The sequence below is a fragment of the Achromobacter sp. UMC71 genome (assembly GCF_014170305.1).
Classification (GTDB): domain Bacteria; phylum Pseudomonadota; class Gammaproteobacteria; order Burkholderiales; family Burkholderiaceae_B; genus Achromobacter.
In genome coordinates this window covers 1-114293 of the sequence record NZ_LZZT01000015.1, presented here as the reverse complement: position 1 = coordinate 114293, position 114293 = coordinate 1, and the positions used below count along the sequence as shown (strand labels likewise).

99 protein-coding genes, 2 tRNA genes and 1 pseudogene are annotated in these 114293 nt (G+C 66.0%); 61 read left to right on the top strand and 41 right to left on the bottom strand.

Features of this window, described 5'->3' with window-relative positions; translation table 11 throughout:
• Window positions 1-48 precede the first annotated feature (48 nt).
• The 3 genes from A9974_RS06805 to A9974_RS06795 are packed head-to-tail and all read left to right on the top strand — an operon-like array spanning window position 49 to window position 3500.
• Complete coding sequence (locus A9974_RS06805; protein ID WP_183003371.1) at window positions 49-1515, top strand: GGDEF domain-containing phosphodiesterase; 1467 nt, start codon at window positions 49-51, stop codon at window positions 1513-1515.
• 36 nt (window positions 1516-1551) lie between these two features.
• Complete coding sequence (aroC, locus tag A9974_RS06800) at window positions 1552-2619, top strand: chorismate synthase (protein WP_183003370.1); 1068 nt, start codon at window positions 1552-1554, stop codon at window positions 2617-2619.
• Window positions 2620-2660: 41 nt separating this feature from the next.
• Window positions 2661-3500, top strand: a complete 840-nt coding sequence (locus A9974_RS06795; protein ID WP_183003369.1) for a M48 family metallopeptidase — start codon at window positions 2661-2663, stop codon at window positions 3498-3500.
• Window positions 3501-3575: 75 nt separating this feature from the next.
• Here the strand turns inward: A9974_RS06795 and A9974_RS06790 are convergent, their stop codons facing one another.
• From A9974_RS06790 to A9974_RS06735, 8 genes and pseudogenes are all read right to left on the bottom strand, one after another.
• A complete protein-coding gene (locus A9974_RS06790; RefSeq protein WP_183003368.1) occupies window positions 3576-5543 on the bottom strand; it encodes a LapD/MoxY N-terminal periplasmic domain-containing protein in 1968 nt (655 codons plus the stop codon).
• Window positions 5544-5560: 17 nt separating this feature from the next.
• Window positions 5561-6244: a transglutaminase-like cysteine peptidase gene (locus A9974_RS06785; RefSeq protein ID WP_183003367.1), complete on the bottom strand. Its 684-nt coding sequence runs from the start codon at window positions 6242-6244 to the stop codon at window positions 5561-5563.
• 131 nt (window positions 6245-6375) lie between these two features.
• Window positions 6376-14038, bottom strand: a pseudogene (locus A9974_RS29635) (retention module-containing protein).
• Between the two features lie 84 nt (window positions 14039-14122).
• Window positions 14123-14779, bottom strand: a complete 657-nt coding sequence (locus tag A9974_RS06755; RefSeq protein ID WP_183003366.1) for a response regulator transcription factor — start codon at window positions 14777-14779, stop codon at window positions 14123-14125.
• Window positions 14780-14797: 18 nt separating this feature from the next.
• Complete coding sequence (locus tag A9974_RS06750) at window positions 14798-16219, bottom strand: HlyD family type I secretion periplasmic adaptor subunit (RefSeq protein ID WP_183003365.1); 1422 nt, start codon at window positions 16217-16219, stop codon at window positions 14798-14800.
• Window positions 16220-16226: 7 nt separating this feature from the next.
• Entirely contained in the window at window positions 16227-18398 is a 2172-nt protein-coding gene (locus A9974_RS06745) for a type I secretion system permease/ATPase (protein ID WP_183003364.1), read from the bottom strand.
• Entirely contained in the window at window positions 18382-18594 is a 213-nt protein-coding gene (locus tag A9974_RS06740; RefSeq protein ID WP_183003363.1) for a hypothetical protein, read from the bottom strand. The genes A9974_RS06745 and A9974_RS06740 overlap by 17 nt, the downstream gene beginning before the upstream one ends.
• Window positions 18595-18627: 33 nt before the next feature.
• Window positions 18628-20142 (bottom strand): TolC family outer membrane protein, encoded by a 1515-nt coding sequence (locus tag A9974_RS06735; RefSeq protein WP_183003362.1) that lies wholly within the window; start codon window positions 20140-20142, stop codon window positions 18628-18630.
• 524 nt (window positions 20143-20666) lie between these two features.
• Here A9974_RS06735 and leuC point away from each other — a divergent pair.
• The 10 genes from leuC (at window position 20667) to A9974_RS06685 (ending at window position 33847) form a co-directional block, all read left to right on the top strand.
• Complete coding sequence (gene leuC, locus A9974_RS06730) at window positions 20667-22070, top strand: 3-isopropylmalate dehydratase large subunit (protein ID WP_183003361.1); 1404 nt, start codon at window positions 20667-20669, stop codon at window positions 22068-22070.
• A 23-nt stretch (window positions 22071-22093) separates the two neighbouring features.
• Complete coding sequence (leuD, locus tag A9974_RS06725; protein ID WP_183003360.1) at window positions 22094-22744, top strand: 3-isopropylmalate dehydratase small subunit; 651 nt, start codon at window positions 22094-22096, stop codon at window positions 22742-22744.
• A gap of 37 nt (window positions 22745-22781) precedes the next feature.
• Entirely contained in the window at window positions 22782-23858 is a 1077-nt protein-coding gene (leuB, locus tag A9974_RS06720; RefSeq protein WP_183003359.1) for a 3-isopropylmalate dehydrogenase, read from the top strand.
• A gap of 238 nt (window positions 23859-24096) precedes the next feature.
• Window positions 24097-25227 carry an aspartate-semialdehyde dehydrogenase gene (asd, locus tag A9974_RS06715; protein ID WP_025135315.1) on the top strand — a complete coding sequence of 377 codons (1131 nt, stop codon included), beginning with the start codon at window positions 24097-24099 and terminating at the stop codon, window positions 25225-25227.
• 256 nt (window positions 25228-25483) lie between these two features.
• On the top strand, window positions 25484-27373 hold the full coding sequence (locus A9974_RS06710; protein ID WP_183003358.1) for a FimV family protein: 1890 nt from the start codon (window positions 25484-25486) through the stop codon (window positions 27371-27373).
• 3 nt (window positions 27374-27376) lie between these two features.
• On the top strand, window positions 27377-28210 hold the full coding sequence (truA, locus tag A9974_RS06705; protein WP_183003357.1) for a tRNA pseudouridine(38-40) synthase TruA: 834 nt from the start codon (window positions 27377-27379) through the stop codon (window positions 28208-28210).
• A 36-nt stretch (window positions 28211-28246) separates the two neighbouring features.
• Window positions 28247-29344 carry a TRAP transporter substrate-binding protein gene (locus tag A9974_RS06700; protein WP_183003356.1) on the top strand — a complete coding sequence of 366 codons (1098 nt, stop codon included), beginning with the start codon at window positions 28247-28249 and terminating at the stop codon, window positions 29342-29344.
• A gap of 110 nt (window positions 29345-29454) precedes the next feature.
• Entirely contained in the window at window positions 29455-30117 is a 663-nt protein-coding gene (locus A9974_RS06695; RefSeq protein ID WP_183003355.1) for a phosphoribosylanthranilate isomerase, read from the top strand.
• 214 nt (window positions 30118-30331) lie between these two features.
• Window positions 30332-30408 (top strand) — tRNA-Val (locus A9974_RS06690).
• A gap of 814 nt (window positions 30409-31222) precedes the next feature.
• Entirely contained in the window at window positions 31223-33847 is a 2625-nt protein-coding gene (locus tag A9974_RS06685) for an autotransporter outer membrane beta-barrel domain-containing protein (RefSeq protein WP_183003354.1), read from the top strand.
• A gap of 126 nt (window positions 33848-33973) precedes the next feature.
• Here A9974_RS06685 and A9974_RS06680 read toward each other — a convergent pair whose 3' ends face one another.
• On the bottom strand, window positions 33974-34507 hold the full coding sequence (locus A9974_RS06680; RefSeq protein ID WP_183003353.1) for a phosphonate degradation HD-domain oxygenase: 534 nt from the start codon (window positions 34505-34507) through the stop codon (window positions 33974-33976).
• Window positions 34508-34736: 229 nt separating this feature from the next.
• On the opposite strand from A9974_RS06680, the gene A9974_RS06675 reads away from it, so the two are divergent.
• The 5 genes from A9974_RS06675 to A9974_RS06655 all read left to right on the top strand — a co-directional run bounded on the left by A9974_RS06675 (window position 34737) and on the right by A9974_RS06655 (window position 37861).
• Window positions 34737-35357, top strand: coding sequence for a hypothetical protein (locus tag A9974_RS06675; RefSeq protein ID WP_255468057.1), 621 nt, complete (start codon window positions 34737-34739; stop codon window positions 35355-35357).
• A 103-nt stretch (window positions 35358-35460) separates the two neighbouring features.
• A complete protein-coding gene (locus A9974_RS06670) occupies window positions 35461-35811 on the top strand; it encodes a hypothetical protein (protein ID WP_183003351.1) in 351 nt (116 codons plus the stop codon).
• Window positions 35812-35817: 6 nt separating this feature from the next.
• On the top strand, window positions 35818-36225 hold the full coding sequence (locus A9974_RS06665; RefSeq protein WP_183003350.1) for a hypothetical protein: 408 nt from the start codon (window positions 35818-35820) through the stop codon (window positions 36223-36225).
• A 45-nt stretch (window positions 36226-36270) separates the two neighbouring features.
• Window positions 36271-36696, top strand: coding sequence for a YbaN family protein (locus A9974_RS06660; RefSeq protein ID WP_220805867.1), 426 nt, complete (start codon window positions 36271-36273; stop codon window positions 36694-36696).
• 211 nt (window positions 36697-36907) lie between these two features.
• Complete coding sequence (locus A9974_RS06655; RefSeq protein WP_183003349.1) at window positions 36908-37861, top strand: alpha/beta hydrolase; 954 nt, start codon at window positions 36908-36910, stop codon at window positions 37859-37861.
• 16 nt (window positions 37862-37877) lie between these two features.
• On the opposite strand, the gene A9974_RS06650 is transcribed toward A9974_RS06655, so the two are convergent.
• The 4 genes from A9974_RS06650 to A9974_RS06635 all read right to left on the bottom strand — a co-directional run bounded on the left by A9974_RS06650 (window position 37878) and on the right by A9974_RS06635 (window position 42635).
• Entirely contained in the window at window positions 37878-39659 is a 1782-nt protein-coding gene (locus A9974_RS06650; protein ID WP_183003348.1) for an IlvD/Edd family dehydratase, read from the bottom strand.
• Between the two features lie 67 nt (window positions 39660-39726).
• Entirely contained in the window at window positions 39727-40743 is a 1017-nt protein-coding gene (locus A9974_RS06645) for a TRAP transporter substrate-binding protein (RefSeq protein WP_183003347.1), read from the bottom strand.
• A gap of 24 nt (window positions 40744-40767) precedes the next feature.
• Window positions 40768-42048 carry a TRAP transporter large permease gene (locus A9974_RS06640; protein WP_183003346.1) on the bottom strand — a complete coding sequence of 427 codons (1281 nt, stop codon included), beginning with the start codon at window positions 42046-42048 and terminating at the stop codon, window positions 40768-40770.
• 44 nt (window positions 42049-42092) lie between these two features.
• Window positions 42093-42635: a TRAP transporter small permease gene (locus A9974_RS06635; RefSeq protein ID WP_183003345.1), complete on the bottom strand. Its 543-nt coding sequence runs from the start codon at window positions 42633-42635 to the stop codon at window positions 42093-42095.
• Between the two features lie 134 nt (window positions 42636-42769).
• Here A9974_RS06635 and A9974_RS06630 point away from each other — a divergent pair, with 134 nt between their 5' ends.
• Window positions 42770-43795 carry a LacI family DNA-binding transcriptional regulator gene (locus A9974_RS06630; RefSeq protein ID WP_183003344.1) on the top strand — a complete coding sequence of 342 codons (1026 nt, stop codon included), beginning with the start codon at window positions 42770-42772 and terminating at the stop codon, window positions 43793-43795.
• Window positions 43796-43807: 12 nt separating this feature from the next.
• Here the strand turns inward: A9974_RS06630 and A9974_RS06625 are convergent, their stop codons facing one another.
• From A9974_RS06625 to A9974_RS06575, 11 genes are all read right to left on the bottom strand, one after another.
• Complete coding sequence (locus tag A9974_RS06625) at window positions 43808-44794, bottom strand: DMT family transporter (protein ID WP_183003343.1); 987 nt, start codon at window positions 44792-44794, stop codon at window positions 43808-43810.
• 10 nt (window positions 44795-44804) lie between these two features.
• Window positions 44805-45869, bottom strand: a complete 1065-nt coding sequence (locus A9974_RS06620; RefSeq protein WP_183003635.1) for a histone deacetylase family protein — start codon at window positions 45867-45869, stop codon at window positions 44805-44807.
• Window positions 45870-45890: 21 nt separating this feature from the next.
• Window positions 45891-46184: a cupin domain-containing protein gene (locus A9974_RS06615; protein WP_183003342.1), complete on the bottom strand. Its 294-nt coding sequence runs from the start codon at window positions 46182-46184 to the stop codon at window positions 45891-45893.
• A 26-nt stretch (window positions 46185-46210) separates the two neighbouring features.
• The gene (locus A9974_RS06610) at window positions 46211-47845 is read right to left on the bottom strand and encodes an ABC transporter ATP-binding protein (protein WP_183003341.1); all 1635 of its coding nucleotides are present in this window, start codon (window positions 47843-47845) and stop codon (window positions 46211-46213) included.
• Between the two features lie 9 nt (window positions 47846-47854).
• The gene (locus A9974_RS06605) at window positions 47855-48694 is read right to left on the bottom strand and encodes an ABC transporter permease (RefSeq protein ID WP_183003340.1); all 840 of its coding nucleotides are present in this window, start codon (window positions 48692-48694) and stop codon (window positions 47855-47857) included.
• Window positions 48691-49698 carry an ABC transporter permease gene (locus tag A9974_RS06600; RefSeq protein ID WP_183003339.1) on the bottom strand — a complete coding sequence of 336 codons (1008 nt, stop codon included), beginning with the start codon at window positions 49696-49698 and terminating at the stop codon, window positions 48691-48693. The genes A9974_RS06605 and A9974_RS06600 overlap by 4 nt, the downstream gene beginning before the upstream one ends.
• 91 nt (window positions 49699-49789) lie before the next feature.
• Window positions 49790-51364, bottom strand: coding sequence for an ABC transporter substrate-binding protein (locus A9974_RS06595; protein WP_183003338.1), 1575 nt, complete (start codon window positions 51362-51364; stop codon window positions 49790-49792).
• A gap of 203 nt (window positions 51365-51567) precedes the next feature.
• On the bottom strand, window positions 51568-53067 hold the full coding sequence (locus tag A9974_RS06590) for an aldehyde dehydrogenase (RefSeq protein WP_183003337.1): 1500 nt from the start codon (window positions 53065-53067) through the stop codon (window positions 51568-51570).
• 18 nt (window positions 53068-53085) lie between these two features.
• Window positions 53086-54327 carry a Zn-dependent hydrolase gene (locus tag A9974_RS06585; protein ID WP_183003336.1) on the bottom strand — a complete coding sequence of 414 codons (1242 nt, stop codon included), beginning with the start codon at window positions 54325-54327 and terminating at the stop codon, window positions 53086-53088.
• Window positions 54328-54345: 18 nt separating this feature from the next.
• Window positions 54346-56061, bottom strand: a complete 1716-nt coding sequence (locus A9974_RS06580) for a thiamine pyrophosphate-binding protein (protein WP_183003335.1) — start codon at window positions 56059-56061, stop codon at window positions 54346-54348.
• A gap of 94 nt (window positions 56062-56155) precedes the next feature.
• Window positions 56156-56875 (bottom strand): FadR/GntR family transcriptional regulator, encoded by a 720-nt coding sequence (locus A9974_RS06575; RefSeq protein WP_183003334.1) that lies wholly within the window; start codon window positions 56873-56875, stop codon window positions 56156-56158.
• 296 nt (window positions 56876-57171) lie between these two features.
• Between A9974_RS06575 and A9974_RS29605 the strand changes: the two genes are divergently transcribed.
• Window positions 57172-58731, top strand: coding sequence for a glycosyltransferase family 39 protein (locus A9974_RS29605; RefSeq protein ID WP_370539582.1), 1560 nt, complete (start codon window positions 57172-57174; stop codon window positions 58729-58731).
• 61 nt (window positions 58732-58792) lie between these two features.
• Here A9974_RS29605 and A9974_RS06565 read toward each other — a convergent pair whose 3' ends face one another.
• Window positions 58793-59056, bottom strand: coding sequence for a hypothetical protein (locus tag A9974_RS06565; protein WP_183003333.1), 264 nt, complete (start codon window positions 59054-59056; stop codon window positions 58793-58795).
• Between the two features lie 172 nt (window positions 59057-59228).
• Here A9974_RS06565 and hemN point away from each other — a divergent pair, with 172 nt between their 5' ends.
• Window positions 59229-60656 (top strand): oxygen-independent coproporphyrinogen III oxidase, encoded by a 1428-nt coding sequence (gene hemN, locus A9974_RS06560; protein WP_183003332.1) that lies wholly within the window; start codon window positions 59229-59231, stop codon window positions 60654-60656.
• Between the two features lie 63 nt (window positions 60657-60719).
• Here the strand turns inward: hemN and A9974_RS06555 are convergent, their stop codons facing one another.
• A complete protein-coding gene (locus tag A9974_RS06555; RefSeq protein ID WP_255468056.1) occupies window positions 60720-61361 on the bottom strand; it encodes a response regulator transcription factor in 642 nt (213 codons plus the stop codon).
• Window positions 61362-61767: 406 nt separating this feature from the next.
• Between A9974_RS06555 and rfbD the strand changes: the two genes are divergently transcribed.
• The 7 genes from rfbD (at window position 61768) to ptsP (ending at window position 69302) form a co-directional block, all read left to right on the top strand.
• Window positions 61768-62682: a dTDP-4-dehydrorhamnose reductase gene (gene rfbD / locus A9974_RS06550; RefSeq protein ID WP_183003330.1), complete on the top strand. Its 915-nt coding sequence runs from the start codon at window positions 61768-61770 to the stop codon at window positions 62680-62682.
• 328 nt (window positions 62683-63010) lie between these two features.
• Window positions 63011-64963 (top strand): threonine--tRNA ligase, encoded by a 1953-nt coding sequence (gene thrS, locus A9974_RS06545; protein WP_183003329.1) that lies wholly within the window; start codon window positions 63011-63013, stop codon window positions 64961-64963.
• A 20-nt stretch (window positions 64964-64983) separates the two neighbouring features.
• Complete coding sequence (gene infC, locus A9974_RS06540) at window positions 64984-65535, top strand: translation initiation factor IF-3 (protein WP_080551054.1); 552 nt, start codon at window positions 64984-64986, stop codon at window positions 65533-65535.
• 179 nt (window positions 65536-65714) lie between these two features.
• On the top strand, window positions 65715-66686 hold the full coding sequence (gene gshB, locus A9974_RS06535; RefSeq protein ID WP_183003328.1) for a glutathione synthase: 972 nt from the start codon (window positions 65715-65717) through the stop codon (window positions 66684-66686).
• 16 nt (window positions 66687-66702) lie between these two features.
• Window positions 66703-67104: a PTS sugar transporter subunit IIA gene (locus tag A9974_RS06530; protein WP_183003327.1), complete on the top strand. Its 402-nt coding sequence runs from the start codon at window positions 66703-66705 to the stop codon at window positions 67102-67104.
• A gap of 109 nt (window positions 67105-67213) precedes the next feature.
• The gene (locus tag A9974_RS06525; RefSeq protein ID WP_183003326.1) at window positions 67214-67483 is read left to right on the top strand and encodes an HPr family phosphocarrier protein; all 270 of its coding nucleotides are present in this window, start codon (window positions 67214-67216) and stop codon (window positions 67481-67483) included.
• A gap of 43 nt (window positions 67484-67526) precedes the next feature.
• On the top strand, window positions 67527-69302 hold the full coding sequence (ptsP, locus tag A9974_RS06520) for a phosphoenolpyruvate--protein phosphotransferase (RefSeq protein WP_255468082.1): 1776 nt from the start codon (window positions 67527-67529) through the stop codon (window positions 69300-69302).
• A gap of 139 nt (window positions 69303-69441) precedes the next feature.
• Here ptsP and amt read toward each other — a convergent pair whose 3' ends face one another.
• Window positions 69442-70680, bottom strand: coding sequence for an ammonium transporter (amt, locus tag A9974_RS06515; protein WP_183003325.1), 1239 nt, complete (start codon window positions 70678-70680; stop codon window positions 69442-69444).
• 31 nt (window positions 70681-70711) lie between these two features.
• The gene (locus A9974_RS06510) at window positions 70712-71050 is read right to left on the bottom strand and encodes a P-II family nitrogen regulator (RefSeq protein WP_171664622.1); all 339 of its coding nucleotides are present in this window, start codon (window positions 71048-71050) and stop codon (window positions 70712-70714) included.
• Between the two features lie 542 nt (window positions 71051-71592).
• On the opposite strand from A9974_RS06510, the gene A9974_RS06505 reads away from it, so the two are divergent.
• From A9974_RS06505 to A9974_RS06455, 11 genes are all read left to right on the top strand, one after another.
• On the top strand, window positions 71593-72003 hold the full coding sequence (locus A9974_RS06505; RefSeq protein ID WP_183003324.1) for a DUF5339 family protein: 411 nt from the start codon (window positions 71593-71595) through the stop codon (window positions 72001-72003).
• Window positions 72004-72152: 149 nt separating this feature from the next.
• A complete protein-coding gene (locus tag A9974_RS06500) occupies window positions 72153-72404 on the top strand; it encodes an accessory factor UbiK family protein (protein WP_025135357.1) in 252 nt (83 codons plus the stop codon).
• An 84-nt stretch (window positions 72405-72488) separates the two neighbouring features.
• A complete protein-coding gene (locus tag A9974_RS06495) occupies window positions 72489-74015 on the top strand; it encodes a YifB family Mg chelatase-like AAA ATPase (protein ID WP_183003323.1) in 1527 nt (508 codons plus the stop codon).
• Between the two features lie 393 nt (window positions 74016-74408).
• Window positions 74409-74606, top strand: coding sequence for a 50S ribosomal protein L35 (rpmI, locus tag A9974_RS06490; protein WP_006394064.1), 198 nt, complete (start codon window positions 74409-74411; stop codon window positions 74604-74606).
• 17 nt (window positions 74607-74623) lie between these two features.
• A complete protein-coding gene (rplT, locus tag A9974_RS06485; protein WP_024068411.1) occupies window positions 74624-74983 on the top strand; it encodes a 50S ribosomal protein L20 in 360 nt (119 codons plus the stop codon).
• A 77-nt stretch (window positions 74984-75060) separates the two neighbouring features.
• Window positions 75061-76083 carry a phenylalanine--tRNA ligase subunit alpha gene (pheS, locus tag A9974_RS06480; protein WP_183003322.1) on the top strand — a complete coding sequence of 341 codons (1023 nt, stop codon included), beginning with the start codon at window positions 75061-75063 and terminating at the stop codon, window positions 76081-76083.
• A gap of 13 nt (window positions 76084-76096) precedes the next feature.
• Entirely contained in the window at window positions 76097-78514 is a 2418-nt protein-coding gene (gene pheT, locus A9974_RS06475; protein ID WP_183003321.1) for a phenylalanine--tRNA ligase subunit beta, read from the top strand.
• A 3-nt stretch (window positions 78515-78517) separates the two neighbouring features.
• Window positions 78518-78856 carry an integration host factor subunit alpha gene (locus A9974_RS06470; protein WP_025135360.1) on the top strand — a complete coding sequence of 113 codons (339 nt, stop codon included), beginning with the start codon at window positions 78518-78520 and terminating at the stop codon, window positions 78854-78856.
• Window positions 78857-78914: 58 nt separating this feature from the next.
• Entirely contained in the window at window positions 78915-79331 is a 417-nt protein-coding gene (locus A9974_RS06465; RefSeq protein WP_183003320.1) for a MerR family transcriptional regulator, read from the top strand.
• 192 nt (window positions 79332-79523) lie between these two features.
• Window positions 79524-79600, top strand: a tRNA-Pro gene (locus A9974_RS06460).
• A 368-nt stretch (window positions 79601-79968) separates the two neighbouring features.
• Window positions 79969-82809, top strand: a complete 2841-nt coding sequence (locus A9974_RS06455; RefSeq protein ID WP_183003319.1) for an autotransporter outer membrane beta-barrel domain-containing protein — start codon at window positions 79969-79971, stop codon at window positions 82807-82809.
• A 73-nt stretch (window positions 82810-82882) separates the two neighbouring features.
• Here the strand turns inward: A9974_RS06455 and A9974_RS06450 are convergent, their stop codons facing one another.
• Complete coding sequence (locus tag A9974_RS06450; protein ID WP_183003318.1) at window positions 82883-83041, bottom strand: DUF6726 family protein; 159 nt, start codon at window positions 83039-83041, stop codon at window positions 82883-82885.
• Window positions 83042-83408: 367 nt separating this feature from the next.
• On the opposite strand from A9974_RS06450, the gene A9974_RS06445 reads away from it, so the two are divergent.
• From A9974_RS06445 to A9974_RS06435, 3 genes are all read left to right on the top strand, one after another.
• Entirely contained in the window at window positions 83409-83714 is a 306-nt protein-coding gene (locus A9974_RS06445) for an NIPSNAP family protein (protein ID WP_183003317.1), read from the top strand.
• 190 nt (window positions 83715-83904) lie between these two features.
• A complete protein-coding gene (locus A9974_RS06440; protein ID WP_183003316.1) occupies window positions 83905-84822 on the top strand; it encodes a PhzF family phenazine biosynthesis protein in 918 nt (305 codons plus the stop codon).
• A gap of 380 nt (window positions 84823-85202) precedes the next feature.
• The gene (locus A9974_RS06435; protein WP_183003315.1) at window positions 85203-85637 is read left to right on the top strand and encodes a GNAT family acetyltransferase; all 435 of its coding nucleotides are present in this window, start codon (window positions 85203-85205) and stop codon (window positions 85635-85637) included.
• 61 nt (window positions 85638-85698) lie between these two features.
• Here the strand turns inward: A9974_RS06435 and A9974_RS06430 are convergent, their stop codons facing one another.
• Both A9974_RS06430 and A9974_RS06425 read right to left on the bottom strand, forming a co-directional pair.
• The gene (locus tag A9974_RS06430; RefSeq protein WP_183003314.1) at window positions 85699-86649 is read right to left on the bottom strand and encodes a succinylglutamate desuccinylase/aspartoacylase family protein; all 951 of its coding nucleotides are present in this window, start codon (window positions 86647-86649) and stop codon (window positions 85699-85701) included.
• 12 nt (window positions 86650-86661) lie between these two features.
• Window positions 86662-87660, bottom strand: a complete 999-nt coding sequence (locus A9974_RS06425) for a tripartite tricarboxylate transporter substrate binding protein (RefSeq protein ID WP_183003313.1) — start codon at window positions 87658-87660, stop codon at window positions 86662-86664.
• 146 nt (window positions 87661-87806) lie between these two features.
• On the opposite strand from A9974_RS06425, the gene A9974_RS06420 reads away from it, so the two are divergent.
• The 3 genes from A9974_RS06420 (at window position 87807) to A9974_RS06410 (ending at window position 89948) form a co-directional block, all read left to right on the top strand.
• On the top strand, window positions 87807-88688 hold the full coding sequence (locus A9974_RS06420; RefSeq protein WP_183003312.1) for a MurR/RpiR family transcriptional regulator: 882 nt from the start codon (window positions 87807-87809) through the stop codon (window positions 88686-88688).
• Window positions 88689-88762: 74 nt separating this feature from the next.
• Window positions 88763-89101 carry a hypothetical protein gene (locus tag A9974_RS06415; protein WP_255468055.1) on the top strand — a complete coding sequence of 113 codons (339 nt, stop codon included), beginning with the start codon at window positions 88763-88765 and terminating at the stop codon, window positions 89099-89101.
• A 253-nt stretch (window positions 89102-89354) separates the two neighbouring features.
• On the top strand, window positions 89355-89948 hold the full coding sequence (locus tag A9974_RS06410) for a YSC84-related protein (protein WP_183003311.1): 594 nt from the start codon (window positions 89355-89357) through the stop codon (window positions 89946-89948).
• 87 nt (window positions 89949-90035) lie between these two features.
• Here A9974_RS06410 and A9974_RS06405 read toward each other — a convergent pair whose 3' ends face one another.
• The gene (locus A9974_RS06405; protein ID WP_183003310.1) at window positions 90036-90269 is read right to left on the bottom strand and encodes a hypothetical protein; all 234 of its coding nucleotides are present in this window, start codon (window positions 90267-90269) and stop codon (window positions 90036-90038) included.
• 102 nt (window positions 90270-90371) lie between these two features.
• The gene (locus tag A9974_RS06400) at window positions 90372-90842 is read right to left on the bottom strand and encodes an Lrp/AsnC family transcriptional regulator (RefSeq protein WP_025135380.1); all 471 of its coding nucleotides are present in this window, start codon (window positions 90840-90842) and stop codon (window positions 90372-90374) included.
• A 160-nt stretch (window positions 90843-91002) separates the two neighbouring features.
• Here A9974_RS06400 and A9974_RS06395 point away from each other — a divergent pair, with 160 nt between their 5' ends.
• From A9974_RS06395 to A9974_RS06375, 5 genes are all read left to right on the top strand, one after another.
• Complete coding sequence (locus A9974_RS06395) at window positions 91003-91914, top strand: DMT family transporter (protein ID WP_183003309.1); 912 nt, start codon at window positions 91003-91005, stop codon at window positions 91912-91914.
• Between the two features lie 68 nt (window positions 91915-91982).
• Window positions 91983-92207, top strand: a complete 225-nt coding sequence (locus tag A9974_RS06390; RefSeq protein ID WP_183003308.1) for a hypothetical protein — start codon at window positions 91983-91985, stop codon at window positions 92205-92207.
• Between the two features lie 320 nt (window positions 92208-92527).
• On the top strand, window positions 92528-92740 hold the full coding sequence (locus A9974_RS06385; protein ID WP_006218759.1) for a hypothetical protein: 213 nt from the start codon (window positions 92528-92530) through the stop codon (window positions 92738-92740).
• Window positions 92741-92890: 150 nt separating this feature from the next.
• Complete coding sequence (locus A9974_RS06380; protein ID WP_183003307.1) at window positions 92891-93997, top strand: AGE family epimerase/isomerase; 1107 nt, start codon at window positions 92891-92893, stop codon at window positions 93995-93997.
• Window positions 93998-94098: 101 nt separating this feature from the next.
• Entirely contained in the window at window positions 94099-94314 is a 216-nt protein-coding gene (locus A9974_RS06375) for a hypothetical protein (protein ID WP_025135384.1), read from the top strand.
• 54 nt (window positions 94315-94368) lie between these two features.
• Here A9974_RS06375 and A9974_RS06370 read toward each other — a convergent pair whose 3' ends face one another.
• On the bottom strand, window positions 94369-95292 hold the full coding sequence (locus A9974_RS06370; RefSeq protein WP_183003306.1) for a LysR substrate-binding domain-containing protein: 924 nt from the start codon (window positions 95290-95292) through the stop codon (window positions 94369-94371).
• Window positions 95293-95442: 150 nt separating this feature from the next.
• Between A9974_RS06370 and A9974_RS06365 the strand changes: the two genes are divergently transcribed.
• From A9974_RS06365 to A9974_RS06330, 8 genes are all read left to right on the top strand, one after another.
• On the top strand, window positions 95443-96432 hold the full coding sequence (locus tag A9974_RS06365; RefSeq protein WP_183003305.1) for a tripartite tricarboxylate transporter substrate binding protein: 990 nt from the start codon (window positions 95443-95445) through the stop codon (window positions 96430-96432).
• Between the two features lie 23 nt (window positions 96433-96455).
• Entirely contained in the window at window positions 96456-97334 is an 879-nt protein-coding gene (locus A9974_RS06360) for an N-formylglutamate amidohydrolase (RefSeq protein WP_183003304.1), read from the top strand.
• A 147-nt stretch (window positions 97335-97481) separates the two neighbouring features.
• Window positions 97482-97802, top strand: coding sequence for a hypothetical protein (locus A9974_RS06355; RefSeq protein ID WP_183003303.1), 321 nt, complete (start codon window positions 97482-97484; stop codon window positions 97800-97802).
• Window positions 97803-97929: 127 nt separating this feature from the next.
• Window positions 97930-98961 carry an ABC transporter substrate-binding protein gene (locus A9974_RS06350; protein WP_183003302.1) on the top strand — a complete coding sequence of 344 codons (1032 nt, stop codon included), beginning with the start codon at window positions 97930-97932 and terminating at the stop codon, window positions 98959-98961.
• Entirely contained in the window at window positions 98948-99967 is a 1020-nt protein-coding gene (locus A9974_RS06345; protein ID WP_183003301.1) for an ABC transporter permease, read from the top strand. Before A9974_RS06350 ends, A9974_RS06345 begins: the two co-directional genes overlap by 14 nt.
• Window positions 99961-100794, top strand: a complete 834-nt coding sequence (locus A9974_RS06340; RefSeq protein ID WP_255468054.1) for an ABC transporter ATP-binding protein — start codon at window positions 99961-99963, stop codon at window positions 100792-100794. The genes A9974_RS06345 and A9974_RS06340 overlap by 7 nt, the downstream gene beginning before the upstream one ends.
• On the top strand, window positions 100788-102227 hold the full coding sequence (locus A9974_RS06335) for a cytochrome c (protein WP_370539581.1): 1440 nt from the start codon (window positions 100788-100790) through the stop codon (window positions 102225-102227). The genes A9974_RS06340 and A9974_RS06335 overlap by 7 nt, the downstream gene beginning before the upstream one ends.
• Before the next feature lie 56 nt (window positions 102228-102283).
• Complete coding sequence (locus A9974_RS06330; protein ID WP_183003299.1) at window positions 102284-102817, top strand: OsmC family protein; 534 nt, start codon at window positions 102284-102286, stop codon at window positions 102815-102817.
• 50 nt (window positions 102818-102867) lie between these two features.
• Here the strand turns inward: A9974_RS06330 and A9974_RS06325 are convergent, their stop codons facing one another.
• Entirely contained in the window at window positions 102868-103710 is an 843-nt protein-coding gene (locus A9974_RS06325) for a LysR substrate-binding domain-containing protein (protein ID WP_183003298.1), read from the bottom strand.
• Window positions 103711-103818: 108 nt separating this feature from the next.
• On the opposite strand from A9974_RS06325, the gene A9974_RS06320 reads away from it, so the two are divergent.
• Complete coding sequence (locus A9974_RS06320) at window positions 103819-104805, top strand: bile acid:sodium symporter family protein (RefSeq protein WP_183003297.1); 987 nt, start codon at window positions 103819-103821, stop codon at window positions 104803-104805.
• 72 nt (window positions 104806-104877) lie between these two features.
• Here the strand turns inward: A9974_RS06320 and A9974_RS06315 are convergent, their stop codons facing one another.
• On the bottom strand, window positions 104878-105264 hold the full coding sequence (locus A9974_RS06315) for a Rieske (2Fe-2S) protein (RefSeq protein ID WP_183003296.1): 387 nt from the start codon (window positions 105262-105264) through the stop codon (window positions 104878-104880).
• Between the two features lie 51 nt (window positions 105265-105315).
• On the bottom strand, window positions 105316-107121 hold the full coding sequence (locus A9974_RS06310; protein WP_183003295.1) for an ABC transporter ATP-binding protein/permease: 1806 nt from the start codon (window positions 107119-107121) through the stop codon (window positions 105316-105318).
• A gap of 170 nt (window positions 107122-107291) precedes the next feature.
• Here A9974_RS06310 and A9974_RS06305 point away from each other — a divergent pair, with 170 nt between their 5' ends.
• The gene (locus tag A9974_RS06305; RefSeq protein ID WP_183003294.1) at window positions 107292-108119 is read left to right on the top strand and encodes an aldo/keto reductase; all 828 of its coding nucleotides are present in this window, start codon (window positions 107292-107294) and stop codon (window positions 108117-108119) included.
• Between the two features lie 72 nt (window positions 108120-108191).
• Here A9974_RS06305 and A9974_RS06300 read toward each other — a convergent pair whose 3' ends face one another.
• Together A9974_RS06300 and A9974_RS06295 are read right to left on the bottom strand one after the other, a co-directional pair.
• Entirely contained in the window at window positions 108192-108386 is a 195-nt protein-coding gene (locus tag A9974_RS06300) for a hypothetical protein (protein WP_183003293.1), read from the bottom strand.
• Window positions 108383-109558, bottom strand: a complete 1176-nt coding sequence (locus A9974_RS06295) for a PepSY domain-containing protein (RefSeq protein ID WP_183003292.1) — start codon at window positions 109556-109558, stop codon at window positions 108383-108385. The genes A9974_RS06300 and A9974_RS06295 overlap by 4 nt, the downstream gene beginning before the upstream one ends.
• A gap of 188 nt (window positions 109559-109746) precedes the next feature.
• On the opposite strand from A9974_RS06295, the gene A9974_RS06290 reads away from it, so the two are divergent.
• Window positions 109747-110463 (top strand): metallophosphoesterase, encoded by a 717-nt coding sequence (locus A9974_RS06290; protein WP_183003291.1) that lies wholly within the window; start codon window positions 109747-109749, stop codon window positions 110461-110463.
• A gap of 106 nt (window positions 110464-110569) precedes the next feature.
• Here the strand turns inward: A9974_RS06290 and A9974_RS06285 are convergent, their stop codons facing one another.
• Window positions 110570-113233 carry a penicillin-binding protein 1A gene (locus A9974_RS06285; protein WP_183003290.1) on the bottom strand — a complete coding sequence of 888 codons (2664 nt, stop codon included), beginning with the start codon at window positions 113231-113233 and terminating at the stop codon, window positions 110570-110572.
• Window positions 113234-113449: 216 nt separating this feature from the next.
• On the bottom strand, window positions 113450-114169 hold the full coding sequence (locus A9974_RS06280) for a helix-turn-helix domain-containing protein (protein WP_255468053.1): 720 nt from the start codon (window positions 114167-114169) through the stop codon (window positions 113450-113452).
• Window positions 114170-114293: the final 124 nt, after the last annotated feature.

The window sequence follows — 114293 nt, the reverse complement described above, 5'->3', positions numbered from 1 at the left end:
GGTTTCTTTCCGGACCACAACGCCAAGGGTTTCTAGATAGGGGGCTCCGTGCGTGAGAGTTACCTGCTCGCACTGTGCCTGACGCTCGCGGGCGCACTTGCAGCGATATGTTTGTTTTTCGTGCGCAGGGAACGTGTGCTGCGCGATCGGCTGACGCGTGACGAATTGACCGGTGTCCTGAGCCAGCGGGAGCTGCATCGTCGCGCGCGTGCCTGGCTGAACCAGGCTGAACGGCAGTCCGGCAGGGGCGCGTTCGGGCTGGGCGGCGCATCGCATGGCGAGCGCGAAACCCTGGGCATCGCGCGCGCTCGTACGGGCACGCGCGGCATTGGCGCGTTTTTCCTGATCAGTTTTGACCAGTACGCCGAGATCAGCGCCATGCTGCGCGCCGGCGAAGACCAGACCCTGCTGGTGATGGTGGCCGACCGCCTCAGCCTGCTGACCCGCGCGCTGGGCGGCATGGTGGCGCGCAGCGGCACCGACACATTCACGGTGTGCATTCCCGAGGTCGATGAGGTGGGAGCGGCCCAGGTGTCGGCCAAGCTGCTGGAAGACCTGTCGGTTCCCTACGAATTGGGCGGCCGCCCGCTGATCGCCGTGTTCCGTGTGGGGGCGGCGTTGTATCCGGACCACGGCCGCAGTGTGGAAGAATTGCAACGCTGCGTGCAGGTCGCCATGGTGCCGCTGAAAGAGCGGGGCGGGCCCGGCTGGAACATGTTCGACTTTCGCATGCTGGCGCGCCAGCGCGATCAGCAAGGGCTGGAAAACGATTTGCGGCTGGCGCTGACGACGGCGTCCATGGACCAGTTCGAGCTGTACTACCAGCCTGTCTGCGATAGCGGCACCGGCGTGGTGCAGGGCTGCGAGGCGCTGCTGCGCTGGCACCATCCGGAACTGGGCAGCGTGTCTCCGGCCGTGACCATCGAACTGGCCGAACGCAGCGGCCTGATCGTGCCGCTGGGCGCCTGGATCCTGGAACGCGCCTGCTCGCAGGCCGCGCTGTGGCCGGCGGCCTGGCGGGTGCATGTGAATCTGTCGGTCAAGCAGATGAACGAGGACAGCCTGGTCCAGCTGGTGTCCGACGTGCTGGCCTCGACCCGCCTGGCGCCGCGCAAGCTGGTGCTGGAGATCACCGAATCGATCTTCATCCTGCACTATGACCGGCACGTGAAGATTTTGAACACCCTGCGCGCCAAAGGCATCGGCGTGGCGCTGGACGACTTCGGTTGCGGCTATTCCAGCCTGAACCACCTGCGCCACCTGCCCATCGATTGGGTCAAGATCGACCGCAGCTTCATTTCCGCGCTGGAGTCCGACGCCGGCAGCCGCGAAGTGGTGTCAGCCCTGTTCGGGCTGTGCCAGGCGATGCATCTGCCCGTGGTGGCCGAAGGCGTCGAAACCGAAGGGCAGCGCGAAATCCTCAAGTCGCTGGGCTGCCGCGTGATGCAGGGTTTCCTGTTGGGCCGGCCCGCGCCGGCCGCCGAGATTCAGGCTTTGGCCTCGGCGGTGTCATAATCGGGGTTGCTCGCAAACCCGACCTGTTGACTTCCTATGCCCGGCAATACCCTCGGTACCTTGTTCACCGTCACGAATTTTGGCGAATCCCACGGGCCGGCCATCGGTTGCGTCATCGATGGCTGTCCGCCCGGACTGTCCCTGGATGCCGCCGATATCCAGCTTGAACTGGACCGCCGCCGTCCCGGCACCTCGCGCCACGTCACTCAGCGCCAGGAAGCCGACCAGGTCGAAATCCTGTCTGGCGTGTACGAAGGCCTGACCACGGGCACGCCCATCGGCCTGTTGATCCGCAACACCGATGCCCGCAGCAAGGACTATTCCAACATCACAGACACGTTCCGTCCGGGTCATGCCGACTACGCCTACTGGCGCAAGTTCGGCCTGCGCGACCCGCGGGGCGGTGGCCGCTCGTCGGCCCGCCTGACCGCGCCGACGGTGGCCGCAGGCGCCGTGGCCAAGAAGTGGTTGTCTGAACAGTACGGCGTGAAGGTGCGTGGCTACATGAGCCAACTGGGCCCGATCGCGATTCCCTTCGTCTCGTGGGACGACGTGCCGAACAACCCGTTCTACGCGCCCAACGCCGAGATCGTGCCCGAGCTGGAGGCCTACATGGACCAGCTGCGCCGCGACGGCGATTCGGTCGGCGCCCGCATCGAGGTCGTGGCCGAAAACCTGCCGGCCGGGTGGGGCGAGCCCATCTATGACCGCCTGGACGCCGACATCGCGCACGTGATGATGGGCCTGAACGCCGTCAAGGGCGTGTCCATCGGTGCGGGCTTCGACTGCATCGCGCAGCGCGGCTCCGAACACGGCGACGAAATCACACCCGATGGTTTCCTGACCAACCACGCCGGCGGCGTGCTGGGTGGCATTTCCACCGGCCAGCCAGTGACGGTGTCGCTGGCCATCAAGCCTACGTCCAGCATCCGGGTCGAGCGCCGGTCGGTCAACCGCGCCAACGAACCCGTCATGGTGCAGACGCTGGGGCGTCACGATCCGTGCGTCGGCATTCGCGCCACGCCCATCGCCGAAGCCATGCTGGCCCTGGTGCTGATCGACCACGCCCTGCGCGATCGCGGGCAGTGCGGCGATCGTACCTGAGGCCTGGCGGGCCCCGATATTCGCAACCATTGGAGGCCGACATGAGCCGTAACCCCTATCCGTTGCGCCGCATGGTGGCCGTCCTGGGTCTGGCCGCGCTGGCCGGCTGCACGGGCATGAACACCACGCAGTCGGGCGCCATTGGCGTGAACCGCACCCAGTACATGTCCAGCATGGTGCCGTCGCAGGCGCTGGAGCAGGAAGCCAATCAGCAGTATGCCGACATCCTCAAGCAGGCCCAGGCCAAGAACCTGCTGGACCGCGATGCCCAGCAGGTGGCCCGGGTGCGCAGCATCTCGCAGCGCCTGATCGCGCAGGCCGGGGTGTTCCGCCCGGATGCGTCCGGCTGGAAATGGGAAGTGCATGTGCTGACCAGCGACGAGATCAACGCCTGGTGCATGCCGGGCGGCAAGATCGCTGTCTACACGGGCCTGATCAACAAGATCAAGCCGACCGACGACGAGCTGGCGGCGGTGCTGGGCCACGAAATCTCGCATGCGCTGCGCGAGCATGCGCGCGAACGCGTGTCGCAGCAGATGGCCACCAGCCTGGGCTTGCAGGTGCTGTCCATTGCCACGGGGTCCAACGCCGCGTCGGACCTGGGCGGGCAGCTCACCAGCGTGATGTTCACGCTGCCCAATAGCCGCACCCACGAGACCGAAGCCGACCGCATGGGCGTGGAACTGGCCGCGCGGGCGGGCTTTGACCCGCGCGCGGCCGTGACGCTGTGGCAGAAGATGGGGGCGGCCGATAGCGGCAATGCGCCGCCCGAAATTCTGTCCACCCATCCGTCGGCCGCGTCGCGCATTACCGACCTGCAGGCCGCCGCCCAGCAGGTGCTGCCGTTGTACGAGCAGTCCAAGGGCCGCGCGGCGCGCTAGGTCTGAAGGCATCCCTGTGCAAAGGGCATCCGCGGTGACGCGGATGCCCTTTTTTCTTACGGGCGCCCGTCAGTGCTAGGCGGGCAGTTTGACGCCGGGGCCGCGCATCACGGTGATGCCCAAGTCGGCCAGGATGCGGCGCGTTTCGGTGTCCGGCACGTCTTCCGCATACACGGCGATGTTCAGCTTGCGGGCCGTTTCCAGTACCGAGGCGGTCAATTGCTGGCTGCCCGGGCTTTGTGACATGCCGCCCACGAAGCCGCCGCCCAGTTTCACGTACGACAGCGGCAGGGTGTGAAGCTGCGCCACCGCGCCGAACTGCTGCGCCAGGCGGCGCACGCCAATATGGGCGCCGAATTCCGACGCCACGCGCGCCAGGGCGGCGATCTGCTCGTGGCATTCGACCAGGCCGTGCGCGTCGATTTCCAGGAACAGGCGGCGCGCCAGCGCGCGGTGCTCGGTCAGCAGCAGTGCCAGCTGGCGCAGGTATTTCTGGCCGCGCAGTGAGGGCAGGGCGACGCGCAGGGCCAGCTCGCCTTCGTGGGTGGCCAGCCAGTCCAGGCCCAGTTCCACGGCCTGCAGGTCGCAATCGGCCACCAGGTCCAGCCGCACTGCCGGGGGAATGAACAGGGTGGCGGGGATGGGAGCCTGGTTGGCCGCCGTGCGCAGCATCAGCATGGCTTCGGTGCGGACATGGCTGCCGTCGGCGCGGCGCAGCGGCTCGGTGGCCAGTTCAAAACGATGGCCTTCCAGCGCCGACAGGATCGCGTCCTTCCAGGCGCGTTCGCCGGACTCGGACGGGGACTGCGCGTCGGCGGCGCCAGCGATCACCACCTGGTCGTTGCCGGCGCTTTCCGCCCGCATCAGGCCGAAGTCCAGCCGCGCCAGCACCGGGCCGGCCTGGTTGCCCTGGCTGTAGTCGGCCATGGCTTGGGCCCAGCGGCACAGGTGGCCTTCGCCGACGGGGATGCGCGAGGCGTGCAGGTCGGCCCTCAGCTGCTCGGCGATCATCATGGCTTGCGGCGCGGCGCAGCCCGGCAGCAGCAAGGCGAAGTCCGAACCGTTCAGGCGGGCGAGCAGGGGATTGGTCACATGCAGCGACTTAAGAGATCCCTGGATGCGTTCGCAGGCGGCGCGCAGCCACTGATCGATGAATTCGCGCGGCATGTGGCGGTTCAGGTCAGCTAGATCGCGCTGGCGGAACACCAGCACATGGCCGCCGTCGATGGGCGGACGGGCGGGCGTGCCGCCCTGGACCGGCCCGGCTTCGAGCGCACGGCGGAATTCGTTGACGAAATATTTGCGGTTGGGCAGGCGGGTGACCGGATCCTGGTTCAGTTCCAGTTCCAGGGATTCGATCTTGGCGTTCTGCTCTTCGACGCTGGCGTAGACGCGTTCACGGGTCTGGTTCAGGGCCTGGACCACATCGGAAAGCTCCGGCACGCGCGCCTGCATTTGCTGCGGCGGCGTGTCCTGGCCGATGCTGCGGACATGGTCGCTGATCTCGCGCAGCAGCCGGTTCTTGATCCAGCCCACCAGCGCAAAGGCGAACAGCGCCCAGATCAGGCCCGCGCCCACCACCAGCGCAATCATGCGCAGGCTGCTGCGCCACAGGGCTTCCCAGGCGTAGGCGTCATTGGCCACCAGCGTCACTTCGCCGATCTGGCGCCAGCCGTCGCTGACCGCGTGCGACGCCGACTGGGCATCGAGCGGCGCCAGGGCCTGGAACCAGCGCGGCACGGACGCCCCGGTGGCGGTGGCCCGGCGCTCGATCAGCACTTTGCCTTCCGGGTCCGCCAGGCGCACCAGCGAAAAATGGCCGCCGTCGAACAGCGCGGACACCAGCAGTTCCTGCACCACCGGGTCGTTGTTGGCCGGCTGCGACAGGGACAGCGCCAGCGACACGGCCGCGTCGGTGCTCTGCACCTGCAGCTGGCCCGACAGGTATTCGCGCGCGGCGTTGACGCTGAGCGCCAGGGTGCCCAGCAGGATCACGCCGATCGCGAGGGTGACACTGAGCAGGAGCTGTCGAAGTATGGACATAGTCTTGGTTCCGGACATCAGGGGCGTATGCCTTCCCGTTCCATGCGTTGGAGTAGATCACGCCAGCGGCTGAGGCGGTCAACCGGTGCGGCGGGTTTGCCGTCGACGTACACGCCGTCGGCGTTGAAGCTGAATACCGGCGTCAGGTCGCGCCGTTGCGACGCCGGCAGAATCGTGGAAATCAGGCTGTCCAGCACCAGCGGCACCGCGTTCGGTGTTTCGTAGTAGCCCAGCACCATGTGGGCGATCTGGCTGCTGCTGGCCGGGCCGCCGACGCGCGCGCGGACATAGATGAAACGCAGCTTGTTCGCCGGCACGCCCATGGACAGCAACGTGAAATATTTGCCGATGACGTAGTCTTCGCAGTCGCCGGCGCCCTTGCCCAACGATTCGAGCGGGGTGGCCCAGTAGTCGTCCTTGCCCCAGATCGTGATGTCGTCGCCGGACAGCAGCGCGCGGTTCCAGAAATCGTTCGCCACCGCCAGCTTGTCTTTTTCCAGCGCCGGGGGCGGGCTGTGCAGCAATTGCAGCCAATTCGACACCGCTTTCGCGCCCTTGGCGCCATAGCGGCTGGCCGACAGGCTTTGCAGCTTGTCGGCGTTGATCTCCAGGGCGAAACTGCCGCCCCAGCCGCAAGCCAGACAAAGCAAAACCCATCGGCACAGATTCAGCGTGACGCGGAAACGGCGGGTTGATGGCATGAAACGGATTTTCACATTTTTCCGGAGGATTCAGGCGTCGTCCGGAAAAAATCCCCACGCATGCGGCCGCTTGCCGCGCTTGCCGTGCATCGATCCGGGAAGGGCCGCGAACGGCCCCTCCCGGGTCAGGCTTAGCTGTGGTCGACGTTCAGCTTCCCCTTCTGCAGCAGGTCGTTGATGATGGCCTGGTTGTTCATCTGCCCGCCCTGGGTCAGGTCGATGTTTTCCAGCACGATCTTCTGGTCCGCGCCCTGCGAGCCCAGCTTGCCCTGCGTATTGACGTCGATGACCGTGTTGTTGCCTTCCTTGTGGAAGTTCAGGTACTGGGTCAGCGTGCCGTCCTTTTCGCCGACCAGCAGGTCCTTCAGGTCCAGGATGTCGCCGCCGTCCGACGGCTTGGCCAGCGAGAAGTCCTTGATGGTGTCGACAGCGGGCTTGGCGAGGGTGCCCTGGTCGCCCAGTTCCCACTTGAAGGTATCGCTGCCGGCGCCGCCGATGAGGGTGTCATCGCCCTTGCCGCCGATCAGCAGATCGTTGCCGTTGCCGCCTTCCAGTGTGTCGTTGCCCGAACCGCCGTGCAGCACGTCGTTGCCGTCGCCGCCGTACAGCTTGTCGTCGCCGGCGCCGCCGTAGATGATGTCATCGCCATCGTCGCCGTACAGGGTGTCGTTGCCGCCCTGGCCGTAGATGATGTCGTTGCCCGTGCCGCCGTGGATGGTGTCATCGCCGCCGCGCGGGTCATCGGCCAGGTTGAAGTCGGCGTGGTGGTCCTTGATGTACTGGTACAGGTCGCCGCTGCTCGGCGCGTGCCCGTCACGCATCTCCAGGAACACCTGCAGCGCCTTCAGGCCCGAACCTTGCACCAGGTCGCTGGGGCGGCCGCCCACGGAGCTCCAGTTCAGGACATTGCCGTCGGTGTTGAGCGTGTCGCCGAAGATGATGTCGTTGCCGGCGCCACCGTTGATGATGTCGCTGCCGACGGCGGCCGGGTCCGTGCTGGACGAACCGCCTTGCAGCGCGGCGGCAAGATCCTTGGCGGTATTGACGATCTGGGGCTGGCCAACCGAGCCCGTGACGGTTTGGTTGGGACTCCACCAGTAGTCGCCCGGGAACGAGACGGTGCCCGATCCGGTGACGCTGGAGTTGTCGAAGAACTTCAAGTAGCCCTCGTTCACGCCCGTCCCGATGCCGATGGCGTGCACCGTGCTCTTGCCGCTCAGACCCTTGAACGCGTCAACGGCATCCTTCATGTCACGGTAGTCGGTGGCGCTGCCGCTGCCGTTGCTGCCGTTGTTGCTGAACGTGGGGTCGCCGTCGGTCAGGAAGTACGTGACGTTCTCGAACGTCTTGCCGTTGGACGTCGTGGGTTGCTTGTTGAACCAGCTCAGCGCTTCCTTGAACGCGCCTTCGTAGTTGGTGCCGCCGCTGGCGCTCAGCTTCTCGATGGCCTTGATCAGGTCCAGGACGTTGGTCGAGTTCAGGCCATTGACCGAGTACTTGTTGCTGGCTGTCGACTCGAAGCCAATCAGCGTCACGTTCACGATGCCGTCGTGGCCCTTCAGGCTGTTGGCCAGGTTCTTGAGCGCGTCGATGGTCAGCTGCATGCGCGAGAGGCCGCTCGTGCCGGACGCCTCCTTCATACTGCCCGACGTATCGACGACGATCGCGATGTTGTAGTTCTTACCCGGCTCGACTGTCGTGACGGTGCCGCCCTTGTCGCCAAGGATGACGTCGTCGCCGCTGCCGCCGTTGATCGGCGGCTTGGTGCCGGTGCCGCTGCCGTCGTTATCGCCCGAGATGAAGTTGTTGGTCTTGATCGCGAAGTTGTAGTCGCCCGACGTGTCCTTGCCGCCGTTGGCGGTGCCGCCGGTGTCGCGCACCTGGAAGCCGAACGAGGTGTCCTGGCCCGCGGCCGACGGCGTGTAGACCAGCTTGCCCGCGGCGATATCCGCGGCGGAGATCACGGCGTTCACCGAGACCGCCTGGCCGTTCAGGGTCAGCGTGCCGTCGGTCGGCAGACGCGTGATGATCACGCTTTGCAGCTGGTCGCCTTCGGCGCCGTCGTTGAAGTTGAACTCGGCGGTGGTGAACGCGTGGCTCGAACCGGCGTCAACGCTGGTTGCGTTGTCGGCGGCGACCGGCGCGTCATTGGTGCCGACCACGTCGACCGTCACGGTCTGCTTGGCCGAACCGTCGGCGGACGTGACTTCGAAGGTTTCCTTGAGTACCTTGCCTGCGGGCAGGTCCTGCACGGCCTTCAGGCTGTTGTTCAGCTGGTAGGTCCAGTTGCCGTTGGCATCGATCGAGAACGTGCCGTACTTGCCGGCCACGCTGGCCTGGGCTACGACGCTGCTCTGGCCGGCATCGGCGTCAGAGACCGTGAGCTTGCCCGCGATCTGCAGCGTCTTGTCCTCGATCACCGTGCCGGTAGCCTGGCCGGTGATCTTGGCGATGTCGTTGGTGCCGGTGATGGTGACGGTGATGTCCTTGGTCGCCGTGCCGCCGTTGCCGTCGTCCACCGTGACCTTGATGGTGTCGGTGACGGTCTGGCCTTCGGTCAGGGCCTGGACCTTGGCGCTGCCGTTGTCTAGCACGTAGGTCCACTTGCCGTTCTGGTCGACGGTGAAGGTGCCGTAGGCGCCCTTGCCGTCGTTATTGACGGACCAGGTGTGTTTGTCGTTGACATCCACGTCGGCCTTGGTCAATTGGCCCGTCGTGGTCAGATTGCCATCTTCCTTGACGTCACCGGTCGCCGCGCCGGAAACCGTCGGGGCGTCATTGGTGCCGTTGATGGTGATGACGACCTGGCCGGTGGTGCCGTCGGCCGTGGTGACCGTGATGGTCTCCGTCAGGCTTTCCTTGGCGCCCAGTTGCTGGACGGCCTTGGCGTCGTTGTCCAGCTTGTAGGTCCAGTTGCCGTTGGCGTCGATCGAGAACGTGCCGTACTTACCCTGGAAGTCGGTCTGCGGCTTGAATTGCGCCTGGCCGGCATCCTTGTCGGTCACGTCGAGCTTGCCGACGGCGGTCAAGGTGGTGTCTTCCTTGACGGTACCCTTGTCGTCGCCCGGCTTGCTGGGGGTGATCACGGCGGCGTCGTTGGTGCCGGTGATGTCGATGGTGATGGTCTGAGTCGCCTTGCCGCCGTTGCCGTCGTCGACGGTCACGGTGATGGTATCGGTGACCTTCTGGCCTTCAGCCAGGGCCTGGACCTTAGCGCTGTTGTTGTCCAGCACATAGGTCCACTTGCCGTTCTGGTCGACGGTGAAGGTGCCGTAGGCACCCTTGCCATCGTTGTTGACGGACCAAGTGTGCTTGTCGTTGACGTCGACGTCAGCCTTGGTCAATTGGCCGGTCGTGGCCTGGGTGCCATCTTCCTGCACCGAGCCAGTGGACACACCGCTGACGGTCGGGGCGTCGTTGGTGCCATTGATGGTGATGACGACCTGGCCGGTGGTGCCATCGGCGGTGGTAACCGTGAAGGTTTCCGTCAGGCTGTCCTTGGCGCCCAGTTGCTGGATGGCCTTGGCGTCGTTGTCCAGCTTGAAGGTCCAGTTGCCGTTGGCATCGATCGAGAACGTGCCGTACTTGCCCTGGAAGTCGGTCTGCGGGCGGAACACCGATTCGCCGGCATCCGGGTCCACGACGTCAAGCTTGCCGCTGGCCGTCAGGGTGGTGTCTTCCTTGACGGTGCCCGCGTCGTCGCCCGGCTTGCTGGGCGTGATGACGGCGCCGTCGCTGGTGCCGTCGACCGTGATGGTGATGGTCTGCGTGGCCTTGCCACCATGGCCGTCATCGACGGTCACGGTGATGGTGTCGCTCAGGTGCTCGCCATCCTTGAGCGCCTTGACATCGGGATTGGTGTTGTCGAGCTTGTAGGTCCACTTGCCGTTCTGATCCAGCGTGAACGAGCCATACTGGCCCTTGCCGTCGTTGCCGAGGGACCAGGTATGCGTGTCGTTGGTGTCGACGTCGTGCTGGGTCAGTTGACCGGTCACGGCCTGGTTGCTGCCTTCCTTGACCTGGCCGGTACTGGTCCCAGTGATGGTCGGGGCATCATTGGTGCCGGTGACCGTCACGGTGATGACCTGGGTCGCCTTGCCGCCATGGCCGTCGTCGACGGTCACGGTGATGGTGTCGGTGACCTTCTGGCCTTCGGCCAGGGCCTGGACCTTGGCGCTGTCGTTGTCCAGCACATAGGTCCACTTGCCGTTCTGGTCGAGCGTGAACGAGCCGTACTGGCCCTTGCCGTCGTTGTTGAGCGACCAGGTGTGCGTGTCGTTGGCGTCAACGTCATGCTTGGTCAGTTGACCCGACACGTCCTTGGCGCCGTCTTCCGTGACGTCGCCCTTGGCTTGGCCGGAGATGGTCGGATCGTCGTTGGTGCCGTTGATGGTGATGGTGACCGTGCCGGTGGTGCCATCGGCGGTGGTGACCGTGAAGGTCTCGGTCAGCTTCTCGTTCACGCCCAAGGCCTGGACCTTGGGATCGTCGTTGTTGAGCTCGTACTTCCAGTTGCCATTGACGTCGATCGAGAACTTGCCGTGTTCGCCTTGGAAGCCTGCCTGCGGCTTGAAGACGGCTTCGCCTGCGTCCTTGTCGGTCACATCCAGCTTGCCATTGGCGGTGTAGATCTTGTCTTCCTGGACCGTACCCGCGTCATCGCCCGGCTTGCTCGGGGTAACGACAGCAGTGTCATTGGTGCCGGTGATCTCAACGGTGATGACCTTGGTGGCCGTGCCGCCATGGCCGTCGTCGACGGTCACGGTGATGGTGTCGGTGGCCTTTTCGCCGCCTTTCAGGGCCTGGACCTTGTCGCTGGCGTTGTCCAGCTCGTACTTCCAGTTGCCATCCTTGTCCACCGTGAACGAACCGTACGTGCCCTTGCCGTCGTTGCTGACGGTCCAGGTGTGGGTGTCGCTCGTGTCCACGTCGGCCACGTCCAGCTTGCCGCCGGTGGTGGTGGTGCCGTCTTCGGCGACCGTGCCGTCGGTCTTGCCGGTGAGCGTCGGGTCGTCGTTGGTGCCTTCGATGGTGATCGTGACCACGCTGGTCGTGCCGTCGGCGGTCGTGACAGTGAAGGTCTCGCTCAGCTTTTCACCGACAGCCAGGGCCTGGACCTTGGGGTCGGTGTCATCCAGCGTGTACTTCCAGTTGCCGTTGGCGTCGATCGAGAACTTGCCATGCTCGCCCTTGGCATCGGTCTGCGGCTTGAAGACGGCTTCGCCTGCGTCCTTGTCCGTGACATCCAGCTTGCCGCCGGTGGTGGCGATCTCGTCTTCCTTGACCGTGCCCGCGTCGTCGCCCGGCTTGCTCGGGGTGACGACGGCCGCGTCATTGGTGCCGGTGATGTCGACCGTGATGACCTTGGTGGCCGTGCCGCCATGGCCGTCGTCGACGGTCACGGTGATGGTGTCGGTGGCCTTTTTCACCTTCCTTCAGGGCCTGGACCTTGTCGCTGCCGTTGTCCAGCTCGTACTTCCAGTTGCCATCCTTGTCCACCGTGAACGAACCGTACGTGCCCTTGCCGTCGTTGCTGACGGTCCAGGTGTGGGTGTCGCTGGCGTCGACGTCGGCCACGTCCAGCTTGCCGCCGGTGGTGGTGGTGCCGTCTTCGGCGACCGCGCCGTCGGTCTTGCCGGTCAGCGTCGGGTCGTCGTTGGTGCCTTCGATGGTGACGGTAACGGTGCTCTGGGTGCCGTCAGCGGTGGTGACCGTGAAGGTCTCGGTCAGCTTTTCACCGACCGCCAGGGCCTGGACCTTGGGATCGGTGTCGTCCAGCGTGTACTTCCAGTTGCCATTGGCGTCGATCGAGAACTTGCCGTGCTCGCCCTTGGCATCGGTCTGCGGCTTGAAGACGGCTTCGCCTGCGTCCTTGTCGGTCACATCCAGCTTGCCGCCGGTGGTGGCGATCTCGTCTTCCTTGACCGTGCCCGCGTCGTCGCCCGGCTTGCTCGGGGTGACGACGGCCGCGTCATTGGTGCCGGTGATGTCGACCGTGATGACCTGGGTGGCCGTGCCGCCATGGCCGTCATCGACGGTTACGGTGATGGTGTCGGTGGCTTTTTCACCTTCCTTCAGGGCCTGGACCTTGTCGCTGCCGTTATCCAGCGTATAGGTCCACTTGCCGGTGCCGTCGACAGTGAAGCTGCCATACGTGCCCTTGCCGTCATTGCTGACGGTCCAGGTGTGCGTATCGTTGGTATCGACATCGTGCTGGGTCAATTGGCCGGAAACCGTCGCGTCGGGGCCATCTTCCTGGATGCCGCCGGTGGTCGTGCCGGTGATGGTCGGCGCGTCGTTGGCGCCGGTGACCGTGACCGTGATGACTTGGGTGGCCTTGCCGCCATGGCCGTCGTCGACCGTCACGGTGATGGTGTCGGTGACGGTCTGGCCTTCGGCCAGGGCCTGGACCTTGGCGCTGTCGTTGTCCAGCACATAGGTCCACTTGCCGTTCTGGTCGAGCGTGAAGCTGCCGTACTGCCCCTTGCCGTCGTTGTTGAGCGACCAGGTATGCGTATCGGTGGTGTCGACGTCGTGCTTGGTCAGCTGGCCCGTCACTTCGCGGGCGCCGTCTTCCGCGACATCGCCGGCGGCCTGGCCGGTGATCGTCGGGGCATCGTTGGTGCCGTTGATCGTGATGGTGACCGTGCCGGTGGTGCCGTCGGCGGTGGTGACCGTGAAGGTCTCCTTCAGGGACTCGCCCGCGGCCAGCGCCTGCACGCGCGGATCGGTCTGGTTCAGGCTGTAGACCCAGTTGCCGTTGGCGTCGATCGAAAAGGTGCCATAGACGCCTGCGCGGTCGGCCACCGCCACGAAGAAGGACTGGCCGTCGTCGGGGTCCACCACGTTGAGCTTGCCGTTGGCGGTGGAGACCTCGTCTTCCTTGACGGCGCCGGCGTCGTCGCCCGGCTTGGAGGCAGTGATCTGGGCCGCGTCATTGACGCCCACGACCGTGATTTCGACGGTGGCGGTGGAGGTCGCGCCGCTCGGGTCGGTGACCACGTAGGAAATCGTGGTGGTGGCGGTCTGCCCTTCGGGCAGGTGCTGGAAGCTGGAGCCCGGGACGAACACGTAGCTGCCGTCCGGCTGCACGATGAAGGTGCCGCCGTTGGAACCGGTCACGGCGACGCCGCCCGGGGTCATGGGGCGGCCGTTGATCGAAACGATGCTCAGCGGATCGCCGTCGGGATCGCTGTCGTTGGCCAGCAGGTTGCCGCGCACGGCGGTCTTTTCGTCGACGCGGGCGGAATCGTTGACGGCGATGGGCGCGTTATTGGTGTCACCCGCGTCGCCGGTGCCGGCGCCGCTGCCGCCGCTGGACGCGCGGTCCAGCGTGTCGGCGGCTCGGCCCGGGTTGGGGTAGGCCAGGTCCAGCGGGCTGGTCGATTCCAGGATGCGGGCCAGACGGACGAAGCTGCCGCCGCCGTCATCGCCGCTGCCGCCGGTCAGGGTGGCGGCCGTGGGATCCAGGACCTCAAATGGATCCTGCCCGGCCTGCAGGGCGGCCAGCAGGCGGTCGGAGTCGGTGCCCTTGGGCGCGGCGACCGCCGCTTCGGACGGGTCGGCCAGGGGGCCTGCCAAATCTCCGCTAACGGCCACTTCACGGCTTTCCCCGATCACGATCGGCATACCGTTCTCGACTTGCAGGGCCACCGTCGCGCCCGAGGCGGTGACGATGTCGCTGCCGGCGGGCACGTTGCTGCCTTGACGCAGTTCGGTCAGGGATCCGTCGCTATTGCGTATCCACGCGCGACCGGAGAGTTCAGTGACGACTGCGGGGGAAGAGTTGGCCATGTCGGTTCCGTTTCAGGGAGTTATCCAAGATGGCCAGATACTAGAGGCGGACGGCGCGCGGGGGTATTGTCCTCAAGGACAGGTTCAGGAGGGGATTTTGCCGCCCGCGTCCGCCGGCGCCGAAATGCCATGCACCCGCAGCGCCAGCTGCAGGCGGTCGGTGACGCCCAGCTTGTCGAAAACTGCTGACAGATGGGCCTTGACCGTGCGTTCGGTGATGCCCAGCAGGCCGGCGATCTGGGCATTGGACTGGCCGCTGGCGGCATGGCGCGCCACGGTGGTTTCGCGTTCGGTCAGGGCGCCATTGTCCCAGGCCGCGGCATCCTGGGTCCGCTCGGTGACCAGCTTGAGCAGGCGCGTTACCAGCGACCGCCCCATCCAGATGCCGCCGGACGTCACGACTTCCAGCGTCTGCGCCAGCGCCGTCGCGGGGGCATAACCATGGCAGTAGCCCTGGGCGCCCGCGCCCAGGGCCTGCGCGCCTTGCTCGTCATTGGGGCTGGGGCTGGCCACCACGACCTGCAGGCCGGACAAAAGGGGTTGCCAGGACGGGTCCTGCCAGGACGGCAGGCGGGGCAGGCCGGTATCCAGTATGGCCAGGGTGCGGCCCTGTTCGCGCCAGCGTTGCAGATCCGCCAGGCCACGGCCGCGGGCCGCCAGCCAGCGCGCCGGATCCAGGGCGCGCCAGTGCTGCCACAGCAGGTCGTCGTGCGTTACCAACAAGACAGGAACGGATTTCATATCGCCTTCCAGCACTCCTCAACGTTCGGTAAAGGCATTGGCCTTGGCGCGCAATATCGGCTTGAGCAGATACTGCAGCACAGTCCGCTTGCCGGTCAGGATATGCACCTCGGCCACCATCCCGGGGATGATGGGCAGGTTCTTGTCGCCCACCGCGCTGCGGTCGGTGCGCACGCGCACCACGTAGTACGAATTGCCTTTTTCGTCGGTGACGGTGTCCGCGCCGATCTGTTCCACCTTGCCTTCCAGCCCGCCATAGATGGCGAAGTCGTAGGCGGTGAACTTCACTTCGGCCTTCTGGTCCGGATGCAGGAAGCCGATGTCGCGCGGCAGGATGCGCACCTCCAGCAGCAGTGTGTCGTCCTTGGGCACGATTTCGATGATGTCCTTGCCCGGCTGGACCACGCCGCCGACGGTGTTGTTGAACAGCGTCTTGACGGTGCCGCGCACCGGCGCCCGGACTTCGGCCAGCTTCACGCGGTCGGCCAGCGCCAGCTTGCCTTCGCGCAACGTGGCCAGCTTGGTGTTGGTTTCCGACAACTCGTTGCGGGCCACGTTGCGGATGTTCAACTCGGACTCTTCCAGCTTGCTCTGCGCTTCCTTGATCGATGCCTGGAAACGGTCGATCTGGGCTTCCGCGCCTTTCTGCTCGCCGCAATAGCGGGCCACGTCGCGTTGCAGGCGCAACAGGTCCACCTCGGAGACCGCGCCGCTCTTGAGCAAGGGGCGGGTCACTTGCAGTTCGCGCGAGGTCAGGCCGCAGCTGGCCGAGGCCTGGTCGCGCTTGGCGATCGTTTCGCGCAGGTCTTCCTGGCGCTGCTTGAGCTGCTCGCGCGCCACGTTGATGGTGGCGTTCAGTTCGGTGGTGCGAGCCTGCCACGCATTGCGCTCCGCTTCGACCAGGCCTGGGGCCTGCTTCAGCACTTCTTCCGGCGCCACGAACGGTTCGCCGGTGGCCAGGGCCTTCAGGCGGGCGGACTTGGCCAGCAGGGACAGATATTCGGCGTTGTTTTCGCCCAACGACGAGGCAAACCGCGTGTTGTCGATCTTCAGCAGGATCTGGCCGGCCTCGACCTCTTGGCCGGACTTGGTCAGGATTTCCTCGACGATGCCGCCATCCAGGCTCTGGATGATCTGCACCTGCCGCGACGGCACCACCTTGCCTTCCCCGCGCACCACTTCGTCGATCTTGCCGAAGGCGGCCCAGACCAGCAGGGCGGCCAGCGCCAGCAGGCTCATCCACAGCAGGATGCGCGCGCCGCGGGCCTGGGATTCGTGGATCACCCATTCGGCGTTGCCGACGTAGTCCGAACGTTGCTCGGGCTTGCCCTTTGCGGCGCCGTCCAGCAGCCGGTCGAAGAAGTACACGAACACATTGCGCAGCTTGCGCCACAGCGCGCCGAACAGGCCCGGCTGCTTTTCACCTGGAGTTTTCTGCATGCTTGCCTCAGCTTCCGCGCCCGACGCGCCCCTGGCGCAATGCTTCGACGACCTGTTCCTTGGGGCCATCGGCCACGATGTGCCCGTTGTCGATGACGATCAGCCGGTCGACCAGGTCCAGCAGGGCCGTGCGGTGGGTCACCAGCAGGATGGTCTTGCTGACGCTGGCTTCGCCCAGGCGCCGGCGCAACTGGGCCTCGCTCTGGTGGTCCATGTTGCTGCTGGGCTCATCCAGCAGCAGGATGGGCGGATCGTTGATCAGGGCCCGCGCCACCGCGACCGATTGGCGCTGGCCGCCGGACAGCGACTCGCCACGCTCGCCGATGACCATGTCGAAACCATTGGGGTGCAGGTTGGCGAACTCGGTTACGCCCGCCAGGTTGGCGGCGGCCAGGATGCTGGCGTCGTCGGCGTAGGGAGCGCCCATGGCCAGGTTGTGTTTCAGGCTGCCGTAGAACAGCAGCGGGTCCTGCGGCACGTGGCCGATCGCCCGGCGCACGTCGGCCGGGTCGATCTGGCGCACATCCACGCCGTCCAGCAGCACGGCGCCTTCGGTTGGCTGATACAGCGCCAGGGCCAGCTTTTCCAGCGTGGTCTTGCCCGAGCCGATACGACCGATGATGCCCACTTTCTCGCCCGGCTTGAGCTTGAACGACACCTTTTTCAGCACCGGCTGCGTGCTGCCCGGGTAGGTGAACGTGACGTCGCGGAACTCCAGCGCGCCGTGGAATACCGGCCGGTGCAGGAATTCGGCCTCGGGCGGGCGTTCGATCGGCAGCTTCATATAGCTGTCGATCGACCCCAGCGAGGTGCGCGCGTTCTGGTATTGCATCAGCAGGCCGGCCACCTGGCCCAACGGCGCCAGGCAGCGCCCGGCGATCATGGAGGCGGCGATGATGCCGCCCATCGACAGGGCGGCGTCCTGCACCAGGTACACGCCGATGATCACCACGCAGATCGACACGAGCTGCTGAATCGCCTGCACGAAGCCCACCGTGGTCGACGAAATCAGCTTGAGCTTGCCGCCGTTCTGGGCGATGAACTCGGTGGCGCGCTCCCAGTTGCGCTGAATGGCGCCCTGGGCGTTCAGGGTCTTGACCGCTTCCAGCCCGGTCAGGGCCTCGACCAGCGTGGCGTTGCGCTGCGACGACGCCTGGAACGTCGCCATCGTCAGCGCCTCCATCCGCGCTTGCGCCGCCAGCGACACCAGCAGGATCAGCACGATGGCCACCACTGGCGGCAGCACCATCCACGGCGAAATCCAGGCCAGCGCGGCCAGGAACAGCAGGATGAACGGCAGGTCCACCAGGGTGGTGATCGTGGCCGACGCGATGAAATCGCGGATCGACTCGAACGAGCGCAGGTTGGCGGCGAACGAGCCCACCGAGACCGGACGGCCTTCCAGCCGCAGGTCCAGCACGCGTTCCATGATCTGCGCCGACAGGCGCACATCGACCCGCTTGCTGGCGCTGTCCACTACATGGGACCGCGCCGTGCTCAGGATCATGTTGAAGATCACCACCAGCGTGATGCCGATGGCCAGCACCCACAGGGTCTCCACCGCGTTGTTGGGCACCACGCGGTCGTACACGTTCATGGTGAACAGCGGCATCGCCATGGCGAAGACGTTGATCAGCAGGGCGGCGATGAGCGCGTCGCGGTACAGCCGCCGGTTTTCCATGATCGCGGCCCAGAACCAGTGGCGCTCGCGCACCTTGGCCACTTCCGGGGCCCGTGCGTCGAAGCGGAACTGCGGCCGCACGAAGCACACCAGGCCGGTGTATTGTTCGGCCAGGTCAGCCGCGCTCATGTCGACCGCGCTGCCGCCCAGTTCGGGGTGGCTGATCACATATTTGTCGCCGTCTTTCTTGAGCAGCAGGCAGGCCCGCTCGCCGTTGAGCAGCAGGATCGCCGGCAGCAGGTCGGACGGCACGCTGTCCAGCGTGCGCTTGACCACGCGCGCCGACAACTGCGCCCGCGCGGCCGCGCGCGGCAGCAGGGCAGGGGTCAGCTTGTGGGCTTCCAGCGGCAGGCCGGCGGACAGGGCCTGCGCGGTGCAGGCCACGCCATGCAGGCGCGTGATTTCCACCAGGCAGTCCAGCAGCGGGTCATCGTGCGTGGCGCGCGCGTCGGCGCGCCATTGCCGGGACGCTTGTTCCATGTCAGATAACTTGGCCATCTTCGTCATCCAGCAGGTCCAGATGTTCCGAAAGGCGCGCACGCTGTTGCTTGCGCTGGGTGAGCTTTTGCTGGGCCTGTACCGGCAAATCGGTCAGGCGCAAGGTGCCGTTGGCGATCAACGCATCGATCAAGTCTTCCAACACGCGGACAAAGTCCGCATCCAACTGCGAAAAATCGTTGTTCTGGTTCGCCATGCGGCCTCCGTGCGCCTGAATTCCGCTGCCTGATCAGGAGCGGGGCTGGTTGGCGGACGGGGTCAGCGGAACCAGCGTGGGCGGCAGCGTGCCCTCGTTGTATTGCACGCGTACCGGCGTCAGCCGGGCGGCATCGGGCACCGTGGAATTGCACAGCTTGATGACCTCGTCTGACACCACCAGCTTGCCGTTTTCCTCGGGCATTTCGTTGCGTGCCGGTTGCAGCGTCAGCGCTGGCAGCAGCGTATGCGACAGCGCCAGCCAGCGGTACTGCGCCAGCTTCAGGTCATACAGGGCGTTGGTCAGCGCGCGGCGCGATTCGAACAGCTCGTTTTCGGTGTTGAGCAGGTCCAGCAGGGTGCGCTGGCCGATCTGGAATTGCTGGCGGTAGGCGTCGCGCACCTTGGACGTGGCCAGTTCGTGGTCACGCAGGAAGGGCAGCTTTTCCTGCAGGCTGGCGATGTTGTTCCAGGCCACGGCCAGGTCCTGCTGCACGTTGCGGCAGGTGTAGTCGCGCACGTCGCGGGCGGCATACGACTGGGCGGCCGTCTGGCGGACCCGCGCCGAGTCGGCGCCGCCGCGGTACAGGTTGTAGTTCATCACCAGCTGAACGCTGGAGCTGCGGATGTCGCGGTTCTGGGGCGTCGGGTCGTTCTGGTCGCGGCCCGTGGCGGCCACAAACTCGAACTTGGGCGAGAACGCACCCTTGGACGACGCCACGCCAGCCTCGGCGCCCTGCAGGGCGGCCTGCTTGGACAGGAAGCTGGGGTTGCGGCGCAGCGATTCGTTGAAGTTGCCGGGCTTGACCGGCAGCTTGTCCGACACGTCGGGCACCGGCTGCATCGCTTCGGGCGGGAACGCGCCGGTCACGCGCTGGAAGCGCTGCTGCACGTCCAGCAAGTTGGCGGTTTCGGTCATCAGGTTGGTCTGGGCCAACGACAGGCGGCCGCCGGCCTGTTCCAGGTCGACGCGCCGGCCGACGCCCGATTCGGCGCGCTGGCCGATCTGCTTGAGGGTTTCTTCGTGCAGCGCATAGTTCTGGCGCGCCAGCAGTTCCATGTCGCGGTAACGCTGCAGGTCGATATAGGCCTGCACGGCGGCATAGGCGGTGCTGTCGCTGGTGGCCAGCACGTCATAGAAGCGGGCCAGCTTGTCGAAGCCGGCCTGCTTGACGTCGTTGCTGGTGCGAAAGCCGTCAAAAATCAGCTGGCGCAGCTCGAAGTTGTAGCCCGGGCGGTTCCAGCTCTGCGATCCCACGCCCGGCACGTTGTTGCGGTATTCGCGGCCGACATACCCCAGCGCATTGACCTGCGGGAAGAAAGCGCCGCGAGCGACCGCCTGGCCTTCCAGCGAGGCCTGGAAGTCGTGGTACTTGGCCTGGATTTCAGGGTTGCTGAGCAGGGTCTGCTCGACAATCTGGTTCAGGGTGGTGACGCCCGGCGCGGTGGCAGGGGCAGGAGAATCCGCCGTGGCAGGCTGGGCAAAAGCGGCAGGGACGAACGCCAAGGCCAGGGCCGAAACCGTGGTTTTGAGCAAAAACGAAGCCATAGGAATTATTCGCGAGTCGAGTTTGGGATTAGTAGCCGGCATATTGTTTGCAGATGTCAAAAATAGCGATTCAAGATTTGTTAAGTCTTGACGCAACCTGCCGGCCCGTCGGATTTATTTCGAATAAAATCACGGAAAATGACGAAAAATTACGTGATTTAGGCGAAATTCAATATGGACGGATTAATCAAAAACTATTAATGCGATTTATTGCGCATTATGTCTGTTTCTGCTTTGCCACATTGAAACTTGATTATATCCGGTTGCGTATTTTGTATCTAAATTGTTTTTAAAATTCGGCAATTTGTGATTATTTGCCGACACCGCTTTTACAGGCCAGATGGCGGCGTCATTCCCTGTCTTGGCAGAGACACCGTGGTATTAGTAGTACTAGTATGTGTGGTGCGGTTGTACTAGGTTCAGAGGCTGTGCATAATTCCTCCATGCCGCAGCGGCCGGCGCGGGAGCGATTTGCTTGAACCGCGCGAGGCACGAGCCGGATTGTCTATTTGCAGAGCGCATCCATGGCCCAAACCCTTTACGACAAACTCTGGAACGCCCACATCGTTCACCAGGAATCAGACGGCACCTGTCTGCTCTATATCGACCGCCACCTGCTGCATGAAGTCACCAGCCCGCAGGCGTTCGAGGGCCTGGCCATCGCCGATCGCAAGCCCTGGCGCACCGGCGCCAACCTGGCGGTCGCCGATCACAACGTGCCCACGTTGAACCGCGCGCAGGGCATCGATGATCCGGTCTCGCGCCTGCAGGTCGACACCCTTGACGCCAACTGTGACAAACACGGCATCACCGAATTCCGCATGAACGATCTGCGTCAGGGCATCGTCCACGTGATCGGGCCCGAGCAGGGCGCGACCTTGCCCGGCATGACGGTGGTCTGTGGTGATTCGCACACCAGCACGCACGGCGCGTTGGGCGCCTTGGCCTTCGGCATCGGCACGTCCGAAGTCGAGCACGTGCTGGCCACTCAGACGCTGCTCATGAAGAAAGCCAAGAGCATGCTGATCAAGGTCGAAGGCGAATTGCCCTTCGGCTGTACGGCCAAGGACGTGGTCCTGCACATCATCGGCATCATCGGCACCGCCGGCGGCACCGGCCACGCCATCGAGTTCGCCGGCAGCACGATCCGTTCGCTGTCCGTCGAGGGCCGCATGACCGTCTGCAACATGGCCATCGAAGCCGGCGCCCGTTCCGGCATGGTCGCCGTGGACGACAAGACCGTCGAATACTTCCGCGGCCGTCCGTTCGCGCCGTCCGGCGTGCTGTGGGACCACGCCGTGGCCTACTGGCGCACGCTGCATACCGACGACGGCGCCAAGTTCGATACCGTGGTCGAAGTCAATGCCCGTGACATCAAGCCGCAAGTCACCTGGGGTACCTCGCCCGAGATGGTCCTGCCGGTGGATTCCCGCGTGCCGGATCCCGATCGCGAAAAAGACGATGTGCGCCGCAGCGGCATGGAGCGCGCGCTGGAATACATGGGCCTGAAGCCCAACACCCCGCTGACCGACATCCGCGTGGACCGCGTGTTCATTGGCTCCTGCACCAATTCGCGCATCGAAGACCTGCGCGCCGCCGCCGTCGTGGCGCGTGGCAAGCACGTCGCGTCCAATGTGCGCCAGGCGATGGTGGTGCCGGGTTCCGGGCTGGTCAAGCAACAGGCCGAACGCGAAGGCCTGGACAAGATCTTCATCGAAGCAGGCTTTGAATGGCGCGAACCGGGCTGCTCGATGTGCCTGGCGATGAACGCCGACCGCCTCGAGCCGGGCGAACGTTGCGCCTCGACCTCGAACCGCAACTTCGAAGGCCGCCAGGGCCAGGGCGGGCGTACCCACCTGGTCAGCCCCGCGATGGCTGCCGCCGCCGCCGTGGCCGGTCATTTCGTCGACGTCCGCACTTTCCGCTAAGCGCCCCGCACAGAGTAGACATCATGCAAGCATTTACCACTCACGAAGGCCTGGTGGCTCCGCTCGACCGCGAAAACGTCGACACGGACCTCATCATCCCCAAGCAGTTCCTCAAGTCCATCAAGCGCACCGGCTTTGGCCCGAACCTGTTCGACGAACTGCGCTACCTGGACCACGGCGAACCGGGCATGGACAACAGCAAGCGTCCGCTCAACCCGGATTTCGTGCTGAACCAGCCGCGCTACCAAGGCGCCTCGGTGCTGTTGGCGCGCAAGAACTTCGGCTGCGGCTCCAGCCGCGAGCACGCGCCCTGGGCCCTGACGCAATACGGTTTCCGCGCCATCATCGCGCCGTCGTATGCCGATATCTTCTTCAACAACAGCTTCAAGAACGGCCTCTTGCCGATCGTGCTGTCCGAATTGGAAGTGGCCCGTCTGTTCGACGAAGTCAAGGCGTTCCCCAGCTACAAGCTGCGCATCGACCTGGACCGCCAGGTGGTCGTGGCCGCCGACGGGCGCGCAATGGGTTTCGACATCGAGCCCTTCCGCAAGTATTGCCTGTTCAACGGCTTTGACGATATCGGCCTGACCCTGCGCCACGCCGACAAGATCCGCGCCTTCGAGGCCGAACGCCTGGCCCGCCATCCCTGGCTGGAAAGCCGGCCCATCGCCTGACCGCATTCCCATACTGACCACAGGACCGTTTAATTCCATGACCCACAACATCGCAGTCTTGCCGGGCGACGGCATCGGCCCCGAAATCGTCGAACAGGCCGTACGTGTCCTGAAGGCGCTGGACGTGCCCTTCGACATCAAGCAGGCCGCCGTGGGCGGCGCCGCGTTCGATGCCTTCGAGCATCCGCTGCCGCCCGCCACGCTGAATCTGGCCAAGGAATCCCACGCCGTGCTGTTTGGCGCCGTGGGCGACTGGAAGTACGACAGCCTGCCGCGCGAGTTCCGTCCCGAGCAGGCCATCCTGGGCCTGCGCAAGGCGCTGGGCCTGTTCGCCAACCTGCGTCCGGCCATCCTGTACCCGGAACTGGCCAGCGCCTCGTCGCTCAAGCCCGAGATCGTGTCCGGCCTGGACATCCTGATCATCCGTGAACTGACCGGCGACATCTATTTCGGCACCCCGCGCGGCGTGCGCTCGTCGCCCGACGGCGTGTTCACCGGCGAACGCGAAGGCTACGACACGATGCGCTACGCCGAATCCGAAGTGCGCCGCATCGCGCGCATCGGCTTCGAGTCGGCCCGCAAGCGCAACAAGAAGCTGTGCAGCGTCGACAAGGCCAACGTGCTCGAGACCTCGCAATTCTGGCGCGACATCGTCATTGAAGTGGCGCGCGAGTATCCGGACGTCGAGCTGTCGCACATGTACGTCGACAACGCCGCCATGCAGCTGGTGCGCAACCCGCGCCAATTCGACGTCATCGTGACCGGCAACCTGTTCGGCGACATCCTCTCGGACGAAGCCGCCATGCTGACCGGTTCGATCGGCATGCTGCCGTCGGCTTCGCTGAACGCCGGCGGCCAGGGCCTGTACGAGCCCAGCCACGGTTCGGCGCCCGACATCGCTGGCCAGGGCATCGCCAATCCCTTGGCGACCATCCTGTCGGCCGCCATGCTGCTGCGCTACTCGCTGAACCTGGCGCCGCAAGCCGACCGCATCGAAGCCGCCGTGCGCCGCGTGCTGGCCGAAGGCCTGCGCACCGCCGACATCTTCGAGCCCGGCACCACCAAGGTCAGCACCTCGGGCATGGGCGACGCCGTCCTCAAGGCCCTGGCCTGATCGATACCCGCCCGGGCGCGCCTGGCGGTGCGGTCCCGGCGCCTGGGGCCGCCTGCAAGGGGCGGCCCTTTTTCATATAGGTTGTTGCCGCCGCGCCGCGAAAGCGGCGTGGCGTTGCTTGTGGCCCCGTTTTTTCAAGCTGCGCCGCAACATATGCGCGTGCATTCTGATAAATTGTTGGGTTCTTGCACGTTTTTCATTCACCAGACCTTGTCCCCACCTTTAAAGAGCGATTGAAATGAATCAAGCAGTAGGCCTTGTCGGCTGGCGCGGTATGGTCGGCTCGGTGCTCATGCAACGCATGCGCGACGAGAACGACTTCGCACTGATCGAACCGGTGTTTTTCTCCACCAGCAACGCTGGCGGCGCGGCCCCCACTTGGGCGACCGGCGCAGGCCCGCTGCAAGATGCCTACAACATTGATGCTCTGAAAAAACTGCCGATCATCGTGACGGCCCAAGGCGGCGACTACACGTCCGAGGTCTATCCGAAGCTGCGCGGCGCCGGCTGGAACGGTATCTGGATCGACGCGGCCAGCACGCTGCGCATGGCCGACGACGCCATCATCGTGCTGGACCCGGTCAACCGTCCCGTGATCGACGCGGCGCTCAAGCGCGGCGTGCGCAACTTCATCGGCGGCAACTGCACGGTCAGCTGCATGCTGATGGGCCTGGCCGGCCTGTTCAACAACGACCTGGTCGAGTGGATGACCACCATGACCTACCAGGCCGCTTCCGGCGGCGGCGCGCAGCACATGCGCGAGCTGCTGACCCAGTTCGGCGAGCTCAACCACGCCGTCAAGCCGCTGCTGGACGACCCCGCGTCGGCCATCCTGGAAATCGACCGTGGCGTGTTGGCCAAGCAGAAGGACGACGCGCTGCCGCGCGACCATTTCGGCGTACCGCTGGGTGGCAGCCTGATTCCCTGGATCGACAAGGATCTGGGCAACGGCATGACCAAGGAAGAATGGAAGGGCGAGGTCGAGACCAACAAGATCCTGGGCCGCGGCGCAGCCTTCGGTTCGGCCCCCACGCCCATCGACGGCCTGTGTGTGCGCATCGGCGCGATGCGCTGCCACAGCCAGGCGCTGACCATCAAGCTCAAGCGCGACCTGCCGCTGGACGAGATCGAATCCCTGATCGCGCAAGGCACGCAATGGGCCAAGGTCATCCCCAACACCAAGGAAGCCACCATCCGTGACCTGACGCCGGTGGCCGTGACCGGCACGCTGGATATCCCGGTGGGCCGCCTGCGCAAGATGTCGATGGGCCCGCAGTACCTCAGCGCCTTCACCGTCGGCGATCAGCTGCTGTGGGGCGCCGCCGAGCCGCTGCGCCGCATGCTGCGCATCGCGCTGGCCGAAGCCTGACGCCAGGCGGGCGGCGCAGGCCGCCCGGTTCTTCCGGATCGTCCCCACAAAGGCACCTTCGGGTGCCTTTGTTGTTTGCGCGGTGGCTGCAATAGCGGGCAATGTGCCCGCCAGCCAACGCCGATGCGCCTTTCAGGTTTGTGAAACGCGCTTGATCTATTACACTTTTCGGGTGAATTGAGGCCTGTTCTCACCTGATGGTCATGAACAGGCCGTCGCCCGTAATTCTTCGACTACAAGAACGGAATTCCAGCTTATGACCCAGCGTTCGCGCCAAGTGAAGCATGCCCGCCGTTTGAAGGCCCTCCAGTGGGCGATCGCCTTGGCGCTAGGCGCGAGCTTTTGCAGCCCGGCGTTGGCGATGCGGGTAGGGCATTCACGGGTCGTGTCGGCGCCGGGCGCGCCGCTTCAAGCGCTGGTCGGGCTGCAGGAACTTACCCCTGACGAAATTGCCTCGCTGAAGGTGTCGATTGCCGACGAAGCTTCGTGGCAGCGCGCGGGCTTGAAGCCGCCCGCGCCGCTGGCCGGCCTGGTGGTGCGGGTTGAAGATGGCCTGGATCCGACCCGCAAGAACCTGCGGGTGCGGTCGGCGCAGGCGCCGGCGGGCGGCGCGGTGGATCTGCTGCTGGATATCAGCTCCAGTTCCGGCCAGCGGCAGGTGCAGGTCAGCATCCTTGTGCCCTTGCGAGGTGCGGGCGCCGACGTTACGCCGGCGGCGGTGGGAACGCCTGGCCGCGCGACCGGTTCTGCGGGTTCGGTCAATGTGAAATCGGGCGATAACCTGTTCGCCATTGCGCAGCGCAATGCGGTGCCCAATGCGTCGGTCTATCAGATGCTGGTGGCGCTGTGGCGCGCCAATCCCGAAGCCTTCATCCAGAACAACATGAACCTGGTGCGCGCCGGGCAAAAGCTGACGATTCCCGACGCCGCCACCGTGCGGGCCGTGGATCCGGCCGAAGCGCGGCGCATCTTCAACGAACACGCCGAGGCCTTCGCGCGCTACCGCGCCCGGCTCGGTGCGGCGGCCGCCGCGAATCCCTCCGTGGTCAAGGGACAGGATGCGGCGTCCGGCACGGTGGCCCGCCCCGGCGATACCGGCGTGGCAACGGCGACGCCGCCGCAAGACCGCGTGCGCCTGTCGTCGGGCCAGGGTGGCGCCGCGGCGCAGGCCGAAGCGCAGGCGGATCAGCGTACGTCCAACCAACGCGCCATTGCCGATGCCGAGGGGCGCGTCAACCAGTTGCAAAGCAACGTCGACGAATTGAACAAGGCCGTGGCCGGGCAGGGCGCATCGGGAACGGGTGCACCCGGGGCCGATGGCGCTGCGGGCGAATCGGGTAAGCCGGGCGCGGCGGGTGCAGCAGGCGCCGCGGGTGCTACAGGCGGGGCAGGGGCGCCCGGTACGCCGGCTGCGGCTGGCGCTTCGGGCACGCCTGGCGCCGCAGGCGGCCCAGGTGCAAACGGGGCATCGGGCACACCGGGCGCCGCCGGCGCCGCAGGCGCTACAGGCGCCAGCGGGACATCCGGTACGCCGGGCGCCGCAGGCGCAACGGGAGCCGCCGGTGCAACGGGCGCCGCGGGTACCCCGGGCGCAGCGGGCGCCGCAGGCACGGCAGGGGCATCAGGAACACAGGGCGCCGCAGGCTCGACCGGCGCGGCTGGCGCAGCCGGATCGGCAGGAACACCGGGTACCCAGGGCGCGGCTGGCGCAACGGGCGCCACAGGCGCGGCTGGCGCCGCCGGAACGCCTGGCGTTGCCGGCGCGTCGGGCGCGCAAGGCAGTCCTGGCGCAGCCGGTACGCCCGGCGCAACGGCACCAACGGCCGCCGCCGCACAAGACAAGGCTGCCGCGGAGGCGGCGGCGAGCAACAACAAGGACAAGGATTTGACTTCTTCCATGCCGGCCTGGCTGGCCGACAATCTACTGGTTATTGTCACCGCCGTGCTGGCGCTGATCGCCTTCGCCATCGCCTGGGTGCTGCGCCGCGCGGGCGCGCGCCGCGGCGACGACGACGAGGAAACCTATGCCTACAACGAGCCGGCGCTGGACACGGCAGCGCTGAACCGCAAGCTCGACACGATCAATCTCGACCTGGACGAACCGCCCACGGACGAACCGCGCCGAGTCAGCGGTCCACGGGTTTGACAGATGTCTAGAGTTGCAATGGGGCTGGCGTACGACGGCTCCGCCTGGCAGGGTTGGCAGACCCAGCCGCACCGGCAGACGGTGCAGGACACATTGGAAGCCGCCCTGGCGCGGTTCTGCGACGTGAAGGATCCGGTGGCCACCATCTGCGCCGGTCGCACCGACACTGGCGTGCATGGCGCGATGCAAGTGATCCACCTGGACACCGCGCTGGACCGGCGCATGGAATCCTGGGTGCGGGGCGTGAACGCATTCCTGCCACCCAGCATTTCCGTGCAATGGTCCAAGGCAGTACCGGATGATTTCCATGCCCGCTTTTCCGCCCGGGCGCGCACCTACGTGTATTTGTTGTGGCGGGGCAGGGTGCGTCCCGCCCTGTGGGCTGGCCGCGCCGGCTGGTGCTACCAGCCGCTGGACGTTGACGCCATGCGCGCGGCCGCGGGCGCCTTACTGGGCGAACATGATTTTTCCAGCTTCCGGTCCTCGCAGTGCCAGGCCAAGCATCCGGTGCGCGTCATGCACCGGCTGGACATCGAAGAGCGCGGTCCGTTTCTAGTGTTTACGCTTCGGGCCAACGCTTTCCTGCATCATATGGTGCGCAACATCATGGGCGCGCTGCTGCAGATCGGGCAGGGCCGCGAATCCGTCGACTGGATGGCGCAACTGCTGTCCTGGCGCGACCGCAAACTGGGCGCGCCCACGTTTTCGCCCGACGGCCTGTACCTGTCGGCAATCGAGTATCCCGACGAGTTCGGGCTGGACGAGCTGGATGGCGGGGCGCAACTGCTGGCGCCCTTCACGCAACACTACCCGCAAGCGCCGGGAAACCCGCCCTAGCCCGGCGCCCGGCGGCGCCTACTGGAGGCCTGTCTCATGCAACGCCGTGCGTTTTTGAAGCGAACCGCCCTGGGGGCCGCTGCGGGCGGTGCCGTCATCGCCGCTCCGGTCTATGCGCAGGACGCGCCGGCGGTGTCCTGGAAACTCGCCTCCAGCTTTCCCAACGAGTCGCCGACCCTGTTCGCTGGCGCCGAAGACGTGGCCCGCTACGTCAGCGACGTCACGGACGGCAAATTCCGCATCGAGATCTTCTCCGCCGGCGACCTGGTGGATGCCGGCCAAGTGCTCGATGCCGTGCAGCACCGCATCGTCGAATGCGGTCACACCGCGTCCACCCGGTTCTTCGACACGGATCCGGCGTTGTGCTTTGATGCCGGCGTGCCGTTCGGCCTGAATACCCGGCAGATGAACGCCTGGATGCTGCAAGGCGAAGGGCTGGCGCTGACGCGCGTGCTGTTCGACAAGTACAACATCCTGAACTTCCCCTGTGGATTGACCGGCGCGCAGATGGGCGGCTGGTTCCGGGGCGAGGTCAAGACCGTGGACGACCTGCGCGGCCTGAAGGTCAAGGCGGGCGGCTTTGCGCGCCAGGTGCTGGCCCGCATGGGCGCGGAGCCCGTCGACCTGCCGGTCGCCGACACCTATGCCGCGCTGGAGCAGGGCGGGGTGGATGCCGTGGCCTGGATCGGTCCGCATGACGACGAGAATCTCGCGCTCTACAAGGTCGCCAGGAATTACTACTTTCCGGGCTGGTGGGCCGGTACGCTGCAACTGTCCCTGTACGTCAACCAGGACGCCCACGACGAATTGCCCAAGCCGTATCAGGCGGCGCTGGGGCTGGCCAGCAGAATGGCCACCGCCAATATGATCGCCAAATATGACGCCGGCAACCCTGACGCACTGCGCCGGCTGGTGCAGCGGGGGGCGCAGCTCAAGGCCTTCCCCAAGCCGATGCTGCAGGCTGCCTACGAGGCCACGCTCAAGCTCTACCAGGAAATGAGCGCCAAAGATCCCATGTTCAAGAAACTGTACGAGAGCATGACTGCGTTTCGCGACAAGGAAATTCCCTGGTTCCGCGTGGCCGAAGGCAGCTTCGACAACTTCATGGCCACGGCGGGGCAGCCGGGCGGCTGAAACCGGCCAGGCGCCAGGCTGCCTGCGGTACGACAGCGCGGCCAGACAGACGGTCCGGCCACGACGTTTATATATACTGGCTGCATCCGTCGCACTGGGCGACGCAAGCGATGAATTCCATGCGCACACGCATCAAGATCTGCGGTCTGACCCGCGAAGAAGACATCGACGCCGCCGTCTCGGCCGGCGTCGATGCCATCGGCTTTGTCTTCTATCCCAAGAGCAAGCGTTGCCTGACGCCCACCCGCGCGGCGCAACTGCGCCGCGCCGTGCCGGCGTTTGTCGACGTGGTGGCCTTGTTCGTGAACCCTGATCCGGCGGACGTGCAGGCCGTGCTGGACCAGGTCGGTCCGGAGCTGCTGCAGTTCCACGGCGATGAAACGCCGCAAGACTGCGCGCGCTATCACCACCGCTACCTGCGCGCTTTCCGCGCGGGCGCGCCCGGGCTGGATACCGCTGAAGACCTGGCGTCGTATTGCCGCGCCTACGGCGAGGCTGCCGGCTGGCTGTTCGACAGCTACAGCGCAGGCTACGGCGGCAGCGGCCATGGATTCGACCACGCCTTGCTCGCCGACGTGAAGGGCGATCCCGTGTCGCGCCCGTTGATCCTGTCGGGCGGCCTGAACCCCGACAATGTCGCCGCCGCGGTGCAATCCGTGCGTCCGTGGGCCGTCGATGTGAGCAGCGGCGTCGAGGTCGAGCAAGGAATAAAAAGTTCTGATAGAATCTCGTTCTTCGTTGCTGCGGTGCATGCCGCAGACGCGAAAAAGTAGGAAGTTTTTCAGTGCTTGGCGTGCCCTTGGTAGTTCTTGTGGCAGGCTGTTGCAGATGAAGAATCACGCGCAGGTAAATGCAAAAGCGAAGTGCGAAAGCGAAGTGCCCAAGCAAAACCAAAGCAAAGATTCTGGAACGCAACAAAAACAGCAAAAAGTCTGAAAAGACGATTTGCACAGTTTAAAAAAGCACTATATAATTCTTCTTCTTTGCAGGCGGTTAGCTCAGCTGGTTAGAGCGCCACGTTGACATCGTGGAGGTCGTTGGTTCGATTCCAATACCGCCTACCAAATTCCTGCAAAGTGGTGCTTGATAGAGCTAGTCAAGCATCGCCTTAAAAGCCGCGACAGTCCAAGACTTTCGCGGCTTTTTGCTTTTTGCTTTTTGCGCCGCCAAGTAGCGCCAAGAGATTTAAGGAGGGAAATGAGGGTAGGGCCCAAAATAATAAAGGCAGGCCCCAGCCCTTATTTTTCTGCCTTTGCGGCGCAGCGATCGACATAATCCGACCACCATTGCATCAGGCGTCTGCGTTCGTCCGAGATACTCGGCGTGGTTATAAACCCAGCGCACGATAAAACCCGGCGCACGATATTGCATTCCTTGCGCACAAGCTGGCGCTCACGTAGCCGGGTCCGCTACGCCAAGCTTCACGGCGCTGCCGCTGATACCGAGTGCGTAGGCATATTGCGTGCGCATGGCGGCCAGTCCCCCGTCGGACTTGAATGCCAGGCTGCCTGCCCTGGCGATGGCGGAGCGTTCGGATCATGGGGCCGGGCGCTGGCGGATCACCGGATGCCGCACTGACTTTCAGAATCGTCCTAGTTCCGCAATGTGAGCGGCACCGTCTCGGGGCCGTCGGGCCTCTCGAACCCTGGGGCGTCTCATGGCATGCCGCCGGTTGATCGAGGCCAACGGTCCCCTGCACTGGGGTCAGACAGTTAAAGCGCTTTCAGAGTTGTCTGATGTTTAGGGGCTGGACTACCGCGCATCATCGTCACCACTGCAACGTACAAACCAACGCGGATGCGGCCGCCCTACAGCGCCAGGTTGACCAGACATGGATACAGGAGAGAGCCCACCCACCCCAAGACCCGAGACTTCATCATGTTCCGCTTTCAACCGCCGTTCATGCTTGGGCTGCTCAGCGCGGCCCTTGCAGTCATTCCCGCCCGTGGCAACGGCGCCGAGCTGGGTGGCGTCGTCGTGACAGGATCCAATCGCGCGCTCAACCCGGGTGACACGATCACCTACGACGGCCCGGGCGCCGCCATCATTGTCTCGGGCGATTCCAGCTCCGTGACCGCGCGCCAGCTCACGATCCAGGCCGGTTCCCACACGCTTAACAGCACCCGGGGTGTACATGTCCGCGGCGGCTCCGCCATCTTGCAGCAAAGCACCATCACGACCCACGGTGTCCAGGGTGTCGGCCTGCAAGCCGATCCGGTCAACGCGACCTCGGCGACGATCAAGGCAAGCGACACGCGTATCGAAACGTTCGGCGCGGATGCCATCGGCGTGGTCGCGAACCGGCCGGGCGCCACGATAGCGTTGGCCGGCACCAGCGTCATAACGCGCGGCGATACCGCCAGTGGCCTGTTCGTCCAGACATCGGGGGCGCGCCTATCGGCCTCGGATGGCAGCGTCAGCACCTCGGGCAAGGCGGCGCATGGCGCCGAGGTGGTCGATAGTGGCGATCTCGAACTTACCAACATGAGGATCAGCGCCTCTGGCAAGAACGCTTGGGGCATCGGTAGCTATGCCACGCAGGCCAGCAGCAGCAACACCGTCACCTTGAACCGTGGCACCCATGTGGAAACGCAGGATGGCGCGGCCCTGGTTGCTGCGGGCGGAAATCACCGGTTTTCGTTGAATGGCGTCGACATCATTGGCCGCGCCGGCGGGGCGGTCGAGGCAGGCCGGTTGTTGTATTCGCTGTCCACCAGCAACACCAATGGCGTGCGCGCGCCCGCTGGCGGTGGCGCGGCCCCCGATATCGCAACCGGCTTGATCACGCTGGACGCCACCTCCTCGCGCCTGGTCGGTGATGTATGGATGGAAAGCGGCAACGCGGACATCGCCCTCAAGGATGGCGCTTCGTTGACCGGCGCGCTCATCGAACACAGTGGCGGCCGCGTCAGAATGATGAAAGTGGACGGCGCCAGCACCTGGAACGTCCGGGGCGATTCGTCGCTGGCCACGCTGGATAACGGCGGCACGGTGGCGTTCGCACCGCCGAAAGCGACCGGCGAGTTCAAGACGCTGACCGTCGACAACTATACGGGCCGTGGCGTGCTGGTCTTGAACACACGATTGGGAGACGACGCCTCCCCCACGGACCGGTTGGTCATCAATGCGGGCACGGCCAGTGGACGCGGTACGCTGCGTATCGTCAACGCCGGTGGCAGCGGCGGCCGGACGGCGCAGGGCATTCGCGTCGTGCAGACCATCAATGGCGGCAGCACGGCGCCGGACGCGTTCAGCCTGGACGCAGGCTCCTCGGGCTTTCGCGCCAGTTCCCGCACGCTGGCGATCAACGGCTACGAGTACAGCCTGGCAAGAGGAGGCCGCGGCGGAGTGGCGCAGGATTGGTACCTGACGTCAGAACGGGCCGCGCCCACACCGGCACCTGCACCGGCCGGTGGGTTGGGCGGTACCCCGGGACAGGCTCCCGCGGGCTCACAACAAAGTGTCGCCCCGCCCGCCGCGGGAGGTCCGGACGCGCCGCGCAACGTCTCGCCCGAGAGCGGGGCCTATCTCTCGAACCAGGTATCGAGCACGTCGCTGTTCGTTCACACCGCGCAAGATCGCATGCCGTCCTATGACGACGCGGCCCAGCCCTTTGATGCGGGCGCCGACGAGACGCCGACGCCGTCCAAGGGGCGCAATGTCTGGACGCGCGTGCAGGGTCGCCGCGACAGCGGCCTGAGCATGGCCCAGGGGAACGTCAAGCTCGAGAGCGAGAGCTATGTGCTGCAATTTGGCGGCGACCTCTGGCAAGCCCCTCTGGGTGACCATGGTGCGCTGCATATGGGGCCGATGGCCGGCTATGGCGAAGCCCGCAGTACTTCGACCTCTCGCCTGGCCCTTCCTGACGGCGAGGCGCGGCGCACGCAGGCTCGCGGCAAGGTCTCGGGGTACTCGGTTGGCGTGTACGGCACAGCCTATCAGAACGATGCCACCCGGCTGGGGGCCTATGCCGACACCTGGCTGCTGTACGGGCGCTATTCGAACCAGGTCAGCAGTGAGCTGGGCAGCACGCATTATCAATCGTCCGTTTTGAGCGGGTCGGTCGAAGCGGGTTATGCGATGGCTCCCTTTGGCGCATCGACCGCACTGGCGCCGGTTGTCATCGAACCGCATGCCGGGATGCTATATAGCCACTATGATGCCCAAGAGGCCTCGCTGCAAGGCACGCGCATGAGCAATGGCGGCGACAACACCTGGAGCAGCCGCGCGGGCGTGCGCGTTTATCCGCGATTCGGTGCGGGCAAGCAGGCGCTGCGCCCGTTTTTCGAAGCGAACTGGCTGCATAGTTTCAACGCTCCGTCCGTGCGCATGGGGCCGAACCGATTCGAGGCTGCACCTTCCCGCGACAGCCTTGAACTCAAGCTGGGAGCCCAGGGCTGGGCCACGCCCGCGTTGCAGCTCTCCGCTCAAGTCGCTGGCGATCTCGGGAGTCATGGCCGGCGCGGGTTAGGGGGTACGTTCAATCTGGCATATCACTGGTAGGCGGAAGGCCCGCTCACGCGTGTGCCAAGCCCGGCGTCACGGTCCGTGAAGATTGCGGGATCGTTGTGCAACGGAACGGGAGCGGATTGTTTATGTCAATCCCGCCTCTGTAGCAGGTCGCAGCCTTCACCCTGCTCGCAAACACCGCTCGGCCATCCTCATATAGTGCCCGAGCGACGGCGTATCCAAACCTACGACTTTGGCCATATCGTCATACCGCCGCAGCCGCACCGCAGCCAGTGCATGCGGCTGGGCGGCGAAAGTCTCGGCCTGCCCGGGCGTGAAGACGCCACCTTGCAGCGCCAGGCTTTGCACCGACGCGGGCGACAGCGTGTCCAGGTAGGCGGGTTCGATCGCGCCCAGGTAGCGCTTGGCGGCGACGTGCAGGCGCACGGGCGCGGTGACGTCCTCGTCGAACAGCTTGCCCAGCGCGTCCGCGGCGACTTCCTGGTGGCGCATGTCGGTGGTGATACTTTCAGCGAGCATGAGGTGGCCGACGTCGTGCAGCAAGGCAGCGACGATCACAGCTTCGGATTCGCCGGCCTGCTCGGCCAGTTGCGCGCATTGCAGCGCGTGTTCGGTCTGACTGATGGCCTCGCCGCCGTAGTAGGCGGCACCGTGGTGGGCGAACAGATTTTCAATGTAGGGCAGGGTGAGCATGGGGCGGCCTCCGCGGTGATGGGTTGCGCGAGACGATAGCGCTTGGCAGTGACATCTAGATGACTAGAACATGTCGGTGCGCTGGCCGGGCGCATGCCACAACGATGATAGTCTTGGGCTTCACCTGGGATGATTCATGCATAGACTGACCCTTCGCGTTGCCGTCTTGAGCTCGTGCCTGTGGCTTGCCGGTTGCCTGGCAACGGCGCCCGTCGCGCCTGCGTCCCGCATGGACGAGATCCCGATGTACGGCGGGCAGGACCGGTCCGAGCCCGCCCTCAAGGCGGCCGACGAAAAGCTGATCGCCGACGCGACCAGCAGTTTCGGTTCGCCTGCCCGCGCGGCGCAGGCCTGGGTCGAGCAGGGGTTCCGTTTTTACCAGGCCGACAAGCTGGGTATGGCCACGCGGCGGTTCAACCAGGCGTGGCTGATGAATCCGGAAAACGCCGAGGTCTATACCGGTTTCGCGGCGGTGCTGCACGACCAGGGCAAGTATTGCGATGCCATGAAGATGATGGAAAAGGCGTTGAGCCTGAAGCCGCCGTCATTTCAGGGCATTTATGCCGACGCGGGCCGTATCGCAGCGCGTTGCGCGGCCGCAGATAAAACCTTGTCGGGGCCGGAACGCGCCGCGATGATCGCGCGATCGGACGCGCTATACCGCAATGGCGAAGCGGTGGAGCCGAACAAAGCCTATCTGTATAACTCGTGGGCCACCGCGTATTACTGGAACGGCCAGTATGCGGACGCCTGGACCATGGTGTTCAAAGCCCGGCGCGCAGGCGGGAACAGCAGTCCACAGTTTCTGCGGATGCTGGGTGAAAAAATGCCACAGCCAGCGCAGCCCTGACATTGCGCACGGTATATTGCGGGGGAGTCCAAAAGGGGAGCTGATCGTGTTCAGAATGTTGGGGTGTTGCCTGGCGGTGTCGTTGCTCGCAGGATGCATGGGCGTGCCCATCGATGCCAACACCGCGCCCCGCGCGGCACAGAACTATTATCTTGATCCAAAGGTCAGCGAAAGCGGGCCGGGCAAGGGCGTGGTGCGCGTCGCCCGAGACAAGGGTGGGTGGGGCAAGTACCAGCCGGCGCTGATCTATGTGGACGGCCAGCATGTGGCGAACATTCTCGAAAATACGGTGCTTGAACTGAATCTAGTCGTAGGCCCTCACAAAGTGGGCTTGCAGATGGTGGACAAGGCGCACCCGATCGATTATCTGGACGTCCAGGTCAAGGACGGCGAGCCGGTAGGCTTGCGCGTGTATGTGGGTGCAACCATGACAATCTTTGAACCCATCAAGTAGGTGCTTATGCTAAGAACCCTTGCGGCGGGTCTGCTGGTTTCGATGCTGGCGGCGTGTGGGACGACCCCGGTCGATCCCAGTCGAGCCCCGCGATTGGAAACGTCCTTTGTGATGGATCCCACATTACTGCAATCGGCGCCCGAAAAGAGTTCGATCCGGGTGGTGCGTGATTCGGGCGCTTGGGGCAGCGCAGTCGATATCCTTCTCTATTTGGATGGCAGGCATATCGCCAGTATCAACGCGAACCGGGTGTTGCAGATCTGGGTGCCGCCGGGTGCGCACAAGGTCGGGATGCAGTCGTTCAATGCGGCCTATCCCGTGACCTATCTGGATGTGACGACCCGGGCGGGCGAGGTGGCCGATTTCCGGGTGTACCAGGACGGCAGTGACTGGCAGTTCGTGCGGCTCAAGTAAGTGCATGCGGCCAGCGGGCCGGCGTACGTTATCCTGCACCCCATCATGATGAGAGCACTTTGGCTGATCCTGGGTTGCGTGATGCTGGCGCTGGGCGTGATCGGCGCCTTTTTGCCGGTGATGCCGACGACGATTTTCCTGATCCTGGCGGTGGGGTGCTTTTCGCGTTCGTCGCCGCGCCTGGAACGCTGGCTGCTGGACAGTCCTACCTATGGCCCCTCGCTGCGCGCGTGGCGCGAGCAGGGCGCGGTGTCGCGCAAGGGCAAGCTCTATGCGTCGCTGGGTATGGCGGTGGGCTATGGCCTGTTCTGGTGGGGCGCGCATCCGTCGTTCTGGCTGGCCGCGGGCGTGGGCCTGTTCTTTCTTGCAAGCGCGGCCTATGTGCTGACCCGGCCCAGTCCGCAAGCACTTGATAGTGCAGAGCAAACGTCCGCTGATGGGCCTGGGGCCGGGCCCGCGGCAGGCAACTGACGCCGGATTGAAAGCCACGCCAGCCCGTAACGCGTCGAAACGGACGCGTCGTGGTCACTCGCGGTCAGCACCGCGGTTCTCTGCTTAAACTGCTTGCAGCGCGGCCAGGGCGTGCTGTTCATAAAGGGTGCGAGGCGCCTTTTGGTGTCCACAGGCCTCAGTCCGGCGGACGCGTCGTCCGTCCGGGGTCGTTGGTCCGCGAGGAAGACCTATGCATATCAAACGACGAGAACTCCTGTTCGCCGGTCTGTCCAGCGCCGCGCTGGGATTGATGAATGAGCCGGCGATGGCCATGTCCATTGCTGCGCCGGCAGGGCAGCAGGCCATTGACTTGTGGCCAGGCAACCGGCCTCCCGGGGGAGGCGGTCCGACAGCGGCCGAGACGGTCAGCGCCAAGGGCTCGGTCACGCAGGTGTCGCGGCCGCGCCTGGTGGTGTACCGGCCCGAGCGGCCCAACGGCACAGCCATGCTGGTGATCGCTGGCGGCGGCTACGCCCACATCGAGCGTGGCACGGAAAGCACGCCGGCCTGCCTGTGGCTGCAATCCCGGGGAGTGACGGCATTCGAACTGGTGTACCGGTTGCCCGGCGAGCACTGGCCCACTGTAGCGCCGTTGCAGGACGGACAGCGCGCCATGCGGGTGATCCGGGCATCGGCGTCGGAATTCGGATTGGATACCGGGCATATCGGCGTGATGGGGTTTTCCGCGGGCGGGCATCTGGCGGGCATGACGGCGGCCACGCCGGGCCTGGCCCGTTACCCGCTGCTGGACGAGACCGACAAACTATCGTCGCGGCCGGATTTCGCGGCGCTGATCTACCCGGTGCTGACCTTCATGCCGCCGTTCGATCACACCCATGCCCGCCGCGAGATCGTTGGCGAGCATCCCACGGCCGAAGCCAGCGCGGCGTTCTCTGTGGACCATCTGGCCACGGCGCAGATGCCGCCGACCTTCCTGGCGCAGGCGCAGGACGACCCTATTGCACCGGTGGACAACAGCCTGCTGATGTTCGGCGCCCTGCGGCGCCTGGGCGTGCCGGCCGAGATGCACATTTTCGCAGCCGGCAAGCACGGTTGGGGCATGGGCAAGCCCGGGTCGCTGGTGCAGGCCTGGCCCGAGCTGTTCGCCAAGTGGGCGGCCTTCAACCAGTTCTTCAAGGCCTGATCGGCAACGCGTCCGCTCAATGCGAGTGCCGGGGATCGCCCCGGGTTTCGACCACCTTCAGGTACAGCGTGGCGGGCTCCAGGCAGCCGCCGGTGGACAGCTGGCCCACCAGTTGGCGGTACAGCGCCTGCCAGGGGGTCTGCGCCTCGGGCGGCTGGTAGCCGGGAGCCTGCCGGCGCCGTTCCATTTCGGCGTCGTCGACCAGGGCGATGACGCTGCGCTGGTTCAGGTCGACGCGTATCCGGTCGCCGGTGCGCAGCAGCGCCAGGCCACCGCCCACGGCCGCCTCAGGCGACATGTTCAGGATGGACGGGCTGGCCGAGGTGCCGCTCTGGCGGCCGTCTCCCAGGCAGGGCAGCGAGTCGATGCCGCGCTTGATCAGGTGGGACGGGGGCGCCATGTTCACGACTTCGGCGCTGCCGGGATAGCCGACGGTGCCGGCGCCGCGGATGACCAGGATGCAGTGTTCGTCGATGTTCAGCGACGGGTCCTCGATGCGGGCGTGGTAGTCCTCGGGGCCTTCAAACACGATGGCGCGGGCCTCGAACGCGTTCTCGTCGCCGGGGGCCGACAGATAGGCGCGGCGGAAGGCTTCGCCCACCACCGACATCTTGATGACGGCGCTGTCAAAGAAATTGCCGGACAGCACGATGAAGCCGGCACGGTGCTTCATGGGGGCTTCGCAGCTGCGGATGACATCGGTGTCGCGGGTCTTGGCGGCGGCGGCGATGTCGCCGATGGTCTTGCCGGACACGGTGGCGCAACTGGCGTGCAGGCGTCCGGCGGCATGCAGTTCGTGCAGCACGGCGGGCACGCCGCCGGCGCGATGGAAACCTTCGCCCAGGTGTTCGCCGGCCGGCACGCAGTTCACCAGCAGGGGCACGTCTTCACCCAGCCGTTGCCAGTCGTCCAGGCTCAGGTCGATGCCGGCATGGCGCGCCATGGCGATCAGGTGCGGCGGGCAGTTGCTGGACGCGCCCAGCGCCGAGGCGACGACGATGGCGTTTTCGAAGGCCTCGCGGGTCAGGATGTGGGACGGGCGCAGGTCTTCGCGCACCATGTCGCAGATGCGCAGGCCGGTGGCGTAGGCCATCTGGCCGCGTTCGCGGTAGGGCGCCGGGATGCTGGCGCAGGTAGGCAGCGACATGCCCAGCGCCTCGGCCAGCGAATTCATCGACAGCGCAGTGCCCATGGTGTTGCAGTGGCCGATCGAGGGTGACGATGCCGTGGCCAGGGTCATGAAGCCTTCGTAGTCCAGCTTGCCCGCGGCCATGAGGTTGCGGGCGTGCCAGATGACGGTGCCGGAGCCGACGCGCTGGCCGTCGTGCCAGCCATCCAGCATCGGCCCGCCCGACAGCACGATGGCGGGAATGTCCACGGTGGCGGCCGCCATCAGGCAGGCGGGGGTGGTCTTGTCGCAGCCAGTGGTCAGCACCACGCCGTCCAGGGGATAGCCGTGCAGGATCTCGACCAGACCCAGATAGGCCAGGTTGCGGTCCAGGGCCGCGGTCGGGCGCCGGCCCTGTTCGGCCAGCGGATGCACCGGGAATTCCATGGGGATGCCGCCCGCGTCGCGGATGCCGGCCTTGATGCGTTCCGCCAGCGCCAGATGGTGGCGGTTGCAGGGCGCCAGGTCGCTGCCCGTTTGCGCGATGCCGATGATGGGCCGTCCGGACTGCAGTTCTTGCCGCGTCAGGCCGTAATTCAGGTAGCGCTCGACGTAGATGGCCGTCATGTCGGCGTGGGCGGGATCATCGAACCATTTCTGGCTGCGCAGCTTGCGGGGAGTGTCGGTCATGGATGCCTCGTGTGCTTCGGGTCGCCTGCGGCGCGGGGAAGACCGCGCCGCGGGCCTTTGACGGCGCCTAATTGCGCGCCTTGCTGATTTCGCTGTTCAACTGCTGGATGAGCGCCGGGCCCAGTTCCTGGGTGTACTTGTCGACCACGGGCTGCACTTTTTCGCGCATCCGCGCCACTTCTTCGGGCGAGACGGTGTTGATCTTCATGCCGGCCTGCTCCAGCGTGCCCATGGCCTTGAGCGAGTCGGCCCGGCTGTCCTGGCGCTCGAAATCGCGCGAGGCTTCGGCGGCCTGGCGCACCAGGCGCTGTTCGTCGGGCGACAGTTTGTCCCACCATTTTTTGGACGCCAGCACCACCCAGGGCGTGTAGACGTGGCGGGTGATCGTCAGGTAGGGCTGCACTTCGTAGAACTTGCTGCTCTGGATCGTGGTGATCGGATTTTCCTGGCCGTCCACGGTGCGGGTTTCGAGCGCGGTGAACAGTTCGGAGAACGGCATGGGCACGGCGTTGGCGCCGAGCGTGTTGAACACGCCCAGCGCGATCTGGTTCTGCATGACACGCAGCTTGATGCCCTGCATGTCTTCGGCGCGCACGATCGGGCGCTTGGAGTTGGTCATGTTGCGAAAGCCGTTCTCCCAATACACCAGGCCGACCAGGCCCTTGGCTTCCAGCTTCTTGAGCAGATCCTGGCCCAACTGGCCGTCGAGCACGGCGTCGGCCTCTTTCTCGCTGTTGAACAGGAAGGGCAGGTCGAAGACGCCGAATTCCTTGACCATGCCGGCCAGCGGCGCCGTGGACCCGACCATCATTTCCTGCGCGCCGCCGGCCAGCGCGCCCTGCATCTGTTCGTCCGATCCCAGGTTGGCCGAACCGAAGGTCTTCATCTTGAGCTTGCCGCCGCTGATCTTTTCCAGTTCCTGCGCCAGATAGCGGGCGGCGCGGCCCTGGACGCTTTCCTCGTTCAGGCCGTAGCCGAAACGGATCAGGCGCGGCTTGACGTCGGCGGCGGCCGCGATGCCGGCGAACGCGCAGGACAGCGCGGCGGCCAGGATGACAATGCGGGTCTTGAAGGGCTTGCTCATGGTGTTCCTCCTTGAAGTGTTTTTCTAATGCATCCAGCTTGCGGGGACGGTGATCAGCTCGGGGAAGATCACCAGCACGACCAGCAGCAGCGTGTAGGCCACGACGTAGCGCCAGACGCCTCTGCAGATGGTTTCCATGTTGATGCGGGCAACGCCGCAGACCACATTCAGTACCGTGCCCACCGGGGGCGTGAGCAGGCCGACGCAGCCCACCATGACGAACATGACGCCGAAGTAGACGGGATCGATGCCGGCCTTGGTGACGACGGGCATGAGCACCGGCGCCAGGATCAGGATGGTGGGCGTCAGGTCCATGACGGTGCCCACCAAGGTCAGCAGTACCAGCAGGGCGAACATCAGCAGCTTGGGCTGGTCCAGCACGGGTTCCAGCAGCGCGATCAGGTCCTGCGGCATGTCGGCCAGGGTGATCATGTAGGACGAGACCATGGCGGCCGCCACCAGGAACATGACGACGGCGGTGGTGCGCGCGGCATTGACGAACAGCGGCAGCAGATCGCGCACGGCGATCTCGCGGTAGACGAACAGGCTGACCAGCAGCGCGTAGACGGCGGCAACCACGGCGGCTTCGGTCGGCGTGAAAATGCCGCCGCGCAAACCGCCGATGATGATGACTGGCAGCATCAGCGCCCAGGCCGATTCGCGCAGCGCTCGCAGGCGGGCGCGCCATGGCTGGCGGGGCGCGGGTTTGATCGCGCCATGCTTGCGCGCGACCCAGGTCCACACCGCCACCAGCGTCAGGCCCATCATCAGCCCGGGTGCGATGCCCGCGAAAAACAGCTTGGTGATGGAGACGTTGGTGGCGACGCCGAAGATGATGAACGAGATGGACGGCGGAATGATCGGCGCGATGATGCCGCCGGCGGCGATCAGGCCCGATGCCTGGCCGGCGTCGTAGCCTTTTTCGCGCAGCATGGGAATCAGCAGGGAACCGAGCGCGGCCGCGTCCGCCACGGCCGAGCCGGACAGGGCTGCCAGCAGCACGCTGGCGAAAATCGCGACATAGCCCAGGCCGCCTTTGATGTGGCCGACGAACATGCTGGCCAGGTTGACGATGCGGCGCGAGATGCCGCCGGCGTTCATCAGTTCGCCGGCCAGCATGAACAGGGGCACCGCCATCAGGGTGAAGCTGTTGGCGCCGGACAGCATGTTCTGCGACAGGATCTGGGTATCGAAGAAATCAAGCTGGAACATCATGGCGATCGCGCTGAGCAGCAGCGCGAAGGCGATGGGCATGCCCAGGGCGATCAGCCCCAGCAGCACGAGCAGGAAGACGGTCAGGATCATGGGTCGGGTCCGGGGGGGCGGTGGCGGAAGGAGGAGGGGCCAGGTCAGACCAAAGGGTCTTCGGGGCTGGATTCCGCCGGCAGCGGACCGCCCGCCAGCACGCGTATCAGATCGACCAGGGTCAACAGGCCCATCGCCACGGCGGCATAGAGCGCGGCCGCGTTGAAGACGGCCAGCGACATCGCCGTGACGGGCAGGCGGGTGTCCAGCCCGATGACGGTCTGCACCCAGCTGCCTTCGGCCATCAGCCAAAGCACCCATAGCACCAGCGCCTGGCAGAAGATGTGCGAGACGCGGCGCGCGGCGGGGCCGAAGCGCTCGACCAGCATGGTGACGCCGATGTGCTGGTGGTCGCGCAGCGCCAGCACCGAGCCCAGGAAGATCATCCAGACGAACGCCAGGCGCGACACCTCGTCGGAAGCGTTGATGCCAGAATTGAACAGGTAGCGCATGGCGACGTTGCCGAACAGCAGCACCACCATGACGGCCAGACAGGCGGCCATCAACCAGGTCTGCAGCCGGACGCACCAGTCTGCCGCGCGGGCCAGCGGGGTGCCGCCGGGCCGCCCCTTGGGGGAACCATGCATTTTTGTCTCCTGTTTCCGTTTTCCGGAATTTCTATGGGGTACCGCGGTGCTGATGTTAGCGCTAACATTTTTGGTTTGGCAAGCCCGGGGCTTTGCGTCAGACTACGTGCTCGCCAACTGGGTCAGATAGGTCGATGTCCATCCGAAAGCCCCGCAGCACCCGCGCCGGGCGGGTGACCATGCAAGAGGTCGCTCGCCGCGCCGGGGTCAGCGCGATCACGGTTTCCCGCGCCTTGCGTACGCCCGACAAGGTGGCCGAAGCGTTGCGCTTGCGTATCGCCCAGGTCTGCCAGGAGCTGGGCTATGTGCCGAACCACGCGGCCAGCGCCTTGGCGTCGGCGCGGTCGCAGACCATCGTGGTGTTGATTCCCTCGCTCAGTAATGTGGTGTTCATCGACATCATTACGGGGATCAAGGACGTGCTGGACGAGCAGGGCTACCACCTGCTGATCGGCGTCACCGGCTATTCGCCCGACGCCGAGGAAGCGTTGCTGCGCAAGTACCTGCAGCACTTGCCCGACGGCCTGATCCTGACCGGCATCGACCACAACCCGGGGGTGTGGGATCTGCTGCGCGCGCAGGGCATGCCCACCGTGCACACGATCGAAACCTTGCCGGGGTGCGACGGCATGAGCGTGGGGTTTTCCCAGTTCGATTCGGGCTACGCGGCGTGCCGCCACCTGGTCGAGCGCGGCTACCGGCGCATCGGCATCGTCGGCGCGCAGTTGGATCCGCGTTCGCTGCGGCGTTGCGAAGGCGGGCGCCAGGCGCTGCGCGATGCGGGACGCTTCGACCCGTCGCTGGAAATCATGACGCCCGAAAAGTCGTCGATCAGCCTGGGCGCGGCCTTGCTGGAGTCCATGTTGTCGACGCATCCGGATTGCGATGCGCTCTTTTTCTGCAACGACGACCTGGCACAGGGCGCCGTGTTCCAGTGCGGGCGGCTGGGCGTGAGCGTGCCGGGGCAGGTCGCGATCGTGGGTTTTCACGATCTGGCGGGTACCGCATGGACCACGCCGCCCTTGTCCACCATTGCCACGCCCCGCTACGAGATCGGGCGGCAGGCCGCGCAATTGCTCATGCGCCAGCTGGCGGGGCTGGAGATCGGGCAGCGCCATGTGGACCTAGGTTTCACCCTGGTCCAGCGTGAAACCTCCTGATCCAGGGCGCCGTCAGGCCGTGCGCCGCAGCGCCAGGAAGACGCCGGACGCCATGATCAGGGCCATGCCCGCCAGCGCCAGTCCGTCGGGCGGGCGCTGGAACCAGAAGGTGCTGAAGCCCACGGCCAGCAGCAGCTGGAAGTAGTTCAGTGGCGCCAGCGTCGCGGCCGACACGCGTTGGAACGCGGCGATCAAAAGGATCTGCGCCAGCCCGCTGCAGGCGCCCAGGGCCACGATCAACGCCATGTCCGCCGGACCTGGCCAGGGATTCGGCAGGAAGAAGGGCGCGGGTACCGCCGTGATCAGCAGGCAGATGAACGCCGTATAGGCGTACTGCACGGGGCCGTCCACCTTGCCGGACAGCTTGCGGGTCAGCACCTGGAAGATGGCGTAGCTGACGGCCGCCACGGCCATCAGCGCAGTGCCCAGGCCCGGCAGGTCCGACCCCGGCCGCACGATCAGCAGCATGCCGGCAAAGCCGGCCGCGACGGCGGCCCATTGGACCGGCCTGACCCGTTCTCCCAGTAGCCACGGCGACAGCGCCACCATGATCAGCGGCGAAGTGAAATAGATCGCCGTCGCTTCGGACAGCGGCATCCAGATCAGCGCGGTCATGAAGCAGCTGGCCACCGTGGCCAGCATGACGCCGCGCAGGATCAGCAGCGGCTTTTGCGGCGCATCGCGCAGCCGCTGGCCGCGATGACGCCACAGTATCGCCAGCGCCAGTGTCGCCACGGCGATGTAGCGCATGACGTTCAGGAACGGGGCGGGGTAGTACGCCAGCATCTGCTTGGACCCCGCATCGAAGGTGGCGAAGGCCACCAGTGCGCCGAAGAACAGGCAGATGCCGGCCCGCCGCGACGCGGCCGGCACCGGAGCAGAACGGGGGGCTGCCGACGCTGCGGCAGCCGACGCTGCGGCAGCCGTCGCTGCGGTAACTGGTGCCGCGCCAGGCGCGGAAGCGGCGCCCTGGCCGGGCGCGGTGGGTGGGGGGCTCATCACGGGCGGCTCAGGCGCCGCCCTGGCTCATGCCTTGCAGGAAGGCGTCCAGCGCCGGGCCGATGGCCTCGACCATGTAGCCGCCTTCCTGCACCACCACCGTGGGCACGTTCAGGCTGGCCACGCGGGCGCCGATGTCGCGGTAGGCGTCCAGGTCCAGTTTGAGCACGCTGATGGGATCGTCCTTGTAGGTATCGAAGCCCAGCGCCAGCACCAGCGCCTGCGGGCCGTAGCCGGTCAGCGCCGCCAAGGCGGCATCCAGCGCTTGCAGGAAGGCGTCGTTGCCCGAGCCGTGCGGCAGAGGCAGGTTCAGGTTGCAGCCCTCGCCGGCGCCGTGGCCGCGTTCGTGCGCATAGCCGGTATAGAACGGGTAGTAACCGCCGGGATCGGCGTGCACGGATATCGTCATGACGTCCGAACGCTGATAGAAGATGTTCTGCGTGCCGTCGCCATGGTGCGCGTCCACGTCCAGCACGGCCACCTTGGACCAGGTTTGCAGCAGGCGGCTAGCCGCCGCCGCGCTGCTGTTCAGGTAGCAGAAGCCGCCGGCCCGGTCGCGATGGGCATGATGGCCCGACGGCCGGCACAGGGCATAGGCCAGGCCGCGGGTTGCCGCCACATGGTCGGCGGCGGCCACGGCGCTGTGGGTCGAGCGCAGCGCCGACCGCCAAGTCTGCGGGCCGATGGGGCAGGACAGGTCGCTGAGGTAGTAGCCGGTCTGCGCCACGATGGAGGGCGAGGGGCACGGGCCGCGTCCGGCGGTGTCGATACGGCCGTTGTAGTAGGGCGACAGGTTCGGCAGCACTTCCGGACCCGGGTCCACGCCCGGCGCTTTCAGCGCCTGCCAGCGGGCGTAGGCGGTTTCCAGGTAGTCCAGGTAGTCCTGGCTGTGGATGCCTTCCAGCGGCTTGCGGCCGTAGTCGGCGGGCGCCTCGACCACGATGCCGCGGGCGGCCAATGCGCTTTGCAGGCTTTCGGCCCGGGACGGCAGGTCGGTCGGCGCGCTGATGCGTCCGAGCCGCATGAACTGCTGGGGGGCGTGCAGCAGTTGTTCTTCCGAGAAAAACGCCTTCATGGTGGTCATGGTCCGGTGGGGTTAAACCGCCTGCTTGATTTCGATCTCGACGAACACGAATTCCGTGTCGCCGGGGTTGATGACATTGTGCTCGACGCCGACCGGCCGGTAATAGGCCACGCCGGTGGTGAGCTGGCTGGTGATCGGGCCGTCCGGCGTGTCCAGCTGCAGCGGGCCGGTGGTTTGCGGCACGACGACATAGTTCATGCCGTGGCGGTGCCAGCCGGTTTCGCCGCCCGGCGGAAAGCGCCATTCGGTGACGGTGACCTGGGCGTTGTCGATCTGGACGGTGGGCACGGCTTGGGGGCGTTGCATGGTCGAGTCTCCTTGTGATGCCGCGTTCAGGCGGCGGCCTGGGCCTTGGTGGGGTCCCAGTGCTGGCCGGGCACGGCGGCGATGAGTTGCTGCGTATAGGCGTGCTGCGGGTTATCGAAAATCTGGCCGGGCGAACCGTACTCCACCACCTTGCCCCGGTGCATGACCAGCACCGAGTTGCAGATCTGCGCGGCCACGCGCAGGTCGTGGGTGATGAAAACGAGGGCGATCTTCAGGCGCTGCTGCAGGTCGTGCAGCAATTGCAGCACCTGCGCCTGCACGGACACGTCCAGCGCCGAGACGGATTCGTCGGCCACCAGCACCTTGGGTTCCAGCGCCAGGGCGCGGGCGATGCCGATGCGCTGGCGCTGGCCGCCCGAGAACTGGTTCGGGTAGCGGTCAAAGGCGGACGGGTCCAGCCCCACCAGCGACAGCAGCTCGCGCACGCGGGCCTCGGCCTGGGCGCGCGGCATGCCGTTGGCCACGGGACCGTCGCTGATGATGCGGCCCACGGTGTGGCGCGGGTTGAGCGAGGCAAAGGGATCCTGGAAGATCATCTGGATGTCCTTGCGCAGCGGCCGGAAACGCGATTCGGGCATGGTGGCGATGTCCTGGCCGTTGAAGATCAACTGGCCGCCATTGATGCCGACCAGCTTGAGCAGGCATTTTCCGATGGTGGACTTGCCCGAGCCGGATTCGCCCACGATGCCCAGGGTTTCGCCCTGGCGCACGGTGAAGCTCACGCCGTCGACCGCGTGCACCTCGCGCTTGCCGCCCAGCCAGCCGTGGCCGATGACATAGGTCTTTCTCAGGTCTTTCACTTCCAGCACGGGCCGGTCCTCGCCGGTGGCCACCCGGTCGTCGCCGCGGCGGTGCGGCACGGCGGCGATCAGGCGCTGCGTGTACGGATGGCGCGGCCGGTTCAACACCTCGTCCGCCGGGCCCTGTTCGACCAGGATGCCTTTTTCCATGACCGCCACCCGGTGCGCGATCTCGGCCACCACGCCGAAATCGTGGGTGACGAACATCACGCCCATGCCTTTTTCCTTCTGGATGCGGGCGATCAGGGCAAGGATCTGCGCCTGGGTGGTGACGTCCAGCGCGGTGGTGGGTTCGTCGGCGATGAGCAGGGCGGGTTCCAGTGCCAGGGCCATCGCGATCATGACGCGCTGGCGCTGGCCGCCCGACAGGCGGAAAGGGTAGACGTGATAGAGCGTGGCCGGGTCCGGCAGGCCGACGAAGGCCAATAGCTCCAGCGTGCGTTTCATGCGTTCGGCGCCGGGGTAGGCGTTGTGGACCCGCATGACTTCGCTGATCTGTTCGCCGACCGTCATCAAGGGGTTCAGCGCCGATAGCGGTTCCTGGAAGATCATCGCCATGTCCTTGCCGCGCATGGCCTGCAAGGTGGCTTCGTCCTGTTGCAGCAAGTCGGTGCCACGGAACAGGATGCGGCCCTGCTGCGGGGTCAGGTAGTCGGGCAACAGGCCCATGATGGCGTTGGCGCTCATGGATTTGCCTGAACCCGATTCGCCGACGATGCACAGGATTTCGCCGGCGCGGATGTCGTACGAGACGTCCTGCACCGCAAAGGGCCGGTCGCCGCCGCGGGGCAGCGCGATGCTCAGGTTCTGGATGGAAAGCAGGGGCGCGGATGCGTTCATGCCGGTCTCCTATTCGCCGCGCTTGCGCAGTTGCGGGTTGAGGGCATCGTTCAGGCCTTCGCCGATCAGGTTGATGGCCAGCACGGTCAGCAAGATAGCCACGCCCGGCCACACGCTCATCCACCAGGCTTCGCGGATCATCGTGCGGGCCGCGCCGATCATGAAGCCCCAGCTCATCAGGTTGCGGTCGCCCAACCCCAGGAACGACAGCGACGATTCGGTCAGGATGGCCGTGGCCACCATGAACGAGGCCGACACGATGATGGGCGACATGGCGTTGGGCAGGATCTGCGTGCTGACGATGCGCGAGGGCGTCTGGCCGATGACGATGGCCGCCTGCACGAATTCGCGCTGCTTGAGCGTCATGAATTCCGACCGAACCAGGCGCGCGGCCGGCGGCCAGGACACCACCGCGATGGCGCCCATGATCGAATACACCGACGGACTCAGGATGGCCACCAGCACCACGGCCATGGCCAGCTGCGGAATGGTTTGGAAGAACTCGGTGAAGCGCATCAGCGCGTCGTCCACGCGGCCGCCGCAGTAACCCGCGATGGCGCCGATCACGATGCCGAACACCAGCGCCACCGCCGTGGACAGCAGGCCCACCATCAGCGAGACGCGGGCGCCCCACACCAGGCCGGCGGTAATGTCGCGGCCCAGCATGTCGGTGCCGAACGGGTAGGCGGCGTCGGTGAAGGGCGGAATCAGCGGATCGGCCACCATCATCCAGGGCGAATCCTGATACAGCAGGGGGGCGGCCAGGGCCACGATGACGACGACCAGCATGATGGCCAGGCCGGCCACCGCGCCGTAGTTGCGCATATAGCGTTTGGCAAATTGCTTCATGCCGAGGCTCCTTGTTGCGCGCCGGCGCCGATGCGCGGATCGATCAACCGGTACAGCACGTCGGTCAGCAAATTGAACACCACCACCATGATCGAGGTCACCAGGAAAATGCCCAGCAGCAATTGATAGTCGCGTTGCAGCAGGGCGTCGAACATCAGCCGGCCGATGCCCGGCCAGGCGAACACGGTTTCGGTCAGCACCGCGCCGCCCGCCATCTGGCCCAGCTGGATGCCGGCGAAGGTGATCACCGGCAGCAGTGCGTTGCGCAGCACGTGGGCACGGATGACGCGGCTGGGGCTGACGCCTTTGGCGCGCGCGGTCTTGACGAAGTCCATGCCGATCACTTCCAGCATCGACGCGCGGGTCAGCCGCACGTACACGGCCATGAAGAAGCAGCCCAGCGTTACGGTCGGCAGGATCAGGTGCTGGCCGATGTCGGCCGCGCGGGCCCAGCCGGTCAGGCCGGCGCCCACGGTTTCCATGCCAAACGCCGGCAGCCACCCCAGCACCACCGAGAACAGCAGAATGCCCATCAACGACAGCCAGAACAGCGGCGTGGCATACAGCAGCAGCGCGCCGGTCATGACCGAGCTGTCGATCCAGCGGCGCTTGTTGCGGTAGCGCGCCTTGGCGGCCACCACGCCCAGCAGCACGCCCAGCACGATCGAGAAGACGAAAGCGCAGGACATCAGCAGGAAGGTGGCGGGCAGGCGCTCAACGATCAGGTCCAGCACCGGCACGTGGTTGCGGTAGGAAAAGCCCAGGTCCAGCTGGACCACGCCTTTCAGGTACAGGAACAGCTGCGTCAGCACGGGCTTGTCCAGCCCGAACGCCACGCGCAACTGCTCGACATAGGCGGCATCGCCCGCGCCCGCCTGGCCCGCCAGCACGGCGGCGGGGTCGCCGGGCGCCAGGCGGATCAGGAAGAAATTGATGATGACCACGCCCAGCACGACCACGAGGGCCTTGCCGATGCGGGAAACGAGGAAAGACAGGAATTTCATGCTCAGGGTCCTCCGTGGACGGGCGCGGGTGTCCGTCGCGCGGCCGGGCGCCGCCGCCGGGGTGCCGGCCCCGGTCGCGGCGTTCCGGCGCTTACTTCTCGATGTAGACGTCGTCGAACGATTCGTTCAAGCCGATGGCGGTCTTGACCAGGTTCTTGACGTTGGCGCGATACAGCGTGGGAAATTCCATGTCCACCAGGAAGCCGTTGGCGACTTCATTGACCAGTGTGGTCTGCAGCTGCGTGTACAGCGCCTGGCGCTTGGCCGGGTCGACTTCCGAGGCGGCGGCTTCCCATTGCTTGTCGGTCTCGGGGTTGCTGTAGCCCTGCACGTTGGCGAACGGCGAACCCTTGACGATGTTGGACGAGATGTACAGGCGCTGCACGCCCAGCGCGGGGTCGCCGTACTGGTAGGTGAAGTTGGTCGTCAGGTCGAAGTCCCAGTTGCCGGTGCGGCTGGCCCAGCCGCCCGCATCGGTCGACTCCAGGTTGACCTTGAAGCCCAGCTGCTCGAGCGCCTGCTTGGTGTATTCGCCCAGGCGGTCCCAGGTCGAGCCATAGGGGAAGCTGAGTTGGCGGATGGTGTAGTCGCCGGGCTTGATGCCCGATTCCTTGATCAGCTCGCGTGCCTTCTTCATGTCGAAGGCCATCGGGGGCATGTTCTTGTCGTAGAACATTTCCGTGGTCACGAACGGGCTGGTGGAAACCTTGCCCAGGCCAAAGAAGATGTTGTTGACCACCATGTTGCGGTTCATCGCGGCCATGACCGCCTGGCGCACCTTCAGGTTGTCGAACGGCGGCTTGCGCATGTTGAAGATCAGGTAGGCCTGGGGCGAGAACATCTCCCAGCCGGCGGTGGTGTATTCCACCTTGGGCAGGGCGCGCAGGCGCTTGATGTCGACGTTGTCGACGTCGCCGCCGCGCAGCACGTCCACGCTGCCGCGTTCAAAGGCGACGGCGCGCGAGGCCGAATCGGGGATCACATTGAACACCAGCTCATCCAGGTACGGCTTGCCTGGCTTCCAGTAGTCGGGGTTGCGCGCCAGCTTGATGTATTCGCCGCGCTTCCATTCCTTGAACACGAACGGGCCAGTGCCGATGGGCTTCTGGTTGGCCGGATTGGTCATGTAGTCGGTGCCGGCGTAGAGGTGCTTGGGCATCATCGGCGCGAAACCCGGCTCGAACATCAGCATGAAGGCCGGGAACGGCGACTTCAGCTTGATGACCACGGTCTTCGGGTCGGTGGCCTGCACCGAATCGACGAACTTGTTCAGGATTACGCGGGCCCGGGCATGGGTCTTGGGCAGCATGTCCGACAGCGTGAAGACCACGTCGTCCGCCGTGAACGGCTGGCCGTCATGCCATTTGACGTTGTCTTGCAGATGGAAGGTGTAGGTCAGGCCGTCGGCGGACGCTTCCCACGATTTGGCCAGGCCCGGCTGCGGCTTCAGGTCGGTGGAGTAGGTCAGCAGGCTTTCGTAGATCTTGCCGGCGACGAACTGGGTCGGGCCTTGCTGGTTGATGGCCGTGACGATCACGGGCGGTTCGGGCTGGACGATCATGTTCAGCGTGCCGCCCTTGGTCTGGGCCACGGCCTGCGTGGCGGGCAATGCGGCCGCCAGGAGCAGGGCGCCGATACTGAGGGAGAACCATTTCTTCGATTTCACTGCGAGCCTCCGGGCTGGAAGAGTGTCGGTCAGGTGGCCGCCTGTTTACGCGGCGCGTGCCGTCAACAACAAGCAAACCTCGTGCCACCTGGGTTTCTCAGGGAACTGCGGGATGGAGCTGCTACAACAATGCTTCGTCTAGTGGCGCCGCGCACCAATGCGGCGAAAACAGTGCACGGGCGGGGTGCCGCCGCGTGCAGGGACTACAAGGTGAGATCGATCCAGGTGGTTTTCAGATCGCTGTACTTGTCCAGCGCGTGCAGCGACTTGTCGCGTCCGAAACCCGATTGCTTGACGCCGCCGAACGGCACGGTGATGTCGCCGTCGGCATAGCAATTGACCCAGACCAGACCGGCCCGCAGCCGGCGCGACAGGCGGTGCGCGCGGCCCAGGTTGGCGGTCCAGAGCCCGGCGCCCAGGCCATAGGCCGAATCATTGGCCAGCGCGATGGCCTCGTCTTCCGAACGGAATCGCTGAGCCGTCAGGACCGGGCCGAAGATCTCTTCGCGGACCAGGCTGCTTGCCGCATCGGCGCAATCGAAAATGGTGGGCTCGATATAGAAGCCGCCGCTGTCTGTGCGGACCTGGCGCCCGCCGATGCGCAGGGTCGCGCCGTCGGCCTGGCCGGCCGCGATGCGCGCCATGACCGCGCGGGTCTGGCGTTCGTCGACCATGGCGCCCAGCTTGGTGGCGGGGTCCAGCGGATTGCCGGGCCGCATCTCGGCGGCGTGGTGTGCCACCTTTTCCATGAAGGCGTCGTAGATGGCATCGTGCACATACAGGCGCGAGCCGGCGATGCACACTTCGCCCTGGTTCGAGAAGATCGCCAGGGCGGCGATCAGGGCGGCGCGGTCCAGATCGGGGCAGTCTTCGCAGATGATGTGCGGTGACTTGCCGCCGCATTCCAGCCAGACGCGTTTCAGGTTCGATTCGCCCGAGTACGTCATGAAGCGCTTGCCGGTGGCGGTGGATCCGGTGAAGGCCACGCAATCCACATCCGGGTGCAGGCCCAGCGCCTGTCCGGCGACGGGGCCTGTGCCGGGCACGACGTTAAAGACGCCCGCCGGGATGCCGGCGGCCTCGGCCAGTGCCGCCAGGCGCAGCGCGCTCAGCGACGATTGCTCGGCGGGCTTGAGGATGACGCTGTTGCCGGCAGCCAGCGCCGGCGCTACTTTCCAGGCCGCCATCAGCAGGGGGTAGTTCCAGGGCACCACCGCGGCCACCACGCCGACCGGCTCGCGGGTCACGGTGGCCAGCACGTTCTGGCCGGTGGGGGCGATTTCGTCGTAGACCTTGTCGATGGCCTCGCCGTACCAGGCATAGCACTGCGCGGTTTCGGGCAGGTCGAAGGCCAGCGCGTCGCGGATCGGCTTGCCCATGTCCAGGGTCTCGATCAGGGCCAGTTCTTCGGTGTGGTCGGTGATCAGTTGCGCCAGCTTGAGCAACCGCGCCTTGCGCTCGCGCGGCGGCAGGCCGGACCAGACGCCGCTGTCGAAGGCGCGGCGGGCGGCGGCGACGGCGCGGTCGATGTCGGCCTGGCCGCAGGCCGCCACGTCGGCCAGCTTGCGGCCGTCGATGGGGCTGGTGGCGGCGAAGGTGGCGCCGTCGGCGGCGTCGGCATAGGCGCCGTCGATGTAGGCCTGGCCGCGCAGGGTCAGCGAGGCGGCTCGGGCTTGCCAGTCTTCAAACGGGGTTTGGGGCATGGGTGTGTCCTTTTCGATTCAGCGCGCGGCGTTGGCCCGCGCCACCATGGCGTCCAGCAGGACGTTGCAGCCCGCTTCCAGATGACCGGGCTGGGCGTCTTCGATTTCGTTGTGGCTGATGCCGTCCTTGCACGGCACGAAAATCATCGCGGTGGGCGCCACCGCCGCCATGTAGACGGCGTCGTGGCCGGCGCCGGTGACGATGTTCATCGCCGCCAGGCCGCGCTGCGCGGCGCCCTGGCGCACCTTGTCCACCAGGTCGAGGTCGAACGGGGTGGGGCGGAAGTACTGCACGTCCTTCACCTCGACCGTGACGCCGTGCTTGTCGGCGATGTCGCGGCAAGCCTGGCGCCAGGCCTGGTCCATGCGGGTCAGCGTGGCTTCGTCTTCATGGCGCAGGTCGGTGGTAAAGCGCACCTGGCCGGGGATCACGTTGCGCGAACCGGGATGCGCGTGGATCTCACCCACGGTGCCGCGTCCATGAGGCTGGTTGGCGTTGGCGATGTTGACGACCGCCTGCAGCAGGTAGCTGGCGGCGAACAGCGCATCGCGGCGGATGCCCATGGGCGTGGGCCCCGCGTGCATTTCCATGCCGGTCACGGTGACGTCGTACCAGCGCAGGCCCAATGACCCGGTCACCACGCCGATCACCTTGTCTTCGTGTTCCAGGATCGGGCCCTGTTCGATGTGGGCCTCGAAGTAGGCGTCCACCGGACGCCCGCCCACGGGGTCCTGGCCGGCGTAGCCGATGGCCTGCAGTTCGTCGCGCACCGCGATGCCCTTGGCATCGCGCGCGCTCAGCGCCGTTTCCAGCGGGAATTTTCCGGCGAATACGCCCGAGCCCATCATCACCGGCACGAAGCGCGAGCCTTCCTCGTTGGTCCAGATGGCCACTTCCAGCGGCGCTTCGGTCTGCACGCCGGCGTCGTTGAGGGTGCGCATGACTTCCAGGCCGGCCAGCACGCCGTAGCAACCGTCGAACTTGCCGCCCGTGGGCTGCGTGTCGATGTGGCTGCCGGTCATCACGGGCGGCAGGGCGTCGTTGCGGCCGGGGCGGCGGGCGAAGATATTGCCCACCTGGTCCACGCGCACCGTCAGGCCGGCGTCGCGCATCCAGCCGGTGACCAGGTCGCGGCCCTGGCCGTCCAGCGCGGTCAGGGCCAGGCGGCAGTTGCCGCCCTTGGGGGTGGCGCCGATCTGGGCCAGATCCATCAGGGATTGCCAGAGACGGTTGCCGTTGACGGACAGGGAAGAAGTCATGGAAAGGCCTCGTTCGGGTCAGTGGGAAAGCGCGGCGGCTTGGCGCGCCAGGGCCGCGGCGCGGATGGAGGTAAGCGTCTGGCCGGGGGCGATGCCGTCGGCGTCGTAGCGGATTTCCAGCAGCGCCGGCCGTTGTTCGCGGTCGGCGTAGGCCAGCGCACGGTCGAAGGCCGCGGCGAAATCCTCGGTGCGTTCCACGGCTTCGCCATAGCCGCCGTAGCCGCGCACGATCTGGGTGAAATCGGGGTTCTCGAATTCCAGCGCGATCGGGCGGCCGGGGAATTCGCGTTCCTGGTGGGCGCGGATCGTGCCCCACATGCCGTTGTTGAACACCAGCACCACGATGCCCAGCCGGTATTGCTGCGCTACGCCCAGTTCCTGCAGGTTCATCTGGAAGCAGCCGTCGCCGGCGTAGCAGACGACGGTCTTGCCGGGATATTCCAGCTTGGCCGAGACGGCTGCCGGCAGTCCGTAGCCCATGGCGCCGACGGTGGGCGCCAGGCTGGTGCCCGGGCCGGCGAACTGGCGGTAGCGGTGCGGATACAGGGCATAGTTGCCGGCGCCGACGGTGATGCAGGCATCCGGCGTCAGGCGCTGGTTGACGCAGGCGGCGACCGCGTCCAGGGCCAGCGGGCCCGGCGCGGACAGGGGGGTAAGCGAGTCCAGGTAGTCGGCGTGGGCCTGGCGCACGGCTTGGCCGCGCGGGGTGGCATGGGCGGACGGCAAGGCCGCTACCGCCCGCGCGAAACCTGTCACGCTGGCGACGATGGCCTGGGTCGGCGCGAACACGCGGCCCAGTTCCTGCGCGTCGGGATAGACGTGGATCAGCGCCTGGCGGGGCAGCGGGCTTTCGACCAGTTGGTAGCCCTCGGTAGTGGCTTCGCCCAGGCGGGTGCCCACCGCCAGGATCAGGTCCGCCGCCTTGATGCGGGCGCGCAGCGCGTCCGTCATGCCCCAGCCGACCTGGCCGGCGGCGTTGGGGTGACGCTGGTCAAAGCACTCCAGGCGGCGCCAGGCCGTGCCCACCGGCAGCTCGAAGCGTTCGGCAAAGGCGGTGATCTGGCTGATGGCCTCGCCGGTCCAGCCGCTGCCGCCCAGCACCATCACCGGGCGATCGGCGGCATCCAGCAACTGCCGCATGCGGGCAAGGTCGTGGTCGCCGGGGTTGGCGATCACGCGCGGATAGCGCGGCAGGTCAGGGACGGCGGCGGTACCCCAGAGCGTGTCTTCCGGCAGCGCCAGTACCACCGGGCCTGGACGGCCGCTGGTGGCGGTGGCGTAGGCGCGCGCCACGAATTCGGGGATGCGGTCGGTGCGGTCGATCTGCGCGACCCACTTGGCCATCTGCCCGAACATGCGGCGGTAGTCGATTTCCTGGAAGGCCTCGCGTTCGTAGAAGTCGTTGCCGACCTGGCCGACGAACAGGATCATCGGCGTCGAATCCTGGAACGCGGTATGCACGCCGATGCTGGCGTTGGTGGCGCCCGGCCCCCGCGTGACGAAGCAGATGCCGGGTTCGCCGGTCAACTTGCCATAGGCCTCGGCCATGTAGGCGGCGCCGCTTTCCTGGCGGCAGACCACGGGCTCGATGACGCCGCGGTGCTCGTTCAGCGCGTCGATGCAGGGCAGGTAGCTTTCGCCCGGAATCATGAAAATGCGGCGCGTGCCGTGGATGCGCAACTGCTGCATCAGTATCTGGCCGCCGTTGCGCGGCAAGGAGGGTACAACCGTCATGCAAGCACTCCAGGGGTGAGCTGTCCGCGAGCGGCGCGGCAGGGGATTCCGGGCGAATCGGCGGACGCGGCCGCCGACGGGGCAGGCGCTGGGTCTAGAGGTCGGGGCGGATGCTCCCGTCGTCGTCGCCGAAGTCTTCCCGCAGGCGGGCCAGGATGCCGATCAGATGGGCATGCATGGCGTGGCGCGCGCGGATCGGGTCGCGCGCCAGGATGGCCGTCAGGATGCGCTGGTGCTCGGCGTGGGCCACTGCCCAGACCTTGGTGTTGACGAAGTAGTCCTGCATGCGACTGAAGACCGGGCTGGCCAGGCTCAGGTCCCACAAATGGGCCACCGAGGCCGCCAGCGCGGCGTTGCCGCAGGCGGCGGCGATGGCGCGGTGGAATTGCCGGTCGTGCAGGCCGGGCGCGTCGGTCAGCGACATGCCGTCGTGGGCCTTGCGGATGGCCGCGAGCTGCGCGTCCGAACCCTGCTGCGCGGCCAGCGCCGCGCATTCGGGTTCGATCAACATCCGTGCTTCCAGCAGGTCAAAGGGGCCGATGTCATCCTGGACGGCAGACGAGGGGCGGGTGCTGGTAGGCGCGGCAGTGACGAAGACGCCCGTGCCCACGCGCACTTCCACATAGCCTTCGATTTCCAGGGCGATCAGGGCTTCCCGGATCGACGCGCGGCTGACCTGCAGCTGCTCGGCCAGTTCGCGCTCTGACGGCAGCCTGCCGCCATGCGGAAAATCGCCCGCCCGGATACGGCCGGCGATCTGGTCGGCAATCATGCGGTACAGGCGGGTGACGGCGACGGCTTGGAAGGTATTCATCAAGAAAGCTGCGGATCATGGTCTAGTGGTCAGGCCACTTATGGTGCAAGCTTCTCATTGAAATAAAAGAAAAAATAGGGCTATCAAGGGAAAACGATCAGAGGGGTTTCCCCTCTTTCTATCTAGTGGTCAGGCCAGTTAGGACAGTGTTCGGGCCGGACCCCGCTTTACAGTTTTTGAACAAATGCTGAACAAATCCAGCGCCCTTGTCACAGGGACCGAATCGGATAATCGCTGCGCCCCGAGGTGGGGCGGACAGGGCGGGGCACTGCGTACGCCAGGATCGGGAGAGTGGCGTGCGGCATGGTGCAACCCTGGCATGGAAGCCGGATGTCTGGCGGATCGGTATCGGCATGGCGGTATTCGCCGTGGCCTGGTTGTGGCTGTCGGACCGGGCCGTGCTGGCGCCGCCGACCGACAACATCGAACAGCTGATCTGGGTGCGCAGCCTGGAATGGGGCTACTACAAGCATCCGCCGCTGCCGACCTGGCTGCTCTGGCCGGTCGTGCAGGCGCTGGGCTGGACCGCCTGGGCCACCTATCTGCTGGGCGCCGCCTGCACGCTGGGCGCGTTCGCGCTGATGTGGGGGTTGCTGCGCGGCATGCGGGGCGAGGCCTACGCCGCCACGGCCGCATTGGCCGGCCTGTGCGTCACGTTCTATAACGGCCGGCTGTATTTCTACAACCACGAAATCGTCCTGATTCCCTTGGTCGCCGGTTGCGCGGCGGCCTGCTGGAAGGCCTATTCCACGCGCAAAATCGGCTGGTGGATCGTGCTGGGGGCCTGCCTGGGCCTGGGCGGCCTGGCCAAATACCAGATGGCGGTTGCCGGACTGGCGGTGCTGCTGTTCTGGCTCAGCCAGAAAGCCTGGCGCGATCCCATGCATGTGTTCGGCTTGCAGGTGGCGGGCCTGACCGCGCTGGCGGTGTTTGCCCCGCACCTGATCTGGCTGATCAACCACGATTTCGAGCCGTTGCAATACGCTATGTCGTCGTCCTTGGCCGCGGGCTTGCCGTGGGGGCCGCGTCTGCACGAGATCGCCAACTGGTGGGGCGATCAGTTGTTCAACCGCGCCTTCCCGGCCTGGGTATTCCTGGCCGTGCTGGGGGGGCTGGGGCGCTGGCCCGGCGCCCGGTCCGCGACGGCCGCCGCGCAAGGTTCGGGGGGCGGCCTGGCGCCGTCGCCAGTCTCGGCCAGGGCATCGTCCCCGGCACAGGTTCCGTCCATGGCCCGGGCCGGCGAGGGCGCCGGCCGCGCCTTGCTACTGTACTTCGGCTTGACGCCGCTGGTGTTCGTCAGCGTCATGACCCTGGTCTCGGGTTCGCACATCCAGCTGCATTGGGGCACGCCGTTCCTGCTGTTCATCGTGCCCGCCGTGATGGAACTGACCCGCAGCGCCTGGGCCGGACCTTTCCGGCCGCGCCAGGCGGTGCTGGTGTTCATTGTGATCCAGCTGCTGCTGATGGTGCGCGTGGAGCTGACGTCGCCTACCGGCGCCGGTCTGTTGCGCCGTGCGTCGGATTGGCGTTTTTTCGATGCGCAGGCGCTGGCCGACACGCTGCACGAGCGGGCGGTGGCCGAGCTGGGCGGCCCGGTCAAGGTAATTTCGGGGGCCTGGGCCGAGTCCGGCGCGCTGGCGCTGCGGCTGCCGGACAAGCCGCTGGTGCTGATCGACGGGCAGTTTCAATTCAGCCCTTGGGTGTCGGCGGGTCTGGTGGCTGATTGCGGCGCGCTGGAATTGCTGCGCGCCAAGACGCCGCCCGCCGGGTATGGCCCCGTGGGGCCGGCGTTTCCGTTGCTGTATTGGCGGGTCAAGCGGCCGAAGGCAGCCTGCGCCCCAGGCGCTACCGGTTAGCCACGCATCGGGGCGCTGGCGCTTGGCGCCCGGGCGAGGCTCCTTCTAGTGTGAACAGGCCCTAGGCTTCTTCGCCGGGTTCGGGCGTTTGCGTAAAGGCGCGCACCATCCGCGAGATGCCGTCCAGTTCGTCGTGGGCGCCCACGACCCAATCGGGTTTCTCGAAAGGGCTGTCCGACGGCGCCTTGTCCAGGTTGGCCTTCAGGTCATCCAGCAATTCCAGCGCCATGTCGGTGGCCTGCGGGCTGCTGCGGGTGGCAAGGGCGATGGCAATCGCCAGCGCCTGGCGCAAGGCGAGCAGGCGGCCGTCCAGTTCGGTGTCCATGGGGAGTCCTTGTCGTGAAATGGGCAATGGCCGCATTTTACGGGGACGGCCATCCGGGGACGGCCATCCGGGGACGGTCATCCGAGGACGGCGGCCATCGCTTTCGGGGCCACGGTTGGATCTTTGCGCAAGATCAAGGCGGGCGGGCCGCCGCAGGCGAATAATCCAAGGTATGCAAGCCGCCCTACGTCCTCTTTCCGCAGAACCTCCGGCGCAAGCCGCCGAGCCCTTCTTTCCGCCCCAGTTGCTGGCCCGGCTGGACAAGAACGGTCCCCGCTACACCTCGTATCCCACGGCCGACCGCTATCACGGCGGGTTTGGCGCGTCGGACTACCAGCAGGCCCTGCGCCAGCGGCGCGAAGCCAGTCCGTCCGAGCCGCTATCGCTGTACGTGCACATCCCGTTCTGTGATTCGGTCTGCTACTACTGTGCCTGTAACAAGGTAGTGACTCGCCATCATGACCGGGCGGCTCGCTACCTGGACGCCCTGGCCCGCGAAATCGCCCTGCACGTCGCCGAGCTGGGCGTGGGCGTGCCGGTGTCGCAACTGCATTTCGGCGGCGGCACGCCGACCTTCCTGTCGGACGACGAGCTTGCACGCCTGATGGCAGACCTGCGCGCTGCCTTCCGTTTCGAGCCCGATGCCGAAATCTCCATCGAGGTGGATCCGCGCACCGCCACGCCGCAGCGCCTGGCGCTGTTGCGCAAGCTGGGCTTTAACCGGCTGAGCTTCGGGGTGCAGGATTTCGATGCGCGGGTGCAGGTGGCGGTCCACCGCGTGCAGTCCTTCGACGATGTGCGCGATCTGATGCAAAGCGCCCGCACGCTGGGTTACGCCTCGGTCAACGTCGACCTGATTTATGGCCTGCCGCTACAGACCACGGAGTCGTTCGCGCGCACCATCGCACAGGTCAGCGCGCTGCGGCCCGACCGCATTGCCCTGTACGCCTACGCACACCTGCCGGAACGCTTCAAACCCCAGCGCCGCATCAACGAGGCCGACCTGCCCGACCGGGCCACGCGTGTCGGTTTGCTCAGCGCGGCCATCCAGGGCTTTCTGGGGCAGAGCTACACCTACATCGGCATGGACCACTTCGCGCTGAACACGGATGCATTGGCCATCGCAAAGCAGCGCGGCGAGCTGCATCGCAATTTCCAGGGATACAGCACCCAGCCCGATCGGGATCTGGTCGCGCTGGGCGTGTCGGCGATCGGCCGCATCGGCAATACCTACAGCCAGAATGCCAAGGACCTGGACGGCTACTACGCCGCCATCGAGGCAGGCCGCTTTGCCGTCGAAAGAGGCTTGGCGCTCAATGCCGATGACCTGGCGCGCCGCGAGGTGATCATGGACATCATGTGCCAGGGACGTGTGGATTTTGCACGCGTCGAATCGCGCCATGGCTTGCGCTTTGGCGATTACTTTGGTCCCGAGCTGTCGCAAGTGGCCAACCTGGCCGAACTCGGGTTGGTCAACCTGCGCGCCGGGGAGTTGCGCGTCACCGGCCTGGGTTGGTACTTCGTCAGGGCGGTCGCCATGGCCTTTGACGGCTACTTGCGCAGCGCGGCCACCGTGGCCAGCTATTCGCGCATCATCTAGGCGCTCAGGCCGCGACAGGCCTGGCACATGCCGGCAAAGGCCAGGGTGGCGCGGCGCGCAGGCCTATTCCGTGAACTTCTCCCGCAGATACAGCGCCAGCGCCAGGTCATCGGACAGCTGCAGCTTGCGCATCGCCCGGCGCTTGTGGGTGCTGATGGTTTTCTTGCTGCGCATCAGGCGCGATGAAATCTGCGTCACCGACAGCCCCTGGCTGATATGCCGCAGGATCTCGACTTCCGAGGATGTCAGCAGGGCGTGCGGGTGAGTGGGACAAATCGCGTGGATCTTGCCGTCCTGCACGGACAGGAACGGGTCCCGGCCGCTCAGCACGCCGTGGATCATTTCGGGCAGCAGGATCATGCCCCATTGCTTGGCGAGATACCCATTGGCGCCCGCCCGGAACGCGGCGTACTGGGTTTCGAGGCGGTTGCCGGCCGAAAACGTGATGATCGCCATATTGGGGTGATAGCGCCGTAGCCGCCGCAGGTAATTCACGCCGTCCCAGGGTTCCTGCGGCAGGTAGAAGTCGATCAGCGCCGCGTCGCACGGGGCCGCAGCCAGTTTTTCCAGCAAGCCGCGGGCGGAGGTTTCGCGGTGCAGGACGCGAAAGCCCGGCCGGGAATCCAGGAACGCGCCCACGCCCAGCGAGACGACGGGGTGGTCGTCCAGAATCGCGACGCGTATCACCGGAGGCGGTTGCGACATCAGGAGATGCTTGCGTGAATTGGGGCGGTGGCCGTCTTTCTTGCCGCCGGGCCGGTCGGCGAGAAGTAAGGCGGAATCTGGCACTGACACACTTTTCATCGATGCTCCACTGAATGGCCGCGCGAACGCGGGTGGCGGTAGGGCGGGTCTGCCGATGGCATCCCGTGCGTACGTCGTGATTGGTCTGAAATTTGTACGGGCAGATTACGTTTTGTTGGGCGGTGCGGATCAGAATCAGGAAAAAATCGGACTGAAGTACGGCTGGGGTGTACGCTTATCGAGCGCCTGCGCCGACGGCCATGGCTCGCGATGTTTCGCCCTTCGGGTAATAATCGCTTCCGGTACGCAAGTCCGCGCCGGCATCTTGCCGGACCGGGGGCAGCATGAGCATGGCGGCGGGTGGCGGATGCCAAAAAAGATTCTGGTATTGGGCAGGGATGGTCAGCTGGGCTTTGAGCTGCGGCGCAGCCTTGCGCCCTTGGGGCACGTGGTTGCCACGGGCCGCAGCGATTGCGACCTGACCTACCCGCTGCAGATCGCACGGCTGGTGGGCCGTGAAAAACCCGACATCATCGTGAACGCCGCGGCTTTCACCGCCGTGGAACGCGCGGAAGAAGACACCGTGCGCGCCATGCGCATCAACGCCGAGGCGGCTGGCGAACTGGCGGCGCTTGCGGCCGCCCGCGGCGCGCTGATCGTCCACTATTCGTCCGACTACGTCTTCGACGGCGCCAAGCTTGGCGCCTACACCGAGCAGGACACGCCCGCGCCGCTGAACGTCTACGGCCGCAGCAAGCTCGCGGGCGAACACGCCGTGCAGGCGATGAATCCGGCGCATCTGGTGCTGCGCACGTCCTGGATCTATGGCGTCTTTGGCAGCAGCTTTCTCAAGACGATGCTGATGGCCGTGCGCCAGCCCGAGCCGCTGCGCGTGGTCAGCGACCAGCGCGGCGCGCCCACCGGCGCCGCCTTCATCGCCGACGCTACTGCCCTGATGCTGGCGCGCTACCTGACGCGCCCGGCTGGCGAACCCTTTCCTTTCGGCCTGTATCACCTGGCCGCTTCGGGCGATGCCAGCTGGCACGAATACGCCTGCTTCATCGCGCAGCAGGCGCGCCGGGCGGGCCTGGCCGTGACACTTACGCCCGCGGACATCCGCGCGGTGCCGTCCGACCAATATCCCACCACTGCCCGCCGCCCCTTGAATTCGCGGCTGGACAGCCGGCTGCTGGAGCGCACCTTCGGCATCCACGTGCCGCACTGGGAGGAGGGCGTGGTGCATGCGCTAGCCGCGATTGCCGACAGCCGCAACCTGGCCTGAGCCTCCCAGGCGGCGCACCCGTCGGAAGTGTCGCGCTTTCGCCACGAAATGGGCGCAAAGGGTGCTACAATCGGCAACGATAAGCCCACCAGCCATGCTGGCGGCTAAGCAAAGTCCACCCAAGGCTCGAACACCATGTTTTTCCCGCTGGCACGAACTACGACCCGGAACTTTCGCCCTATGTCGCGTTAGTTTTTCGTGCGTCGGGTTTCACCGTGTCAGGTCAGCGGTAGGACTCAGCAAGACAACCAAATAAACGCGGCTACCAGCCGCGTTTGTCGTTTCTGATTTTCGTTTTTTGTTCCCAGAACCCCAGGAAGCACTCCCGATGGTACAGATCACATTGCCCGATGGTTCGCAGCGCCAATATCCGGGACCGGTCACGGTCGCCGAAGTGGCGCAATCGATCGGCGCGGGATTGGCCAAAGCCGCCTTGGGCGGCCGCGTGACCTTTGACGGCGCCGATTCCCAGCTGGTCGATACCAGCTACCGCATCGAGGGCGACGCCCGCCTGGCCATCGTGACCGCCAAGGACGCCGACGGCCTGGATCTGATCCGCCATTCCACGGCCCACTTGCTGGCCTACGCCGTCAAGGAATTGTTCCCCGACGCGCAGGTCACCATCGGTCCCGTGATCGACAACGGCTTCTACTACGATTTTTCGTACAAGCGTCCCTTCACGCCCGACGACCTGGCCGCCATCGAGAAAAAGATGGCCGAGCTGGCCAAGAAAGACGAGGTCGTGACGCGTGAAGTCTGGTCGCGCGACGACGCCGTCGAGTTCTTCAAGGGCATTGGCGAAAAGTACAAGGCCGAGATCATCGCCTCGATTCCGTCCAATGAACCGCTCAGCCTGTACCGCGAAGGCGATTTCATCGACCTGTGCCGCGGCCCCCACGTGCCGTCCACGGGCAAGCTGAAGGTCTTCAAGCTGATGAAGGTCGCGGGCGCCTACTGGCGCGGCGACAGCAAGAACGAGATGCTCCAGCGCATCTACGGCACGGCCTGGGCGACCAAGGAAGAGCAAGAGGCCTACCTGCACATGCTGGAAGAGGCCGAGCGCCGCGACCACCGCAAGATTGGCCGCGAACTGGACCTGTTCCACTTCCAGGACGAGGCTCCGGGCCTGATCTTCTGGCACCCCAAGGGCTGGGCCCTGTGGCAGCAGGTCGAGCAGTACATGCGCGCTGTCTACAACAACAACGGCTACCAGGAAGTCAAAGCGCCGCAGATCCTCGATCTGTCGCTGTGGAAAAAGACGGGCCACTGGGACAACTACCGTGAAAACATGTTCACGACCGAGTCCGAGAACCGCGTCTATGGCCTGAAGCCCATGAACTGCCCGGGCCACGTGCAGATCTTCAACGCCGGCCTGCATTCGTACCGCGAGCTGCCGCTACGCTACGGCGAATTCGGCCAATGCCACCGCAACGAGCCCTCGGGTTCGCTGCACGGCATGATGCGGGTGCGCGGCTTCACGCAGGACGACGGTCACATTTTCTGTACCGAAGAACAGCTGCAGGACGAATGCGCCGACTTCACCGCCTTGCTGCAGAAGGTCTACCGCGACTTCGGCTTTACCGAAGTGCTGTACAAGGTCGCCACGCGTCCTGAAAAGCGCATCGGCTCGGACGAAGTCTGGGATACGGCCGAGCAGGCGCTGATGGAAAGCCTGCGCCGCACCGGCTGCGAGTTCGAAATTTCGCCCGGGGAAGGCGCGTTCTATGGCCCCAAGGTGGAATACACCCTGAAGGACGCCATTGGCCGTCACTGGCAGTGCGGTACGATCCAGGTCGACTTCTCCATGCCCGTGCGCCTGGGCGCCGAGTACGTGGACCAGAACGACCAGCGTCGCCCGCCCGTGATGCTGCACCGCGCTATCCTGGGTTCGCTCGAGCGTTTCATCGGCATGTTGATCGAAAACCACGCCGGCGCGATGCCGCCCTGGCTGGCTCCGGTGCAGGCCGTGGTGTGCTGCATTTCCGAACCTTCGGCCGATTATGCGGCCCAAATCACGCAAAGCCTGAAAAAACAAGGCTTTAGAGTAGAGTCCGATTTGCGCGGTGAAAAAATCACTCGTAAAATTCGGGAGCACAGCCTGCAAAAGGTGCCGTACATCCTCGTCGTCGGCGACAAGGAAAAGCAAAACGGCACCGTCGCCGTACGCGGACTGGGCGGACTGGACCTTGGAGCCATCGCATACGACGAGTTCGTCGCGCGCTTGTCCGAGGACGTGTCCACCCGCCGCGACGTCAATCAACCTGATAGCAGCGCTGCTTAACATTTCTAGGAGCTTTCAACATCGCCACTGAAAAAGCCAATCGCATCAACGGTGAAATCCGCGTCCCCGAGGTGCGCCTGATAGGTCTGGACGGAGAACAGCTGGGCATCGTCAAGATCGCCGACGCGTTCCGTCTTTCCGAGCAAAGCGACGTGGATCTGGTGGAAATCGCGCCGAACGCCGAGCCGCCGGTCTGCCGTTTGATGGACTACGGTAAGTTCAAGTACCAAGAGCAGAAGCGCCAAGCCGAAGCTCGTTCCAAGCAGAAGGTCATCCAGGTCAAGGAAGTCAAATTCCGTCCGGCCACCGACGAGGGCGACTACCAAGTCAAGCTGCGCAACCTGCGCCGCTTCCTCGAGGAAGGCGACAAGGCCAAGGTGACGCTGCGGTTCCGCGGCCGTGAAATGGCTCACCAGGAACTGGGTATGCGGGTGCTTGAACGTGTGCGCGACGACCTGCTGGAATTGGCCCAGGTCGAAGCCATGCCGAAGCTCGAAGGCCGTCAGATGGTCATGGTGCTGGCGCCCAAGAAGAAGGCCGTGCCCGCGGGCAAGCCTGAATCAGCGGCATAAAGCTCCTGCGGCGCCTTCCCGGCCGGTTTCATCCCTCCCGGGCAGGCTCCAGCCGCTCTCCCTGCGACCCGCCGTCCATACTGTGTTCGGCGGGTTCGCTTATTGGGCGGCTCTGCGCTACGATGTCATAGATAGCCGCCTTCCCGAAAGGGAAGGCGGCGTACGTTCGGGGTGTCGCGATGCATGTTTTGTTCGTTTTGGATCCCTTGCCGCTCTTGAAAGCGTACAAGGACAGTTCCGTCGCCATGATGCGCGCGCTCGTTGCGCGCGGCCATACGCTCAGCGTGGCCATGCAGGGCGATTTGTACATCGAGACCGGCACGGTCAAGGCTGTCACCACGCCCATCGAGCTGGTGGCTGGCGCCGACCTGCACGGCCATGACTGGTGGCGCGAATCCGCCGCCCGCGACTTGCCGCTGGCCGATTTCGGCGCTGTCGTCATGCGTAAAGACCCGCCTTTCGACATGGAATATGTGTATTCCACGCATCTGCTTGAATACGCCCAGGCCCAAGGCGCCAAGGTATTCAACAGCGGCGCGGCGATCCGCAACCACCCCGAAAAGCTGGCCATCACCGAAATCAGCGAGTTCACCGCACCCACGCTGGTGACGCGCAACATGGCGCGCCTGAAGGCGTTCCACGACACGCACCACGACGTCATCGTCAAGCCGCTGGACGGCATGGGCGGCACGGGCGTTTTCCGCCTGCAGCCCCAGGACCCCAACCTGAACGCCATCCTGGAAACGCTGACCGACAACGGCGCGCGCACCATCATGGCGCAGCGTTACATTCCTGAGATCGTCAAGGGTGACAAGCGCATCCTGCTGATCGGCGGCCAACCGGTGCCGTATTCGCTGGCCCGCATCCCCCTGGCCGGCGAAACGCGTGGCAACCTGGCCGCGGGCGGCCGCGGCGTGGCCCAGGAATTGTCCCCGCGCGACCGCGAAATCGCAGAAGCCGTGGCGCCCAAGCTGGCGGCGCGCGGCCTGCTGCTGGTTGGCCTGGACGTCATCGGCGACTTCGTCACCGAGGTCAACGTCACCAGCCCCACCTGTTTCGTGGAAATCGCCGAACAGACCGGTTTCGACGTCGCCGGCATGTTCGTGGACGCGCTGGAAAAAGCCGTGGCTGCCGCTCCGGCTGCCGTCTGATCGCCTGGAAACTGCCATGACCACGGGTATTGTCATCGTCGTGCACGCGCCTTTGGGCGCGGCCATGCGCGAGTGCGCCAGCCATGTCATGGGCAACCTTGACGGCATGCTGGCCATCCACGACATCCAGCCCGAAGACCGGCCGGACGACCTGGCGCCTGATGTGCTCAAGGATATCCTTGAGCAAGACCACGGCGGCGGCGTGCTGGTGTTGACCGATCTGATCGGCGCCACCCCCGCCAACATCTCCAAGCGGGCCGTGGCCGACGCCCAGGCGCAGGGCATCCAGTGCTGCGTCCTGGCGGGCCTGAACACCCCCATGCTGCTGCGGGCGCTGACCTATCGCAACCTCACCCTGGCCGAGACCCGCGAGAAAGCGCTCGCCGGCGGGGTGCAGGGTGTCTTGCGTGTAGACTGACGGGCGGGAATTTGCCCTATTATGTCGGCTAATATTTCAAGCCGATGAGCGGTTCGACTTTTCGCTGCAACCACCACTGCGGCTTGATTCCGCGGTCATAATATTTCCTATGCCTAATACAGACATCGTCATCAGCAATAAACTGGGTTTGCATGCGCGGGCGGCCGCCAAACTGACGCAGCTGGCCAGCAAGTTCTCGAGCGAGATCTTCATCTCCCGCGGCGCGCAGCGCGTGAACGCCAAAAGCATCATGGGCGTCATGATGCTGGCCGCCGGACTGGGCGTGACGGTCAAACTGGAGGCCTCCGGCAACGACGCCGACCAGGCCCTTTCCGAAATCCAAACTTTGTTCGACAGCAAATTCGGTGAACAGGAATAGCAGCGCTTCCGAATCCGCCGGTCTGGGCCAGGCCCGGGCCGGCATGTCCGCGGCTGCGGCCGTGGCCCAAGTCCATGACGGGGCTGGCGTTGCCAGCCCCGTTATTTGTTTGTACGGCAAGGGCGTGGCGCGCGGTTACGCCATCGGCCGGGCGGTGGTCATGGGGGCGGCGGCGCTGGAAGTCGCGCACTACCGGATTTCCCCTGACGACATCCCCGCCGAAAGCCGCCGCCTGACCGAGGCGCTGGATTCGGCGCAGCAGGAATTGCGGCAATTGGCCGATACCTTGCCGGCGGATGCGCCGCGCGAACTGGGCGCCATGCTGAACGTGCACAGTCTGCTGCTGGGCGACCCGCTGCTGGCCGAGCAGACGCTCGCCCTGATCGCCGAGCGCCACTACAACGCCGAATGGGCGCTGACCACGCAGGGCCAGATCCTGGGGCAGCAGTTCGACGCCATGGAAGACGAATACCTGCGCGAGCGCGGCGCGGACGTACGCCAGGTGATCGAGCGCGTGCTGCACGTGCTGTCGGGTACCTCCGCCATCCTGCCGGACATGTCCCACATGGGCGGCGACGACGCGCTGGTGGTGGTGGCGCACGACATCTCGCCCGCCGACATGCTGCGCCTGCGCGGCGGCCGGTTCGCGGCTTTCGTGACCGACCTGGGCGGGCCGACTTCGCACACCGCCATCGTGGCGCGCAGCATGGGCGTGCCGGCCGTGGTGGCCATGGGCAACGTGCGCGAGCTGGTGCGCGATGGCGACATGCTGATCATCGACGGCGCCGCGGGCGCGGTGGTGGTCAACCCGTCCGACCGCATCCTGCAGGAATACCGCCGCCGCCAGGCCGCCTACGCCGACGAGCGGGCCGAGCTCGGCCTGTTGCGCGACGAGCCGTCGGTCACACTGGACGGCATCGACATCGTCCTGCACGCCAATATCGAACTGCCTGAAGAAGCCGCGCTGGCCCTGGCCTCGGGTGCCCATGGCATCGGCCTGTTCCGCAGCGAATTCCTGTTCATGGGCCGCCCGGACCTGCCGGGCGAAGAAGAGCAATACGAGGCCTATTCGTCCGTCGTCAAGGTGATGGCGGGCCGTCCGGTCACCATCCGCACGCTGGACATCGGGTCGGACAAGACGCTGGACGGCGAGGCCACGGTGGCCACCAATCCGGCGCTGGGGCAGCGCGCCATCCGCTACTGCCTGGCGCGCCCGGAAATGTTCGCCACCCAGCTGCGCGCCATCCTGCGGGCGTCGGCCCATGGTCCGGTACGCCTCTTGATCCCCATGATCGCCCACATGCACGAAGTCGTAGCGACGCGGGCAGCCATCGAATCCGCGCGGCGCGAGCTGGACGCCCGCGGACAGGCGTATGCCCCGCACATGGAGGTGGGCGCCATGGTCGAGGTGCCGGCTATCGCGATTGCGATCGAGCCCTTCGCCCAGGCGCTGGACTTCCTGTCCATCGGCACCAATGACCTGATCCAGTACACGCTGGCCATCGACCGCGGCGACCACGACGTGGCGGCGCTGTACGATCCGCTGCATCCGGCCGTGCTGCGGCTGGTCGCGCACACCATCAACGCGGGTGAGCGGGCCGGCAAGCCCGTGGCCGTCTGCGGCGAAATGGCGGGCGATTCGCGCATGACCCGGCTGCTGCTGGGCCTGGGCCTGACCGAGTTCTCCATGCATCCGCAGCAACTGCTGGACGTCAAGCGTGAAGTCCGGCGCGCGCACACCAACGCCCTGCGCGTGAAGGTCGCCAGCGCCCTGAACCGCGCCTTGCCGGTGGACCTGGACACCCTCGACCTGGCCTGACCCGGCTGCCCCGGGGCTTTGCCCGGCAAGCCAAATGCCCCGGCGCGTTGCGCCGGGTTTTTTTTCGCCATGAAAAAGCCCCCTTGAAGGGGGCTTGGGACGCCGCCCGGCACGGTGGCGCGGGCGGGCAGGGCGGGGATCAGCTGTGGTAGGCCGATTCGCCGTGGCTCGTCACGTCCAGGCCTTCGCGTTCCTGGTCTTCCGGCACACGCAGGCCGCACAGGGCGTTGGCGATCTTGTAGGCGATCCAGGCAACCACGCCGGACCAGACGATGGTGATCAGCACGCCTTCCAGCTGGACCCAGAGCTGGCCCAGGATCATGCCGGGTTCGGCCAGGCCGGGGCCGCCCAGGACCTGGGCATTGAACACCCCCGTGAGCAAGGCGCCCACAATGCCGCCCACGCCGTGCACGCCGAACACATCCAGCGCGTCATCGGCGCGCAACAGGCGCTTCAGGCCGTTGACACCCCAGACGCAGACGATGCCGGCGATCACGCCGATGATCAGCGCGCCCACCGGGCCGACCAGGCCGGCCGCGGGAGTGATGCCCACCAGGCCGGCGATGGCGCCGGAGGCAGCGCCCAGCATGGACGGCTTGCCCTTGATGGCCCATTCCGTGAACAGCCAGGCCAGCACGGCGCCCGCGGTGGCGATCATGGTGTTGAAGAAGGCCAGCGTGGCGTTTTCGTTGGCGGCCAGCGCCGAGCCGGCGTTGAAGCCGAACCAGCCCACCCACAGCAGGGCGGCGCCCACGAAAGTCATCGGCAGGTTGTGCGGTTGCATGGCTTCACGGCCATAGCCGACGCGCTTGCCCACGACATAGGCGCCCACCAGGCCGGCCACGCCGGCGTTGATATGCACCACGGTGCCGCCGGCGAAGTCCAGCGCGCCCTTGGCGTTGAGCAGGCCCGGCGCCGTTTCGGAGGCGAACCACACCATGTGGGCGATGGGAATGTAGGCGAACGTGAACCAGATCACCGTGAACACCAGCACCGCCGAGAAGCGGGCGCGTTCGGCGAAGCTGCCGACGATCAGCGCGCAGGTGATGCCGGCGAACGTGGCCTGGAACGAGGCGAACAGCAGTTCGGTCAGGGTGTTCGACATGGCGTACTTGCCATCGGCCGGGGTGAACATGCCGGAGAAGAAGGCGCGGGAGAGGCCGCCGAAGAATGCATTGCCTTCCGTGAAGGCAAGCGAATAACCGTAGATGAACCAGAGGACCAGGCCCAGCACGAACGTGCACAACACTTGCAGCAGCACCGACAGCACATTCTTGCTGCGTACCAGGCCGCCATAGAACATCGCCAGACCGGGTACGGCCATCATCAATACGAGGAGGGTAGAGACGAGCAACCAGGAGATATCTGCTTTATCCATTTTCAGGCTCCAATGAGTCTTTCTTATTTATTTACAGCGCAGCTTCGCCGGCTTCACCTGTCCGGATGCGGATCACTTGTTCAAGGGGGGCGGCGAAGATCTTGCCGTCACCGATCTTGCCGGTGCGGGCGGCTTGCTCGATGGCTTCAATGACCTGATCGACCAGGTGGTCGGGCACGGCGGCTTCGACTCGCAGCTTGGGCAGGAAGTCGACGGCGTATTCCGCGCCTCGATAGAGTTCGGTGTGACCCTTCTGGCGCCCGAACCCTTTGACTTCGGTAACCGTCAGTCCCTGGACGCCGATTGCGGATAGAGCCACCCGCACTTCGTCGAGCTTGAATGGCTTGATGATGGCGATGATGAGTTTCATGGCATTTCCTCTCATGGTTGCACGTAGGCCTCGTCATTCAAGCAAATTCCATGCCATGGGGAACGGCACCCGTAAGTCGGCAGGGCAGGCGCGTTTGTTGTGCCTGGATGCACCAATATAGTGCGGCATGCACCATAGGTCAGCCTCAATTCGGTGCATGGCGCGGTCATGGTGAGGAATGCAACGGAATATGTTCCGCTGCCGCTATTTGTTGCCAGTTGCTGCCGACCTCGTAGCGCTTTGTCGTGCTTGCACGCATTGGCGAAGACCAGGCCCCGCGCGGGCTGACCGGCCGCCAACCCTTGCGGGCCGGGCTTCGCAGGGGTTGGATCGATTTTTCAGTCGGCTGAAAGCGAATTGCAAGAGGGCACAAATAGGGGGCGGGGCGTGATACGAGGGTTTACACGCATAAGCTTGTTGCCAAAGGTTTGGTGAAGAAGAATCGAGTCCAGCTCATGCGCTGCATGGGCCTGATCGGGCCGCGGCAAGGGGTTCCGGCGTTGCGGCTCTCTGACATACAAAAAGCAAGAAAGGAAAGAGGAATGATGACGATCCAACGCAAGACCCTTGGCGTGCTGGCGCTGACTGCCGCGCTGGCCGTGCTGGCCGGCTGCAACAAGTCCGACGAAAAGTCGCCGCCCGCCGCTTCGAGCACTCCGGCTCCGGCCGCGACCACGCCGGGCACGCCGCCCGCCGCGACCACCCCGCCCGCTGCCGCGACGCCGACGCCCACCGCGGGCCTGCCCGCCGAATGCGACGCCTACCTGACCAAGGTCAGCGCGTGCATGGACAAGCTGGGCGCGTCCAATCCGGCCGCCGCCAGCTTCAAACAGCAGCTCGACGCTGCCCGGACTCAGTGGGCGACGATCAGCGACAAGACGCAATTGGCGGCCACCTGCAAGCAATCCTCGGACATGTTTGCGCAATCGGCGACCCAGATGGGCTGCCCGTAACGATGTTGGTAGGGGGCTGCTCCCAAGGCGGCCCGGTTTTCTCCTGTGCTTTGATGGGCGGTCACCGCATGCGGCCCGCCCTTTTTTTGCCTGCGGCGGGTTCCGGGAAAGCACTACACTTGAGGGACCAAGAACACCGTGAGGCCGCTATGAACAATCGCACCCAGTGGATGGAAGACATCCAGAAGAACATTTCCGACCTGATCGCCCGCAGCCCTGCCGCCGATGTCGAACGCAACGTGCGCGCCATGATGACGCAGGCGTTTTCGAAGCTGGATCTGGTCACCCGCGAGGAATTCGACGTGCAGGCCGATTTGCTGGCGCGCACCCGGGCCCGCGTGGATCAGCTGGCCGCAACGGTCGAACAGCTGGAAACCCGCCTGTCCGCGCTGGACAAATAATCCGCGGGACCTTTTTGCCACGGCCGCTTTAGCGGCCGTTTTTCTTTTGGGCATACTGGTCTTTGATCGCCATCGGAGACCGCCTTGACCCTAGCCGTTATTGCCAGCCGTACCCTCAGCGGCCTGCATGCCCATGCGGTGCGGGTCGAGACGCATCTGGGGCCGGGCCTGCCCAGCTTCAATGTGGTTGGCCTGCCCGACACCGAAGTGCGCGAAAGCCGCGAACGCGTGCGCGCCGCCATCATCAACAGCGGCTTCAATTTCCCGCCGGGCCGCATCACCGTCAATCTTTCGCCCGCCGATCTGCCCAAGGAATCGGGCCGCTTTGACCTGCCCATCGCCTTGGGCCTGTTGCTGGCCACGGGACAGCTCGCCGCCCCGGCTGCCGACGGCGCGGCAGGGGCCTCGACTGATCCCTTGCTGGCCGGTCTGGTGCTGGCGGGCGAGCTGTCCTTGACCGGCGCGTTGGTGCCGGTGGCGGCGGCCCTGGTCATTGCCCTGAGTGTGGCGCGCGAGTCGCCCGGCGCAACCCTGATCCTGCCGGCGGGTAGCGCCGAGCAGGCGGCCTGGGTCGAGGGCCTGCGCGTGCTGTCGGCGCGCAGCCTGGCCGACGTGGCAGCCCATGTGGCCGGGCATTGCCGATTGCCTGACGCGATTCCGCTTGCGTGGCCGGACGCACCGCCCGTGCCTTGTCTATCGGACTTGCGGGGGCAGGCGGGCGCCCGGCGGGCGCTGGAGGTGGCAGCCGCGGGCGGGCACAGCCTGCTGATGATCGGGCCGCCCGGGGCAGGCAAGAGCATGTTGGCCGCGCGCCTGCCCGGCCTGCTGCCTCCGCTGGCGCGCCGCCAGGCGCTGGAGGCGGCGGCCATCGCCGCGCTGGCGGGCGTGCCCGACGTGCGCATGGGCACGCCGCCGTTCCGGGCGCCGCATCATTCGGCGTCCGCCGTGGCCCTGGTGGGCGGCGGCGGCCGGCCGCGTCCCGGCGAGATCAGCCTGGCGCATCATGGCGTGCTGTTCCTGGACGAGCTGCCCGAATTCAGTCGGCGCACGCTCGAGGCGCTGCGCGAACCCCTGGAGACGGGCAGGGTGGTCATCGCCCGGGCCCTGCACACCGCCCAGTTCCCGGCGCGGTTTCAGCTGGTGGCCGCCATGAACCCCTGTCCTTGCGGCTGGCGCGGCCATCCGCAGCGGGCCTGCGCCTGCACGCCCGACCAGGTGGCGCGCTATGCGGGCAAGATATCCGGCCCGCTGCTGGACCGGATCGACCTGCACGTGGCGTTGCCGCCTTCCGACCTGGAATGCCTGCAGGGGCCACCGGGCGAGCCGTCCGAGCCGGTCAGGGCGCGCGTGGCCCGGTGCCGCGAGCGCCAGCACGCGCGGCAGGGCAAAGCCAACGCGGGGCTCGCCGGACCTGAGCTGGAGCGCCATTGCCCGATGGACAATGAGGCCCGCGACCTGCTGCTGCAAGCCATGCGGCGGCTGGCAGGCTCGGGGCGGGCCATGCATCGCGCCTTGCGCGTGGCCAGGACCATTGCCGACCTGGACGGGCAGGACACCCTGGGTGCAAGCCACGTGGCCCAGGCGGTGCAGTACCGGCGGCAGGGGGTATGATGGCCGGCTCCCGCGTTCCCCGGCTCGCCTGCTGGCGCGTTCCGTCCCCCTGAATCCGCCCGTACACCGCGCCAATACGTCATCTGGCTCGACAAAACCTGGGAAATCACCATATAATCAAAGGCTTTCCCGGATCCAGGCTACTTTTTTGCCCTGGGGAAGGGGAAAGTGCAGTACCCCAGAAGTGTGTGGTACCCAGCAGTGTGCAGTACCCCAGCAGTACCCCAGCAGTACCCCCCAGAAGTGGCAACAGGTTCAAAAGTTTTGCCGCAATGGTGTAGGTAGCGTGTTTCGCCCAGCAGAGTTGCCGGGTGCGGACAGACCGCCAACCGCCTTGCGTCAAGCACCTCGCGTCATGTAAATCAACAATGAGTTTTAGTTTAGGGAATCATCATGCCCAAGATGAAAACCAAGAAAAGCGCCGCAAAGCGCTTTCAGGTTCGCGGCAGCGGATCCATCAAGCGTGGTCAGGCGTTCAAGCGCCACATTCTGACCAAGAAGACCACCAAGGCCAAGCGCCAGCTGCGCGGTTCGGCAGCGGTCCATGAATCCAACGTGGCCTCCGTCAAGGCCATGATGCCTTTCGCTTGATCTAAGGGAGATCTACTATGCCTCGCGTCAAACGCGGCGTAACTGCCCGCGCACGTCACAAGAAAGTCATTGCCGCCGCCAAGGGTTACCGTGGCCGCCGCGGTAATGTGTTCCGTATTGCCAAGCAAGCCGTCATGCGCGCTGGCCAATACGCCTACCGCGACCGTCGTAACAAGAAGCGCACGTTCCGTGCCCTGTGGATCACGCGTATCAACGCCGCCGTCCGCGAACACGGCGTCAGCTACAGCGTGTTCATCGCTGGCCTGAAGAAGGCTGCGATCGAACTCGACCGTAAGGTCCTGGCCGATCTGGCCGTGCGCGACAAGGCCGGCTTTGCCGCCATCGTGCAGCAAGCCAAGGCTGCCTTGGCTGCCTGATCGCGCGCTTTAACTCATCGCGCATCGCTGCAAACGGGGCTGTAATAGCCCCGTTTGCGTTTTGAAGGCTGGATTTCATGACTCAATCGGTTGACGACCTGGTTTCCCAGGCGCAAGAACGGTTCGCCGCGGCCACGGACGCCGCCGCGCTCGAAAATGCAAAGGCCCGCTTCCTGGGCAAGGACGGCGAGTTGACGGTCCTGCTCAAGGGCTTGGGCAAGCTCGATCCCGAGCAGAAGCGCGACATGGGCGCCCGGATCAATCAGGCCAAGCAGAAGGTCGAAGAGCTCCTGAACTTGCGCCGCGCCGCGTTGGCACAGGCCGAGCTGGACGCCCGCCTGGCCTCCGAAACCATTGACGTATCGCTCCCGGGCCGCGGCCGCGCGCCGGGCGGCATCCATCCGGTGATCCGGACCTGGGAACGCGTCGAAGAGATCTTCCGCTCCATAGGCTTCGATGTGGCCGACGGCCCCGAAGTGGAAAACGACTGGACCAATTTCACCGCGCTGAACAACCCGCTGGACCATCCGGCGCGTTCGATGCAGGACACGTTCTACGTCGACATGAAAGACGCTGACGGCCTGCCGCTGCTGCTGCGCACGCACACCAGCCCCATGCAGGTGCGTTACGCCCGCATGCACAAGCCGCCCATCAAGGTCATCGCGCCGGGGCGCACCTATCGCGTCGACAGCGACGCCACGCACTCGCCCATGTTCCACCAGGTGGAAGGGCTCTGGATCGCCGAGGACATTTCCTTTGCCGACCTGAAGGGCGTGTACACCGATTTCCTGCGTTGCTTCTTTGAAAGCGACGACCTCGTCGTGCGTTTTCGCCCGTCGTTCTTCCCGTTCACCGAACCGTCCGCCGAAATCGACATGATGTTCACGTCGGGCCCCAATCGCGGCCGCTGGCTGGAGATCTCCGGTTCGGGCCAGGTGCACCCGCAAGTGGTGCGCAATTTCGGCCTGGATCCCGAGCGCTACATCGGCTTTGCGTTCGGTTCCGGACTCGAGCGCCTGACGATGCTGCGCTACGGCGTCAACGACCTGCGCCAGTTCTACGAAGGCGATTTGCGCTTCCTGCGCCAGTTCAACGAATAACAGACGGCTGATCATGCAATTTCCCGAATCCTGGCTGCGTACGCTGGTCAATCCCAGTATCACAACCGACGAACTCGCGCACCGGCTCACCATGGCCGGCCTGGAAGTCGAAGACACCGTGCCGGCCGCGCCCGCGTTCTCGGGCGTCGTGGTGGCGCACATCGTCGAGATCGCCCCGCACCCCGATGCCGACAAGCTGCGCGTCTGCCAAGTGGACGACGGCTCCGGCACGCTGCTGCAGATCGTGTGCGGCGCGCCCAACGCGGCCGCCGGCCTGAAGGTGCCGCTGGCCCGCGTGGGCGCTGAGCTGCCCGGCGGTATGAAGATCGGCGTGGCCAAGATGCGCGGCGTGCAATCGTCGGGCATGCTGTGTTCGGCGCGCGAACTGGGCCTGTCGCAAGACCACGGCGGCCTGCTGGAGCTGTCCGCCGACCTGACCCCCGGACTATCGATCCGCGAAGCGCTGGATCTGGACGACACGCTCTTCACGCTGAAGATGACGCCCAACCGCGCCGACTGCCTGTCGATCCTGGGCGTGGCCCGCGAAGTCGCCGCCCTGACAGGCGCGCCGCTGTCGGTGCCCACGGCCAAGGCCGTACCCGTGACGCTGGACGAAGTGCTGCCCGTCAAGGTGGAAGCCCCCGATCTGTGCGGTCGTTTCGGCGGCCGCGTGATCCGCGGCGTCAACGCGCGCGCGGCCACGCCCGACTGGATGAAGACGCGCCTGGAGCGCGCCGGCCAACGTTCGGTCTCGGCGCTGGTGGACATCTCCAACTACGTGATGTTGGAATTGGGCCGCCCCTCGCACGTGTTCGACCTGGACAAGATCCACGGCGACCTGTCGGTGCGCTGGGCCCGCGAAGGCGAGACCCTTGAGCTGCTGAACGGCCAGACCGTCACGCTGGACCCGAAGGTTGGCGTGGTGGTGGCCGGCGACCAGGTGGAAAGCCTGGCCGGCATCATGGGCGGTGAAGCGACGTCGGTCACGCTGGACACGACCAACATCTACCTGGAAGCCGCGTTCTGGTGGCCGCAGTCGCTGGCCGGCCGCGCGCGCCGCTACAAGTTCAGCTCGGAAGCCAGTCACCGCGGCGAGCGTGGCGTGGACTTCGCCACGATCCCGCAGCACATCGAATTCATCACTCGCCTGATCGTCGACATCTGCGGCGGCCAGGCCGGTCCGCTGGACGACCAGATCGTCAACCTGCCCAAGCGCGAGCCGGTGCGCATGCGCCTGGCGCGTTGCCATCGTGTGCTGGGCGTGCCCGTCACGCAAGCCGACGTGGGCAAGATCTTCAACAGCCTGGGCCTGGAATTCACGGTGCAGGGCGACGACTTCATCGTCACGCCGCCGTCGTACCGTTTCGACCTGGAAATCGAAGAAGACCTGATCGAGGAAGTGGCTCGCATCTACGGTTTCGAGAACATTCCCGCCGTGCCGCCGATGGCGCGCGCCAAGATGTTCTCGCAGCCCGAAGTGCGCCGCGGCGCGCATGCGCTGCGCCGCCTGACCGCCGCGCAGGACTACCAGGAAGTCGTGAACTACAGCTTCGTCGAAGCCGATTGGGAACGCGACTACGCTGGCAACGAGACGCCGGTCAAGTTGGTCAATCCCATTGCCAGCCATCTGTCGGTGATGCGTTCCAGCCTGATCGCGGGCCTGGTCGCCAATATCCGCCACAACGCCAACCGCAAGCAGACACGCGTGCGCCTGTTTGAACTGGGTCGCGTGTTCGCGCGTGACGACTCGGCCCAGGACGGCCCGCTGGCCGTGGCCGGCGTGCGCCAGCCCATGAAACTGGCCGGCGCGGCGTGGGGCCCGGCGGTGGAAGAGCAGTGGGGCGCGCCCGCGCGACACGTGGATTTCTACGACGTGAAGATGGATGTCGAGGCGCTGTTCGGCGCCCGCGGCGCCCGTCTGCGTTTTGAGGCCGCCGCCTATCCCGCGCTGCATCCGGGCCGCAGCGCCCGCATCGAACTGGACGGCAAGCAGGTCGGTTGGATCGGTGAACTGCACCCGCGCCTGGCGCAGCAAGCCGACCTGGCGCATGCGCCGGTCGTGTTTGAAGTCGACGTGGCCGCGCTGTCGGAAGGCGAACTGCCGCAGGTGCGCGAACTGTCGCGCCAGCCCGTGGTGGTGCGCGACCTGGCCCTGTGGGTCGACGCGCCCGTGACCGCGCAGTCCATGCTGGACACCGTGGCCGCCGCGGTCAAGGCCGATCCCCAGCTGGCGGTGGTGCAGGACGCGCGCGTGTTCGACGTATGGCGCGAGAAGGCCCAGGGCGACCAGCCCGTGGCCGAAAAAAGCCTTGCGTTCCGTTTCTGGCTACAGGACACTGAGGTCACACTGGACGAAGCCCGGGTGGCCGATTGCCTGGCACGTATCAAAGACGCTTTGATCAGTGCCCACGGCGCGCGACAGCGTGCTTGAACCATGGGGAACAGTATGCTTGCCGAGCCGCGCACCCTGACCAAGGCCGAGCTGGCCGAACTGCTCTTTGAGCGGGTCGGCCTGAACAAACGCGAAGCCAAGGACATCGTCGATACGTTCTTCGAGGAAATCCGCGACGCCTTGGCGCGCGGAGATTCCGTCAAGCTCTCGGGCTTCGGAAACTTCCAGGTGCGCGACAAACCGCCGCGTCCCGGCCGCAATCCCAAGACCGGCGAAACCATCCCCATCGCCGCACGCCGCGTGGTCACGTTCCACGCCAGCCAGAAACTCAAGAGCGTGGTCGAGCAGGCCACTCCCACGGCGCCCGACGCCGAGGAGTGATACGCTTTGTCGGCATTTGTTATCGGCACTCGACTTCCGCGCGGCATAAAATTCGCTTATGACACGTACTGAATCCACCGTTACCCTACCGCCCATTCCCGCCAAGCGTTACTTCACCATCGGTGAAGTCAGCGACCTGTGTGGCGTCAAGCCCCATGTGTTGCGGTATTGGGAACAGGAATTCACGCAGCTCAAGCCGGTGAAGCGGCGCGGCAATCGCCGCTATTACCAGCACCATGAAGTGCTGCTGATCCGCCGCATCCGTTCGTTGCTGTACGAGCAAGGCTTCACCATCAGCGGCGCGCGCAATCGCCTGGGCGATGCGCGTGATACGCCGCATGATCAGGACGCCGCCGTGCGCCTGACCGGCGCCGAGATGCAGGCCTTGCGTAATGAGCTGGGCAATGTGTCGACGATGCTCGGTGAAGCGCTGGGCGCGCCGGCCGCAAGCGGCAGCACCCCTGCGCAGGCGTGATGCGCGACGCGCGTCAAGCAAGCACGAACGCTTTTTTCAAGCACGACATCTAGACCTTGCGTCTTGGGCGCGAGACCTGCATGAAAGTGATGCAGGCATCGCGCAGGGGACGCAAATTTTTTTGAGTATTCAGCACTTTTTTTGCACCAATGCGTGCAAACAATTTTTTGTTCTGCTATACTCTTTTTCTTTCGGGGCGTAGCGCAGCCTGGTAGCGCACTTGCATGGGGTGCAAGGGGTCGCGAGTTCGAATCCCGCCGTCCCGACCAGCAATACCCTAAGGGGGTTAGTGATGAAAATCACTAACCCCCTTTCTCATTGCGGCGACTTTCGTGAGGGACTACCCCATCATTTAGCCGCCTGAAGCGACCCAAGCCCAGCCCAGCCCAAGCTACCCAAAGCCAACGCTTCCAACCGCGTACAGCCCAACAACGCGTTACGTTTTTTGGAATCATCCAATTTCAAAGCTGGGCTTCGATTGCGATCATGCATAAGTCAACAACCGAATTGCTCGGCGTATGGCGCTGATTCGTGTGGATTCCGTGGTCGTTCTTTAAGCCCAAGCCAGTGAAGAAAGTGCGTACGCCTTCGAGCATCATCGCGAAGGAATCTTGTGCGTACAAACTTAACCCCCATCATGCTCGGCCTGCTGGCCGTCATGGCTGCTCCCGTCAACGCCGCCGACTACACCCAGATCCTTCTGGATTCTTCCACCGACAAGATCGATAAAGTACTTGATCGCGGTGACACGGTTACGTATGCCGGCAACGGCCCGGCTATCTCCGTGTTCGGCAGCAATCGCGTGCGCGGCGATGGAATCTCCGTCACGGCCAACGTCCAGAACGGTATGGGCTTGGGAGCGTTGTCGGGGGGCATCATTTCCTTGACCAATAGCGACATCACCAGTCAGTTCATCGGCGCTTATGCGGATTCTGGTGGCCAGATCGAGCTTGATGGGGGAAGCATCGCCGTCGCTGTTGGGCCCACCTTGTTCGCCCATAGCGCGGGTTCGGTCATCCGCGCGAAAAATGTGACCCTCACTTCCGCGGCCGCTCATTGGGCTTATTCATGGGGGGTCCGTGCGATCAACGGAGCTAACGTGTCGCTCGAGGCAAGCCGAATAACAACTGCGGGTCATTGGGCCAGCGTGAGTGTGAGCGGTGTGGGTTCCTTGGTCTCGCTACGGAACACTGATGTCTACCACGACGGGTATGCAGGTGTAGCCGTGGATAACCTGGGCAGCTTGGAGATGAAGGGCGGCGCCATTCAGAATCTGACGGGCTCAGGCTTGGTTGTCATAAACGGCGGACGCGCCAAGTTGACCGGGGTGCACATTCTGCAAGGTGGGAATGGCAACGCCACCGCCGGCTACGGTGTCCTTGTGCAAGATAACCTCGGCATCAACGACAGTCGGGTGGTTCTGGAGAACGTCACTTTGACATCGTCCTCTATCGCCCTGGGCGTCGAGGGGGGCGGCAACAGTTTGTCCACGTTCGGTAGTGTGGTGAAAGCCGTCGGTCAGTTCGCTAATGGAGTTGTGCTTAAGAACGGCGCGCAAGTGATGTTGGACAATACGCACCTGCTCGTCGAAGGCGGGGCTGCTAGCTACGGCATTCTCGGCGGTAGCTATGCTCACTCTGTGCCCCCAGTCGTGACAATCAGGAACGGCAGTCAGATCAGCACCCAGGGTGGTGCGGCTCTGGCGGCCCTTCGGGGAGACTCCCCAAATGGCATTTATGCGTTCCTTGTCTCGGACTCATCCATTCTTTCAAAGGATGCCGGCGGGGACGAGGAAAAGGGTGTACTGCTGTGGGCCAGTTCACCTGCCGGGGATAGCGCCGCACAGGCAAACCTGGACGCTTCCAATGCCTTTCTGCATGGGGATCTGCTGGCCGGGAGTCAAGGCGTCATTGACGTCTCTCTCAGGAATGGATCCGTACTGACGGGTGCTGCTTTGCAACGTGACTCGGGGCGAGTCAACAGCGTCACGCTCGACGGCAACAGCACCTGGAACGTGCGCGGTGACTCCACGCTGGACTCGCTGTCCAACGCGGGTCTCGTCGCCTTCTCCCCGCCGGCTGGCGGTACCAGCTTCAAGACGCTGACCGTAGGCAACTACGTGGGCGGCGGCACGTTGGTACTCAACACCCGGTTGGGTGACGACGCCTCGGGTACCGACAGGTTGGTCATCGACGGCGGTTCGGCAACGGGCAACACCGGCCTGCGGGTCATCACCACCGGTGGCGCCGGCGGCATTATCGGCACCGGCATCCGGGTGGTGCAGACGATCAACGGCGGCACCACCGCGTCCCACGCGTTCCATCTGGATGCCGGTTCCACTGGCTACCGCGCCAGCGCGGGCACGATCGCCTTGAATGGCTACGATTACAGCCTGGTCCGCGGTGGTAATGGCGGCGCGGCGCCCGACTGGTACCTGACATCGGCCTATGCGACGCCGGAGATTCCCGCTCACGTCTTCCAGAATGTCTCGCCTGAAAGCGGCGCTTATATCGGCAACCAGTTGGCCAGTACCCGGCTCTTCACTCACGGCCTGCACGACCGCGTGGCCGCCTACGGCGCTGCAAGCGCCGATGCGCCGGCCGCCGACGGGACCATGGCACGGACTGGCCGCGGCCTGTGGGCCCGCGTCGAAGGGCGTCAGGATAGCGGCTTGGGCTTGACCCAGGGCCGCGTCGATATCGCCACTGACAGCTCGATGTTGCAGCTGGGCGCGGATCTCATCAAGATGCCGGCCGGCCGCAACGGTGCCATTTATGGCGGCATCATGGGTGGCTACGGCGATGCGCGCACACGCTCGGCGTCCACGCTGAGGCTGCCCGACGGCGCCGCCGTGCATTCCCGCGCGCACGGCAAGGTATCCGGCTATTCGGCGGGGGTGTACGGCACCGCGTACCAGGATGACGCCACGCGGCTGGGCGCTTACGCGGACACCTGGATGCAGGTGGCGCGCTATCGCAATCAGGTGAACAGCGAGGTGGGCTCGGCTAGCTACCGCTCCACCGTCTTCAGTGCGTCGATCGAGGCCGGCTACGCGATCACGCCGTTTGCCGCGGGATCTGCGCTGGGCCCGGTCGTGCTCGAGCCGCACGCGCAACTGGTCTACAGCCGGTATGACGCCCAGGATGCGACGCTGCAGGGCACGCGCATGCGCAGTGGCAGCGACAACGCCTGGAACTCGCGCTTCGGCGTGCGCCTGTATCCGCGGGCGACGGCCGGGGCCCCGGCGGTGCGGCCTTTCCTCGAGGCCAACTGGCTGCATCGGTTCAATGGGGCGTCCGTGCGTATGGGGGGCAACGCGCTTGACGCCGCACCCGCCCGCAATGCGCTCGAACTGAAGTTGGGCGCCGAAGGCCGCGTCAGCCGTGCGGTCCAGGTGTCGGGTCACGTCTTTGGCCAGGCCGGCAACAACAGCCAGCGTGGTTATGGGGGCATGATCAACGTGGGTTATCGCTGGTAGCGATGCGATCCCCGGTGATTGACAAGGCATGAATCGGGGATCGGCGCTTGACCGACGGCATCGCGGGTGGATGTCAGTCGATGATCTCTGCGCAGGCGTCGGTCGGCGCCGCCGCGACGTCGCCGACGACCGGGACGATCTTGATGACGGCGGAGGTGATCCGGCAGGGGGCGGCCGCCAGGCCACAGCCGGAGGCAAGCAGACACAACGTTGAAACCAGGATCCACTTCATCGAATTCGCTTGGAAAGGAATGGCGGGCAGGGCCGCCGTTTCGCCCGTCGGGCACGGTCCTGGAATTCTGGGTGAGGCGCGCAGCGACTCTTTTGCGCAAATGATGCGGGAGTGTGAATATCTATGCAGTTGGCCGTACTGGATGTAACGGTGCGCCGGGCAGTCGCCAGTGGGGTTACAGGGGGCGAGCTCGGCGGCGGCGATCCGGACGTGAGCGATCCGCTTGATGAACAGGCCGGGGCAAGGGTTGCATGCATTGACGCGGGGCAGGGCTTATGGGATTGTCCAACCCCCAACGGCGCGCTGCCTGGCAGTGGCGCCGGCTTGCCGCAGCATGCGCTGTGGCGTCACGCTATACGGAGCTTCCATGGTTACCTGCTATCTGCGTTATGTGATCGATCCCAACCGCCTCAAGGAATTCGAGGCTTACGGCAAGATGTGGATTCCGCTGGTGGAGAAGTTCGGCGGCACGCATCACGGCTATTTCCTGCCGTCCGAAGGCGCCAACAATATCGCGCTGGCGCTGTTCACGTTTCCCAGCCTGGCGGAATACGAGCGCTATCGTCAGCAGTCGATGAACGACGCGGCTTGCCAGGCGGCCTTCAAGTATGCCGAGGATACGCGCTGCATCCTGAGCTACGAGCGCAGCTTTTTCCGGCCCGTGTTCGACTGAGCATGGAAGGCGGCGCGGCACGGGTGTCATCAGCGCCTGATCCCGGCGCCTCATCGCAACGCCTGATCGCGGCGCATAAGCATATGGCCGCCAGGCTGTTATGGCGCGATTCTGCCCGCTCTGTGCCTGTTGCGCTGGCCGGGCGGGCGGCATAATTCCTGGCAATCCCCAGCCGATGCCAGGAATCCGCATGCGCTACCGCTACGTCACCGCCGATGTGTTCACCGCCCAGGCCTATCAAGGCAATCCGCTGGCGGTCGTGCTGGACGCCGAGGGGCTGGACACGGCGCAGATGCAGCGCATCGCGCGCGAATTCAATTACACCGAAACCAGTTTCGTGCTGGCCCCGCGCGAGGCCGCGCATACGGCGTGGGTGCGCATTTTCACGCCCGACCGCGAGGTGCCGTTCGCAGGGCACCCCAATGTGGGCACGGCGGTGGTGCTGGCGCGCGAAATGATCGCGGCGGGCCGGCCGGCGCCGGCGCGCTTCGTGTTCGAGGAAGCGGCGGGCCTGGTGCGGATCGAATTGCAGTATGACGAGAGCGGTCAATTGCTGGGCGCGGAACTGGCCGCGCCGCAACCCCTGACGCGCGGCAGCCAGGCGACGGCCGAGGCGGTGGCGCGGGCGCTGCGCCTGCAGCCCGGCGATATCGAATTGTCCGAGCATGCGCCGCAGGTGGTGTCCGTAGGCTTGGCGTTCCTGGTGGTGCAACTGGCCAACCGCGATGCCTTGCGCCGCGCGGCGCCGGACGCTGCCGGCTATGCTGCGTTGGGCCTGCGGGACGAGGCGCGTTCGATCTATGCCTACACCACCGATACTGGCGCCGATACGGCGCAGGGGCTGACCGACATCCAGGCGCGCATGTTCACCGGACGCATGACGGAAGACCCCGCTACTGGCAGCGCGACGGGCGCGGCGACGGCGTTGCGGGCCGCCTTGCAAGGCGGCGCCGCGTTGCGGCTGCGGGTGGGGCAGGGCGTGGACATGGGGCGCGCCAGCCTGTTGCTGGCCCACGCCGAAGGGCGGCCGGATGGTGTGTGGGCCGGGGTGGCCGGTCAGGCCGTGGTGGTAATGGAAGGCACATTGCCGGCGCCGGCAGCGGGCTGACTGCGAAAGGTAGGCGGGCGGTTCAAGCCGCCAAGGCTTATCTGGCCCGGGCCCGAATGCTGCGGTGAATCGCGCCCGTCCGGCATGCCGGGCGGCGCCCCTTGGCTTGCGGCCATGGCAAGCCGTCGGGTATGCTGGCCGCCATGCATCCATTCCACACCGCCCCGCCGGCCGCGCCGGCCCGGGCAGACAACCGACGAATCACTCGACGCCTGCGTTGAGTGGCAAGCCGCGTTCGGCCGCCGGATCCTCCGGCGGTCCCGCCAGAAGGCCACGATACCCCTCGTGGCCTTTTTTGTTTGCGCGGATTTTGCGATCCGTTTTCCAGCCATCGAGGCGTAGCGCCCGGCCTTCGTTTTTTCCTACGAGAGGAACGAAGCATGAAGCACCCTGACCTGGCCATCCGGCCCTTTCACCCGGCGGACGAAGCCGCCGTTATCGGACTGTGGACCGCATGCGGCCTGACGCGCCCGTGGAACGATCCGCGCAAGGACGTGGCCCGCAAGCTGACGGTGCAGTCCGACCTGTTCCTGGTCGGCATCGTGGACGGCGAGATCGTCGGCACCTTGATGGGCGGCTATGACGGCCATCGCGGCTGGATCAATTACCTGGCGGTGGCCCCGGCGCATCAGCGCCGCGGCTATGCCGCCGCGCTGATGCGGGCGGTGGAGCGCAAGCTGCTGGAGAGGGGTTGCCCGAAGATCAATCTGATGATCCGTTCGGGCAACGAGGCGGTGCAGGCGTTCTACGCCAGCCTGGGGTTCCAGCAGGATGCGGTGATCAGCCTGGGCAAGCGCTTGATTCCGGATCTGTGACCCGGCGGGCGCGCGGGCTGTGTTGGCCGCAAGGATCCCGCCCTGGAGCGGGATCCCGGCTTTACATCGGCTCGGTCAGGTAGACGCCTTCGCGGCCGACGATCGGCATGCGCGTGGGCATGAAGATCGTGCAGTGGTCGCACGGCGAGCGGATTTCCTCGCCGGCGTTGATGGCAATGAGCTCGCCTTTGTTGAAGACCTCGAAGCCGATGACGGGGCGCACGAAGGCGAAGTCTTCCGACTTGACCATGTGCACTTCCAGCAGCCGGAATGGCTGGGCGGGCGAGCGTGCGGCCGAGGCGGGCGCGTCGATCAGGCCCAGGTGCGCCAGGAAGCGCAGCGTGACGTCGGTGGCCAGGTCGGCCGCCGATTGCGCGAAGTGCTGGCCGCATTCGACCACCAGGGCGCCGCCGCTGTTCGACGCGGGGTCGCCGTGGCGGCCGTAGTTGAGCACGCCGGTGCCGGGAAAACGGCCGGCCGGCATCACCAATTGCACCGCGGGGGCGCCGACGGCCGCGGCCAATGCGGTGTTGCGATCGATTTCGGGGTAGACCCAGAAGGGCTGCACGGGCGCGCGGGTGGAGTGGATGTCGAGCACGTAGTCGGCCACGTCCAGCACGGGGCGCAGTTCGCGCGCGCGCCGCAGTTCGGGGCTTTGTTCGGCGCCGTCCAGCCATTCGGGCGACCAGATGCGGTTCAGGTTGTGAACCAGTTGCCGGTTTTCGTAGGGATTGTCGATGTCGAAGGCTTCATAGGCTTCGATGTTGGCGAAGCTGACCGTCAGCGTGCCGATCTTGGGGCGCACGCTGGTATCGAGCAGATGGGTCGCCGCCACCATGCCGCAGATCTCGTTGCCATGGGTGAGGGCGTTGATGAGCACGTGCGGGCCAGGCTTGCCCGACTCGAAGCGATGCACGTACTCGATGCCGGTATTGCCCTGGCGGTAGGCGGAAAGGTCGCGCGGCAGGACTTCCAGCGGCGCGGTGTCGGGGGCGAAAGCGGGATTGGACATTGTGAAGGAGGCCTATTCGGGGCGGATGCCGGCGCGGTCGACCAGGTCTTTGTACAAGGCCAGGCGTTGCGACATCATGGTGGTGAAAGCTTCGGGACTTTGCAGTTCGGGCGGCAAGGCGCCGCTTTTTTCCAGGGATTGCACGGTCGTGTCCAGGCGGGCGCCGGTCTGGACGGCGGCCAGCAGCGTCTGCACGATGTCGGGCGGGGTGCCGGCCGGGGCCGCCAGTCCGATCCAGGACATCGAGTTAAGCACGGGGTAGCCGAGTTCGGCAAAGGTGGGGATGCCCGGCAGCGTGTCCAGCCGGTTGGGCGCGGCCACGGCCAGGGCGCGCATTTTGCCGGTCTGGATGTGCGGCAGGAAGGGTGCCAGGTTGTCCAGCGCGAACTGCGCCTCATTGGCCAGCAGCGCGTTCAGGAGCGGCGCGCCGCCCCGGTAGGGAACGTGCACGGCGTTGACCTGCACGGTGTTCTTGAGCAGCTCGGCATTGAGCTGGCCCATGCTGCCCACGCCCGCGGTGGCGAAGTGCACCGCGTCGGGATGCGCCTTCAGGTAGGCGACGAATTCGGCGAACGTCTTGACGGGCAGCTCGGCGCTGGTCACCAGTACGTTGGGAGTGCGCGCCAGTTGCGAGATCGAGGTGAAATCCTTGATCGGGTCGTAGCCCAGGTTGGGGTGCATGATCGGATTGGCCAGGTGCGAGCTTTGCGACGAGGCGACCAGGGTGTAGCCGTCGGGCTTGGCGCGCGCGACGCGCTGGCTGCCGATGGCGCCGCCGGCGCCGTCCCGGTTTTCGACCACGATGGTGACGCCCAGGATCTTGCCCAGCACGTCGGCGTACAGGCGGCCGATCAGGTCGACGGAGCCGCCAGCCGGAAACGGCACGACCAGGCTGATGGGGCGCGACGGATAGGCCTGCGCGCGAGCGGACAGCGGCAGCAGGGCGGCGCCCAGGCCGGCGATGAGCAGGTGGCGGCGGCCAGGCGACAGCGCCTTGGATGGGTGTTTCATGACGCTCTCTTGTGGTGGCTTGTCGTGATGGGTGGTTCGGTCTATTCTGCAATGAAAATTGCAGGATGAAATATAGTCTGCAACGAACGTTGTTGAATTTGGGGTTATCACCTAGCCGCGACGCGGCGGGGATGTGGCTCCGTCTCATGGAATCCGCTCGCATCGTGAACCTGCACCAACGCATCGCCGCCTACGACAAGAAGCTGACCAAGACCGAACGCCTGGTAGTCGAGGACATGCAGTCGCGCTATCCCCAGGGCTTGCTGGAATCGGCGACGGCGCTGGCGCGCAAGGTCGGCACCAGCGCGTCCACGGTGGTGCGATTGCTGGCCAAGCTGGGCTACGACAGCTATGCGCAGGCGCAGATGCAGGCGCGCGTGGAGGTCACGGCGTTGCTGGCTTCGCCGGGCGAACGCGCCGACGCGGTCAGCGTCGACAATCCGTCGGCCCAGGCGTGTCTGCAGAATGCATTGCTGCACGACCAGCACAATCTGGAGGCCACGTTTGCGTCGATCGACGTGGCCGCGTTCGAGGCGGCGGTGCGCCTGCTGACGCAGCGCAAGGCCCGCGTGCATGTGCTGGGGCTGCGCCAGGCGGCGCCGCTGGCCGGGCATGTGGCGCTGTACCTGAATCTGTGCCTGCCGGGGGTCAAGGCCATGACCACGGCGGGGCCGCTGTTCCTGGAAGACCAGCTGTTGTGGCTGGACGAGCACGATGTATTGTTGGTGTTCACGTTCCGGCGCTATTCGGCGGCCGTGGCCAATGCGGTGAAAGTGTTCCGCGAGCGCGGCGGCAAGGTGGTGCTGATCACCGATTCGGCCAGCGCGCCGGTGGCTGCGCTGGCACACCACGTGCTGCTTGCCCGGACCTCCAGCGCGTCGCCTTTCGATTCCTATACGGCGGCGATGTCGGTATCGAATGCCTTGCTGGCGGCGGTGGCCTTGCGGCGCAAGAAGGAACTGGCCGATACGCTTGAACGCGGCGAGGCCCTGTGGGATTCGCAGTGGATCCATCCGCCCGCGCGTTGACGCGAAAAAAGGCCTGATTTTCAGTGCTTTCCGGGCTTGTCCAGATGCGCCGGCACTAGCTGGTCTAGTGCGGGATGACTGCTCAAAAACATGGCTTTCCAAGGCCATTTTTTTTTGGCATATTGCGGCCGGACGAGCAGATTTCAGGAGCGCGGGAAATGGACTTGTGGCCGCAGCGTCACATCGACGGATTCGAGGTGAAGTGCGAAGTGGTCAGCCTGGATGCGGGTGTCCTGGCGATCGAGATCGCCGTGTCGCGGACGGGTGATGCGGACTTCCGGCAGCGCTGGTCGTTGCCGCGTTTCGTGACCTTCGCCGATGAGCGTGTGGCCAGGCAGCACGCTGAATTGGTGTTGTCGGGTATTCTGTCCGTGGATCCGGCTACCGGCGAGCCGCGCTACGGAATTCTCTGAAGCGCGCGTTTGCGGCGGTTTGTGGCCGGATGTCGATCCGCTTGCAGGACGGTATCGATAAGCGGAGTGGCCTACCAAATGTTGCGGCGCTCGGTTTCATTCATTCACGCCCCGACACGCCGCCCAGGCCTGTTTTGTGTTTCAGCGCAGCAGGAGCGATGTAGGTTTTGTTTCGTTTATCACATCATGTGCCTTGCGCCGGCGGATAGGGCCGGTACAGTGGATAACGGATGACAACAACAAGGAGAGTTCCATGTTCGACACTTTTCCTCGCTTGCGCCGCGTAGGCATGGCCGCCGCGACGATCGGCGTAGCCGGGCTGCTGTTTGCCGGTTGCACCACCACGTCGCCCAAGGCCGCCGCCACGGCGACCGAACAGCGGCAATCGCTCAACAGCGCGGCGAATGCGTCACTGGGCAAGCTGTACGAAGCCTCGCCGCAGTCCAAGGAACTGGTCGCGCGCGCCAAGGGCGTGCTGATCTTTCCGGATGTGTTGAGCGGCAGCTTCTTCATCGGCGCCGAACACGGCAAGGGTGTGCTGCGGGTCGGCGGCGCCAATGCCGGCTACTACAGCACCACGGCCGGCTCGATCGGTTTCCAGGCCGGCGCGCAGTCCAAGGCCATGTTCGTGCTGTTCATGACGGATGAGGCCCTGAACAAGTTCCGCAATAGCAATGGCTGGACGGTGGGCGCGGATGCCACGGTCGCGGTGGTCGATATCGGCGCCAACGGCCGCATCGACACCAACACGGCCCAGCAACCGATCGTTGGCTTCGTGCTGAACAACGGCGGCCTGATGGCGGGCGTGTCGCTGGCCGGCACCAAGATCTCGAAGATCGATATGTAAGGGGTGGTGCCCCTGGGATGCCCATCCCCAAGCAAAACGCCGCTTCCATGAAGCGGCGTTTTTTTTGGGTGATTGCATGAGCGCGGATCAGCGCAGGATGTCGTCGCCGTGGTTACGCACGGCGCTTTCGCGCTCGATTTCGGCGGCTTCGATGTTCGGATCCAGGCCGCGCCAGCGCAGGATATGGCCGCGGTCTTCGGCGGGCTCCCAGCCCAGGATGCCGTAGCGCGTGATTTCGGTTTCGCCGGTGTCGAACGCCACTTCAAAGTAGCCCTGACGATCGGGTAGCGTGCTGCCGGGGAACCAGTCGGTTTCAGGCATGGTGTGCTCCTTGCTAAGCGATGGAGGGGGCGCCGGCGCCAGGTCGGCCTGGCGGCGGACGTTTTCATTGTGGGCTTGCCGGCGCGATACCGCAAGCGTGTGTCAGGCCAGCGGCACGGCGGTGGTGTAGAGCACCTGCTTGAGCGCGAAGCTGGAGCGGATGCTGGCCACGCCAGGGATGCGCGTGATGTGTTCGACGATCAGGCGTTCGAGCGCGTCGACGTCGGGCACCAGCGCGCGGATCAGGTAGTCGGCGTCGCCCGACATCAGATAGCACTCCATGATTTCAGGCAGCACCGCGATTTCGCGTTCGAAGACGTCGAGCGCGGCCTTGCGTTGCTTGTCCAGCGAGATCTGGATGAACACGTTGACCTTCAGCCCCAGCTTGCGGGCGTTCAGCAGCGTGACCCGGCGGTCGATCAGGCCTTCGGTTTCCAGCCGCCGCACGCGCGCCAGGCAGGGCGAGGCCGACAGATTGACGCGGGCGGCCAGTTCGACGTTGGTCAGGCGTGCATCGCGCTGCAGTTCATTGAGAATACGGATGTCGGTGGCATCCAGGTTGATGTCCGGCATAAGTCACCTGTTGAGTTCGGATAAACAATTCATTTGTGCTGAGTATGAAGGGTATTGCGGTGAATTGAGGTGGAATATGCTGGAGTTTACCCTATAGACTGTTCCTTTCTTTGGCCAATTGGCCAAAGCGCGGAATATTCAAGCGGTAGATCGAGCAGTAATGAGTCAGCAGAACACGTTGCGCAAGTTCTTGCCCCTGGCGGGCGCGGTCATGATCTGGGGCGGCAATTGGCCCGTCATGAAGCTGGGTCTGGCACACATGAGCCCGCTATGGCTGGCCGCCAGCCGGTTCGGGTCGGCCGCGCTGATCAGCGTGGCGGTGCTGGCGCTGCTCGGGCGGCTGCGGCTGCCGTCGCGCCAGGAATGGCCGCTGGTGGCGGGCGTGGCCTTGCTGCAGATGGGCGCCTTCACGGCGCTGGCGCTGTGGGCCTTGCAGTACGTGGCGCCGGGCCGCGCGTCGGTCATCGCCTATGCGACATCGATCTGGGTCATTCCGCTGTCTTCGCTGGTGCTGAAAGAACGCCTGTCGCCCGCTCAATGGGTGGCCACGGCGCTGAGCTATGCCGGCATCGGCGTGATCGTCGCGCCGGCGTTCAGCCCGTGGCAGGCGCATACGGTGATCGGCCTGGTGATGCTGCTGGGCGCGTCGTTCGCCTGGGCCTGCAACATCATCCAGTTGCGCGGCAATCGTCACGTGCGCCTGGGGGCGGACATGATTCCGTGGCAAACCGCGATCGCCACGGTGCCGCTCGTGGCGCTGGCGTGGCTGCGCGATGGCGCACCGGCCTTCCTGGCAGTGCCGGACGCCTGGCCGGTGATTTTGTATACCGGGCCGCTGGCGACCGCGCTGACGTTCATCGTGGTGCTGGGCATGACGCAGAAACTGCCGCCGGTGGCGACGTCGATCGCCATGCTGTGCGTGCCGGTCATCGGGCTGATCGTGTCGTCGGTGGTGTTTCACGAGCGCATTTCGCCGGACCTGGCGCTGGGCCTGGGGCTGATCGCGCTGAGCGTGGCGGCGTCCGCCGCGGCCGCGCGCATGAAACGGCCGTTGGCGCTGCGGCCGTCGTAGCGACTGCCGCCCCGGACGCCGTGGGGCGGCATGCTATCGTTGCGGTATTCATTTGAGAGTTACCACGCATGGCATTGCATCGTTTCGAGAAAGGCGAACTGGGTCATTGGCTGCGCGTCGTTGCCGATAATTCGGAACCCGACGCCGTTCAAACCAGCGTGCCCGCGCATGTGGCCGAAGCGCTACAGACCCTGCGCTGCATCGAGCCCGGCCCCGACGGCGGCTGGCGCATCACCGAAAAGGGCAAGCTGTCCCTGCGCATGGAAGAGCCCGGCGCCCTGCATTTGCGCTAGGGCGCCCGGCCGATCCCCGGCCGCATCGTCCCCCACTGCATGTTTGTGACGCGCCGCCGGGCTCGCGGCGCGGCGAATTAGTGCGTTTCTTGCGAACTTTGGCGCGGTATTGCGCGAGTTTCAGCCTTATTTCGGCGGCCTACGGGAATCTCCTGAGACGGTTTGTCTGATTTGGCTGCGTCCGGACGTATCGCGGGCAGTCCCGCGCCGGTAAGATGAACTTGCGTGACGTTTTCAGGTCTATTCATTGCGCGGGAATTCTGCAACCCGCTACGTCACGCGTGGTTCACGCGTTTAGGTAACCGACTGGGAGGTAGCACATGCAGCATCGTGACCAGGAAGTACTGATCGACGTTTCCACAGCGGCCATGGATACCGGCGGATATGGCGTACTGCTGACGGTAACGGCTGAGGGCGGCACCGAGGTGGATGCCGCGTTTTCCCACTTGGGCAACTGCGCTTCGTTGGACGAAGCACGAGATCGCGCGGAAATCTTCGCGCAGAACTGGGTCGAGGAAAACATCTTCCGGTAGGGCGAGTTTGCCCTCGAAGGAAGCTGAACGGCTGTACCGGTCTGTGTGCGCATGACGCTCCGAATGATGCTTGCGCGATGGCGACGGAAATTTGGGTTATCGTCGCTGCTCCCTAACAAGCGGCCCTTATCGGGCATGCGTCGTTCCAAGATGACTGCCGCACAGACCAACTCCGCGCTGGCGGAGCACATCAACGCTTTTCGCGAGCATTTCGACTCCGTCATCCTGCCCATGTGGATCGGGCCGGGCTTCAATGACGCGCTGGGTCTGCCCTTTGAATCCCTGGATGCCACTACCGGCCAGCCGCTGCCGGCCGAGCGCTATCGCGCCATGGCGTGCGCGCGCCAGCTGTATGTGTATGCCGAGGCGCCGGGCGCCGTGGCGGGCGCGCATGCGGACCGGTTGTTCGCCTCGTTGCGTCGCCTGTTCCGCAATGAATCGCAGGGCGGCTGGCGCTACAGCATTGATTCGCAAGGGCGGCCGCTGGACGATACACAGGACTTGTACACGCATGCGTTCATCGTGTTCGCGTGCGCGGCGTACTTTCGCCGCTCGCGCAACGCGGATGCGCGCAAGCTGCTGCTGGCGACGGCCGAGACCATCGAGTCGCGTTTCAAGGCGGCCGATTCGCTCTACCATGCCGCGCTGACCTCGGACTGGGGTCAAGTGCTGCGCGGACCCGCGCAGAATCCCATGATGCACCTGACCGAGGCCTATCTGGCGGCCGCCCAGGTGGCCGAGCCGACTTTGTTCGCGCAGCGCCTGCGCGCTCTGGGGCAGGGCATGACGCAGGCGTTCCTGAGCGCGCCGACGCAATGCATTTCGGAATTGCCGCAAGGCCTGGCCGGCAATCGGATCGAGCCTGGCCATCAATTCGAGTGGCTTTCGCTGGTGCACGGCGCGGCCGAGGTGTTCGACGGGCTGGACCTGGCTGAATCGTTGCCGCGCGGGGTTCATTGGGCCCGCGGCCATGGCGTGGATGCCGGCGGCGTGATCGCCGCCTTGGACGAGCGCGGCGCCGTGCTCGATGACACGCGGCGGATCTGGGCGCAGACGGAGTACCTGCGCGTGTTGGCGGTGGTGGGCGATTCTCCGGCGCTGAGCCAGGCGCTGGGCGATTTCCGCGCCCGTTTCCTGCATGCCGGAGGCTGGTACGAATGCCTGGATGGCAGCGGCGCGGTGGTGCGCCGGGACATGCCGTCGACCTCCCCCTACCACCTGGCGACCTGCCTGGCGGCTTTGCCAGGCGTTGTTTAATTGCGCCGTTAACAATTTTTGTCTATCTGGGGACAGATTTAATAGAAAAACATTGGTGAAATCCCTTACAATTTGGTAACTATGTTAGTGGGGATGCATCAATGAGCGTTATGTGCTTGGCTTGCCAACGCATTAACCCTGGGCTTGCGGGCGTTGCGCCGCATTCCCACCTGGGGCACCAGGGGTTCACCAACCCGACGCAGAAGGGTCGCGAGGAAAGCCGTGAAGACCACTTCCGTTGTCTGAGCTGCGGCGCCAAGTGGCTGCGCGAGACGGACAAGTGGGGCGTGGACCTGGGTTTCAAGCTGGCGCCCTGAGCGGCCGGTGGCGGTAAGGTAAGAGTCGGGCCCCGTTTGGGGCCCGTTTGTTTTTCATGGCGTCCCCGATTCGGGGTCCTGCCGGGCGGCATCCAGCAGCCACTGCCGGAAGCACGCCAGCGCGTAATGGTCGCGGCGTTGCAGCGGCGCGCAGAGGTGGTAACCGCGGGCGATGGCGATGCGCAGGTCGGGGAAGGGCGAAGCCACGCGGCCGGCCTGCAGGTCGTCCTGCACCAGGCACCGCTGTAACACCGCGATACCCATGTCGGCCATGACGGCCCGCACCAGGATGCTGACCTGTTCGAAACCGCTGGCCAGCTGGATGGCGTCGCGCTGCACGCCGGCGGCGTCGAACCACTGGGCCCAGTTGTCGGGGCCGTTGGAGTGAAACAGCAGGGGTTCGCCCAGCAGGCCGACGGGCCGGTCCCACAGGCCGGCCACGCGCCGGGCCGCCAGGCGGGCCGGACTGCAGATCACGACCATTTCGCGGCCGATCACGTAGTCGGCATGCCAGCCGGGCCACTGCCCGGCCACGCCCGACAGGATGCTGGCGTCCGGCGTGGCGCCGGAAAAGTCTTCGTTGCGCCGGTAGGCGGCAAAGCCCAGTTGGATGTCGGGATGGCGCCGGTGGAAGTCGGGCAAGCGGGGGACCAGCCAGGCGCTGGCCAGGGTCGGCACGCTGGCCAGCGTCAACCGCAGGCGGCGGTCATCGGCGCGCAGTTCGGCGCTGAGGGCTTCGATGGCCTGCAGCGGTGCCAGGCCGCCTTCGTAGAGCTTGCGCCCGGTGTCGGTCAGGGTGAGGCCATGGGCGTTGCGGCGCATCAGCGGCTGGCCGAAATGGGCTTCGAGCCGGGCGATGGCGCGGCTGACGGCACCCTGGGTGACGCAGAGGGTGTCGGCCGCCAGGGTGAAACTGCCCAGCTGCGCCGCGGTCATGAAGGCGTGCAGCTCGGACATGGACGGCGAGTGCAGGCGCATGGCGCGGCGATCCTTGGGGGCTCGTGAGGACGGGCCCTAGCATGAGCGTTGGTAATGAAGGCGTGCAATATAGTCGTTTGAAAGGCGATCGTAAAGTTTGGACACTGGCGGCCTCGCAGCAAGACCTGCACCTTTCTTCGGAGTCGCTCCATGTCCCGCCGCTTTTTCGGCTGTTCCGCGCGCATCGCGCTTGCCGGCGTCTGCGCCGCCTTGTCTTTCGCCGGCACGGCGCACGCCGCCGACTATCCCTCCCGCCCGATCAAGCTGGTGGTGCCGTTCGCTGCGGGCGGGTCGACCGACATCGTGGCGCGCCTGGTGGCCGAGTACGCCGGCCGCGATCTGAAGCAGACCATCGTGGTCGAGAACAAGGCGGGGGCGGGCGGTTCGCTGGGCATGGAGCAGGTGGCGCGGTCGGTGGCCGACGGCTACACCATCGGCATGGCGACGATGAGCACGCACGGCTCCAATCCCGCCGTGTACCGCAAGATGAACTACGACCCGGTCAAGGACTTCGAGCCCGTGGCCAACGTGCTCGCCGTGCCCAGCATCTTCGCGATCAATCCCAACATCCCGGCCAGGAACATGGCCGAGTTCGTGGCGCTGGCCAAGGGCTCGCCGGACAAGTACAGCTTTGCCTCGCCGGGCGTGGGTTCGCTCGGTCACGTGAACATCGAGAATTTCATGATGCTGGCCGGCATCAAGCTGCTGCACGTGCCGTACCGCGGCGCGGGCCCGGCCTTGAATGACGTGATGGGCGGCCAGGTGGACGCGATCACCGACAACCTGTCGTCGACGTTGCCGCAGGTGCTGGGCGGCAAGCTGCGTCCGTTGGCGGTGCTGGGCGCGGAACGTTCGCCGCTGCTGCCGGACGTGCCCACCTACATCGAGCTGGGCTACCCCGACATGGGCACTGGCGGCTGGTTCGGCCTGGTGGCGCCGGCGGGCACGCCGCCCGCGGTGGTGCAACGCCTGAACCAGGCCGTGCGCGCGGCGATGCAGGACCCGGAATTCCGCAAGAAGGCCGAGGACGTCGGTGGTACGCTGATGCCCACGACGCCGCAGGAATTCAAGGTCCAGATCGAGCAGGCCCTGGCGCGATACGCCAAGGTTGCGAAGGCCGCCAACATCCAGGCTGATTGAGCCTGTCAACACGACATCCGACGATGACACACGCCGATTTTCAAGCCGTTTCCGTGCATGCGCCGACCGCGCCGGCCTTGCCGCTGGTCTGCGATTCGCCGCATAGCGGCGAGCAGTATCCCGCCGACTTCAATGCCGCCGCCAGCCTGGCGCAACTGCGCCAGGGCGAGGACACGCACGTGGACGCCTTGTGGTCGGCGGCCCCCGCGCTGGGCGCCACGCTGATCGCGGCGCACTTTCCGCGGGTCTACATCGACCCCAACCGCACCTTGCGCGACCTGGATCCGGAGCTTTTGGCCGAGCCTTGGCCCGAGCCGCTGGACCCGGGCGAGAAGACGCGCCTGGGCAAGGGCCTGATCTGGCGCCGGATGGACAAGGCCACGCCGATCTACGACCGCAAGCTGACGCTGGCCGAAGTGCGGCATCGCATCCAGGCGTACTACGAGCCCTATCATGCGGCGCTGGCGCAGGCGATTGAAACCGCGCAACGCGATTTCGGCGCGGTCTGGCACCTGAATCTGCATTCGATGCCGAACGACGCTTACGAGCGGCTGGGCCGCCAGAGCGAGCATCCGTTGGCCGATTTCGTGCTGGGCGACCGTGACGGCACGACCTGTGAGCCGGAATTCATTGCGCTGATCGAAGCGGAACTGCGCGACCGCGGCTATACGGTGGCGCGCAACGATCCCTACAAGGGCGTGCAATTGATCGCGCAGATCGGCCAGCCGGCTCTGAATCGCCATAGCCTGCAGGTCGAGATCCGCCGTCCGTTGTACATGGACGAGGTGACGCGCGAGCGCAATGCGGGCTTCGGCAGCCTGCGCGCGGATCTGTCGCAGGTATTGGAACGGGTGGCGCATTACGTGCGTAGCCGCATGACGGCGATATCGTCGACAAAATAGACGCGCGTGCATATTGCGTGGCTGGGCGGCCGCGGTTGATGCAGATCAACCGCGGCCGCTTCGCATAAGCTTAAGTTTCGCCACGGCGGGCCGTTGTCGCTAACAACGTGCTGCGCCGCCACCCGGCGCGGCCTATAGGGAATCTGTATGGCCGAGAAGATCATCAACGGTTTTTCCGTCGTGGCGTATGCCACACAGCCCGAGGGCCGCGTGCCGGCGCGCGCATTCCTGGAAACGCGGCGCCTGCCGCCCAAGCCGGTGGCGCCGGCCAAGGGCGCGCCCGCGCCGTCCGAGCCGCAGGCCGATGACGACGCGGCGCAACCGGACGAACCGGAAAGCCTGGCGTTCGAGATTTTCGTGACGCGCCGTTTCCGCAGCACGGTCGAAGCGATGTCGGCCGCGCGCAACGCGCTGGACCGTGTGAAAGCGGTGGACGCGCAAGGCGTGCCTGACCATTTGCCGGATTGATCCGGCCAGGGCGGCGCCGCCGTCCCATATTGTTATCCCCACTTTGTATTTGTCGAACGCCTGAGCGCGGGCCGATGATGCCGCATGGCAAGCATCGCCATTCACAGTCTGCTCAAAAGGAAGGTTGATGAATACGAACGTCCAACCGGGCGCCCACGCGGCGCGCGCAATCTCGCGGCGCACGCTGTTGCGCGCGGCCAGCCTTGCTGGCCTGGCCGCGCCGCTGGGCATGTTGGGGTCGCGCGTGCTGGCGGCGAACACCGCGCCGCGCACCTACAAGATCGCATGGAGCCAGACCGCGGTGTGCCAGTCGCCCGTTTCGGTGGCGCTGGAACGCGGCTTTTTCGACAAGTACAACCTGAAGGTCGAGCGCATCAATTTCAGCGGCTCCACCGATCAATTGCTGGAAGCCATCGCCACGGGCCATGCCGACGGCGGCATCGGCATGGCGCTGCGCTGGCTCAAGCCGCTGGAGCAGGGCTTTGACGTGAAGCTGGCGGTGGGCACGCATGGCGGCTGCATGCGCTTGTTGACCGCGGCGGATTCCCCGATCAAGAGTGTGCAGGACCTGAAGGGCCGCCGCATCGCGGTGTCGGACCAAGCCAGCCCGGTGAAGAACTTCTTTGCGATCCGCGTGGCGCAGCTGGGCATCGATCCGGAATCGGTGGACTGGCGCCAGTATCCGCAGGACCTGTTCGGCGAGGTGCTGCGCAAGGGCGAGGTGGATGCGATCGCCGGCGACGACCCGCTGATCTACACGCTGCGCGAAGACAACAAGCTGCGAGAGATCGCCACCAACATCGAAGGCGATTACGAGAACCGCACCTGCTGCGTGCTGGGCTTGCGCGGCGACCTGGTGCGCAAGGATCCGGAGTCGGCCGCGGCGATCACGCGCGCGGTGATCGATGCGCAGCGCTGGACCGCGTCCAACCCCGACGAGACCGCGCGCATCTTTGCGCCGTATGTGCCGGGTAAGGTGCCGGCCGAGCGCGTGGCGGCGATTTTGCGCACCCACAGCCACGGCCACGCGTCGACCGGCTCGGCGCTGCGCGAGGAAATCGTGGGCTACGCCAAGGACCTGAAGACGATCAAGGTGCTGAGCGCCAACCTGGACATCAACAAATACGCGCAAGCGGTGGTGCCCAATGTCCTCGGCTGACGCGCTTGCCGTGGGCGGCTTGCGCGGCGATGCGCCTGCCGCGCAGCCCTGGCGCCTGTGGAAGACGGGCGTGGCGGCCGCCGCCCTATGGGCGGCTGTGGGCGGCGTGACGCTGCGCTGGCCCAATGTGGAGGTGGGCTTTACGTCTTGGGGCTACACGCGGGAATTCGGCGTGGCCGCGCTGGCGTTGGCGACGGTACTGTTGTTGGTGGCGGTGGCAGGCGTGGCCCACTGGCGGCCGGTGCGCGCGTTGCATCGCGCCGGGCCGTGGCTGCTGGCCCTGGCGGTGGCCGTGGGCGCTTGGGAGATCGCCACCGCCAAGCTGGCGCTGCTGCCCAGTCCCTTCTTCGCGCCGCCGCAGTCGCTGATCGAGGTCTATGTCACCGACTACAAGCGCCTGGCCGACAGCCTGGTCAATTCGTTGTGGCTGCTGGCCAACGGCTTTGTGCTGGGCGCGGCGGCGGGCTTCTTGACGGGCGTGGCGATCGGCTGGTCGCGCGGCCTGGGGTACTGGGTGCATCCGGTGCTGCGTTTTCTGGGCCCGGTGCCGTCGACGGCGCTGTTGCCGATGGCGTTCTTTTTCTTTCCGTCGAGCTGGTCGGCGGCGGTGTTCCTGATCGCGCTGGCGACCTGGTTTCCCGTCACGGTGCTGACCTGGTCCGGCGTGGCCGGGGTCAACCGCGCGTATTACGACGTGGCGCGCACGATGGGCGCCAGCGAATGGTTCCTGGTGCTGCGGGTGGCGATTCCGGCGGCGTTGCCGCAGGTGTTCGTCGGCCTGTTCATGGGGCTGGGGGCGTCGTTCTCGGTGCTGGTTGCGGCCGAGATGATGGGCGTGAAATCGGGCCTGGGCTGGTATCTGTCGTGGGCGCAAGGCTGGGCGTCGTACGCCAATATGTATGGCGCGCTGATCGTGATGGCGCTGGTGTTCTCGGGGCTGATCACCTTGCTGTTCCTGGGGCGTGACCGCCTCTTGGCCTGGCAGAAGGGAGTCGTGAAATGGTAGCGGCGACGCGGAGTACGCAGGTGCCGAACGCCTTGCCGGCGGGACGGGCGGCGGCCGTGCAGGCCGATGCGCGCGGCGCGGCGCTCGCCGTGCGGGGCGTTAACCATCACTTCGATCTGGACGGCGCGGCGCTGCCGGTGCTGGACGACATCGACCTGGACGTGCAGCCTGGCGAGTTCGTGGCGCTGCTGGGGCCGAGCGGCTGCGGCAAATCGACGTTGCTGCGGCTGGTGGCGGGGCTGGAGCCGCCGGCGGCTGGCGAGCTGCTGGCCGACAGCGAGCGGATCGACGGGCCGTCGCCTTCGCGCATCGTGGTGTTCCAGGACCCCACGCTGTATCCCTGGCGCACGGTGTGGCACAACGTCGCGCTAGGCCTGCAGGCGCGCGGGCTGCTCAAGACGCAGCGCGTGCGGGTGGACGACGCGTTGCAGCGCGTGGGGCTGGCGGCGTTCAGCCAGGCGTATCCGCATCAGCTGTCGGGCGGCATGGCGCAGCGCGCCGCGCTGGCGCGGGCCCTGGTGAACGATCCGCGCATCCTGATCCTGGACGAGCCCCTGGGCAAGCTGGATTCGCTGACGCGGATCGCGATGCAGTCCGAGCTGGTGGAACTGTGGCAGCGCACGGGCTTTACCGCGTTGCTGGTGACGCACGACGTGGAAGAGGCGCTGTTCATGGCGTCGCGCATCGTCGTGCTGAGCGAGCGGCCCGCCAGGATCAAGGACGAAATCGTCAATGACCTGCCGTATCCGCGGCATCGGGGCGATCCACGCCTGGCCGAGCTGCGCCGCCAGGCGCTGGCATTGCTGGGGCTGGATGCGACGTGGTGAGCAATGCGGTGTTGGCGCTGGCGGCCGTGGCGGCGCCGGCGGGCATGCTGGCGTGCCTGGCTGCCGCGCGCCGGCGCGCCGGCGGCTTGGCCGTGACGGCGGGGCTGCCGTTGCCCGGCGTGTCGGCGCTGGCGCTGGCCGCTGCATTCGCCGTGCTGATCCTGGGCTGGCAGCGGGCACAGGGAGTTCCGGGCCTGCTGGGGTCGCGCCTGGGGCATCTGGTGCTGGCGGCGGCCGTGGTGCTGCTGCTGGCCGCGCTGGCGGCCGCCTGGCTGCATAGCCGGGCGCCGGTCCGCGCCCGGCACGCCGGGTGGCGGCGGGCCGCGGGCATGGTGCTGGGCGCCTTGGCGCTGCTGGCCGGCTTGATCGCGGCCGCCATCGCCTGGCAGCCAGAAGAGGCGCTGGCAGTGGCGCATTGGCCGTTTTCCTGGCGCTACGACCCAGACCTGCCGGTCAGCCCGCATACGTGGCGCCGGCTGTGGCTGGCGGCCGGATTGACGGGCGTGGCGCTGGCATTGCTGGTGGGCGCCTTGTTCGCGCGGCGCGGCCGGCTGGTGCTGCTGACGGTTGCCGCCGGACTGCTGGCCTGCGCCAGCTGGCCGGCGCCGCGGATGTTGCTGACGGAAGCGACGCGCACGTCGTACCAGCGCTCACCGCTGGCGTTCACGGACCGCAATGTGCTGCGGGGCGGCCAGCTCTATCAGGCCCATTGCGCGGCTTGTCATGGCGCGCAGGCCGATGGCCGCGGGCCGCTGGCGGCGGGGCTGTCCGCCTGGCCCAGCGTGCTGGGGCCGGCGCTGTTCGACAACCGCCTGGAAGGGGAGCTGCATTGGCGGGTGGCGCAGGGCGGCGATGGGCGCAGCGGCGCGTCGGCGATGCCGGGTTTTGCGCAGGTCCTGGCGCTCGACGAGATCTGGCAGGTGCTGGACTATCTGCGGTTGCAGGCTTATGGCGCGGGCGGCGGCGCGGGCATGCCCGCGATTCCGGCGCCTGGGGTGCCGCTGACCTGCCGTGACGGGCGCGCGACCACCTTGGCGGGCCTGCGCGGCTTGCCGGTGCGCATCGCCGCGCAGGCGGCGGGGGCGCCGCAAGCGCCGCTGGATCCGCGCCTGCTGACGGTGGCGCTGACGTGGGGCGGGGGCGATCCGGCGGGCGCCGACTGTGTGGCGTCAGGCGAGGACGCCTGGAAAGCCTATGCGCTGGCGGCGGGCGTGCCGCCGGACGGGCTGGCGGGCGCGCAGTTCATGGTGGACCGCCGCGGCTGGCTGCGGGCGCGGCGCCTGCCGGGCGCGGCTCCGGCCTGGACCAGCGCGGACAACGTCTGCGGCCCGGGCGGCCGCATGGAAAACACCTCGGCCCAGGGACTGGGCGCGCTTTTGCTGGCGATGGATCGTGCCCCCATCGGCATTCCGGATACGCGGCGCAGGCAATAGCGCGGCGCGGGCACTTCCGCTTTATTCCTACAGTTCAACCAACGCGAGGCAAGACCATGAGCACCTTGAACGAATACCTGGGCCAGAAACGGCAGGCCGTGCTGGCGCGCAATGCGCGCGATCCGCAGACGGTGACGCCATTGAAGCTGCGCGCGCATGTCAGCGCGGAGGGCCGCAGCGGCGTGCGTCGCATCCGCATCCGCGACCATCAGGTGGTGAGCGATAGTCCGGCGGATTTTGCCGGCTACGACCTGGGACCGAGTTCGCCGGAGCTGTTGCTGGGGGCGCTGGGCAGCTGCCTGACGCATATCTTCCTGATCAAGGCGGCCGAACTGGAACTGCCGCTGGAGTCGCTGGAAGTGGAGATCGAGGGCGACCTGGACCCGCGTGGCGGCAAGCCGGGCTACGAGAAGGTGCCGTTCTTTCCGCACAATATCCGCTATACCGCGCACATCGTGTCGCCGGCGGACGAGCGCGCGGTGCGCGCCGTGCACGAGGCGGTGGAACAGTGGTGCCCGATCCTGAACCTGCTCAAGCAGCCGCAGCCGCTGGAAGGCCGCGTGCGGCATACGCGGCCGCAGGCGCAGTAACGCGCGCTGCGCGGCGTCGTCAACGTGACGCGCTGCCGCGTGGCGGCTGCTCAGGTCAGCGAGCTGCGCATCAGGATCTCGGTCAGCGCCCGGGTGGGTTTATTCGGCGCGGGGGCCGAGATGACGATGAATTCCACCTGGGGCAGGGCCGGCAGCGCGTGCGCCCCGGCCGGCGCTGCCAAGCCGGCGGTGGACAGGTGCGACGGCTGTACCGTGATGCCCAGGCCGGCGCGGGCGGCCGCCTGGCAGCCCGCGTAGCTGGTGCTGGTGCAGACGATCTGCCAGCTGCGGCCGGCGCGCGCCAGCGCGTCCAGGGCCAGCGTGCGCGTGACGCTGGGCTCGCGCAGCAGGATCAGCGGCAGCGGCGCATCCGGCGCGATGCGCAGGCCTTCCCTGGCCCGCCATAGCAGCGCTTCCTTGTGCAAGGTCTGGCCGCGGCGGTCGCCGCGGCGGCGCTTGCCGATCATGACGTCCAGTCCGTTGTCGTCCAGCAGCCGGTAGAGGTCGCTGGTGACGCCGATGGTGATGTCCAGTTCGACTTCGGGGTGGGCCGACCGGAACGCGGCCAGCACATCGGGCAAGGGGCCCATCGCCAGGTCGTCCGAGGTGCCCAGCCGCACGCGGCCGCGCAGCCGCGGGGCGTCGAACAGGCGCTCGGCGCGTTCGTGCGCGTCCAGGATGATCTCGGCGTGCACCAGCAGGCTGCGGCCGTCGCTGGTCAAGGCCAGCGAATGGGTATCGCGCAGGAACAGGCGGCGGTTCAGCGCCTGCTCGAGCTGGCGGATGTGTTCGCTGACGGTGGGCTGGGTCAGGCCCAGCCGGCGCGCGGCTTCGCTGAAACTGGGCGAGGCCGCGGCGGCGGCGAAGGTCTTGAGCCAGAGCGGATTGAGCATGATGGCTTGTTTATAGGAAAATCCGATAGCAGTTAAAGTAACCAGTGGTCTTCACGATAGCAAGCGGCGCGCCTATAGTCTGCGCAATCTCCCCCGGAATCTTCCGCCATGCGCCGCTTTCTGCCCGACCAGTTCACGCTCATCCTGATCGCCACCGTGGCGTTCGCCAGCTTTTTTCCCGCGGTGGGCAAGGGTGCATCGTTCATGATGGTGGCCAGCAATGTGGCCATCTCGCTGCTGTTCTTCCTGCACGGGGCGCGCCTGTCCACCGACGCGATCGTGGCCGGCGTGAAGGACGTGCGGCTGCATGCGCTGATCCTGGGCTGCACGTTCATCCTGTTTCCGGCGCTGGGCCTGGGGCTGCGGGCACTGTTTCCGGGCCTGTTGACGCCGTCGTTGTGGCTGGGCGTGATCTTCGTGTGCACGCTGTCGTCGACCGTGCAGTCGTCTATCGCGTTCACGTCGATGGCACGCGGCAATGTGCCCGGCGCGATCTGCGCGGCGACGGCATCGAATCTGCTGGGTACGGTGCTGACGCCGCTGCTGGTGGCGGTGCTGTTGCATCGCCAGGGCGGCGGACACGGGCTGGCCGACGCAGGCCGCATCCTGCTGCAGCTGTTGCTGCCGTTCGCGGTGGGCAGCCTGCTGCGGCCGTGGATCGGCGCCTGGGCGCAGCGCAACAGCCGCGTGCTGTCCAAGGTGGATCGCAGTTCGATCCTGCTGGCGGTGTACACCGCCTTCAGCGAAGCCGTGGCGCAAGGCATCTGGCACGCGTTTCCGGCGATCGACCTGGCCACGATGGTGCTGGTCAATGCGCTGCTGCTGGGGTCGGTGCTGCTGATCACGACGTGGGGCAGCCGCAAGCTGGGGCTGTCCAAGGAAAACGAGATCACGCTGGTGTTCTGCGGCTCGAAGAAGTCGCTGGCGTCGGGCATTCCGTTGGCGACGGTGCTGTTCGGCACGTCGCAGATGGGCATCGTGGTGTTGCCGCTGATGATCTTTCACCAGATGCAGCTGATGGTGTGCGCGGTGCTGGCGCGGCGTTACGCGGACCGGCGCGAGCCGGCGCAGGTTGCCGCGCCCGCCCAGGCCTGAGTCTGACACGCGGCCGCGCCGGCAACCGGCACGGCCGATTGCCGCGCAGGGCGGGCGGCGAGGTTGTGGCCGTCAGCCTCCGGCGGCGAGGGGCTGGATCTTGCCGCCAGGCTGCCAGTAGACGGCGCCTTCGCGTTCTTCCACGCTCAACACTGTCAGGCGGCCATTGCGGCAAGGGCCGCCCACGCACAGGCCCGTGTCGGGCTGATAGGTGGCGCCATGGCGGGCGCACATGATCAGGTCGCCGGCGCGCGTGAAAAAGCTGCCTTCCCAGTCGAGTTCGACGCCCACGTGGGCGCAGCGGTTCAGGTAGCCATGCACCCGGTCCTGGTAACGCACGAAGAACGCCGTGGTCTGGCCCGCGCTGTCGGAGACCGGCACTTTGACGCCCAGGCCGCCGTTGACCAGGTCAGAGGCGGCGCAGACGCGGACTTCGGGGGCAATACGGGAATCCTGCATGGCGGGCCTTGGAATCAAAGGGTGCGATATTCGGATAGGGGGCGAGGCTTGTCAATCGGCGGGCGCCGCGGCCGCGCTTTCCTGCTGGCGCGTCCACATGGCGGCGTACAGGCCCTGCTGGGCCAAGAGGCGCGCATGGCGGCCGCGTTCGGCGATGAGGCCGTCTTCGAGCACGATGATCTCGTCGGCGTCGGCCACGGTGGACAGGCGATGGGCGATGATCAGTGTGCTGCGGCCCTGGCTGACTTCACGCAGGTTGGCCTGGATTTCGCGTTCGGTGTGGGTGTCCAGCGCGCTGGTGGCCTCGTCGAACAGGAAGATCGCCGGATTCTTGAGCAGGGTGCGGGCGATGGCCACGCGCTGCTTTTCGCCACCCGACAGCTTCAGGCCGCGTTCGCCAACCATGGTCTGGTAGCCGTCGGGCATGGCCATGACCAGGTCGTGGATGTGGGCCAGCCGGGCGGCCGCCTCGATCTCGGCGTCGGACGCGCCGGGGCGGCCATAGCCGATGTTGTAGCGGATGGTGTCGTTGAACAGCACGGTGTCCTGCGGCACCACGCCGATGGCCGCGCGCAGGCTGGCCTGGGTGACGTCGCGCACGTCCTGCCCGTCGACCAGGATGGCGCCGCCGTCGGCGTCGTAGAAGCGGAACAGCAGCCGGGCGATGGTGGATTTGCCGGCGCCCGAGGTACCCACCACGGCCACGGTCTTGCCGGCCGGAATCGTGAAGCTGACGCCCTTGAGGATGGTGCGCCGCTCGTCGTAGCCGAAACGCACATCGCGGAACTCGACCTCGCCGCCGGCCACGCGCAGCGGCTGCGCGCCGGGGCGGTCGGCCACTTCGCGGTCCTGGCCCAGCAGCTCGAACATGCGTTCCATGTCGATCAGGGCCTGCTTGATTTCGCGGTAGATGAAGCCGAAGAAGCTGAGCGGGGTGTACAGCTGCAGCAGGTAGGTGTTGACCAGCACGAAGTCGCCGAGCGTGTAGCGGCCCTGTGCAATGCCGCGTGCGGCCATCCACATGACCAGGGTGAGACCGGTGGAAATGATGACGGCCTGGCCGACGTTGAGCACCGACAGGCTGACCTGGCTGCGCACCGCGGCGCGCTCGTAGCGGGTGAGCGAGGCGTCGTAGCGGCGCGCCTCGTGCTCTTCGTTGCCGAAGTACTTGACCGTCTCGTAGTTCAACAGGCTTTCGATGGCCTTGGTGTTGGCTTCGGAGTCGGTTTCGTTCATCTGGCGCCGGAACTTGGAGCGCCACTCGGTGACGGCCAGCGTGTAGGCCATGTAGAGGATCACCGTGGCGCCGGTGGCCAGCGCCAGCCAGGCGTCGAACATCTTCCACAGCACGATACAGACCAGCCCGATCTCGAAGAAGGTGGGCAGGATGTTGAACAGCAGGAACGACAGCAGCGTCTGGATGCCCTTGGTGCCGCGTTCGATGGCGCGGGTCAGGCCGCCGGTCTGCCGCGTCAGGTGAAAGCGCAGCGCCAGGCCGTGCAGGTGGCGAAAGATCTGCAAGCCCACCGAGCGGATGGCGTGCTGGCCGACGCGAGCGAAGATGGCGTCGCGCAGTTCGGAAAACAACAGGGACAGAACCCGGGCGGCGCCATAGGCCAGGATCAGGCCCAGGGGCACGGTGACGGCGCCGGGGGCGCCTTTGCCCAGTTCGTCGATGGCATGCTTGTACAGCAGCGGCACGTAGACGGTGGCCGCCTTGGCGGCGAACAGGCAGAGCAGGGCGGCCACCACGCGGATCTTGAGCCCGGTCTGGCCCGGCGGCCAAAGGTAGGGAAACAGGGTGCGCAGTGTGGAAAAACCGCCGCGGCCGGGCGGCCGGGAGTCAGGTGCAGTCATGGGTCGGCAGGGTGCGATAGCGGGGGCCGGCGCGGGGCGCAGGCCGGGTTTGAAGGCCATTATCGGGCACCGGCGCTATTATTTAGTAGAAAACCCCTGGGGCGGAAGGACCACTTTTGACCCGTTCCCAGGGGCTTTGAATCCAGTTTTCGCCTACTTCGGAGGGACTCATGGTGAAGGTACCCGCAGTAAAACTGAACGATGGCAGCAAGATTCCGCAATTGGGCCTGGGGGTCTGGCAAGTGCCGGACGACCAGGCCGCCGCCAGCGTCAAGGAGGCCCTGGCGGCCGGCTACCGTTCGGTGGACACGGCCGCGATCTACGGCAATGAATCGGGCGTGGGCACCGGGCTGCGCGCCGCGGGCGTGGCGCGCAAGGACCTGTTCATCACGACCAAGCTCTGGAACGACAAGCACGATTACGACGCGGCCCACAAGGCGCTGGACGAAAGCCTGGAAAAGCTGGGCTTGGCCTATGTGGACCTGTACCTGATCCACTGGCCGGTGGCGGGCAGCGACAAGTTCGTGGACGCCTGGCGCGCCATGATCGAAATGAAGGAAGACGGCCGCGCGCGGTCGATCGGGGTGTCGAATTTCACGCAGGCCAACCTGACGCGCCTGATGGACGCGACGGGCGTGACGCCGTCGGTGAATCAGATCGAGCTGCACCCGGGCTTTGCGCAACGCGAGCTGCGCGCGTTCCACGACAAGCACGGCATCGCGACCGAGTCCTGGAGCCCGCTGGCGCAAGGCGGCATCACCAAGGAGAAGACAATCCTGGAACTGGCGCGCAAGCACGGCAAGTCGCCGGCGCAGGTGACGCTGCGCTGGCACCTGCAGCATGGCCTGATCGTGATTCCGAAGTCGGTGACGCCGGCGCGCATCCGCGAGAACATCGACGTGTTCGATTTCGAGCTGTCGCGCGCCGAGATGGACGCCATCGACGCCATCAAGGAAGCGGGCCGCCTGGGACCCGATCCGGAGAAGTTCGGCAAGTGAGACAGGCGGGGCGCAGCCATGCTCGCACCTGGCGCGGCTGCGACGCCGCGGCCAGGCGGGCGGCTTGGCCCGCTATTGCGCCGGCTGTTTGGGCGGGAAGAACCAGTAGCGCACGATGACCACCAGCAAGACGGTCAGCGCCGTCCAGGATGCCCAGTGCCAGCCGCCGGTGCCCAGCAGGGCGGCCAGCAGGCCGAAAATGCTGAGTACGCCAAGCAGCACCGGCACGCCCCATACGAACATGAACCCCCGGCTGTTCTTGCTCATGCGGGGCTCCGTTGGGGGGCGGCGGCGGCCTGGTGCTTGCGCACCAGTTCAGCGATACGGGCTTCGGTGGCGCGGCGCCGCGCCAGCCACAGGTACAGGCCGCTGACCAGGACCACGATGGTGATCAGGTCCAGCACGGCCCAGATGATCTTCAGGGGCAGGCCGGCGTAGTCGCCGAAGTGCAACGGACGCGACAGTTCCAGGGCGGTCAGGTACCAGGGCATCTTGGCCACGGTGGTGAGTTCGCCGGTTCTGCCGTCGATGAGGACGGGCGTGTTCATCTTGGACGTCAGCGGCGTGTCGCCGCGCATCCAGGCGATGTAGTGGTGCGGGCTGCCGAAGGCGTTGCCGGGGAAGGCGATGAACGACACTTCGTTGCCCGGCATGGCCTTGCGCGCGGTGTCGGCGGCGCCCTGGGCCGAGGCCAGTTGGGCGGGCACGCTCTGGCCCTTGTAGGGTTCCAGGATGCGCACGAGCTCGGTGCCCTGCCACAGGCGGAACAGCGGCGTGGACAGTTCGTTGATGACGCCGGTCACGCCCACCACGAAGGCCCACACCAGGGTGACGATGCCCAGCAGGTTGTGCAGGTCCAGCCACTTGAGGCGGGTGGAGCGGCTGGCGCGCACGGTGCCGAATTCCAGCTTTTTCATGAACGGGCCGTACAGCACCACGCCCGAGACGATGGCGACGCAGAACAACAGGCCCATGAAGCCCAGAAACAGTTCGCCGGGCAGGCCCGCGAACAGGTCCACGTGCAGGGACAGCATGATGCCCATGAACGAGAAGCGGTCGGCGGTGTAGAGCGGGCCATCGAGCAGGACGTCGCCGGTGCGGCCGTCCATGCGGACCGCGTGGCCGGATACCTGGCCGTCGCCGGGCTTTTTGGCCATGCCGACATAGACCTGGGGTTCGTCGGGATCGAAGAACAGGTAGTCGACGACCTCGTCCGGATACATGGCCTTGGCGTTGCCGACCAGCTTGTCGAGGTTGGCGGGCGGCGTCGAGGCGGGCACGTCGGACAGGGGCTTGGCGTCGTCCAGCCAGTGCTCGATCTCGTGGTGGAACACCAGGGGCAAACCGGTAAGACAGATGATGAGCAGGAAGATCGTGCAGACCAGGCTGGTCCATTTATGGACGAGATACCAGGTTTTGATCGTAGAGGCGGCGGTCATGGCGACAGCGGGGGCGGCTTGCGCGGCCCCGTTCAAGGTATGTTTCGGGAAAGACGGAACATTATCACGAATAATAGCTATTCTCGTACCGGAATTTGCGCGGCGAAGCGAATTGGGCCATTAATGAGGGACGCATTCAAAGCGGGTTAAAAAAGAGGCTTGGGCCCAATCGGGCAAGCTGGATCATCATGCAGCAACGTTTTCTGAAAGTGCCGCGCAATGCGTTGGGCCGTGATTTCGCGGTGGGCGACGTGCACGGCTGTTTTACCCGCCTGCAGCAGGGCCTGGACCAACTGGGGTTCGACCCCACGCGCGACCGCCTGTTTTCCGTGGGCGACCTGGTCGACCGCGGCCCGGAATGCGAAACCGTGCTGGCCTGGCTGGAACAGCCTTGGTTCTATGCGGTGCAGGGCAACCACGAAGACTACGCAGTGCGGCATATCCGTACAAAACAGGTCGACGTGGACAACTGGCGCAGCTACGGCGGCGGCTGGTTCCTGGACCTGCCGCCCGACCGCCAGCAGGTCTTTGCCGAAGCCTTCGACCAATTGCCGATCGCGATCGAGGTGGAAACGTCGTCGGGCCCCGTGGGGCTGCTGCACGCGGATTGCCCGGTGCTGTTCTGGCCGCGGCTGGAATCGGCCCTGCAAGACCGCTACAAGCGCACCAGCGCCGCCTGCCAGTGGTCGCGCGATCGCTTGCGCCAGATGGACCGCACCGGCATCCGCGGCGTGCGGGCGGTGGTGGCGGGGCATACCCCGGTTGCCGAGCCGCTGGCGCTGGGCAACGTGTACCACATCGACACCGAGGGCTGGCGCGGCGGCTACTTTACCTTCCTGGACCTGGAAACGCTGACGGCGTGGCCGCGCGCGGTGGTGACCGAGCTGGCGCAGACCGAGGACTGAGGTCCGGGGCGGCACCGCCTGGACGCCGCGGGCACGGGATGCGGCCGCAGCGGGCCGGCGCGCGATCGCACGCCGGCGGATGACAACACAGCGGGAAGAAAGCGGCTTACAGCGGGCGGGCGGCCAGCGGACCGCTGCCGTTGACCGCGCTGGTGCGCACGCCGTCGGCGCCTGCGTCCACGCGCGGCACCGGGATCGGCGGAATGGGCGCATTGCCGCCGCCGTTGTTGAGCAGGCCACCACCGGCCGCCGGCACCGGAATGGGCTGGGCCACGGGCGCTTGTTGCGCAGCGCCGTTGTTCGGCGATTGCGGCGTCTGGGCTTGCGGGGCCTGCGATTGCGGCGTCTGCGTTTGCGGTGCGGCGGCGCCCGGCACCGGCAGGGGCTTGACCGAGTTGTCCACGCCGTCGGTGGAGCGGTTGTTGTTCAGGAAGTCGGTCAGCGCGTCGCCGCTGGACAGGTCCAGCGAGGCCACCGCCTGCCCGGGCGGGAATTCCGAGAAATAGTATTCGCCGTTGTCGACCAGCAGGCCATCGGGGCGGGGCGCCGGCTTGGCGTCGGGCACGCCCTTGAGCATCGGCTGCATGTAGTCGAGCCAGGTGGACAGGGCCAGGCCGCTGCCGAATTCGTTGGTGCCCAGCGACTTGGGCTGGTCAAAGCCCATCCAGACCGTGGTGGCCAGGTTGGGCGTGAAGCCCGAGAACCAGACGTCGACCGCCTCGTTGGTGGTGCCGGTCTTGCCGCCCACGTCGTTGCGCTTGAGCACCTGGTGCGCGCGCGCCGCGGTGCCGCTGGTGGTGACGCCGCGCAGGATGTCGTCCATGACCCAGGCGGTACGCGGATCGATGGCGCGCGCGGCGGCGTCGCCGGCGACCACGGGCTGGGCCTGCATCAGCACATTGCCCGAGCGGTCGGTGACGCGGTCGACGAGGTACGGCGTGACGCGGTAGCCGCCGTTGGCGAAGACGCTGTAGCCGTTGACGACCTGCAGCGGCGTGGCGCCGCCGGCGCCCAGGCCCAGCGGCAGCACGGCCGGCCAGCGGGCCTTGTCGAAGCCGAAGCGGGTCAGGTAATCCTGCGCATATTGCGGCGAAATGGCCTGCAGGATGCGGATGGTGACCATGTTCTTGGACTTGTACAGGCCCTGGCGCAGCGTCAGCATGGGCTCGTAGCGGTTGCCGTCGTTCTTGGGCTGCCAGTCTTTCGAGCCGGTCTGGGCCGCGGTCAGCATGAAGGGCTGGTCCGAGATCTGCGTGGCCGGCGTCAGGCCGCGTTCGAGCGCGGCGGCGTAGACGAAGGGCTTGATGTTCGAGCCGGGCTGGCGCCAGGCCTGCGTGACGCGGTTGAAGGTGCCGCGGTTGTAGTCGAAGCCGCCGATCATGGCGCGGATGGCGCCATCCTGCGGGGCCATGGACACCAGCGCCGCCTGCAGCGCCGGCATGTTGATGATTTCCCAGCTGTCGCCGTTTTTGTGGATGTAGACCACCGAGCCGCGGCTGATGCGCTGGCTGTCGCTGGCCTTGGGGTTCAGGGCGCGGGCCACCACGGCCAGCGCCTTTTTGTCGGCGATGGTGATGATGTCGCGCGCACTGCGCGCCACGGTGACTTCCTGGGGGCTGGCGGCCAGTACCACGGCGGCCAGCAGGTCTTCGCTGTCGGGCGTTTTTTCCTGCACACCGTCCAGGATGTCGTCCAGCGCCGCCGGGTCTTTCTCGACGCCGTCGGGCAGGTCGATCTGGTCTTCGGGGCCGGGATAGGGCGCACGGCGGGTGTAGTCGAGCACGCCGTCGCGCACGGCGCGGTAGGCGGCTTCCTGGGCCTTGGAGTCGATCGTGGTGTAGACGTCGATGCCCTTGGAGTAGGTTTGCTCCTGGAACACGCCATACATCAGCTGGCGCGCCAGTTCGGCAGGGTAGTCGCCGTGGATGGCGAAGCCGCGGGTGCTGGAGCCGTCGGCGCCGCGGATGGTGATGTGCTGCTTGAGGGCTTCGTCGGTCTGTTCGGGCGTCAGGTAGCCCAGCGTCTTCATGCGGCCCAGCACGTAGTGCTGCCGGATTTCGGCGCGCGGGAAATTGGTGATGGGGTTGAAGCGCGACGGGGCCTTGGGGATGCCGGCCAGCATCGCGGCCTCGGCCGGCGTGACGTCCGCCAGCGGCTTGCCCAGGTAGGTGCGCGAGGCGGCGGCAAAGCCGTAGGCGCGGTGACCCAGGTAGATCTGGTTCATGTAGAGCTCGAGGATCTGGTCCTTGGTGAGCTCGGATTCGATCTTGTAGGTCAGCAGCAGTTCGTAGAACTTGCGCGAGTAGGTTTTTTCGGACGACAGGTAGAAGTTGCGCGCCACCTGCATGGTGATGGTGCTGCCGCCCTGCGTCTTGGACTGCTTGACCAGGTTGACGAGCACCGCGCGCACCATGCCCATCCAGTCGACGCCGCCGTGCTGGTAGAAGCGGTCGTCTTCGGCTGCCAGCACGGCCTGGCGCATGACGGGCGGAATCTCGTCAAAGCGCAGCACGTTGCGGTGTTCTTCGCCGTATTCGCCGATCAGGACCTTGTCGGCCGTATAGATGCGCAGCGGCACCCGCGGCCGGTAGTCGGTCATGGCGTGCAAATCGGGCAGGCTGGGCCATGCCAGGGCCAACGCCAGGCCGACGAGCACCGCCCCGCAGACGCCGAGGCCGGCGACGGCGACGGCTGCTTTGACGAGAAGTCGTTTCCAGGGGAAGCCCGATTTGCCGCCCGGGGTGGCGGAGGATTGCTGGGGGGTGCTCATTGCAGGCGATTCTAGGGCAGAACCTTCATAGACCGGCGACCGCGCCGGAAGGTTTCAGTAACCAAACTTGCCCGGCGGGACGGTCCGGACGACGGGTAAAGGATATAGGGACGGGGTTGAGCATACGCGCAGCGCGGGTTTCGCGCTGCGGCGCTGCACAAGCGCGCCGTGAAATGTATTGCGCGCCGTGACAAACGGCAAGGCCGGTTGCAGATGTCATGCGGCGTTTTGCAGGTAGCGCTGCGGCGGCGCGCCCAGCGCGCGGTGGAACATGGCGCTGAATGCGCTGGGACTGCGGTAGCCCAGGTCGGCCGCGATGCGCGCCACCGGCACACCCAACGATAACCGGCAGACGGCATCGGCCAGCCGCAGCTGCTGCACCCATTGGCGGTAATTCAGTCCCAATTCAGCCTTGAACAGCCGGATCAGGGTGCGCCCGCTGGCGCCGACCTCGCTGCCCCAGTCTTCGATGCCGCGTTGCAGGCCGGGCTGGTCCAGGATGGCTTCGCAGATGGTCTGCAGGCGGCGGTCGCGCGGCCACGGAATCTGGATGGGCACCACACGGGCGGCGGCCAGTTCGGTCAGGATCAGCGCGGCCACCTGTTCAGCCCGGCCGCCCAGCGGGTAGTCGATGGGTTCGGCGGTGAGGGTCAGGATCAGTTCGCGCAGCAGGCCGCTGACCTCGATCACCTGGCATTCGGGCCAATAGGTGTGCGCGGCCTCGGGCTGGATGTAGAGCGAGCGCATCGAGACCGCGCCGATCATGTCGACCCCATGCGGCACGCCCGCCGGGACCCACAGCGCGCGCAGGGGCGGCAGGGCCCAGAAGCCGCTGGGCGTGGTGACGCGCATGACGCCCTGGACGGCGTAGATCAGCTGGGCGCGCGGATGCGAGTGAGCGCCGGTGCGGGCGCCCGCGGCAAATTCCTTGGTCATGGCGGTGACGCTGCGGGGGCGGTCCTGGTAGGCGCGTCACCACGCCCAGCGGCTTCTGGGCCCTGCCGCCCCTGCGCGCGCTGTGGGTCCCGGCGGGCGTGCCGCATGGGGTCGACATGATCGG

Excerpts from the sequence above, each read along its gene's own strand:
- aroC (WP_183003370.1), top strand. The coding sequence starts at position 1,552 with ATGCCCGGCAATACCCTCGGTACCTTGTTCACCGTCACGAATTTTGGC.
- A9974_RS06795 (WP_183003369.1), top strand. The coding sequence starts at position 2,661 with ATGAGCCGTAACCCCTATCCGTTGCGCCGCATGGTGGCCGTCCTGGGT.
- A9974_RS06790 (WP_183003368.1), bottom strand. The coding sequence starts at position 5,543 with ATGTCCATACTTCGACAGCTCCTGCTCAGTGTCACCCTCGCGATCGGC.
- A9974_RS06785 (WP_183003367.1), bottom strand. The coding sequence starts at position 6,244 with ATGCCATCAACCCGCCGTTTCCGCGTCACGCTGAATCTGTGCCGATGG.
- A9974_RS06755 (WP_183003366.1), bottom strand. The coding sequence starts at position 14,779 with ATGAAATCCGTTCCTGTCTTGTTGGTAACGCACGACGACCTGCTGTGG.
- A9974_RS06750 (WP_183003365.1), bottom strand. The coding sequence starts at position 16,219 with ATGCAGAAAACTCCAGGTGAAAAGCAGCCGGGCCTGTTCGGCGCGCTG.
- A9974_RS06745 (WP_183003364.1), bottom strand. The coding sequence starts at position 18,398 with ATGGCCAAGTTATCTGACATGGAACAAGCGTCCCGGCAATGGCGCGCC.
- A9974_RS06740 (WP_183003363.1), bottom strand. The coding sequence starts at position 18,594 with ATGGCGAACCAGAACAACGATTTTTCGCAGTTGGATGCGGACTTTGTC.
- A9974_RS06735 (WP_183003362.1), bottom strand. The coding sequence starts at position 20,142 with ATGGCTTCGTTTTTGCTCAAAACCACGGTTTCGGCCCTGGCCTTGGCG.
- leuC (WP_183003361.1), top strand. The coding sequence starts at position 20,667 with ATGGCCCAAACCCTTTACGACAAACTCTGGAACGCCCACATCGTTCAC.
- leuD (WP_183003360.1), top strand. The coding sequence starts at position 22,094 with ATGCAAGCATTTACCACTCACGAAGGCCTGGTGGCTCCGCTCGACCGC.
- leuB (WP_183003359.1), top strand. The coding sequence starts at position 22,782 with ATGACCCACAACATCGCAGTCTTGCCGGGCGACGGCATCGGCCCCGAA.
- asd (WP_025135315.1), top strand. The coding sequence starts at position 24,097 with ATGAATCAAGCAGTAGGCCTTGTCGGCTGGCGCGGTATGGTCGGCTCG.
- A9974_RS06710 (WP_183003358.1), top strand. The coding sequence starts at position 25,484 with ATGACCCAGCGTTCGCGCCAAGTGAAGCATGCCCGCCGTTTGAAGGCC.
- truA (WP_183003357.1), top strand. The coding sequence starts at position 27,377 with ATGTCTAGAGTTGCAATGGGGCTGGCGTACGACGGCTCCGCCTGGCAG.
- A9974_RS06700 (WP_183003356.1), top strand. The coding sequence starts at position 28,247 with ATGCAACGCCGTGCGTTTTTGAAGCGAACCGCCCTGGGGGCCGCTGCG.
- A9974_RS06695 (WP_183003355.1), top strand. The coding sequence starts at position 29,455 with ATGAATTCCATGCGCACACGCATCAAGATCTGCGGTCTGACCCGCGAA.
- A9974_RS06685 (WP_183003354.1), top strand. The coding sequence starts at position 31,223 with ATGTTCCGCTTTCAACCGCCGTTCATGCTTGGGCTGCTCAGCGCGGCC.
- A9974_RS06680 (WP_183003353.1), bottom strand. The coding sequence starts at position 34,507 with ATGCTCACCCTGCCCTACATTGAAAATCTGTTCGCCCACCACGGTGCC.
- A9974_RS06675 (WP_255468057.1), top strand. The coding sequence starts at position 34,737 with ATGGACGAGATCCCGATGTACGGCGGGCAGGACCGGTCCGAGCCCGCC.
- A9974_RS06665 (WP_183003350.1), top strand. The coding sequence starts at position 35,818 with ATGCTAAGAACCCTTGCGGCGGGTCTGCTGGTTTCGATGCTGGCGGCG.
- A9974_RS06660 (WP_220805867.1), top strand. The coding sequence starts at position 36,271 with ATGATGAGAGCACTTTGGCTGATCCTGGGTTGCGTGATGCTGGCGCTG.
- A9974_RS06655 (WP_183003349.1), top strand. The coding sequence starts at position 36,908 with ATGCATATCAAACGACGAGAACTCCTGTTCGCCGGTCTGTCCAGCGCC.
- A9974_RS06650 (WP_183003348.1), bottom strand. The coding sequence starts at position 39,659 with ATGACCGACACTCCCCGCAAGCTGCGCAGCCAGAAATGGTTCGATGAT.
- A9974_RS06645 (WP_183003347.1), bottom strand. The coding sequence starts at position 40,743 with ATGAGCAAGCCCTTCAAGACCCGCATTGTCATCCTGGCCGCCGCGCTG.
- A9974_RS06640 (WP_183003346.1), bottom strand. The coding sequence starts at position 42,048 with ATGATCCTGACCGTCTTCCTGCTCGTGCTGCTGGGGCTGATCGCCCTG.
- A9974_RS06635 (WP_183003345.1), bottom strand. The coding sequence starts at position 42,635 with ATGCATGGTTCCCCCAAGGGGCGGCCCGGCGGCACCCCGCTGGCCCGC.
- A9974_RS06630 (WP_183003344.1), top strand. The coding sequence starts at position 42,770 with ATGTCCATCCGAAAGCCCCGCAGCACCCGCGCCGGGCGGGTGACCATG.
- A9974_RS06625 (WP_183003343.1), bottom strand. The coding sequence starts at position 44,794 with ATGAGCCCCCCACCCACCGCGCCCGGCCAGGGCGCCGCTTCCGCGCCT.
- A9974_RS06620 (WP_183003635.1), bottom strand. The coding sequence starts at position 45,869 with ATGAAGGCGTTTTTCTCGGAAGAACAACTGCTGCACGCCCCCCAGCAG.
- A9974_RS06615 (WP_183003342.1), bottom strand. The coding sequence starts at position 46,184 with ATGCAACGCCCCCAAGCCGTGCCCACCGTCCAGATCGACAACGCCCAG.
- A9974_RS06610 (WP_183003341.1), bottom strand. The coding sequence starts at position 47,845 with ATGAACGCATCCGCGCCCCTGCTTTCCATCCAGAACCTGAGCATCGCG.
- A9974_RS06605 (WP_183003340.1), bottom strand. The coding sequence starts at position 48,694 with ATGAAGCAATTTGCCAAACGCTATATGCGCAACTACGGCGCGGTGGCC.
- A9974_RS06600 (WP_183003339.1), bottom strand. The coding sequence starts at position 49,698 with ATGAAATTCCTGTCTTTCCTCGTTTCCCGCATCGGCAAGGCCCTCGTG.
- A9974_RS06590 (WP_183003337.1), bottom strand. The coding sequence starts at position 53,067 with ATGCCCCAAACCCCGTTTGAAGACTGGCAAGCCCGAGCCGCCTCGCTG.
- A9974_RS06585 (WP_183003336.1), bottom strand. The coding sequence starts at position 54,327 with ATGACTTCTTCCCTGTCCGTCAACGGCAACCGTCTCTGGCAATCCCTG.
- A9974_RS06580 (WP_183003335.1), bottom strand. The coding sequence starts at position 56,061 with ATGACGGTTGTACCCTCCTTGCCGCGCAACGGCGGCCAGATACTGATG.
- A9974_RS06575 (WP_183003334.1), bottom strand. The coding sequence starts at position 56,875 with ATGAATACCTTCCAAGCCGTCGCCGTCACCCGCCTGTACCGCATGATT.
- A9974_RS06565 (WP_183003333.1), bottom strand. The coding sequence starts at position 59,056 with ATGGACACCGAACTGGACGGCCGCCTGCTCGCCTTGCGCCAGGCGCTG.
- hemN (WP_183003332.1), top strand. The coding sequence starts at position 59,229 with ATGCAAGCCGCCCTACGTCCTCTTTCCGCAGAACCTCCGGCGCAAGCC.
- A9974_RS06555 (WP_255468056.1), bottom strand. The coding sequence starts at position 61,361 with ATGTCGCAACCGCCTCCGGTGATACGCGTCGCGATTCTGGACGACCAC.
- rfbD (WP_183003330.1), top strand. The coding sequence starts at position 61,768 with ATGCCAAAAAAGATTCTGGTATTGGGCAGGGATGGTCAGCTGGGCTTT.
- thrS (WP_183003329.1), top strand. The coding sequence starts at position 63,011 with ATGGTACAGATCACATTGCCCGATGGTTCGCAGCGCCAATATCCGGGA.
- gshB (WP_183003328.1), top strand. The coding sequence starts at position 65,715 with ATGCATGTTTTGTTCGTTTTGGATCCCTTGCCGCTCTTGAAAGCGTAC.
- A9974_RS06530 (WP_183003327.1), top strand. The coding sequence starts at position 66,703 with ATGACCACGGGTATTGTCATCGTCGTGCACGCGCCTTTGGGCGCGGCC.
- A9974_RS06525 (WP_183003326.1), top strand. The coding sequence starts at position 67,214 with ATGCCTAATACAGACATCGTCATCAGCAATAAACTGGGTTTGCATGCG.
- ptsP (WP_255468082.1), top strand. The coding sequence starts at position 67,527 with ATGTCCGCGGCTGCGGCCGTGGCCCAAGTCCATGACGGGGCTGGCGTT.
- amt (WP_183003325.1), bottom strand. The coding sequence starts at position 70,680 with ATGGATAAAGCAGATATCTCCTGGTTGCTCGTCTCTACCCTCCTCGTA.
- A9974_RS06510 (WP_171664622.1), bottom strand. The coding sequence starts at position 71,050 with ATGAAACTCATCATCGCCATCATCAAGCCATTCAAGCTCGACGAAGTG.
- A9974_RS06505 (WP_183003324.1), top strand. The coding sequence starts at position 71,593 with ATGATGACGATCCAACGCAAGACCCTTGGCGTGCTGGCGCTGACTGCC.
- A9974_RS06500 (WP_025135357.1), top strand. The coding sequence starts at position 72,153 with ATGAACAATCGCACCCAGTGGATGGAAGACATCCAGAAGAACATTTCC.
- rpmI (WP_006394064.1), top strand. The coding sequence starts at position 74,409 with ATGCCCAAGATGAAAACCAAGAAAAGCGCCGCAAAGCGCTTTCAGGTT.
- rplT (WP_024068411.1), top strand. The coding sequence starts at position 74,624 with ATGCCTCGCGTCAAACGCGGCGTAACTGCCCGCGCACGTCACAAGAAA.
- pheS (WP_183003322.1), top strand. The coding sequence starts at position 75,061 with ATGACTCAATCGGTTGACGACCTGGTTTCCCAGGCGCAAGAACGGTTC.
- pheT (WP_183003321.1), top strand. The coding sequence starts at position 76,097 with ATGCAATTTCCCGAATCCTGGCTGCGTACGCTGGTCAATCCCAGTATC.
- A9974_RS06470 (WP_025135360.1), top strand. The coding sequence starts at position 78,518 with ATGGGGAACAGTATGCTTGCCGAGCCGCGCACCCTGACCAAGGCCGAG.
- A9974_RS06465 (WP_183003320.1), top strand. The coding sequence starts at position 78,915 with ATGACACGTACTGAATCCACCGTTACCCTACCGCCCATTCCCGCCAAG.
- A9974_RS06455 (WP_183003319.1), top strand. The coding sequence starts at position 79,969 with ATGCTCGGCCTGCTGGCCGTCATGGCTGCTCCCGTCAACGCCGCCGAC.
- A9974_RS06450 (WP_183003318.1), bottom strand. The coding sequence starts at position 83,041 with ATGAAGTGGATCCTGGTTTCAACGTTGTGTCTGCTTGCCTCCGGCTGT.
- A9974_RS06445 (WP_183003317.1), top strand. The coding sequence starts at position 83,409 with ATGGTTACCTGCTATCTGCGTTATGTGATCGATCCCAACCGCCTCAAG.
- A9974_RS06440 (WP_183003316.1), top strand. The coding sequence starts at position 83,905 with ATGCGCTACCGCTACGTCACCGCCGATGTGTTCACCGCCCAGGCCTAT.
- A9974_RS06435 (WP_183003315.1), top strand. The coding sequence starts at position 85,203 with ATGAAGCACCCTGACCTGGCCATCCGGCCCTTTCACCCGGCGGACGAA.
- A9974_RS06430 (WP_183003314.1), bottom strand. The coding sequence starts at position 86,649 with ATGTCCAATCCCGCTTTCGCCCCCGACACCGCGCCGCTGGAAGTCCTG.
- A9974_RS06425 (WP_183003313.1), bottom strand. The coding sequence starts at position 87,660 with ATGAAACACCCATCCAAGGCGCTGTCGCCTGGCCGCCGCCACCTGCTC.
- A9974_RS06420 (WP_183003312.1), top strand. The coding sequence starts at position 87,807 with ATGGAATCCGCTCGCATCGTGAACCTGCACCAACGCATCGCCGCCTAC.
- A9974_RS06415 (WP_255468055.1), top strand. The coding sequence starts at position 88,763 with ATGACTGCTCAAAAACATGGCTTTCCAAGGCCATTTTTTTTTGGCATA.
- A9974_RS06410 (WP_183003311.1), top strand. The coding sequence starts at position 89,355 with ATGTTCGACACTTTTCCTCGCTTGCGCCGCGTAGGCATGGCCGCCGCG.
- A9974_RS06405 (WP_183003310.1), bottom strand. The coding sequence starts at position 90,269 with ATGCCTGAAACCGACTGGTTCCCCGGCAGCACGCTACCCGATCGTCAG.
- A9974_RS06400 (WP_025135380.1), bottom strand. The coding sequence starts at position 90,842 with ATGCCGGACATCAACCTGGATGCCACCGACATCCGTATTCTCAATGAA.
- A9974_RS06395 (WP_183003309.1), top strand. The coding sequence starts at position 91,003 with ATGAGTCAGCAGAACACGTTGCGCAAGTTCTTGCCCCTGGCGGGCGCG.
- A9974_RS06390 (WP_183003308.1), top strand. The coding sequence starts at position 91,983 with ATGGCATTGCATCGTTTCGAGAAAGGCGAACTGGGTCATTGGCTGCGC.
- A9974_RS06385 (WP_006218759.1), top strand. The coding sequence starts at position 92,528 with ATGCAGCATCGTGACCAGGAAGTACTGATCGACGTTTCCACAGCGGCC.
- A9974_RS06380 (WP_183003307.1), top strand. The coding sequence starts at position 92,891 with ATGACTGCCGCACAGACCAACTCCGCGCTGGCGGAGCACATCAACGCT.
- A9974_RS06375 (WP_025135384.1), top strand. The coding sequence starts at position 94,099 with ATGAGCGTTATGTGCTTGGCTTGCCAACGCATTAACCCTGGGCTTGCG.
- A9974_RS06370 (WP_183003306.1), bottom strand. The coding sequence starts at position 95,292 with ATGCGCCTGCACTCGCCGTCCATGTCCGAGCTGCACGCCTTCATGACC.
- A9974_RS06365 (WP_183003305.1), top strand. The coding sequence starts at position 95,443 with ATGTCCCGCCGCTTTTTCGGCTGTTCCGCGCGCATCGCGCTTGCCGGC.
- A9974_RS06360 (WP_183003304.1), top strand. The coding sequence starts at position 96,456 with ATGACACACGCCGATTTTCAAGCCGTTTCCGTGCATGCGCCGACCGCG.
- A9974_RS06355 (WP_183003303.1), top strand. The coding sequence starts at position 97,482 with ATGGCCGAGAAGATCATCAACGGTTTTTCCGTCGTGGCGTATGCCACA.
- A9974_RS06350 (WP_183003302.1), top strand. The coding sequence starts at position 97,930 with ATGAATACGAACGTCCAACCGGGCGCCCACGCGGCGCGCGCAATCTCG.
- A9974_RS06345 (WP_183003301.1), top strand. The coding sequence starts at position 98,948 with ATGTCCTCGGCTGACGCGCTTGCCGTGGGCGGCTTGCGCGGCGATGCG.
- A9974_RS06340 (WP_255468054.1), top strand. The coding sequence starts at position 99,961 with ATGGTAGCGGCGACGCGGAGTACGCAGGTGCCGAACGCCTTGCCGGCG.
- A9974_RS06330 (WP_183003299.1), top strand. The coding sequence starts at position 102,284 with ATGAGCACCTTGAACGAATACCTGGGCCAGAAACGGCAGGCCGTGCTG.
- A9974_RS06325 (WP_183003298.1), bottom strand. The coding sequence starts at position 103,710 with ATGCTCAATCCGCTCTGGCTCAAGACCTTCGCCGCCGCCGCGGCCTCG.
- A9974_RS06320 (WP_183003297.1), top strand. The coding sequence starts at position 103,819 with ATGCGCCGCTTTCTGCCCGACCAGTTCACGCTCATCCTGATCGCCACC.
- A9974_RS06315 (WP_183003296.1), bottom strand. The coding sequence starts at position 105,264 with ATGCAGGATTCCCGTATTGCCCCCGAAGTCCGCGTCTGCGCCGCCTCT.
- A9974_RS06310 (WP_183003295.1), bottom strand. The coding sequence starts at position 107,121 with ATGACTGCACCTGACTCCCGGCCGCCCGGCCGCGGCGGTTTTTCCACA.
- A9974_RS06305 (WP_183003294.1), top strand. The coding sequence starts at position 107,292 with ATGGTGAAGGTACCCGCAGTAAAACTGAACGATGGCAGCAAGATTCCG.
- A9974_RS06300 (WP_183003293.1), bottom strand. The coding sequence starts at position 108,386 with ATGAGCAAGAACAGCCGGGGGTTCATGTTCGTATGGGGCGTGCCGGTG.
- A9974_RS06295 (WP_183003292.1), bottom strand. The coding sequence starts at position 109,558 with ATGACCGCCGCCTCTACGATCAAAACCTGGTATCTCGTCCATAAATGG.
- A9974_RS06290 (WP_183003291.1), top strand. The coding sequence starts at position 109,747 with ATGCAGCAACGTTTTCTGAAAGTGCCGCGCAATGCGTTGGGCCGTGAT.
- A9974_RS06285 (WP_183003290.1), bottom strand. The coding sequence starts at position 113,233 with ATGAGCACCCCCCAGCAATCCTCCGCCACCCCGGGCGGCAAATCGGGC.
- A9974_RS06280 (WP_255468053.1), bottom strand. The coding sequence starts at position 114,169 with ATGACCAAGGAATTTGCCGCGGGCGCCCGCACCGGCGCTCACTCGCAT.